The sequence below is a fragment of the Curtobacterium citreum genome, assembly GCF_006715175.1.
Classification (GTDB): Bacteria; Actinomycetota; Actinomycetes; order Actinomycetales; family Microbacteriaceae; genus Curtobacterium; species Curtobacterium citreum.
This window is the reverse complement of record NZ_VFMQ01000001.1, coordinates 1,767,038-1,882,380: the sequence shown is the minus strand read 5'-3', so window position 1 is coordinate 1,882,380 and position 115,343 is coordinate 1,767,038. Positions and strand designations below refer to the sequence as shown.

Below are 115,343 nucleotides of genomic sequence, written 5' to 3'. Positions count from 1 at the left end.
CGTCGGCGCCGGCGGGGGCGACCTCGCGGACGAGGGCGGCGAGCCGGGCGGCGGTGCCGACGGGCACGGTCGACTTGCCGACGACGAGTGCCCGGCGGGTGATGTGGCTCGCGAGCTCGCGGAACGCGCCGTCGACGTAGGTCAGGTCCGCGGCGTTCGAGCCGCGCTGCTGCGGGGTGCCGACGCAGACGAAGTGCACGTCGCCGAACTCGGCGGCCTCCTGCATCGAGGAGGAGAACCGGAGCCGCCCGGACGCGAGCGCCTCGGCGAGCTTCTCGGGCAGACCCGGCTCGTGGAACGGGACCCGGCCGGCGACGAGTGCGTCGACCTTCGCCGGGTCGACGTCGACGCCGAGCACCTCGTAGCCGAGGACGGCCATCGAGACGGCGTGGGTGGCGCCGAGGTAGCCGGTGCCGATGACGGTGAGGCGCGGCTGCTGGGCGACGGGCGGGAGGTCCCGCGTCGGGAACGGGGTCACGGGGACGGACATGGTGGACTCGCTTTCGGGGGCGGGAGCGGGGACGGTTCGGTGGGGCGGACGGCCGCTGGGGACCGCCCGGAGGCGCGACGGAGGGCGCGACGGGGCACGGTGCGTGCCGGGGCGCAGGGCGCTGGGTGGGCGGGTCAGCCCGTGCAGCGCGTGGTGCTCAGCTCGTTCGACCCCACGACGGTGTTGTCGCAGGAGACGGTGTTGCCCTCGACGGGCCGGAAGGCGAACGCCACCCCGGAGCTGTTGCCGAGGTCGACGGTGTTGTCGGTGAAGGTGTTGTCGGTCCCCCAGCCGGCCAGCAGCTCGTGCGTCTGGAACCCGTCGAGGGGCGAGTCGACGCCACGGTTGCCCGTCACCGTCCAACCGTTGCCCTTGACGTCGACCCACGAGTCGGCGTGGTTCTCGCCCTGCATGCCGACGCCGTCGAAGGAGTTGTCCGACAGCGTCCCGCCGGTGGTGCCCTCCTTGATGTCGACGTTCTCGGCGGCGGTGTCGGAGATCGTGTTCCCGGTGACGACGTTGCGGTCGCTCCGGTCCTCCTGGCAGTCCGAGACCTTGCACCAGTTGCTCTTCGAGGACCCGACGTAGATGCCCTCGCCGAACTGCGGCTTCCGGAGTCCGGTCTTCGTGACCGAGCTGCCGCTCACCGTGTTGTCACTGCTGCCGGCGCGCAGGTGGATGCCCTCGTCGCCGATGTCGGTCACGGTGATCCCGTCGACGGTGGTGTGCTGGACGTCGTCGAACATGACGCCCTTCTGCCCGTTCTGCACCGTGAAGCCGGCGAGCCGCCAGTACGACGCCCCGTCGAGGTGCAGGACGTAGCCCTTGTCGGTGCTGCCACCGTCGAGCACGGCGTCGGTCGGGCCGCACAGGGTGATCGGCTGCGCGGCGGTCCCCGCGGCGCTGCCGGTGAAGTTGCCGGTGTACGTGCCCGGTGCCATCGCGATGACCTGGCCGGCGGTCGCCTTCGACAGCGCCGCCTCGAGCGCCTTCGTGGTCGAGACCGTCGTCGTCGCGTCGGCCGAGCAGGACAGGTCCGCCCGCTCGGCGTCCGGCGCCGTGGTCGGGGCAGTCGACGGTGCCGACCGGGAGGGTGCCGGCGTCGGAGCGGTGCTCCGCTCCGACGGGCGGGTCGTGGTGGCGGCACGCGGCGCGTCGGGCGTGCTCGCCGCGACCCAGACCCCGCCGACCACGACCGCGCCGACGACCAGACCGACGGCACCCACGACCAGGTGGGACCGGAACCTCCGCAGGGGTGTCGTCATCGGTCAGCTCGCCGTCTGCGGCGCCGCGCCGCCCGGGTCGGCGGCGTGCGAGCCCCGGGCCGTCGGCGCCGGGGGCAGACCGAGCGAGACCGGGTCGACCGCGCCGCGGGTGAAGCTCGACAACGGCGCGAGCTTGGCGTACGGGTGCTCGCGGCGACCGGCCCGGCGGCGGCGACGGATCCCGCCGATCGCCGCGATGAGCACGACGAGCAGGAGCACCGTCCAGAGCACGGTGAGCGGCTGGAAGATCGCGCGCAGGGTCACCAGGAAGGGCTTGGTCGAGTGCCACTCCACCGTCGTGTTGCCCTGCTGGGCGGCACCGTCGGAGCGGGCCAGGTCGATGGCGCTCGGCCCGGATCCGCGGACGGTGTTGTTCTCGATCTGCGTGCCGTCGGCGGCGCCGACCGTCGTGACGCCGTGCATCCGCGCGTCGGTGACGGTGTTGTTCGTCACGGACGACGTGGTGGCACCGCGCAGGTACACCCCGATGTCGGCGCCGCTGATCGAGTTCTCGGAGACCTCGGTCGCGCTCGGACCGTCGACCACGGCGATGCCGTTCTGCGCCGAGTCCTTCACCACGTTGTTCCGGATGACCACGTCGTCGGCGTCGTGCCGGACGACGATGCCCATCTGGTTGCCGGTGGCGGTCGATCCGCTGATCCGGACGTTCTTGCCGCCGATCACCTCGACGCCGTAGCGGCCGTTGTCGGCGCTCGTGCTGTCCGTGAGGGCGTTGTTGCCGTACGTGGTGGTCGGCATGCCGGCCGAGTTCGGGCCGTCGGCGAGACCGCTGCCGTTCAGGGTGATGCCGTTCCGCCCGTTGTCCGTGGCCTTGACCTGGCTGAACACGATGCCCGTGGACGCGCGGGTCATCTTCACGCCGTCCATGGCGTTGTCGGTGGACTGCACCGACGTGAAGGTCGAGTTCGTCACGTACCGGTGCAGCACCAGGCCGTCGATCAGGGAGTGCTCGACGGTGGCGTTCGACATCGTGACGCCGTCCGCGCTCGTCAGGAACAGCCCGTAGGCGTTGCCGTCGAACGTGACGTGCTGCACGAGCGCCGAGACGTAGCTGTAGGCGCCGGCACTGGCCGAGCTCCCGCCGGTGCTCGGCAGCGCCCCGGTCGGCAGGATCGCGTTCCCGAAGACGTCCTGCGTCGTCCGCTTCGTCTTGCCCTGCTGGTCGCCGGACGCCTGGTCGAGCGTGGTGAGGTCGGTGCCGGTCAGCGAGACGCCGCCGGTGGTGCCGCTCCAGAACCCGAGGTGCGAGAACGACGCGTACTTCAGCGTCGCGGTGCCGCCCTGGACCCGGACGTACGCCCGTCCGTCGGACGTCTGCGTGTCGACGGCACCGGCCTGCGGGTCCCACGCGTCGATCGCGACGGGGGACTTCGCCGACCCGACGACCTGCAGGCCACCGGCCTGCGTCACGATCGAGACGAAGCCGTCGTGGTTGCTCTTCATGTGGATGCGGAGGCCGTCCGGGCTCGCGAGCCGGAGGGTCGCGCCGTTCTCGACGACGATGTTCTCGCTGAGGAGCCACGAGCCGTCCGGCTGCTTCACGAAGGTGGACGGCGCGAGCTGCGTGAGGTCGTCGATCGTGTACGGGGCGCCACGCGCCACGAGCACGAGCGTGTACGACGACCCGGTCGCGAGCCGGTACGGCTGCGAGACCGCGAGCCCGCTCCAGCGGGCCGCCGATGCAAGTGCCCGCACGTTGTAGATCCGGTCGTCCTCGGCGGAGACGAGCCGCGCCTCCTTGTCCGGGTCGCCCTTGTACGGACGCCCGACCGCCGCGGACCCGGCGGCCGTGGCCGCCGAGCCGGACCCGCCGGTCGCCGAGCCGGACCCGCCGGTCGCCGCCGTGGCGGCGGGCGCGGCGGCCACGCCGGCCAGGACGAGTCCCGCGCCGATCGCCAGCGCGGTCGTGCCGCGCAGGATGGTGGAGCGCACCCCGCTCATGCTGCCACCGCCTGGTCGTCGGAGGAAGCGGAGGCCGCGACCGCACCGGGCTGGACGACGACACCGGGCGTCGGCCGCCGGGTCTCGGCGACGGGCTCCGGCTGGAGCGTGCGGGCCTGCTGCCCGTCGCCGCCGATCTGGTCGGCGTGGCGGGTGAGCCAGCCCTGCTTGTTCATCGTCACGAACGCGTACACCTTGATGGGGAGGGCCACCGCGATCACCACGAGGGCGAGCAACGGGAGCACGAGGAGGTCGAGGGGGTGCCGCTTGAGGTTCGAGGCCCCGCGGACGGCACGGCCGAAGAGCAGCCAGCCGAGGGTGAAGAGGACACCCACCGCGCTCAGCTCGAGGCGGCTGAAGAGCAGGTACCACATCGTGATGCCCATGGTGACGGGAGTCAGGATGATCTGCAGCACGGTGATCTTCGTGACGAAGGGCACCCGCCAGACCCAGCCCTTCGCGATGGCGGTGAGGTAGGTGCGGTAGGAGTTGCGGCTCCAGCGGATGCGCTGCTTGAAGAACGCCTTGCCGCTCGCCGGGAACATGGACAGCGCCTTGGCCGACGACTGGTGCACGGTCTTGAAGCCGGACGCGATGACCAGCCAGGTCAGCCGTCCGTCGTCGCCCGCGATGCAGCGGCGGCCGAGGAAGAACTCGTTCTCGAGGTTGTCGAGCACCGGCATCACGGCAGACCGGCGGTACGCCGCGGTCCGGCCGGACAGGATCGGGACGGCTCCAGCGGCACCCATCGCCGGGACGTAGTTGAAGTAGCGCAGGTTGACGAGCCAGTCGGCGATGATCCGCCAGATGCTCGAGTTGCGCTGGTAGACGTTCTGCTGCGTCCCGACCCCGCCGACCCGCTCGTCGACGAACGGCATCTGCACGGACTCGAGCAGCCCCGGCTCCCACGAGGTGTCGGAGTCGACGAGCACGAGCACGTCGTACCTCGCCCGCCGGATCCCCTCACCGAGCGCGCTGCGCTTGCCGACGTGGTGGAACAGGACGGGCTTCACGGTCGGGTCACCGATCGCGACGATCCGCCGGTAGGCGTCGGTGTCCGCGACGTCGAGCACGATGATGATCTCGTCCGGGTGCTGCTCCCGCCAGCTCTCCAGGCACCGCAGCAGGATGTCGGGGTCCTCGTGGAAGGACGGCACGACGACCGAGGTGGACGTGCGGAACCCGTTCTCGACCGGCTTCGCGCGGGCGGAGAGCACCACGCGGTACAGCCAGAGCGACCAGACGATGATGCCGGCGATGCCGATCGGGAAGTACTTCAGGGCTTCGTGCCCGAAGGCTGCGAGGTTGTCGAGCACGACCTGGGTCGATGTCTGCGACGCGAGGAGGACGAGCGGTTGCATGAGGTTCGGGTCCTTCGTGCGGGTGTTCGGGTCGGGTACGGGTCGGCCGCTGGGTGGGCAGCACGGCGCAGCGCCGCGTGCGGGCAGCACGGGACGCACGGCGATCGGGAGGACGCAGAGCTCGACGAGGCTGGGTCGGCAGCGGTCGTGACCGAGGGAACAGGTGACGACGACCGACCAGGAGGGAACGGGTGACCACTCGCCCCTGAGTGATCTCGTCACGCTGAACGTACTCTCGGGTCCGCGTACCCCACAAGCGCGGGGAATCCGCATTGCGGGATCGCGCAACCCCGTCAGGACGCGGATCGGTGCCGACCGGTCACGTCCGGTGGACACCCAGCTCACACCGGACGGGAGGATCGTGGCGCGTCCGCCTCGTCCCTGCTGAGCCGAGCGCTCGGCTCAGACCGGTCGGTCGTGCCGCGCGTCCGACAGGTCCGCGTCCCCCGCCGCTGCGCGCACCGTCGCCGGAGCGGGGTCGACGGGGCTAGCGTCGGACCGGTGACCGACGACAGACGCCGCGAGGTCGGCAGCAGCGACGCCCCGGTGGAGGACGAGATCCACGAGTCCTTCGACGCGATCGTCGAGGAGGGCGCCGAACGCCTGCAGCGCACGACCCGGGTCGTGCTGACGACCGGCTTCGCGGGCGGACTGGAGATCGGCCTCGGGGTGATGGGGTACCTCGCCGTCCTGCACGAGACCGACAGCCACCTCCTCGCGGGCCTGGCGTTCAGCATCGGGCTCATCGCGCTCTACCTGGCGCACAGCGAGCTCTTCACCGAGAACTTCCTCGTTCCCATCACGGCCCTCATCGCCCGGGAGGGCACGGTCGGTCAGCTGCTCCGGCTGTGGGTCGGCACCCTGCTCGCCAACCTCGCCGGCGGGTGGGTCGTGATGTGGCTCGTCGTGCAGGCGTTCCCGCAGTGGCACGGCGAGCTCGTCGAGGCCGGTCGGCACTACGTCGAGGCGCCCTTCGGCCTGCAGACCGCCGTCCTCGCCGTGCTCGGCGGCAGCACGATCACGCTCGTCACGAGGATGCAGCAGGGCACCGACTCGGACCCGGCGAAGATCGTCGCCGCCGTCGTCGGTGGCTTCCTGCTGTCCGGCCTGCAGCTCTTCCACTCGATCCTCGACTCGCTCCTGGTGTTCGGGGCGATCCAGGCGGGAGCGGAGCTGTCCTACGGGCAGTGGGCCGCGTGGTCCGGCTGGACGCTGCTGTTCAACGTCCTCGGCGGCCTCGTCCTCGTCACGGCGCTGCGGCTCGTGCGGTCCGCCGACCTCCTCCGTTCGCGGCGTCGGGACGCCCCGTCCGACCCGGCGCGGTCCGCGCGCGAGCGCGACGACGGCTGACGTCGGGCGCGACCCGGAACCGGACGGGAGGATCGTGGCGGTTCCGCCACGATCCTCCCGTCCGGTGTGGCGCCGGCCACGCGACCGGCGCAACGGATGTCGGTGCGGCTACGCCACGACGACCTTCGCCGCGACGAGCACGTCGTGCAGGTCGGGGCGGAGCGCCTCCTGCGAGGTGGTGCGCACCCGGACGACGAGCACGATGCCCGGCTTCGCGAACGCCCGCGCCACCGTCGCCGACCACGACCCGTCGGAGTCCTGCGACGCGACGGACAGGAACTGCGCCGTGCCGCCGGTCGCGGTGGGCAGGAGCTGCTCCTCGAGCCGCTCGACCGGCGCACCCGACGCCGTGAACATCCGCTCCGTGGCGGCGCGGTCCCCCGCCGTGGGGTCGAGGTCGGTGACCCGCTGCTGGGTGATGTTCGCGACCGAGCCGGCCGCGTTCGTGTACTCGCGGGACCCGGCGCTCGGGTCCTCGCCGGTCTGCGTCCAGCCGTCGAGCGCGGAGACCTCGAGCGCGAACGCGGGCAGCGCGCTCGCGGACAGCGCGTCGCCGTCCTCGAACCGGAGGTCGCGCGACGCGACGGCGGTCGGCGTGCTCGGGCTCGGCGCCGTGGTGGGCGTCGCGCTGGCGGTCGGCCGGACGGCCGCAGAGCGCTGCCCCGCGGGTGCCGGACCGGCGCACCCGGTGAGTGCGACGGCGACGACGAGCGCGGCGGCCGTCCGGGTGAGTGTGGTCGTGACGGACATGTGGATCCCCCTTGCCGCTGCCGAGCGCCCCGTGCACCGGCAGGTCCGTCCACCACGGTACCGACGGGCGACCGGGTGCGGTCCCGGCCAGGAACGGCCCGGGCGGTCAGGTGGTCAGTGCCCGGCCGCGCAGGCGGTCACTTGATCGCGCCCTTCGCGATGTCGCCGATGAACTGCCGCGCACCGATCAGGAACACCACGAGCAGGGGCAGCACGGAGAGCAGTGCGCCGGCCATCACCATGCTGTAGTTGTTCGCGAACGTCGTGTTCAGCTGTGCCATGGCGACCTGGAGGGTCAGGTGGTTCGGGTCGTTCAGCACGATGAGCGGCCAGAGGTAGTCGTTCCACGAGCCGATGAACGTGAAGATCCCGAGGAAGCCCAGACCCGGCCGGATGAGCGGGATGCAGACGGTCCACCACTGCCGGAAGAACCCGGCGCCGTCGATGACCGCGGCGTCGAGGAGCTCGTCGGGGATGCTCGACAGGATGTACTGCCGGAGCCAGAAGATGCCGAAGGCGTTCGCCGCGGCCGGGACGATGAGCGCCTGCAGGTGCCCCACCCAGCCGAGGTTCGTCATGGTGATGAACTGCGGGATGATCGACAGCTGCATCGGCAGCATGAACGTCACCAGGACGATCGTGAACAGGGTCTTCCGGAACGGGAAGTCGAACTTCGCGAAGGTGAACGCGGCGAGCGAGTCGAAGAACAGCACGAGCACCGTGACGCTGACCGAGACGATCACCGTGTTGAGGAGCGCCCCACCGAAGTCGATCTTCTGGAACACCTCGCCGATGTTCTGGAACAGCCAGGGTCCGGGGACGAACACGGGCGGCGACTTGTAGATGTCGCTCGTGGTGTTGCTCGCCATCACGAACAGCCAGTACAGCGGGAAGACCGAGACCACGGCGCCGATGGTGAGCAGCGTGTAGAGCACGACGCGGGACGCTCCCGGGCCGCGACGGCGGCGGCGGGTGACGGTGGTCCGGGTCGCCGGGGCGGCGGTGTCCGGGCGGGTCAGGACGGTCACGAGCGCGCCTCTTCCTTGCGGCCGGCGGTGAAGCGCCAGCTGATGATCGTGAACACGACGACGATGAGGAACACGCCCCACGCGATGGCGGCGCCGTAGCCGAAGCGGTTGAAGCCGAAGGCCTGCTGGTAGAAGTACAGGACCATCGTCAGGCCGCCCTGCCCCGCACCACCGCTGTTCGTCGAGCCGGCCGTCGTGGTGAGGACCTGCGCCTCGGTGAAGCTCTGCAGGCCCGTGATGGTGCTCACGACGAGCACGAAGATGACGGTCGGGCGCAGGAGCGGCAGCGTGATCGAGAAGAAGCTCCGGAAGGCACCGGCACCGTCGATCTTCGCGGCCTCGTAGACCTCGGCGCCGATCGACTGCATGCCCGCGAGGAAGATGATCGCGTTGTACCCGGTCCACTGGTACGTGATGAGCAGCGACACCGTGACCTGGATCCCGAGCGGGGTCGACAGCCACGGCACGGCGGGCAGCCCGATCCCCTGCAGCAGCGTGTTCGCGAGCCCGAAGTTCTGGCCGAAGATCGACCCGAACAGCACCGCCATCGCGACGACCGAGGTGATGTTCGGCACGAAGTAGGCGATCCGGAACGCCGTGCTGAAGCGGACGGCGTTGTTGAGCATGGCGGCGACGGCGATCGCGATGACGAGCATCGGGAAGGTCGACAGGGCGAAGATGACGAAGGTGTTCCGGATCGACAGGTAGAAGGTCGGGTCGGCGAACAGCTTCTGGAAGTTCTCGAGCCCGACCCACGTCGGGTCCCCCAGCCCGTTCCAGTCCTGGAACGACAGCACGAGCGAGTAGAGCGTCGGGTACAGGCCGAACGCGATGAACAGGACGAAGAACGGCGCGACCGCCAGGTACATCGGCCAGGTGCGGCGGAGGCCCCGCCGGCGGGGCCGGGTCTGCTGGCCCGGCCCCGCGAGCGACGGCGCGACGGTCGTCGTCACTTCGCTGACTCCAGCGCGGCCTTCGCGGCCTTGACGGCGTCGTTCCACGCCTGGTCGGGGTCCTTGCCGCCCTGGACGTTCGTCAGCTCGGTCAGGTACGGCGCGCCGACCTGCGCGTCGTACGGGCTGGTGTACTTCGTCGGCATCGACGCGATCGACTCCCGGAACACCGAGACCGTGTCCTGCCCGCCGAAGAACGTGTCCCCGCTCGTGAGGGCCGACTCGGTGAGCGCCTTCGACGAGGACGGGAAGTTGCCGACCTGGCTGTAGGTCGTCGCCTGGGCGGACGGGGCGACCATGGCCTCGATGACCTTGAGCGCGGTCTTCTTGTCGGCGGTCGACGCCGGGATGGTGAGGAACGAGCCGCCGGCGTTGCCCGGGCCGCCGGGGGTGGCCGTGACCCGCCACTTGCCCGAGGTGTCCGGTGCGGCACTCTTGATGTCACCGGCGTGCCAGGCGGCCCCGATCACGGTCGGGAGCTTGCCCTGGTTCACCGCCGACGCCCAGTCCGGGCTGCCGTCCTCGATGCCCGCGACGACACCGTCCTGCTTCGCGGTGACCGCACGGTCCCACGCTTCCTTCACGGTCGCGTCGTCGCCGGTGAACTTCCCCGACCCGCTCACGAAGCCGCTGTCGGCCTGCGCCATCGACCACGAGAACACGTCGCCCATGGACACCTCGAGCGAGGCGCCCGTCTTGGCCTTGAGCTCCTTGCCGAAGGCGAAGTACTTGTCCCAGGTGCTCGTCGCGTCGGCGACGGCGGCCGGGTCGCTCGGGAGTCCGGCCTTCGCCAGCACGTCCTCGCGGTAGAACAGCGCGGACGGGCCGATGTCGGTCGGGATGCCGATGAGCTTGCCGTCGGCGGTCGTGGCCTCGGCCAGCTTCCACTTCGGGAACTGCGCCAGGTACGACGCGGGGACGAGGTCCTTCAGGTCGGTGAACAGGCTCGACTGCTGCAGGAAGTAGGGCATGTCCTCGCCCTTGACGCCGGTGACCGACGGGATGTTCGTCTTGCCGGTGAAGGTCGTGACGAGCTTCTGCTTGAAGTCGCCGCCGATCACGTTGACCTGGAGCTTGTCGGACGCGAACTCCTTCTTGGCGTTCGACACGACCGAGTCGCCGACGGCGCCGGGCCAGAGCCAGGCGGTGAGCTTGCCGGTCGAGGCCGATGATCCGGCCGTGCAGCCGGTGAGGACGAGGGCGGCCGCGACCGCGGTGGCGAGGACCGCGGCGGTGCGGCGACGCTTCGTGGTGGTGCGCATGGGGTCTCCTGGGGTCGGGGGAAGGGAGCGGGTGCGGTGGTGCGGGTGGGTCAGGGGGTCCGGATCGCCGGTCCGGCGAGGACCGACGGGAGGCTCGTGGTGACGAAGCCGTACCGGTCCGGGTCCGCGGCGGCCGGGTTGGCGGCCAGCCACGGGGCGAGTTCGGCGCGTCGGGGCGCGCCTGCGGCGCCGCCCGGTCGCGAGACGGTGATCGCCGCGACGAGCGCGGCGAGGTCGATGCGCTCGCGGAGCGGCAGCTCGGCGAGCGTCCCGACGGCGAGGGCCGCGCAGAACACGTCACCGGCGCCGGTGCTGTCCACGGCGCGGACCCGGACCGGCGGCACGACGACCTGCTCCCCGGTGGACGAGTCGACCGCGACCACGCCGTCGGCGCCGAGCGTCACGACGGCGAGGGGCACCCGCTCGGCGAGCAGGCGCGCGGCACGGACCGGGTCGTCGGTGCGCGTGTAGGCGAGGGCCTCGTGCGCGTTCGGGGTGAAGGCGTACGCACCGTCGATCGCGTCGAGGAGCGCGGGGTCCCAGGCGCCGGTCGGGTCCCATCCGACGTCCGCGAAGACCCGCAGGCCGCGGTCGGCACTCCCGCGGACCCACTCGGCGGTGGACGCGTCGACGTGCAGGGCCGCGACGCGACCGCCCGTCGGCGGGAGCAGGTCGGGCAGCGCGAGCGGTGTGGGGGTCCCGCCGGTGACGATCGCGCGGTCGCCGTCGTGGTCGATGCACGCGCTGACCGGGAGCGCCCACCCGGCGACCTCCCGGAGGAGCGCCGTGCCGATCCCCTCGCGGACGAGGGCCGCGCGGCAGAGCCCCGACAGGTCGTCGTCGCCGACCGCGGCGCAGACGTCCGTGGACGCGCCGAGCCGGGCTGCGGCGATCGCGAAGTTGGCGATGCCGCCGGGGGTCCAGCCGAAGTGCGGTGTCCAGACCTCCTGCCCGGGCACGGGGGCCTGGGGCAGGTCGGCGAAGACGGCGTCGAAGAACAGCTGGCCCGCGACGAGCACGCCGGCGTCGGTGCTGCGGTGCGTTCGATCGTCCATCGGATCTCCGTCGGCTCTGGTGGTGTTGTGGAAGCTACAACACCGATCGATCAAGAGCAAGCAACTTTTTGTTCGTTCATGCTTGCGTTCTGAGCGAAGTTGATCGGTATGCTGCTCGGCATGAAGGACATCCGGGACATCGCGATCCTCGACCACCTGCGGGCGGCACGGGCGGCGTCGGTGACCGACCTCGCCGAGGCGACGGGGTCGAGCATCGCCACGATCCGCCGCGACCTGCAGCGGCTCGACGAGGCCGGACTGCTCCGTCGGACCCGGGGCGGCGCCGTCCTGGCGGACCCGCACGAGGGCGACGCCCCCTTCCCGGAGGTCGAGACCGTGAACCGTGACGCGAAGGCCAGGATCGCCCGGGCCGCGGCCGAGCTGGTCGAGGACGGGCACACCGTCGTGCTCGACATCGGCACGACCGTGCTCCAGCTCGCGCTCCTGCTGCGCGGGCGGCCGATCACCGTCATCACCGCGAACATGGCGGTGTTCGAGGCCCTCAAGGACGCCCCCGCGACGCACCTCGTGCTCCTGCCGGGCGACTACGACCCCGTGTACCACTGCGTCTCGGGGCACCTGACCACCGACTCGCTCCGCCTGATCCGCGCCGACCACGCCTTCCTCGGCGTCAGCGGGATCTCGGCGAGCGGCGACCTGCGCGACACCACGATCGCGCAGGTCCCCGTCAAGCAGGCGATCGCCGACGCGTGCGACGAGGTCACCGTCCTCGCCGACAGCAGCAAGTTCCCCGGCACCGGGGCGGCACGCATCGACCTGCCCAGCTCGATCGTGCGGGTCGTCACCGACGACGAACCGCCGGTCCCGGTCGCCGCCGCGTTCGCCGCGCACGGCGTGGAGGTCATCGTCACGTGAAGCTCGTCATGATCGGCGGTGGCGGGTTCCGCACACCGCTCGTGTACTCCGCCCTGCTCCGCGACCGCGCCCCCGGGCGGGTCACCGAGGTCGCCCTCGTCGACGTCGACGCGGCCCGCCTCACCACGATGGCCCGGATCCTCGCCGACCAGGCCGACGGCGTCGCGGACGCGCCGACCGTCTCCGTGCACACCGACGTCGAGGAAGCGCTGCCCGGCGCCGACTTCGTCTTCTCGGCGATCCGCGTCGCCGGCATGGAGGGCCGTGCGGCGGACGAGCGCATCGGGCAGTCGCACGGCGTGATCGGCCAGGAGACGGTGGGCTTCGGGGGCATCTCGTACGCCCTCCGCACGCTCCCCACGGTGATGGCGCTCGCCCGGACCATCCAGCGCCTGGCGCCTGATGCCTGGGTGATCAACTTCACGAACCCCGCCGGCGTCGTCACCGAGGCGATGTCCACGGTCCTCGGGCACCGGGTGATCGGCATCTGCGACTCCCCCATCGGGCTCGCCCGTCGAGCACTCGGCACGATCGGCGTGCAGCACGGGCCCGACGTCGAACTCGAGTACGCGGGCCTGAACCACCTCGGCTGGCTCACCGCGATCCGCGTCGACGGCGTCGACCGGCTGCCCGAGGTCCTCGCCGACGCCGGGCGGATCGAGTCCTTCGAGGAGGGCAAGCTCTTCGGTGCCGAGTGGATCCAGGCCCTCGGCGCGCTGCCGAACGAGTACCTGCACTACTACGCCTACCGCCGCGACGTCCTGCAGGCCGACCAGTACGCCCCGCACACCCGGGCGCGGTACCTCGTCGAGCAGCAGGACCGGTTCTGGGCCGCCGCGGCGTCGTGCGACCACCCGTTCCACGCCTGGCAGGACAGCCGGAACGAGCGCGAGGCCACCTACATGGCGACGAACCGCGACTCCGCCGGGATGGGCGACCGCGACCTCGAGGACATGACCTCGGGCGGCTACGAGGACGTCGCACTCGCGCTCATGCGCGGCATCGCGTACGACCAGCGCGCCCGGCTCATCCTGAACGTCCGGAACGGCGGCGCCCTCGCCGGACTCGACGACGACGCCGTCGTCGAGGTCCCCTGCACGGTCGACGCGACCGGTGCCCACCCGGTCCCCGGCGCCCGCGTGCCCGACTTCGGGCTCGGCACCGTGACCGCCGTGAAGTACGTCGAACGGCAGACCATCGAGGCGGCACTGCACGGCTCCCGCGCCGCCGCCCTCCGCGCCCTCGCGCACCACCCGCTCGTCGACTCGGTGCGCGTCGCCCGCGCCCTGCTCGAGGACGCGCGGTCCACGTTCCCGCACCTGTCCTACCTGACCTGACCCGCTCCTCCCGGCCGTCCCCAGCCCACCGCCCGGTCCGCCCCTCCCAGGAAGCCCGCCATGCACCAGAACCAGCAGCTCGTCGAGGCGCGCATCGAGCGCGTCCTGAACGAGCGGATCGTCCCCGCCGTCCACCAGGCCCGCACGCCCGTGACCCTCGCCGCATGGCAGGTGCCGGACGAACCCGTCCCGGCGGCCGAGGCGCTCGCCGCCGAGTACCGACCGTTCGCGGTCGGCGAGTCCTGGGGGCGGGCGTGGTCGACGTGGTGGTTCGAGGTGACCGGGGCCGTCCCGGCGGAGTGGGCCGGACGGACCGTAGAGCTGCTCGTCGACCCGGGCTTCCAGGGCGACTGGCCCGGCAACCAGGCCGAGGGGCTCCTGCACACGCCGGACGGCACCCCGGTGAAGGGCATCCACCCGCGGAACCACCACCTGCGCATCACGGACCGGGCCGTCGGCGGCGAGCAGGTGCACCTGTACCTGGAGATGGCGGCGAACCCGGACATCCTGGTGAACGAGTTCGTCCCGACGACGTTCGGCTCGAAGCGGACCGCGCCCGAGACCCCGATCTACACCTTCCGCACCGCCGAGCTCGCCGTGTTCGAGCCCGAGGTCTGGGCGCTGCGCTTCGACGTCGAGGTGCTGTTCCAGATGGTGAAGGAGCTCCCGGAGGCCGACCCGCGCCGCCACGAGGTGCTGCGCGACCTGGAGCGCGCGATGGACGTCCTGGCGCTCGACGACGTCGTCGGCACCGCGGCGGCCGCCCGGGCCGAGCTCGCCGGGGCCCTCGCCAGCCCCGCGAACCCGTCCGCGCACCGCCTGAGCGGCATCGGCCACGCGCACATCGACACGGCCTGGCTCTGGCCGATCCGCGAGACCAAGCGGAAGACCGGCCGGACGTTCTCCAACGTGCTCGCGCTGGCCGAGCAGTACCCGGACTTCAAGTTCGCGGCCTCGAGTGCCCAGCAGTACGCCTGGGTCAAGGAGCGCTACCCCACGGTGTTCGCGGGCATCAAGGCGGCGATCGCCCGCGGCCAGTGGATCGTCGTCGGCTCGCAGTGGATCGAGCCGGACGGCAACCTGCCCGGCGGCGAGGCCATGGTGCGCCAGGTCACGCAGGGGCTGCGCTTCTTCGCCGACGAGCTCGACGTCGAGACGCACGGCATCTGGCTGCCCGACTCGTTCGGCTACACGGCGGCCTTCCCGCAGATCGCGAAGCTCGCCGGGCTGGAGTGGTTCCTCACACAGAAGCTGTCCTGGAACCAGACGAACACGTTCCCGCACCACACGTTCTGGTGGGAGGGCATCGACGGCTCCCGGATCTTCACGCACTTCCCGCCGATCGACACCTACAACGCGACGCTCGAGGGCGAGGAACTCCACCACGCGGTCCGGCAGTTCCGCGAGAAGGGCGCCGCGACGACGTCCCTCGTGCCGTTCGGCTACGGCGACGGCGGCGGCGGCCCGATCCGCGAGATGATGGAGCGCCAGCGCCGCGTCGAGTCGCTCGAGGGATCGCCCCGGGTGGAGGTCGAGCACCCGGACGACTTCTTCGCCCGGGCCCGCGAGGAGTACCCGGACGCCCCCGTCTGGGTCGGCGAGCTCTACCTCGAGCTGCACCGCGGCACGTTCACCTCGCACGCCCGCGAGAAGCGCGGCAACCGCCGGGCCGAGCACCTGCTGCGCGAAGCCGAGCTCTGGTCGACCGCCGCCGCACTGCAGGGGGCGCCGTACCCGTACGAGTGCCTGGACGAGCTCTGGCAGGCCACGCTCCTGCAGCAGTTCCACGACATCCTGCCCGGCTCGTCGATCCGCTGGGTGCACGAGGAGAACGAGGAGAGCTACCGGCGCAACCACGCCGAGATCGAGCAGCTCACCGCGCGGGCCCTCGCCCACCTCGGCGCCGCCGGGGTCGTCGCGAACGCCGCGGACCACGACCGCCGCGAGCTCGTCCTCGACGCGGCCGGCACCCCCGTCGGCGTGGTCGAGGCCCGTGCGCACGCGCTCTCCCCGCTGACCGTCGTCACACCGGAGCACCCGGTCACGGCGACGCAGGGCGCGGACGGCACCGTCCTCGACAACGGCCTGGTCCGCGTGCACGTCGACGGCGACGGGCTCGTCCACTCGATCGTCGACCTCGCCCACGACCGGGAGCTCGTGCCCGCTGACCGCTCGGCGAACCTGCTGCACCTGCACGAGGACCTGCCGAACGCGTGGGACGCGTGGGACGTCGACGCGCACTACCGGCGCTCCGTCGTGGAACTCCGCGCCGCCGAGTCCGTCGAGCTCACCACCGACGGCGACCTGCGCGCCGTCGTCCGGGTCCGCCGGGTGTTCGGGTCCTCCGAGCTCGTGCAGACGATCGCCGTACACGCCGACGACGTCCGCGTCCACCTCGGGGTCGACCTGGAGTGGCGGGAGCGCGAGAAGCTCCTCAAGGCGTCGCTGCCCTTCGTCGTGCACGCGCAGCACCACAGCGCCGAGATCCAGTTCGGGCACCTGCGCCGACCGACCCACACCAACACCTCGTGGGACGACGCCCGCTTCGAGGTGATGGCGCACCGCTGGGTGCACGTCGAGGAACCCGGCTACGGCGTCGGCGTGACGAACGCCGGCACGTACGGCCACGACGTCACCCGGCGCGTCGGCGTACACGGCGAGGTCGAGACCGAGGTCCGTCTCAGCCTGGTGCGCGGGGCGCAGTCCCCCGACCCCGAGCAGGACCTCGGGCACCACACCTTCGCCTACTCCGTGCACCCGGGCGCGGACGTCGCGGCGGTCGTCGCGAGCGGGTACGACGAGAACCTGCCGCTGCGGGTGGTCCCCGTGGCGGGCGACACCGCTGCCGACGGCACGGGCGCGTCCGTGGCGGCACCGGTCGTGTCGTCGTCGCCCGGGGTCCGCGTCGAGTCGGTGAAGCTCGCCGACGACCGATCCGGCGACGTCGTGGTCCGGCTGTACGAGGCGCTCGGCGCCCGCTCCGACACGGAGCTCGACCTGCGGATCGACGCGGTGGCCGTCGAGCAGGTGGACCTGCGCGAGCGTCCCCTCGCGGACCCCGCGCTCACGGCGCGGCGCTTCGCGTGGTCGGGTGGGACGGTCGCGCTCGGGCTGCGGCCGTTCCAGGTGATGACCCTGCGCATCCGACCGCGCGGCGCCTGAGGCTGTAGGAGCCGCGGCGGCGGGAGCCGCGGCGGGGCCGCGTCGACGGACTGGAGGCACGGTGCGGTTGAGCCGATCGGCTCACCGGCACCATGCCTCCGATCGCGTGCCGTGCCACCATCGGAGCATGCCTGACCACGGACGACCCCTGGCACGACTCGGCTTCCTGACCATCGGGTCCTTCGACCCCGCGGCACCGGGAGCGGGACACGAGGACACCCTCCGCACGATCGAACGCGCCGAGGCGCTCGGCTTCGACAGCGCCTGGCTCCGCCACCGACACCTGCAGCACGGCATCTCGTCCCCCGTCGCGGTCATGGCAGCTGCGTCACAGCGGACCTCCCGCATCGCGCTCGGCACCGCCGTCACACCGATCGGTGCGGAGAACCCGTTCCGCCTGGCCGAGGACCTGGCCACGGTCGACGTGCTGCTCGGCGGGCGGCTGCAACCGGGCTTCTCGTCCGGGACGCCGATGCACTACGACCTGTACCGCGAAGCGATCCACCCCGACACCGCCGAGCACGAGGACCTCGGCGAAGGACGGCTGCTGCGCTTCCGCGACCTCGTCCGGGGCGACCCGGTCACCGGGCCCGTCGGACGCCGGGGCATCGAGGAGTTCGCCTCCACGGTCCAACCGCACAGCCCGGGCCTGGTCGACCGGCTCTGGTACGGCACCGGGAGCACGCGCTCGGCGGTCTGGGCCGCGCGGAACGGGTTCCACCTGCTCACGTCGAGCGTCACCCGGAGCGAGGTCGGCACGGACTTCGCCGCGAACCAGCGCGCCCAGGTCGAGGCCTACCTCGACGCACATCCCACGCCGGAGCACGCGCGGGTCTCGCAGGGACTCGTCGTCGTGCCGACGGACACCGCGACGCCCGAACAGGTAGCGCGGTACCGGGCCTACGCCGCGTCCCGCGCGGACCGGGTCGGCGTCCCGCAGGGGCCGGCGGGCATGCTGTTCGCCGCCGACCTGGTCGGGACGTCCACCGAGATCGCGGACCGTCTGCGCGCGGACGCCGGGTACCAGGTCGCGACGGAGGTCGCCTTCGCCCTGCCGTTCTCGTTCGCACCGAACGACTACACGCAGATCGTGACGGACATCGCGGAGCGCCTGGGCCCCGAGCTCGGCTGGTCCCCCACGCCCCGCGTCTGACACCCCGAGGTCCGGCCTGCCCGCGCCGACCGGTGGGTCACCGTCGGCGTTCGACGGTCACCGGACCGCGCCCGCACCCGCGGCCAGGGCCGCGGCGATCCTCGACCGCGCTACCGACGCGGGTGTGTCACGGCACCGGGTTCCCACGCGACCCCGGCGGTCGGCGCAACGGCCCACAGAGCGGGCCGATCTCGACCACGTCGGTACCGGAGGCGCGGTGGTCACCCGCACCGCGCCTCCCGTCCTCTGCCGGACGCGGCAGCGCAACCCGACCAACGGAGGAATCCGACTCCGTCTCACGCGGGTCCGCCGTCGACGGGTGGAGCCGCCGCACCTCGGCGTGCATCCGCTCCCACGTGGTCTCACCGGCAGCCCACCGGTCCTGCAGCTCGTGCACCGCATCGGACGCACGACCTCCTTCGAGAGCGGTGGACACCCGTGCTTCATCGACGATCTGTCGCCGCCGGTCGTGCTCATCGGGGCTCAGCCGCGTAGACCGTCGCGGTCGGAGCACGGGGAAGCCGTACTTCGCTTCGAGCTGCGCCGCCGCTTCTTCGTACGTCAGCGAGCCGTCGAGGATGCCGCGCGCCCGCCCCAGCGCCTCGGCGTCGGGGAAGTGCCCGGCGAGCTGCTGACCCTTCTCGATCATCGCCATGGCCTGCTCGAGTGCGTCACGGCTCAGCGGCCGTCGATCGTCGTTCATCGCACCCCTCCAGAAGATGCAGCGAGCGTCGCTCGTGCGGCCGCCGCCGAGCGCCGACGGTGCGGCACCGCGACCGTCGTCACTGGTTGTTTCCAGTTCGTCGTGGTGCGGTGAGCGGGTGATGTTCTTCGCCGACGAACCGGACCCGCTCGATGCTGCACCCATGGACGAGCCTCCTCGGGATCCACGGCACGGGCCATCGGAGGATGAGCTGCCGGGTGTGCTCGGGTACGGGCTGCGGTGGGGATCGAGTGCGAACGCGATGGTCGTCGTCGAAGCGGCTCGTGTCTTCTCCGACGGGGTCATGTTCCAGGTCGGTCGGCAACTCCGCCGCGGTGATCTGAGCGTGCGAGCGTTCCAGCAGCTGGTTCACGAGGACCACTTCTACGCCTCGGACGAGGACCGCCGAGCGCGACTCCGGTACGGAGCGGTCCTTGCTGACGGGCAGCACGTCACCGACGGCTACCCGTTCGGCCGCGACAGTGAAGGCACCGGAGCCGTGTTGATGCGGCACGGTGGCGGGGGCGGTGGGGGCGCGTCGTCGTACCGGTACACCGACGAACTCTGGCTGCACCCCCTTCCACCGACAGGACCGCTCGAGCTCGTCGTGCAGTGGCCATCGCTCGGCCTCCCCGAACAGCGCGTCGCCCTCCCCGCGGCAGACATGCTCCAAGCGGCTGAACAGGTCACCGCGCTCTGGCCAGATTGAGGTCATCACTCGCGACTGGACCCTGCACATCTCGGTAGCCGATCGATGACCGAGACGTCAGCGACGGCTTCGGTGGGTCCCGTTCAACTCGTTGCGGACGGAGTGGAGGGTGACGTAGGCCGTGTCCAGGCGCGGTCCGGCACTCAGGAAGAGCAGCAGCACGTAGCTGGCGAAGGCGACGGCCATCGCGGCGAAGAATCCGTGAACGGCGCCGGTCTGCGGATCGGACATGAAGTTCATCCCGAGGAACAGCGTGAGCGCAGCCGCAGCAGAGAACAGCGACGCCACGAGCAAGTGGGCTGCTGACTCGTCCAAGGCGTCTCGATCGAACCGCTCAGTGTCACGGGACTGCCCATGGCGTCTCAGTAGCCGATGACGATCGCTGTGGGCCGCATCATCGGTGCCGACCATCTACCGGTACCGACCACGAAGCCCCCGACTGCTCACTCCGGCCGGGGGCTTCGTCCTGCTGGATGCGGTTGCTGCGGATCGCGGACGCTTTGCTCAGTGGACTGTGATCGGGGCCGCGAGCAATGCGTCGATCTGGGTGCTGGTCGGTGCTGTTGCTGGTCCGTGTTGTGTCACTGCGAGGGCGGCGGCGGCGTTGGCGCGTCGAACCGCAGCAGTCAATGGATCCCCGCGAGTCAGGGCTGCGATGAGCACGCCGCCGTGAGCGTCACCTGCACCGTTCGAGTCCACCGCATCGACGGTGAAGCCTGGAACCAGGATTGGGCTGTGTCCGGGCTCGGCGACCCAGCAACCTGCTGCACCGTCACGGGCCAGCGCGACGCCGCGTGCACGCCCGGCGATCGCGGCGACTGCCCCGGATAGCTCGGCCTTGGTCGGCGCCATCAGCCGTGCCTCGCGCGCGTTGGCGCTGACAACGTCGGCCCTCGTCATCACGGGGTCCAGCACCGTGTGCGACAGCGTGTCGACCAGCGGGGAGGGATCAAGAACGACGCGCACGTCGTCGGGGACGGTGCTCAGCCAGTCGGCGATGGCTGGACCGTTGGTGGTGTGAGCGAGCCCGTAGCCGGATACGAACACCGTGTCTTCAGAGCGGAGCTCGACCCGGTCGAGGTCCGCTCGGGTGAGGCGACCCTCTGCTCCGACGCTCGTGACGAACGTGCGCTCGGTCGATGCGTCCACCAGTGCGACGCAGTAGCCGCTGTCGACGTCCTCGAGCCCGGGCTGGACGACGTCGACGCCGGACTCCTCGAGAGCTGCGCGGACGACGTCGCCGAACGGTCCCGTGCCGTACTGGCCCGCGAAGACCACCGACAGACCGTCGCGGGCAGCGGCGACCATGGTGTTGAGGCCACCGCCGGCGGTGATCGACGACGCCGAGGCGATGACGTCCCCTCCCGGTTCCGGGACGGCGTCGACGCGCAGGACGATGTCGACTATGACGTTGCCGACGGAGACGAGCCGCCCCATCAGGACCGGGCCTCCGTCGGAGCGACGACCTGACCGCGTGCTCCGCCGGTGAGCAGGTACGCTGCCGCCGCGACGACGAAGGTGACGACCCAGCCGAGGCCGTTCGCGCCGATCCAGCTGTCTGACAGCGCACCGACGTAGATCGGGTGCGCGCTGCCGACCTGGATCGAGGTGAAGAGGAAGCCGACGACGATCGCGACGACCCAGGCGCCGAGGGCTCCCCACGCGACGCCGCCGCGGTACCAGTAGCGGCCGCCGGGGCGCAGGTCGAGGAGTGCCGTCGGGTCGTACCAGCGGCGGCGGAGCATGTCGGCGGTGAACACGCCGAGCCAGGCGGTGATCGGTACGGCGAGCACGGAGATGAACGTGATGAACGGCGCGTAGAAGCCGTCCGCGACGAGCATGAAGTACATCGCTCCGAGCGTTGTGACGACCACGTCGACTCCGACCGCCCAGACCCGGGGCACCTTGACGCCGAGTGTGAGCGTCGTGAGGCTCGCCGAGTAGACGGAGAGGTGGTTCGACAGCAGCAGCCCGCCGAACGCAGCGATGAGGTACGGAATCGCCATCCAGCTCGGCAGCAGATCACGGATTGCTGCAACCGGGTCACCGGCCTGCGCTAGGGTCGGATCGCCTGCGGAGACGAGGGCGCCGAGGCCGACCAGAACGACCAGTGGAATCCCGGCTCCGGCCGCGCTCGCGCTGATGAGTGCGCCGGCCTTCACCGACGTGCGGGTGTAGCGGGCGATGTCCGCGCCCGCGGTTGCCCATCCGATGCCGGTGCCCGCGGCGATGGTGCCGACACCGATCACCAGCGCGGCGACGGGGCCCGCGGGCTGGGAGCCGACGACGTCCCAGTTGACGCGGACGATCAGGAAGACAGCGACGAAGACGTTGAGGGCGCCGAACACCCAGGTCGCCCACTTCTGCACGGCGACGATGAACGCGTGCCCGAGGCCGGAGACGAGCACGGTCGCGGCGACGAACACGAGGATTGCGACGATGGTCAGCACCGGGTTCGCTTTGGCGTCTCCGTTGGTACCGAACAGGATCGTGAAGAGCGACAGGAGCACGAAGGCCGCTGTGGTGGTGTTCACGGTCTCCCACCCGAGGCGGGACAGCAGCGACACGGCGGTCGGTCCGATGTTGCCGCGGACACCGAACACCGCCCTGCTCAGGGTCAGCCCGGGCGCGCCACCTCGGCGGCCGGCGATCGAGATGACGCCAACGACCGCGAAGGAGCCGGCGGCGCCGATCACCGCGACGAGCAGCGCCTGCCAGATGTTGAGGCGCTGGAACGCTACGAGGGTCGCGCCGAGGGGTAGGCCGAGGATCGAGATGTTCGCCGCGAACCAAACCCAGAAGAGGGCGCCTGGTGCGCCGTTGCGTTCATCGTGGGGGACGGGTTCGATGCCGCGTTGCTCGATCGTGGTCAGGGTGCCACTGGAGAGCGTGGTGGTGTCTTGGGCCATGGGGTCCTCTTACATCATTGGAAGGGTGCTGCACGAAAGGGATGATCGGACGGCGGCGGCCACGGAGAACCGCCACCCTCCGGTCAGGTCAGGCCGATTGACGGAGCGCGAGAAGCCCGTCGACCAGCGGATCGAGTCTCAGGTGATTGACGGTGGTGACGGCGTCCACCGCATCGGAAGGCCAGGCGTCAGGTCCGTGTACCGCTCCGAGGACGGCACCCGCCATCGCAGCGATCGTGTCGGTGTCGCCGCCGATCGATGCCGCCGTGCACAGCGTCTCCCAGGGGTCTTCGTCGAGCGATACGAGGGCGAGCGCTGCGACGACGGATTCCTGGCTGGCGACACTCGTGCCGATGAGTTGTGAGACGGCGTCGATGCGATCGGCCGGCGGCACGGTCGGTAGATACTCGATTGCCCACGTCGTCCGGGCCGCGATGTCGGCACCAGCGATCCAGTGGCCGCGATGGGTGCCGATCGTTGCGGCAGCGATCGCGGCGTCGAGCGCTTCGGCTCGGGTGGCGCCGTCGATTCCGGCGCTCACACCGGCGGCGATCGCGCTTGCGCCCGCTATACCGAGCCCAGTGTCGTGGGTCACACGTGAGGCGTTCTGCACGGCGTCGACCAAGCGGACGAGGTCGACTGACGGAACGGCGATCCCGACCGGGGTGATGCGCATCGCGGCGCCGTTGGTGGTGCCGGTCGATCCGGCTTCGGACGCCGGGACACCGTCGAGGATCCTCTGCACGGCAGTTTTGGTACTCGGCCCCAGTAGATCGAGCGAGCCTTTTGCCTCCATCGCACGTTCCCACGTGATGAGTGCTTCGGCGAAGCGGGTCGGGTGGAGTCGCCCTCTGCCTTCGAGGAGCAACTCGGCGACGAGCACAGCCTGTTCGGTGTCGTCGGTGATCGTGCCCGCGGGCATGCCGGCAGCGATTCGCTGGTGCGGTCCGGCGTCGACGAAGCCGGTGATCCTCCCGTGGTCAGCGCGGATCTGCGCGAGTGACATGGATTGGGTCGGCATGCCGAGGGCGTCGCCGATCGCGAGGCCGGTCATCGCGGCAAGAGCAGCGGTCTGGTGAGTCACGGAGTCCTGTCGGGTCGAGAGTGTGGTCACGGCGCTGTTCCGAAACGCATGTGCAGTCGGAAGCGATCTGGGTCGAGCAGACTGTCGACGCGCTCGACGAACACGCCTTCGGCGGTCCGCGAGACGCGGCGGCTTCGAAGAAAGGGTGTGCCGTCGGCGCGCTCGAGCAGGCGGGCATCGTTCGTGTCGAGCGGCACGACGTCGATCCACTGCTCGGCGCTGGAAGGGATGAGGCCGGCTTCGGCGATGGTGGCGGTGAGCGAGTCGTCGACGAGGCCTTCGATGATCGCGGACGCAAGACGTCCCACGTGCGGCAGGATGCTCCGCTCGAGCGATACGGGCCGCTCGCCGGTGACGGCACGGATGCGGTCCACCGCGACGAACACGGGAGTGGCCGCGTCGAGCTCAGCTTGCAGGTCCGGACTGTCCAGGCGCTCGATCCGCAGGATACGAGTCGTTACCTCGGTGCCCGAGGCAGCGATCGAGCGGGCCCATCCGCCGCGTGGATCGAGCGTCGCCCCGTCGAATGTCACGACCGACCCGACACCCCCGTGAGTCGAGATGTACTCATCGTCAGCCAGGTCTGCGAGAGCGGCGCGAACGGTGCCGCGGCTCACTTCATAGCGAGCAGCGAGGTCGTGCTCACCCGGCAGACGTTCACCGGCTCGGTACCGTCCCGTGGCGATCGCGTCACGGAGGGCGTCAGCGACCAAGCGTCGCTTCGATGAGACAGGCATGGCCGAAAGAGTACATGTACAAGACCTGTTCAACAACCACTACGAGTTGATGCTCGCGGACGATGGCGGTCGCAACTCGTCAACGCACCACCCGCCAGGTGTTGCGGACGATCGGAGAGGCGGCGCGTGAGGTCGGCGATGGCCGTCGCGCGGGAGTTTGGTAGCCCTCGCGTCGTGCTCGTCGGTTGCGAGACAGGGCCGAAGCGGCTCCGAGTGCGAAGTGGGTAGCGTCGGCGGCGGCTACAGGAGCGCCGGTACGGGTGTCCGACAGCCGGTCATTCAGCGGGCACCGCCTGCCCGCCTCTTCTCGCCACGACGGCTCCTGTCTCAGATGGCTGGTCCGGTGATGGTCTCACCGAGGGCTCGGTATGTGGACGTCGGAGCCGCTTCCTCCTGGCGCGGTCATGGGTCGTCGTCGTTCGATCGGTTCGCTCGAGGAGGACGGGCGCGGCACGGCGGTGTGTGCGCCGCCGGAGCTGTCGCCGGTGCTTGCGTACTTCCAGTCACCCGATCGTCTGGTCCGACGAGGTGTCGCTCGGGCGCCACGCCTGGCCGTTGACGCAGTTCCGGTGGAAGCAGGTCACCGCGAGACCGAGCTGGTCACGAGCGCCACGTCGAGTCCCGCCGCGGAGAGCCGGCTGACGGAGCCCCGGCTTCCCACTCAGGCGCGACCTCTCCGCAACCAGTCCGCGAACGTCACGACACCCACCACCATCACCACGACGCAGACGACGAGGGACGCACCAGCGAAGCCGCCGCCGACGCCGAGCACCAGGCACGCGTCGCCGAGGACGCACGCCGTGATCGACCGGATCAGGAGTACGGGGCTCTCCACGCGGAAGCCTGCTCTCGCTCGTCGAACCTCTGGACGGCGTCCGTTGCACAGCCGTTGTCCGGCCGCGATGACTCGAAGCCGTTCTACCGGGGCAGCGCGTGCCACCAGCGGATCAGCAACGCATCCTGGTGGGCCGGGACGGTCAGCCCGGTGCCGAGGGAATCGGTCGCGGTGACGTCGAGCGGCATCGGCACGGAGCCCCGCCGGTGCTCGTGCACCACGGACTCGTCCTCCTCCCCTCCCCCGGCGGGTGACAGAACGTGGTCTGCAGCTGCGTCACCGGGTCGGTGAGCGTGTCCGTACCGGCGTACTGATCCGCAGTCGCCGCACGACGACCGGCCGTGATCGCACGGCCGGTACGGAATCGCGGAGCGCCTGGGCCCGATCCCGGATGATCCCCCGCGCCCCGCACCTGACGGCGCCCGGCGGCCGCCGGACCGCCCGCCGCCCGCCGACCGCCGCCGCCGCCGCCCCTACCGCTTCAGGTTCGTCAGCTCCTGCAGCACCTCGTCGCTCGTCGTGATGATGCGCGCGTTCGCCTGGAACCCGCGCTGCGCGACGATCAGGTTCGTGAACTCCTGCGACAGGTCGACGTTCGACATCTCGAGCGTGCCCGACGCCAGCTGCCCGACCCCGGGGTCGCCCGGCGCACCGACGGTCGCCTGCCCCGAGTTCGCGGTGGCGCGGTAGCCCGACGCCCCGGTCTTCTCGAGGCCGGCCGGGTTCGCGAAGGTCGCGAGCGCGATGCGGCCGATCGCCAGCGATGCGCCGTTCGAGAAGGTGCCGACGACGGTGCCGTCCTTCGCGATCGAGTAGCCCTGCAGGGTGCCGGCGGCCTTGCCGTTCTGCGACGCGATCGAGGACGTGTCGAGCGTCGCGAAGCCGCTGAGCTGCGTCATGTCCACGGCGATCCCGCCGACGGTCAGCGAGCCACCGGCGGTGAGCTTGCCGTCCGCACCGAAGGTCAGCGTGCCGGTCCCGGTGCCGCCCTGGCCGTCGGTGCCGGCGACGGACCACCCGGTGGCGGTCCGCGTGTACGTCAGGGTGAGGGTCTGCTTGGTGCCGGACGCGTCGAACACCGTCGACTCGCGTACGCGCGTCCCGCCCACGGCGGTCTCCGACGGCAGGTTGCCGGTGACGGAAGCGGTCGTGGTGCGCGTGGCCGGTGCGGCGGCGTCGAGCGGCAGGACGATGTCCCCGAGCTGTCCGCCCTGGTTCACGACGCCGTTCGTCGCGGGGTAGCCCTGCACGATCTTGCCGTCGGCGGACACCAGGCGACCGTCGGCGTCGAAGTCGAACGCGCCGGCGCGGGAGTACACGGTGTCGTTGCCGAGGCGCGTGACGAAGAAGCCGTCGCCGGAGATCATCAGGTCTGTGGCCTTGCCGGTGGCCTGCGCGGAGCCCTGTGCGAAGTTCGTCGAGACCCCGGCGACCTGGACGCCGAGACCGATCTGCGCGGGGTTCGTCCCGCCGATGCCGGTCTGCGGTCCCCCGGCGCCCTGGGTCATCTGCGACAGGGTGTCCTGGAAGACGGTGGACGACGACTTGAAGCCGACGGTGTTGACGTTCGCGATGTTGTTGCCCGTGACGTCGAGCATCTCCTGGTGGGAGCGGAGGCCGGAGATCCCGGAGTAGAGCGAGCGGAGCATGAGGTGTCCCTTTCAGAACGAAGAGCGAAGAGCGAAGAACGAAGGAGAAGAGAGGGACCGCGTCAGGCGGTCGTGATACCGGAGATCACGTCGAGGTCGACCTCCTTCCCGTTCACGGTCACGGTCGGCACGCTCGAGGCGTACGACACGGCGGTGGCGGTCCCCGTGACGGCGGATCCGGAGGCGGCGTCGGTGTAGCTGACCTGCTTCCCGACGAGGTTCGCGGCGGCGATGCGCATCTGCAGCGAGAAGTTCTCGTTCGCCGTCGTGGTCTGGTTGGTGACCTGCTCCATCATCGCGAGCTGCGTCTGCTGGCTGATCATCTGGTTCGTGTCCATCGGCGACGACGGGTCCTGGTTCCGCAGCTGTGTCACGAGGAGCTGCATGAACACCTCGGAGTCCATGGTCTGCGACTTCTTCGTGGTGCTGTTCGCCGCGAGGGCCGCGGCCTGCGCCGCGGTGTCGACGGAACCGGTGATGCCGGAGAGGGGCATGGTCGTGGCCTTTCAGGCGAGGACGTCGAGCCCGACGGCGCGGACGGTGGACGGACGAGGGGTGGGCTGCGGGGCGGAGGTGGGGCGTGCCTCCAGGCCGGGGTCGGACCGCAGCGGCGACGGGGCCGGGCGGTCGTCGCGACCGGGCTGCGCGCCGGGGTGGTTCTGCGACGACAGGTCGAGCGTCGTCGCGACGCCGGCGCCCGCGGCGTCGCGGCGCAGGTCCGGCAGGACCTGGCGGACCGCGTCGCGGCCCGCCTCGGACGCCGCGAACAGCTCGACGTGCATGCCGTGCGCCGTGACGTGGGCGCGGACCGTGACCGGTCCGAGCGTGTCGGGCACGACCTGGACGGTGACGACGTGCTCGCCGGTGCCGGCGTGCGCGAGCGCGAACACCGGGCGGGCGAGCTGCTGGGCGAGCGGGGCGCTCGGGGCCGGGGCGCCCGTGGTCGCCGCGGGTCCGGCGGTCGGGGCCGCCGGCGGGGTCGGGACGGTGACGGCCGGCTCACCACCGCGGGGTGCGGAGACGGCCTGGAGGATCGGATCACCCTGCTCGGTCCGCGTCGCCTCCGGTGCGTGGCCGGTCCCGCGAGACGGCTGCGCCGGGGTGGTCACGGGTACGGCCGGTGCGGTCGCGAGCGCAGACGCGGTGACCGCGGTCGCCGGCGCCGGCGCGGACGCCGTCGCCGTCGCCGTCACGGGGGCCACCGGCACTGCGGGCGCGGCGGGCGCCACAGCCGTGGTGGACGGGGTTGACGGGGTGCCCGTGGTGGCCGGGCTGCTCGTCGCCGCCGGCTCCCCGTGCGCGAGCGGCGCCCGGGCTGCTACCGGTGCCGCTGCCGTCGCAGGCGTGGGCGTGGGCGTGGTGCCCGGGTCGATCGACACCGCCGGGTTGTCGCGGACCGGGGCATGCGCCGGTGTACCGCTGGTCGGGGCCGTGGTGAGCGGAGCCGCGGTGGGCACGATCGTCGACGCCGCGACGACGGGCGTCGCGGTCACGGCCACGGGCCCCGCCGCCGTCTCGTTCGCCGACGTGGTCGAGGCCGGCGTCCCCGGCGCCGTGGCAGTGGTAGTGGCGGGTCCCGCGGGCGCGATCGACGGCACGGGCACCGGGAGCGCGGCCACGAGTGCGACCGGGAGCGCCGCGGCGGCGTCGCTCGCAGCGACCAGCTCGCCGGTCGTCGTGGTACCGGCGCCGTCGTGGTCGGTTCCGGCGTGCTCGGTCGCGGTGTGCTCGGGCTCACGACCGTCCCGGGGCGCGGCCTGGTGCGCCGAGCCCGCGACCGCGGCCATCGCGGCGCCGAAGGGCTCGGCCGAACCCGACGCCTGGCCCGGACCCGGCGCGGACGCGGGTGGCGTCGGCGCCGACCGGACGGCCGGCGTGGGGACGGTGGACACCGGGCTCATGCGGCACTCCCGCGCATCATCGACAGGAGCGCCGCGGTCTGCAGGTCCGTCGCGCTCGACGCCGCAGCGCCCGCGGACACGGCCGGGGTCGCGGGCGTCTCGGACGGGACGATCCGGCGGATGGTGGCGATGTCGGAGTCCTTGTACCAGTTGTCGACGATGCGGACGTCCTTGCCCGGGCGCGGAGCGTGCAGGACCTTGCCGTCGCCGAGGTAGATGACGATGTGCTGCTCGCCCTTCGGCACGATGAGGTCCCCGGGCTTCGCGTCGGCCAGGGACGCGACCGGCACACCCATGTCCGCCTGGTCCGGCACGACGCGGGGCATCGTGACGCCGAGGTCCTTGAACACCGTCTGCACGAGACCGGAGCAGTCCATCCCGGAGCGGGTGGTGCCGCCGAACACGTACGGCACACCGAGGTACTTCTTCGCGTCCGCGACGACGTCCGCCCCGGTCGCGCCGCTGCCGGTGGCGAGCGTGCCCTTGCCGGCGTCGACGGAGGTCGCGGGCGCTGCGGTGGCGGCGCTCGTCGCGGAGGTCGACGCGGACAGCGGGTCGTCGGCCGCCGAGGAGAGCGCGTCCGCGAACGTCGTCGAGGACGCGGCGCCGGAGGACCCGGTCGTGGTCGTCGTCGTCCCGCCGGTCACCCCGCTGCGCAGGGCGTCGATGCGGGTGCGGATCTCGTCGATGCGGGAGAGCACGGCGTCCACGCTCATCGGGCACCACCTTCCGTGCGGCGTCGAGCCGCGATCTCGTCGAGGGCGTGCTGTTCCGCCCGGAGTTCCTCGGCCGCCTGCTGGCGCGCGTGCTGCGCCTCGAGCTTCTCGAGCCCGAGCGCGGCCCGGCGTGCAGCGGTGTGCTCGGCCTGCGCGGCGTCGGCGTCCTCGCGGCGGGACCGTGCGACGGCCTCGAGCTCCTCGAGCATCCCGCGCGTCGACGCCCGGGCGGCGGCGACCGCGCTGAGGGTCGCCGCGTCCGTGATCGGCTGGGACGCCTCGCTGTCGGCCAGGTTCCGCCGGGCGGCGATACGGGCGTCCGCGGCGTCGCGCACCCGGTCGTTCGCGGCGGCGAGCACGGCGGCGGCGCGGTCCTGCTGCGCGTGCCGGAGCCGGAGCAGCCCGGCGAGGGGGAAGCGCTTCGCCATCAGCCGGTCACCCCCAGCCGCGCGACGAGCGTCTCGAGCGCGTGCCACGAGGACGCGGCGTCGGCGCGCTCGTCCATGCCCTGCTGCAGGAACGCCTCGATCGCGCCGCGGTGGTCGACCGCGGCGTCGACGAGCGGGTTCGTCCCGCGCTGGTACGCCCCGACGTCGAGCAGGTCCTGCGCCCCCTGCCGGGCGGCCATCACCTTCCGGAGGACGGTCGCCGCGGCACGCTGCTCGGGCGTCGTGACCTTCGAGGCCACGCGCGACACCGAGCCGAGCGCGTCGACGGACGGGAAGTGCCCGGTCACGGCGAGCTTCCGGTCGAGCACGACGTGCCCGTCGAGGATGCTGCGCGCGCTGTCCGCGATCGGCTCGTTGTGGTCGTCGCCGTCGACCAGGACCGTGTAGAGCCCGGTGATGCTGCCGACGCGGTCCGTCCCGGCGCGTTCGAGCAGTCCGGCGAGCACCGAGAACGTCGACGGCGGGTAGCCCCGGGTGGCCGGGGGTTCGCCGACCGACAGGCCGATCTCGCGCTGCGCCATCGCGACGCGGGTGAGCGAGTCCATCATGAGCACGACGTCGGCCCCGGCGTCCCGGAACGACTCCGCGATCCGGGTGGCGACGAAGGCCGCACGGAGTCGCATGAGCGCCGGCTCGTCCGAGGTCGACACGACGACCACCGAGCGCGCCAGGCCCTCCGGACCGAGGTCGTCCTCGAGGAACTCCCGCACCTCGCGGCCGCGCTCCCCCACGAGCGCGATGACGTTGACGGCCGCGTCGCTCCCGCGCGCGATCATCGACAGCAGCGACGACTTGCCGACACCGGACCCGGCGAACAGGCCCATGCGCTGCCCGCGCCCGACGGTCGTCAGGGTGTCCAGGACGCGGACGCCGAGCTGCATCGGCGCGTGGATGCGCGTGCGGGCCATGGCGTCCGGCGTCGGGTGGTCGATCGGGACGGCGCCGTCCGAGTCCAGGCGTCCGCGGCCGTCGATCGGACGGCCGAGCCCGTCGAGCACGCGGCCGAACAGCCCGACGCCGGTCGGCACGAGCACCGGACGCCCGGTCGGCCGTGCGGGGGTGCCGGCCGTGATGCCGGTGAGCCGGCCGAGCGGCATGCAGCGCACGCCGGTGCTGTCGGTCGCGACGACTTCGACCGCGGTCTGCGGTCCGCCGTCCGCGCCGACGGTCACGACGTCGCCGATGCGCGCGTCGAGTCCCGCGACGGTCAGGCCGAGTCCGACGGCGCTCGTCACGACGCCGACGCGCTGCGGCCCCGCGGCCGCACGGGCATCGTCGAGGCCACGGGGGCGGAGCAGCGTCGCGGTCACCGTGCCGCCTCCAGGGCCTCGCGGGCACGACCGAGCGCGGCGTCCAGGCGGGCGTCGAGCAGGCCGTCCGGCAGGTCGACGACCGCGTCCCCGTCGCGGAGCGACAGGTCGGCGACGACCGGGACCGGCAGGTCGAGTCCGGCGACGCGCGTCGCGTCCGCGGGGCTGGTCCGGACCGCCAGGGCGACCGTGCGGTCGACCAGCGCGAGCGCCCGCCGGACCGTCGCCTCCGCACCGTCCGCGCCACGGTCCTCCAGGCCGGCTCCCGCCCCGTCGGCGTCCGCCGCCGTGTGGTCACCGACCGTCTGCCGGGAGGCGCGCACCGCGTACCCGACGACGGCCTCCGCCAGGTCCAGGGCCGCGTCGACGAGCGAGTCCTCCGCGTCCGCCAGGACGGGCGCCACCTGTGCCAGGAGCGCGTTCGTGGCGGCGTCGAGGACCTGCACCCGGCGGGCGGTCTCCGCCTGCAGGGCCGCGACGCGCGCGGCGTGCTCGGTCTCGAGGCGCGCGTGCAGCGCCGCGGTCTCCGCCTGGGCGGCGCGCAGCCCGGCCGCGTAGCCGGCGGCGTGCCCACGGACGTCGGCGGCCGCGGCGCGGTCCCGCGCGACGGTGCCGTCGAGCACCGGGTACGCGACGCGCTGCAGGACGGGGTCAGTCAACGAGCTCGTCCTCCTCGGTGCGGTGCACGGTGATGACGCCCTGCGCCTCGAGCTCGCGCACGGAGCGGACGACCTCGGCGCGCGCCTCCTCGACCTGGGACACGCGGACCGGCCCCATCGACTGCAGTTCGTCGTCGAGGAGCTGGCGGTTGCGCTCGGAGACGTTCGCACGGATGGTCTCGACGACCGGGCCCGGAGCGCCCTTCATGGCGGTCGCAAGGAGCTTCGAGTCGATGCCGCGGAGCACCTGCTGGATGTCCCGGGACTCGAGCTTCACGATGTCGGTGAAGGTCAGCATGCGGGAGCGGATGTCCTCGGCGAGCTCCGGGTCACGCGCCTCGAGCCCCTCGAGCACGGCCTTCTCGGTGGCGACGTCCGAGCGGTTGATGATGTCGACGAGCGGGGCGATGCCGCCGACGACCTCGACGCTCTCGCGCGGGGAGACGACGGCACCGGCGCGCTGCCGGAGCACCCCGGCGACGATGCCGACCGCCTCGGGCGTGGCGCTGCCCATCGTGGCGAAGGCCTGGGCGACGTCGGTCCGCACGCGCTCGTCGACCCCGGCCAGGACGGCACTCGCCTGCGCGGGCTTGAGGTGCGCGAGCACGAGGGCGATCGTCTGCGGGAGCTCGCCCTCGAGCAGGCTGACGACCTGCCCGGGCTCGGCGTCGTCGAGGAACTCGAACGACTGCCCGGCCAGGTTCGACGCCAGGCGGTCCATCACGCCGGCGGCGCGCTCGGAGCCGAAGGACGCCTCGAGCAGCCCGAGCGCCGCGTCCTTGCCGCCGCGCTTCTGCACGTGGCCGCGCTGGGTCATCCGGTGGAACTCGCTCATCGTCCGGTCGACCACGGTGTCGTCGACGCGGCGCATCCGGACGATCTCGGCCGAGATCTCCTCGGCCTCGAGCTCGGTGAACTGCTTCATCACCTCGGCGGCGCGCTCGGTCTCCATCTGCATGAGGATGAGGGCGACCTTCTGCGCGCCGGTGAGGGGACGCTCGGCGGCGGTCCCGCCGCCCGCCGGGGTGTTCCCGGCGGCGGCACTCCCAGCGGCGACCGGCACGACGCCGCTCACACCGGGGACCGGTCGTCCAGGAGCCCGCGGAGGAGCTCGGCGGTGCGCTTCGGATCGCGCTCGGCCAGGGCGGAGATGTCCTGGCGGCGGCGCTCAGCGCTGATCTCGTCGGTCGTGAGGACCTCGGTCGGGGCGTCGTCGTGCGGCAGGGTCGGGAGCGCGACCGTCGGGGCGTCCCCGGCGGACAGGCCGGTCCGCTCGGCGTCGTCGAGCGCGAGCGGCAGCTCGAACGTCTCGCCGGCGAAGGCGTCGAGCTCGCCGACGTCGACCGCCTCGCGCTCCTGGCGACGGCCGCGGCGGGCGAGCACGATCGCCAGGACGATCGCGGCGGCGAGCACGGCGACGACGATGCCGGCGGTGCGGATCGCGGACCACATCGACGCCTGCTGGTCGGCCTGCTGCTGCGCCTCGAGCGCCTTCTGCGCGTCCTGGGCGGCGGAGCGGTCGAAGTCCATCACCGCGACGCGGACCTGGTCGCCGCGGACGTTGTCCACCCCGGCCGCCGCGGCGACGAGGTCGTTGACGCTCTGCAGGTTCGCGTTCTTCACGGCGTCCGCGCGGGAGTTCAGCGCGACGGAGATGGTCTGCCGCTGCACGCCCCCTGCCGGGATCTGGGTCGTCTCGGTGGTGTGGTCGACGGCGTTGTTCTTCGTCGCGGACTCGTTCGTGTACCCGCCGGTGCCGTTCGCCGCCGTGCCGTTCGGGACGGCGACGTTGTCCGGGCCGAGGACGCCGGTCGCCCCCGCCGCCCCGGCGGCGCCCGCGCCGTACTGCTCCTTGGTGCTCGACTCGTTGAGCGCGACCGGCCCCGATGTCGGGGTGGCGAAGCTCTCGGACGTGCGGGTGCCGGACTGCTCGTTCATCGTCGCGGAGACGACGACGCTCGCGTTCCCGGCGCCGAGGGTCGTGTCGAGCAGGTCCTGTATCTTCTTGCTCGTGGTGGCGTCGTAGTCCGCCGCCTGGTCCTGCCCGCTGCCGGTCGCGCCGGTGCCGACGGCCGACAGGGTCTGGCCCTTCGAGTCGACGACGGAGACGTCGGTCGGCTGCATGCCCTCGACGGCGGCGCTCGTCAGGTGCACGATCGACTGGACCTGCTCGGTGGTGAGCTGCTTGCCGTTCTCGGTCGCGACGAAGACGGACGCGGTGGGGTCCTTCTCCTCGGACGTGAACACGGTCTTCTCCGGGATGGCGAGCTGCACGGTCGCGGTCTGCACGCCGTCCATCGACGAGATCGTCTTCGCGAGCTCGCCCTCGATGGCGCGCTTGTAGGTGACGTCCTGCTGGAACTCGGAGCTCGTCACGCCCATCTTGTCGAGCAGCGAGTAGCCGCCCTCGTTCGACGACGGCAGCCCGTTCGACGCGGCCTTGAGCCGCTCCGAGTACACCTGCGCCTGCGGCACGAGGATCGTCGCCCCGCCGTCGCTGAGCTGGAACGGCACCCCGTCGGTGGTCAGCTGGTCGGTGATCGAGCTCGCGTCCTTCGCGGCGAGGCCGGTGAACAGCGGCGCGTAGGTCGCCTTCCCGAGCCAGCTCGCGAGCGCGATGCCACCGAGCACGACCGCCGCGATGCCGATGATCGCGATGGTCCGCTGCGCGGCGGAGAACCCCTTGACGTAGGCGACGAGCCGGGCCCACGTGTCCTGGACGGCGGCGGGCATCAGGCCTGCATCCGCATGATCTCGTTGAACGCGTCGACGCCCTTGTTCCGCACGGCGGCGACGAGCTCGAGCGTCACCTGCGCACGCGTGGCGGCGATGGTCGCGTCGTGGATGTCGTCGAGGTTGCCCGTGACGGCCTTGAGCGCGAGCGTCTTCGAGGTGCTCTGCAGCTGCTGCAGGCCGTCGACGGCGTTCGTCAGGCTGCCGGCGAAGCCGTCGCCGGCGCCGGTCGCCCCGGTCGTGGCGTCGGCGCCGCCGAGGCCGCCGGTCCCGGTCACGTCGGACGTGCTCGGGAACGCGCGGGTCATCGCGTTCGTGGTAACACCGTTCACGGCGTCGATGGGCATCAGTTCTTCCCGATCTGCAGTGCCGCCTCGTAGGCGGTCTTCGCCCGGTCGACCACCGCGGCGTTCGCCTGGTAGCCACGCTGGGCCATGATGAGGTCCGCCATCTGCGTCCCGAGGTCGATGTCCGGCATCCGGACGTAGCCCTGCGCGTTCGCGAGAGGGTTCTCCGGGTCGTAGGTGACCCGGCCGGCGGCGCTGCCGAACGCGGCGCCCTCGACGTAGGCGCCGGAGGTCCCCGCACCCTCCTGCACCTCGACGTACCGGGCCTGGAAGGCGGAGTCGTCCATCGAGCGGACGGTGTTGACGTTGGCGATGTTGTCCGAGATCGCGTCGAGCCACTTCCGGTGCACGGTGAGGCCGGTGCTCGCGATGCCGATCGCGTCGAAGGTCGTCACGAGCTCGTCCGCATCGCCGCGCGCACGCTCGTCAGTTCGCTGTTCATCGCCTGCGTGGCGAACTGGTACCGCAGCACGGTGTCGACGTTGGAGAGCGTCTCCTGGTCGAGGTTGACGTTGTTGCCGTTGGTGTTCGTCGGCTCGAGGCTCCGCGCCGTCGTCGCCGCGGTGTGACCGTCGCCGTGCACGATCGACTGCGCGAGCGCGTCCTCGAACTGCACCTTCTCGGCGTGGTAGTTCGGCGTGTTGATGTTCGCGATGTTGTTCGCGATGGTGCGCTGTCGGAGCGACAGGCCGTCGAGCGCGCTCTGCAGCGCGGCGCTCGTCACGGAATCGAACACTGGTCGACCGTCCCCTTCGGCAGCGGCGTCCCGAGGGACGTCGCCGGTTGGCGGGTGGCCGATCCGTGGCCGAACTGGTGAGCGATCCGTGCTCGACGACCGCTGTCGGCGTGCCGCCCCGGCTCGTTAGTCGTCGCCCCGAACGGGGGTGGCGGGCGTGGGTGGGTGGCGGCCCGACCCGCGTCAGGCGGACGCGTCGAGGTACACCGACCCGCGCGGCTCCCGCGTCGCCGAGACCGCGCGGAGCGCTCCGAGGTGCTCCAGCACCTGTCGCCGCTCCGCTTCGAGCGTCGCCGTCCGGTCGCGCTGCGCCGCCAACAGCCGGGAGGCACGCCCCACCAGCTCCCGCGGCACCGGTCCCAGCCCGGTCGGCTCCGACCACGCGGGGCCGCCCGCCACGGTCAGGTCGCGTTCGAGCGCGTCGAGCACCGCACCCCACGCCGCGAGGTCGGCGCCGGGCCCGAGGTCGGGGTCACCCTCGCCGCTCGGCTCAGGCGACACCGAGCGCTCCCCCGGTCGCACCCGGCAGCGGACGGGTCGCGGGCAGGGCGGCGGCGGCCTCGTGCCACGACTGCCGGAGCGGCTCGAGGATCCGGATGCAGTCGCGGGTGGCCTGCACGTCGCGGTGCACGTTCGCGGTGATGAGCGAGGTCGACGCGTAGTTGTAGATCGCGAGCAGGCCCTCGCCGCCGTCCCACACGTCGATGCGCAGCGTCGACGACAGCTCGCCGACGATCGCCTGCGCGTGCAGGAGCTGCTCGCGGGCGGCGTCCCAGTCGGCACCGGTCTGCGCGGCCTCGGCGCGGTGCAGGTCGAGCATCAGCCGGTCGTACAGCATCGTGACGAGCTGCGCCGGCGTCGCGGAGAGGACGGCCTCGTTCGTGTACTGGGCCCGGCGCTGGTCGGTGACCGTCCGCGGCTGGGCGGCCTGGCGGAAGGCGGCGGACTGCAGGTCGAAGGCGTTCATGGTGGCTCCCGTCAGCTCGACGACGACAGGGTCGCGAGGTGGCTGGCGATGAAGGAGGACTGGGACTGCAGGTTGCTCAGGCTCGTCTCGAGCGCCGCGTACTGCGCCTGCAGGGTGGCCCGACGCTGCGTCAGGCGGTCGGTCCAGCTGTCGATCTGGGCGCTGAGGTCCGTGGCGACGGACTGCTGCCCGGTGATCGACGTCGTGATCGACCCGGTGTACTTGTCGGACGCGGCCGTCGCGGCAGCACCGACGTTCGTGGCGACGCCGGACAGCACGGCCTGCGTGCCATCCGGGTCGTCGGCGAGGGCCTTCTGGAACGCCGCGGCGTCGAAGGTGAAGTCGCCGTCCTTCGTGATGACGATGCCGATCGACGAGGGCGACTTCCCGTTCACGGGGGTCGACATCGTCGAGGTCAGCCGCTGCACGACGTCGCGGGTGGTGGCGTCGCCGGTGAGCACGCCGGCGGTGGTCGACGTGGTGCCGGTGGTCGGGCTCGTGGTGCTCGTGACGGCGGTGTTCGTGCCGTAGTACGCGGTGATCGCGTTGAGCGCGTCGACCAGTCCGGACGCGACGCCCTGGGCCTTCGAGGTGTCCTGGCCGATCGTGACGGTGACCGGGTCGCTCGAGGGCGCCGACACCGTGGCGTCGACGCCGGGGAGCAGGTCGGTGAAGGTGTTCGTGGCGCTCGTGACGGTCTGCGCGGCGTCGGTCCCGGCCCACAGCGTGACGCTCGCGTCCTTCGCGGCGGTGACCACCGCGGCGCCGGTCTGCGTCAGGACGTTCGTCGCGGTCCCCGCGGTCACCTGGTCACCCGTGCCGCGGTACACCTGGAACGCCGAGGCGGCGCCGGTCTTCGTCGCGGTGAGCTGCAGTCGGAAGAGCTGCGTGCCGTCGGTCGCGGTCCCGGCGGCGACCTTCGTCGCGGTGACCCCGGCGGCGGCACCGTTGATCGCGCTGACGGCGTCGTCGAGCGAGCCGGACGCCGGGGTGACGCTGGTCTGCTTGCCGCCCGCCCCGACGATCGTGATCGGCTCGGCGTCGGACGCCCACGTGGACATCGCCGCGGTCACGCCGACCTGTGCGGTCGCCGTCGCACCGATGGTGAACGACAGCGATCCAGCGGCGGCGGAGTCTCGCGTCGAGACCGTGGCCGCGGTCGAGGAGCTCTTCGCGGTGAAGACGTCGAGGGAGGTGAGCTTCGCCGCGTCCGTCGCCTTCGACGCCAGGGTCTGCACGAGCCCGTTGATCGTCTGCAGCGACGAGATGAACGAGTTCGTGTCGGTGAGCTTGTTCTTGAGCAGGGTCTGCGGGACCTGCTCGATGGTCATCAGCGAGTTGATGAGGTCCGTCGTCTTGAGACCGCTGACGAGACCGTCGATCGCGAGGCTGCTCGCGGAGGACACGGAGGACATCGAGGGCTCCCTGCCGTCGGGACGTCGTGGAGGGTGGTGACGCCATCACCCGAGGGCCTGGACTCCCCCGGATGACGGCGTCGAGTGCTGCTAGCGCAGGAGCGAGAGCACGCCCTGCGTGCTCTGGTTCGCCTGCGCGAGCATCGAGGTGCCGGCCTGGCTGAGGATGTTGTCGCGCGTGTACTTGACCATCTCCTCGGCCATGTCGACGTCCGTGATGCGGGACTGCGCAGCGGTCAGGTTCTCCTTGGCCACGTTCGTCACGTTGATGGCGTGGTCGAAGCGGTTCTGGATCGCACCGAGGTTCGAGCGAGCCGACGAGACCTTGGCGATCTGCTGGTCGATCAGGGTGATCGAGGCCTGCGCCTTGTCCGCCGTGTCGAACGCGAGGCCACCGGTGACGGGGGCGCCCGCGGTGCCCGCCGCGACGCCGGTGCCCGGCGCGGTGACGTCGACGGTGCCGCCGTTGTTGGCGGTGACCGTGATGCCGGTGCCGGCGCCGTTCGCGTCCTTGTCCACCGTGACGGTGAAGTTGGCCGAGAAGTTCGCGTCCGCCTTCAGCGCGTCCGCGTAGCCCTGCACCGAGGTGAAGGTGCCCGCTGCGCCGAGGTTCGCGGTCGTGACGGTGGTCTCCTCGCCGCCGTTGGTGACCTTGAACGACGCCGCACCCGCGAGGGCGGAGACGTCGGCGATGGCGAACTTCGTGCCGGTGCCGGTGCTGCCACCGGCCAGGTTGTCGACGATGTTCTGCACGTTCGCACCCGACAGGTCGACCGCGATCTGGCTGTCGGCGCCCGCGTTCGCCCCGACCTGGAACTTCAGGGTCGAGTTGTTGTTGAGCAGCGACGTGCCGTTGAAGTTCGTCGACGACGCGATGCGCCCGAGTTCCTTCTGCAGCTGGCCGACCTCGGTCTTGATCGCGTCACGCGACGTGGCGTTGTTCGAGTCGTTGCCGGCCTGGACGGCCAGGTCGCGCATGCGCTGGAGGATCGAGTGGGTCTCGGTGAGGCCACCTTCAGCGGTCTGCACGACGGAGATGCCGTCCTGCGCGTTGCGGGCGGCGACCGTGAGGCCACCGACCTGCGACTTGAGTCCCTCGGAGATCGTCAGACCGGAGGCGTCGTCCGCAGCACGGTTGATGCGGAGACCCGTCGAGAGCTTCTCGAGGGACTTCGACAGGTCGTTCTGCGTCGAGTTCAGGTTCCGGTACGTGTTGAGTGCCGAGAGGTTGGTGTTGATGGACATACCCATGGTGGTTTCCTCCGTGAATCCTTGGGTGGTGGTGTCTGCCCGTCCGTGGGCTGACACTCGTGACTCTCGACCGACCGACCGGGGTCGTTAGGTGCGAGACGGAAAAGTTCTAGCCGGCCGCGACCGCGCTCGGGGTCGACGCGTCGTGCACGGCCCGCGCGACCCCGGCGGCGGCGTTCGCTGCGACCCGGGCGAGGTAGGCGCTACGGCGGGCGGCGGTGGTCCGGGAGACCGGTTCGACGGCCGTCCCGTCGCCGTAGTGCTCGGCCATGCCGTCGTGCAGCAGGCGCATCGCCTCGGAGCGCTGCTGCGACACCGCGGAGTGGGTGATCCCGAGCTCGGCGGCGACCTCGGTCACCGAACGGTCGCCGAAGTACACGTTCTCGACGACGAAGCGCATCCGGTCCGGCAGCGCGGCGACCGCGGCGCGCAGGTAGCGGCGCTTCTCCGCGGCTAGCAGGTCCTCGCCCGGCAGCGGCTGGTCGGCGGCCAGGGTGTCGTGCACGGTCTCGTCGATGGGCCCCACGGAGCGGCCGGCGTCGGACATCGCGTCGGCGGCCGTCTGCCGGTCCACACCCATCGCGTCCGCGATCTCCTGCACGCCCACGGAGCGACCGAGCCGGGCGGACAGGGCCTCCTGCGTGGCGAGGGTCTCGCGGATGCGCTTCCGGGTGCCGCGGGACGCCCAGTCGGCGCTCCGCATGTCGTCGGCGATCGCACCGGCGATCCGGGTCCGGGCGTAGGCACCGAACGGGACGCCGAGCGTGGGGTCGAAGGCCTCGGCTGCGGCGACGAGCGCGAGGGAGCCGACGGCGGCCAGGTCGTCACGGTCCAGGTGGGTGGCTCGGGAACGGACGTCGGCGACGATGTAGCCGACGAGCGGCAGGTGCTCCACGATCATCGCGTTGCGTGCGTTCCGGTCCATGCTGTTCCCCTGGTCGACCTGCGTGAGTACCGACCCGTCCGTGGGCCGCTCCCGTCCGTGGGCACGACGAGCACCGGCCTGCTGGTGGCCGGTGTGTACGCCGAGGACCGCGCGGCTCCCTCCGCGCGGCGCCCGCATCCCTGCGATGCGGTGCGCGGGGATGTCCCCCGCGCTGCGGTTCGAATGTATCGGCTGGCAATCGCCTGAGGGGGGCTTCAACCGACCCCAGTGCGGGGGTGCATCAGGCGTTCCCGCGTCGGCATTTGGGGGGACCTCCGGCAGGGAACGGGCGTTCTTGTCCCCCGTCCCGGGTGACACGACCACCGGCCTGGAGGCACGGGTCGGCTCCGCCCCGCCGGCTGCGGTCCGGCGTCGGCTTACGGCGGCGTCGGGCGCGTCGATAGGCACCCCTGTCCACCGGAAGGCGGACCGGACGACCCACACCGAACCCGATCGACCCGACCCCCGGGAGGAGCTGATGAGCGTGAACGACCTGTCCGCCGTCCTCTGGCGCGAGCGTGAACTGCTCGAACTGCTCACGTTCAAGCTCGAGGAGGAGCAGCTCCTGCTCGCCGCCGGGCGCTCCCGCTGGGTCTCCCACGCCAGCCGCGAGGTCGAGCAGGTCCTCGAACGCCTCCGCAGCGCCGGACTCGAACGCGCCGCCTCGAGCGCCGTCGTCGCCGAGGAGTGGGGTGTCTCCTCCGACGCTCCCCTGCGCGACGTCGTCGCCGCGGCGCCGGACGGCCCCTGGGGCGAGATCCTCGCCGCACACCTCGGCGCCATGGTCGAGCTGACCACCCAGATCGGCTCCCTCCGCGACGAGAACGACCGCTTCCTGCGCGCTGCCGCCCAGGCCACCGAGGAGACCCTCGCGGGGTCGGTCACCGGCGCCGCGACGTACGACGCGTCCGGTGTCCCCGCTGCCGGGTCCGAGCGCGCCCGCCTGTTCGAGGGGACCCTGTAGCACCGTGGTGAGCACCTTCGGATCCCTCGCGACCGCGTACTCCGGCCTGTCCGCCGCCCGCGCGGGCATCGACGTCACCGGGCAGAACATCGCGAACGCCGGCACCACCGGGTACACCCGGCAGCGCGTCACGCAGTCGTCCGTCCCCGTCGTCCAGACCGGCTTCGTGCACGGCACCGCGGCCCTCGCCGGCCAGGGCGTCTCCGTCGACGGCATCGCCCGGCTCGGCTCCCTGACGCTCGACGCCGGCATGCGCGTCGCGACCGGGTCCTCGGCGTGGGCGCAGACCCGCGCGACGGGCCTGTCCGCGATCGAGGACGGCACGAACGAGCCCGGCAAGGACGGTCTCTCCGCGAAGCTCGACGCGTTCTGGTCGTCGTGGGGCGACCTCGCGGCGCACCCGGACGACGCCGGCGCGGCCTCGACCGTGATCTCGAGCGCGACCGCGGTGGCCTCCGCCCTGGCGGCCGGGTCGAAGGCGGTCGACGCGCAGTGGACCACGACCCGGGCGACCGCGGCCACCCAGGTCGGGCAGCTCAACGACGCTGCGGCGCAGGTCGCCGACCTGAACGGCCGGATCCGCGGGACCCTGGCGTCCGGTGGCAGCGCGAACGAGCTGATCGACCAGCGCGACCAGCTGACCCAGCAGATCGCCGGGCTCGCGGGTGGCACGGTCCGGGCGAACAGCGACGGCACGGTCGACGTGCTCCTCGACGGGAACGCGCTCGTGCAGGGCAGCGACGCCCGTACGGTGCAGCTCGCCGGCGACACCCGGCTCGGCGGCTCGCAGGGCGTCCGGCTCGAGTGGGCGACCGGCAACGCCGGGACCGTCGCGCTCGGCGGCGGCTCGATCGGCGGCGCGCTCTCGCTCCTCGCCCCCGCATCCGGCGGCACCGGCGGCGCCCTGGCCGAGGCCGCCGCGTCCTACGACGACGTGGCCACGCGCCTCGCGACGACCGTCAACGCGGCGCACGCGCAGGGCACCACCCCGGCGGGGACCACCGGCGCACCGTTCTTCGCCATCGCGGCCGGGACCGGCGCGGCCCAGGGCCTGTCGGTCGTCCCGACAGACGGTTCCGGCCTCGCGACGCGGAACGCGGCGGGACAGCTCGACGACTCGTTCGCCGACACGCTCTCGCGACTCGGCACGGCCGCCGGGGGGCCCGACACGGCCTGGGCGACCTTCGTGGCGGGGGTGGGCAGCGCCTCCAGGACGGCCACGTCGGAGGCGACGCTCACCGGACTCGCCCTGACCAGCGCGCGCACGCAGCAGCAGTCGGGCGCGGGTGTCGACCTCGACGAGGAGAACGTGAACCTGCTGAGCTACCAGCACGCGTACCAGGGCGCGGCGCGCGTCCTGACCGCGGTCGACGAGATGCTCGACACCCTCATCAACCGCGTCGGACTCGTCGGGAGGGGCTGACCGTGATCACCCGTGTGACCACCCAGATGACCATGGCGGCCGCCGGCGAGCGGCTGCAGGCGAACGCGGCACGCGTCGCCGAGGCGACGCAGCGCGCGACGACGCTGCAGGCGATCGCGAAGCCGTCCGACGACCCGGTCGGCACCGGCTCGTCGATGCAGGTGCGGAAGGAGCAGGCCGCCGCCGCGCAGTACACGCGCAACGCGAACGACGCCGTGGGCTGGCTCGCGACCACGGACAGCACGCTGTCGAGCGCCTACTCGGTGCTCGGCAAGGTCCGCGACCTCACCGTGCAGGCGGCGAACTCCGGCACGATGGGCGACACCGACCGCGACGCGTTCATCACGCAGTTCCGCGCGCTGAAGGCCGACCTCGAGGCGACCGCGAACGCGACGTACGGATCCCGGTCGGTGTTCGCGGGCTCGTCCACCGACGCAGCCGCGTACACGCCGGGGACCGGGTTCGCGACCGCGACCACGCCCGTGCAGCGCCGGGTCGGGGACGCCACGACGATCCGCGTGGACACCTCCGGCGCCGCGGTCTTCGGGACGGGGTCGACCTCGGCCTTCGCCGCGATCGACGGCATCGTCGCCGACCTGCAGAACGGCGTCAACGTGAACGCGAAGCTCGACGACGTCGACACCGCGATCAACAGCGTGCGCTCGGCACAGGCGGACGTCGGGGTCCGGCACGCCGCGGCCCTGTCGGCGCAGGACGCGCTGAAGAGCACCTCGGTCACCCTCGAGAACCGGCGCTCGGGCATCGAGGACCTCGACCTCGCCGGCGCCGTGCTCGACCTGCAGGTGCAGCAGACCTCCTACCAGGCAGCCCTCGCCGTCACCGCGAAGGTCCTGCAGCCGACCCTGATGGACTACCTCCGATGAGCATCGACCTGACCTTCCCCGTCCCGCCGTTCGGCCTCGCCCCGTCGCCGGTCTTCTCGCTCGTGCCCGTCGAGGGCGTCGAGGGCCTGTTCGGCCTCGTCGGCGAGGACGCCCGGCTGTTCCTGCTCGACGCCGCGGTGCACCTGCCCGACTACGCCCCGGAGCTGACCGACGAGCAGGCCGCGACGATCGGCCTGACCGACCCCGCCGAGGCGATGCTCCTCGTCGTCGCGAACCCCGGCGAGGGCGGCACGACCGTGAACCTGCTCGCCCCGGTCGTCGTGAACGCCCGCACCGCCGTCGGCGCGCAGTTCATCCTCGAGGACCAGGACCTGCCGCTGCGCGCCGAGCTCGCCGCGCGGTAGGCGCACCGGGGGGACAGCACCCGCCGGTGCTCCCACTCGGGCCGGGTACCGTCTGCCGCATGGCTCGACAGCAGAAGAACGAGGCGCTCGTGCCCATGCCGCCGGCCCCGATCCGGCCCGACGACCGCGACGACCAGGACGGCCGCGTGGCTCCGGAGCGCCAGTCCGGGTGGGTGAAGATGCTCGACCGGGTGATCGCCGTGCAGCGACCCGTCGTGGTCGCGCACGTCAACGCCCTGCGCCGCCGGCACCCGCAGGCGAGCCCGGCGGAGATCATCCAGATCCTGGAGCGGCAGTACCTCACGGCCGTGACCACCGGCGGTGCCGCCGTCGGCGCGAGTGCGGTCATCCCGGGCGTCGGCATGGCCGCGGCCCTCGGGCTGAGCGGCGCGGAGACGGTCGGGTTCCTCGAGACGACGGCGCTCTTCGCCCAGTCCGTGACCGAGGTGCACGGCATCGCCCTCGACGACCCCGAGCGATCGCGCACCCTGGTGATGGCGCTCATCCTCGGCGCACCCGGCACGCAGCTCATCGAGCAGCTCGCGGGACAGGCCGCCGGCGGTCAGGTCCGCACGGCGTTCTGGGGCGAGATGGTCACGTCCACGCTGCCGAAGCAGGTCGTGAGCGGCATCGGCGGCAAGGTCCGCGACCAGTTCGTCAAGCGCTTCGCCGCCCGGCAGGGCACGTCGATCCTCGGCCGAGCGCTGCCGTTCGGGATCGGTGCCGCGGTCGGTGGCCTCGGGAACCACGCGCTCGGGCGGAAGGTCGTCCAGGCGGCACGCGAGGGCTTCGGCATGCCCCCGCGCCACTTCACCCTGGTGCTCGAGGCGAAGCCCACCAAGGAGTCCAAGGCGGCGCAGAAGGAACTCGCCCCGAAGGGGCGGTCCCGCCGCCGCGCGCGTCGGGACGAGGACCTCTGGTCCGACACGCCGTCGCGCGACGCCCTGGACTGACGCCCGGACGGACGGGAGGCACGTGGCTACCCCGCCCCGCGCCTCCCGTCCGACCGCTGGTCGCGACCGCGTCAGCTGCGCCGCACCGGCGTCCGGACCACCTGACCGGCGTGCGCGAACCCGCCGCCGAACCCGAACAGGAGCGTCGCCGCGCCCTCCGGCAGCTCGCCGCGCGACCAGGCCTTCGACAGTCCGAGCGGCACGCTCGCAGCCGAGGTGTTGCCGGACTCGACGACGTCCCGGACCACGAACTTGTCCTGCCCGCCCAGGGCCTCGACCAGCGGCTCGATGATCCGCAGGTTCGCCTGGTGGAACGCGAACACCTCGATGTCGTCGAGCGTCATGCCCGCGGCCTCGACGACGGCGCGGGCGTGGCCGGCGGCCTCGGTGATCGCCCAGCGGTAGATCGAGCGGCCCTGCTGCGTGAAGTACTCCGGGTCCTTCGTGACGAGCACCGCCTCGTTCAGGTGCGGCACGCTCCCCCACGACACCGGCCCGATCTCGGCGGTGTCCGAGGCGCCGAGCACCGCGGCACCCGCACCGTCGCCGACGAGCACGCACGTCGACCGGTCGGTCCAGTCGGCGATGCTCGACAGCGTCTCGGACCCGATGACGAGCGCGGTGTCCGACGCCCCGACGCGGATCGACTGGTCGGCGAGGGCCATCGCGTACTCGAAGCCGCTGCAGGCCGTGTTGATGTCGATCGGCGCCGGCCCGTTCGCCATGCCGAGCGCCGCGGCGACCCGGCCGGCGGTGTAGGGCGCACGGTCACGGTGCGTGGTCGACGCGACGATGACGAGCCCGATGTCCGACGGTTCGAGTCCGGCGTCCGCGATCGCGTTGCGGCCGGCCTCGATCGCCATCGACGTGACGGAGTCGTCGGGGCCAGCGATCCGACGGGTCTTGATGCCGGTGCGCGTGGTGATCCACTCGTCGTTCGTGTCGACCATGGTCGAGAGCTCGTCGTTGGTCAGGATGCGCGCGGGCTGGTGGTGTCCGAACCCGAGGATCCGGCTGCCACGGAGTGCTGGGGTGTCCATCCGCGGCACGCTACTCCCCTCGGTGCGCTCCACATGCCCGAGCAGGAATGCGCCTCAGTCCTCCCGGGCGGCTGCGGTGGCGCGGTCGTTCGCCTTCTTGATCGCCTCGACCAGCTCACCCTTGTCCATCGTCGAGCGGCCGTGCACGTCCAGGCGGCGCGCGACCTCGAGCAGGTGCGCCTTCGTGGCGTTCGCGTCGACGCCGCCCTGGGTCTCACCGGAGCCGCGGGTGCCGGCGGCACCCTCGTCGGACGGGCCGGCGGACCCCTTCGCCTCCCAGTGGTCGCCGACCTTCTCGTACTCGTGCTTGACCGCGGCGAAGGCGGTGCGGTGCGCACGCTCCCCCGGTCCGTAGGTCTCGTTCGCGGAGTCGAGCGCGGCGGCGTACACGTCCTGCGCGTGCTGCGGCGACCGGCGGAGTGTGCTGGGGATCTCGTCCTTCGCGGGCATCGGGGTTCCTCTCGTGGTTCGGGCCGTCGTCCTGACCTTCCGTTGTACCCCGCACCGAGACCGGTACCCTCAGGGCCTGGCGCGCCCAGCGCCCCGGGCGTAGACCGGGGCCATGGACTACACACACCTCGGACGGACAGGGCTGTCGGTGTCGCGGGCGGTGCTCGGCACCATGAACTTCGGACCGGAGACCAGCGAGGACGACTCCCACGCGATCATGGACCGGGCGCACGAGCTCGGCGTGAACTTCTTCGACACGGCCAACGGCTACGGCGGCTCGGTGGGCAAGGGCGCCACCGAGGAGATCATCGGCCGCTGGTTCGCGAAGGGCGGTGGCCGCCGCGAGAAGACGGTCCTCGCCACGAAGGTCTACGGCGAGATGATCGACTGGCCGAACGGCGGCAAGCTGTCGGCGCTCAACATCCGGCAGTCGCTCGACGCGTCGCTGCGCCGGCTGCAGACCGACCACGTCGACCTGTTCCAGATGCACCACGTCGACCGGGACACCCCGTGGGACGAGATCTGGCAGGCGATGGAGCTCGCCGTCGCGCAGGGCAAGGTGCTCTACGTCGGTTCCTCGAACTTCGCGGGGTGGCACATCGCCCAGGCCCAGGAAGCCGCGCGGCACCGCAACTTCCTCGGGCTCGTCAGTGAGCAGTCGATCTACAACCTCGTCGTCCGCGACGTCGAGCGCGAGGTCCTCCCGGCCGCCCGGCACTACGGCCTCGGGCTCATCCCGTGGTCCCCGCTGCAGGGCGGGCTGCTCGGCGGCATCATCGAGAAGACCGAGCAGGGTTCCCGTCGGCTGAGCGGCCGCAGCGCCGAGTACGTCGAGGGCCACCGCGACCAGCTGTCTGCCTACGAGTCGTTCGCGAAGGAGCTCGGGCACACCCCGGGTGAGCTCGCCCTCGCGTGGCTGCTGCACCAGCCGGGCGTCACCGCCCCGATCACCGGCCCGCGCACGATGGAGCAGTGGGAGTCCGCCGTCCGCGCGACCGACATCCGCCTCGACGACGCGGCGCTGGCGCGGCTCGACGAGCTGTTCCCGGGGCACGAGACCTCACCGGAGGACTTCGCCTGGTGACCTAACCGCGGCGTCCTCGCTCGCGCCGTCCACGCCGACGAACCACGGATGCGACATCGAACCAGGCCGCAGGGCCGGTTCGATGTCGCATCCGTGGTTCCACTCGGCACGAGAGCGGCACGAGACCGGCGCGACGCGGTCACACGCCCCGCATACGACGACGGGCCCCACGCCTGCTGTGTGCGCGGGGCCCGTCGTGCGGGAGGTGCGGTGTCTAGCGGACCGACACCGGGGTCTTGTCCGACTCCTCGTAGAGGACGTAGCCCTCTTCACCGTGGACGGCGGTGTCGATGCCGGCGACCTCGTCCTCGGTCTTGACGCGGAAGCCGATGGTCTTCTCGATGGCGAAGCCGATCACGAGCGCGAGGACGAACGAGTACGCACCGACCGCACCGGCGGCGGCGGCCTGCTTGCCGAGCTGGACCAGGGAGCCCGAGTAGATCAGACCGGTCGTGTTGGCGAAGATGCCCAGGTAGAGCGTGCCGAAGATGCCGCCGACCAGGTGGACGCCCACGACGTCGAGCGAGTCGTCGAAGCCGAGCTTGTACTTGAGGTCGATCGCGAAGCAGCAGATCACACCGGCGAGGAAGCCGAGCAGGATGCCCCAACCGGGGGTGAGGTTGGCACAGGCCGGCGTGATCGCGACGAGGCCGGCGACGGCACCCGAGGCGGCACCGACGGAGGTGGCCTTGCCGTCCTTGAGCTTCTCGATGAGCAGCCAGCCGAGCACCGCGGCAGCCGGAGCGGCGAGGGTGTTCACCCAGGCGAGCGCGGCAGTGCTGTTCGCAGCGCCGGCCGAACCGGCGTTGAAGCCGAACCAGCCGAACCACAGGATGGCGGCACCGAGGAGGACGAAGGGCGGGTTGTGCGGCTTGTGCGCGCCCTTGGCGAAGCCGACGCGCTTGCCGAGGACGAGCGCCAGGGCGAGTCCGGCGGCACCGGCGTTGATGTGGACCGCGGTCCCACCGGCGAAGTCGATGACACCCCAGGTCGCTGCCCAGCCCGAGGTCAGGTTGAAGACCCAGGAGGCGACCGGGAAGTAGACGACCGTCACCCAGACACCGGCGAAGATCATCCAGGCGCCGAACTTGGCGCGGTCGGCGATGGCACCGGAGATCAGGGCGACGGTGATGATCGCGAACGTGGCCTGGAACCCGACGAACGCCAGGTCCGGGTAGGGGGCGGCGAGCTTCGTCGCCTGCGACTGCTCGAACGCCTGGCCGAGGCCGATCTGGTTCCAGTCGATGCTGAAGAAGCCGACGATGCCGGTCACGGCGGTGTGGTCGCCGGTGTTCGCGAAGGCGATCGCGTAGCCGTAGAGCACCCAGAGGACGCCGACGAGCGCGATCGCCCCGAACGACATCATCATCATGCTGATGACGGACTTGGCCTTCACGAGGCCGCCGTAGAAGAAGGCGAGGCCGGGTGTCATGAACAACACCAGCGCCGCCATGATCATGATGAAGCCGGTTTGGCCCTGATCAAGCATCTGTTCACCTCTCGCGAATGCAGGCGGCTCTCGGTTCCGCCTCGGGTGCTGATGAGTCTGGCGAGGCGAGGTTTCACGAGGGAGCACGAACTGTTTCGTGGGTGTAACGCGGTGGGCCGTTCTGTAAACGTCGTGTTTCGGGGAGCAGGACACCCCCCGGACGGGAGGCGCGTGGCGGCCCCGCCACGTGCCTCCCGTCCGGTGGGTCGCCGCCCCGCCAGCCGCCCCCGTCAGACGGCCGCGGTGGTGGTGGCCGTGGCGTCCGTCAGTCCGCGGCGCGCGACAGCGCGACCACGCGCGACGCGGCGCGCAGGTACTTCTTCCGGTACCCGCCTTCGAGCATCGCCTGCGGGTACACCTGGTCGAGCGGCGTGCCGGACGCGACGATCCGGACCTGCGCGTCGTACAGCCGGTCGACGAGCGCGACCCACCGCAGCGCGTCGGTCTGGTCGGTGAACGCCGCGACGTCGGTCAGGCCGACGGCGTCGAGTCCGTCGACCAGCGCGACGTACTTCGAGGGGTGCACCGACGCCAGGTGCGCGACGACGGACCGGAAGTCGTCGAGCGTGGTCGCCCCGGTCGGCAGCGCCGCGGGGACGTCGTCGACCGTCCGGGCGTGCTCGTCGACCGCGCGGCGTCGGTAGTCGAGCCCGTCGATCCGCATGGTCTCGAAGCGATCGGACATCGCCTGGATCTCGCGCAGGAAGTCCTGCGCCGCGAACCGGCCCTCGCCGAGCGCGCCCGGCGGGGTGTTCGACGTCGCCGCGAAGCGGGTGCCGGTGTCCGCCAGCTCCTTGATGAGCCGGGTCATCACCATCGTGTCGCCGGGGTCGTCCAGCTCGAACTCGTCGATGCAGACGAGCGCGGTCCCGCGGAGCAGGTCGACCGTGCCCTGGAACCCGAGCGCACCGACGAGCGCCGTGTACTCGATGAAGGTGCCGAAGGTCTTGCGGGACGGCTCCGCGTGGTACGCCGCGGCGAGCAGGTGGGTCTTGCCGACGCCGAACCCGCCGTCCAGGTACACACCCGAGCGCGCCGGCGCCTCGGCGGGCTTGCGGCGACCGAACAGGCCGCGCTTCGCCGGCTCCGGCCGGGTCGCGACGAAGGCCTCGACCGCGTCGCGGACCGCCGCCTGCGAGGGGTACTCCGGGTCCGGTCGGTAGCTCGCGAACGAGGCGTCCGCGAACTGCGGCGGCGGCACGAGCGCAGCGGCCATCTGCTGCGGCGTCACCTGCGGGTCACGGTCGACGAGGTGTGCAGGCAAGTGGGCCCCTCCGGGAAGCATGTCGTGCGGTGTCACGTTGCAGGTGGCGGACGGCACGTTGCGCGTACCGTTGCCCGCGGGCACCGAGGACCGATCCTAGCCTCGGCCGCCCCGTTCGTCCCGCACCCTGGAGGTACCCCCGATGACCGCACCGGTCGACCCGTCCGAGAAGTTCGCCGCCTACGCCCACCCGGAGCGCCTGGTGTCGACCGAGTGGCTCCAGGAGCAGCTCGACGCCGGGACCCCCGACCTCGTCGTCGTGGAGTCCGACGAGGACGTCCTGCTCTACGAGACGGGCCACGTCCCCGGAGCGGTGAAGATCGACTGGCACACCGACCTCAACGACCCGGTGCAGCGCGACTACGTCGACGGCGAGGCGTTCGCGCGACTCGTCGGCGGCAAGGGCATCGGCCGCGACACCACCGTCGTGATCTACGGCGACAAGAACAACTGGTGGGCCGCCTACGCCCTCTGGGTCTTCACGCTCTTCGGGCACGAGGACGTCCGCCTGCTCGACGGCGGCCGGGCGAAGTGGATCGCCGAGGACCGTGCCCTGACGACCGACCGCCCCGAGGTGACGCCCGTCGACTACCCGGTGGTCGAGCGCCACGACGAGCCGGTCCGGGCCTTCAAGGACGACGTGCTCGCGCACCTCGGCAAGCCCCTGATCGACGTGCGGAGCCCCGCCGAGTACGACGGCTCGCGCACCACCGCACCGGAATACCCGGAAGAGGGCGCCCTGCGCGCCGGCCACGTGCCGACCGCCGTTAACATCCCCTGGGCCACCGCGGCCGCACCGGACGGCACCTTCAAGTCGCGCGAGGAGCTCGACGCGGTGTACCGCGACGGTGCCGGGATCGGCGACGCGGACGAGGTCATCGCGTACTGCCGCATCGGCGAGCGGTCGAGCCACACCTGGTTCGTGCTGCAGCACCTGCTCGGCTACGAGAACGTGCGGAACTACGACGGGTCGTGGACCGAGTGGGGCAGCGCCGTCCGCGTCCCGATCGCCGTCGGCACCGAACCGGGTACCGTTCCCTCTCGATGAGCACCGAACTCCCCCGTTCCCTCGCCGAGATCCGCGACGACTTCCTCGAGCTCTCGCAGCAGGACCGCCTCCAGCTGCTCCTCGAGTTCTCCGACGAGCTCCCCGCGCTGCCCGAGCGACTGCAGGGGCACGAGGACGAGCTCGAGCGCGTCGAGGAGTGCCAGTCCCCCGTGTTCATCACCGTCACGGTCGGGGCCGACGGCGATGCCCCGGACGTCGTCCGCATGCACGCGACCGCCCCGCGCGAGGCGCCGACCACCCGCGGGTTCGCGTCGATCCTCGCGCAGGGGCTGTCCGGCCTCACCGCGTCCGAGGTCCTGGCGGTCCCGTCGGACTACCCGCTGACGATCGGGCTCAGCGAGGCGGTCAGCCCGCTGCGCATCCGCGGCATGGTGGGGATGCTCGGTCGGGTGCAGCGGCAGGTGCGGGCGGCGGTCGCCGCCGCCTGATCCGCACCCCCTGACGGACGGGAGGCACGGTGCCAGCTGGCCCCGTGCCTCCCGTCCGTCGTCTCGTCGCATACGACATTCCGCATGCTGGACGCTGCGATGGGGCCTGTGCCAGGATCGAGGGGTCATCGGGGGGAGACGACATGGCGAAGATCCACGGCAACGATCCGACGGGGTACTCGTACGGCGACGCTGACACGCTGAAGACTGCGGCGCGCAGGCTCGCGACGTCGATCGACGGCCAGACCGGCGCACGGTCCACGGCGGTGACGAACGCGGAGCGGGAGTTCCGGGGGTACTTCTCCGAGGTCTTCGCCGACAACGCCGGCATCGCCTCGCACAGCGCCGGCAAGCTCTCCGAGGCGCTCTCCTCACTCGTCGGGTTCGTCGACGAACTCCGTCAGGCGGCGGAGCAAGAGGACCGACGCCGTGCCGACGCGAAGGCGTGGGAGGCGCGGAAGCGGGAGCGTGAGGAGAACTTCTTCGTCGGTGCGGCGCACGAGGTGTCGACGTGGTTCGGCGCCGAGGACGACCCGAAGCCCCCGGAACCGCAGCCTGAGCCCCAGCTCCAGGCCGATGCCGTCTCGGTGCGCGGTCGTACGATCCCGACGGCCGGAGGCGGCAGCGGAGGCACGTCGTCAGCGGTGCCGGCCGATCTCCGCTCCTTCGCGTCGAGCAGCAGGGGGGCCGACGACTCCCTCGCCGGCGCGGTGTCGTCGTTCCGGAACGCCCTCAGCGACTACGAGTCCGGGTGCAACACCCGATGGGGCACGCTGCACGCGCAGTCACTCGTGACCGCGGTACAGGACTGGCTTACGGACAACGGGCACGACGCGGCTTGGGCGGACACGGTCGCCGCGCAGTTCGAGGCCGCGGGCGGCGGGAACGGACCCGCCACGCTCTCGGACGCCTCGATCGCCGCGGCGCTGGCCGCGGCAGGCGTGGCGGTCGGACGCGACGACTTCACCATCGGCCCGTTCTCCGCGATGGGTACACCGCCCACGAACGGGTTCGCCGACGACCCGGTGAACACCGCGACGGGGAACTTCCTCGAGCCAGAGGACGACCTGACGTTCGGCGGTGCTGCGGCGTCCCTCCGGTTCTCGCGGACGTACAACTCGCTCGACGACCGGGTGGGGTCCTTCGGTCTCGGTTGGTCGTCGGTGCTCGACATCCGGCTGGAGCTCAGCGACGAGCTGGCCTCGATCGTGCTCGAGGACGGGCGCCAGGTCGACTTCCCCCGCGAGGGCGACGGTTGGGGTCGCGGCGTGGGGCAGGACCTCTGGCTCCGTCGCGATGGGACCACCCTCGTCGTCTCGGACAACACGGGGGGTCGATGGACCTTCTCCGCCGCCGGTGTCTGGCTCTCTGCCGGACGTGGCTCGGGCACGGGCGTGTCCGCTCTCCGCGACGCCGACGACCGGATCACTCGACTCGAGCACGAACTCGGTCGTGCGCTCGACGTGGAGTACGAAGGCGACCGCGTCGTGTCAGTTTCAGCGTCCGATGGCCGGCGTGTGCAGTACCGGTACGACGATGCGCGCCGCCTCGTCGCCGCGCAGGACACCGTCGGCGCGCGACGCTACCGGTGGAACGACGCCGGCTTGATCGACCAGGTGACCGCCGCGACGGGCGTCGTCGAGTGCACCAATGCGTACGACGGCCGGGGGCGTGTCGTCGAACAGCGCACTCCGTTCGGACGCACCGTCCGGTTCTCGTACCTCCAGGGCAGGGTGACGTCGGTCTCGGACGCTGACGGCAGCAACGCGAACACGTGGATCGCCGACCGGAAGGGCCGGGTCGTCGGGATCATCGACGCCGACGGTGCGCGTCAGTCGATGTCCTACGACCGCCACGGCCACCTGGTGTCCGTCACCGAACGCGACGGGTCGGTGACGGTGCACGGGTACGACGACCGCGGACGCCGCACGCGCACCGTGACCCCGGACGGCGCCGACGTGACGTGCGGGTACGACGACCAGGACCGGCCCACCACCGTGGTCACCGCAGACGGCGCGATCGTCGAGTACGAGTACCGGGGCGACGACCGGAACCCTTCCGTCGTCACCGATCCCGTCGGCGGACGGACGCTCCTCGAGTGGCGCGCCGGGCAGTTGGCTCGCTGCACGGACCCGACCGGTGTGGTCGTCACGTTCCACCACGACGACCACGGCGACCTCGTCGCGATCGAGGATGCCGACGGGGGGACGGCGTCCTTCACCCGGGACGCAGCTGGGCGTGTCGTCGAAGCGGTCACCCCCCTCGGCGCCCGGACGACGTACCGATACGACGCGGCAGGCCTGCTGACCGCTCGCGAAGCTCCGGACGGCGGCGTGTGGCGGTTCGAACACGACGATGCCGGGCGCGTGATCGCCACCACGGATCCGACGGGCTCCCGGACGGCCGTGGAGTACGGCACGCACGGCGAGGTCACCGCGACCATCGACCCGCTCGGCCGCCGCATCACGACCCTGTTCGACGACCTCGGCAACGTCTCGGCCGTCACCCTGCCCGACGGGGCGGAGTGGCGGTTCGTGCACGACGCGCTCTCGCGGTTGCGCACCGTCATCGACCCCGCAGGCGGTTCGTGGAACCGTGAGTACGACGCCATCGGCGCCGTCCTGGCAACCGTGGACCCGACCGGTGTCCGCACCGCTGCCGAGCGGAAGCGTGCCGACGGCACGACGATCGTCAGTTCCGCGTTCGAGGACGTCAGTGTCCGCACCGATGCGCTCGGACGACCGATCGGCCTCCGGCAGGGAGACGGCTCAACCACCGTGACCGTGCGTGATGCGGCTGGAAGGATCGTTGAATCGCTGGACGGTGAGGGTGGTCTGACCCGCATCGAGCGCGACCTCGCGGGCCGGATCGTCGCCGTCACGACGCCTGCCGGTCGGACGACGACGTACACGTACGACCGGTGCGGGCGTCCGGAGACGGCCACGGACCCGCTCGGCGGCCGGACGTCGCTGCGGTACGACGCCGACGGACGGGTCGTCGAGCGGGTCGATGCGAACGACGACGTCGAGCGCACCGAGTACGACGCGGTCGGTCGGGTCACCTCCGTCGACGTCCCTGGCTTCGGGATCATCCGGTACCGCTACGACCGGGCGGGACGTGTCGTCGAGGCACGGGACCCGCGATTCGGTCGCCGCTCGTTCCGGTACGACGCGGCGGGGCAGCTGGTCGCGGCGACCAACGGCCTCGGCGGGGTGACGCGCTACGAGTACGACGCCCGCGGGCGGCTCGTCCGCACCACCGATCCGCGCGGAGCAGTCACGACGCGGACCTACACCGAGCTCGACAAGGTCGCCAGCTCGACGGACCCCCTCGGCCGCACGACGAGCGCGACGTACGACGCTGCCGGTCGCCAGATCTCCCAGACGGAGCCCGACGGCACCGTGCTTCGGTGGGAGTACGACGCAGCCGGTCGAGAGACGGCCCAGTACGTGGACGACGCACTGGTCGCTCGCATCGAGCGCGACCCGCGCTCGCGGACCGTGACCATCTCCGACCACACCCGACCGGACGTTGCCAGTGCCCACCTGCTGGAGTACGACCGGCGGGGTCTCCTCGTCCGCCGAGTGACGGACGGTCGAGAGACGCGATGGACGTACGACGCGGACGGCCTGCGTACCTCGGTGCACGCGCCGGACGGCTCCGTGACGCGCATCGAGCGTGATCCCGCGGGTCGGCCGGGCACCGTCGAGCACACCGCGTTCGGCGCCGTCCATCACGAGTACGACGGCGCCGGACGACTCACGGCGGTGCGCACGGCAGGGACGAGCGACTCCTGGTCGCACGACCGCGGTTTCGTCGTCGGACACACCAGCTCCGACGGGGACTCGACGGCGACGACACGACTGACCCGCGATCGAGACGGTCGGCTCGTCGGGATCGAGCGACCGGGCACGACGACGGTCTACGAGCATGACGCAGCGATGCAACTCGTCCGTGCCGGCACCGACGGAGTGGAGACAACGTGGTCCTACGACGCCGCCGGCCGACTCGTCGTCGAACACACCAAGGACAGCACTCGCACGTTCGAGTACGACGATGCGGGCCAGCTCGTCGCGGTGACCGGGCCGGAGGGGAGGACCTCGCACGAGTACGACGCTCGCGGGCAGCGCGTCCGGAGCACCGCCCCGGACGGCACGGCGACCCGCTACTCGTGGGACGGGCGGGGGTGGCTTCGACTGATCGCCCCGGGCTCGTCGAGCACAGCGATCCACGTGGACGCGCTCGGCGACCTCGCCGATGTCGACGGCGTCCGACTCGACTGGGACGCCGCTGCCGCTGTTCCCACCCTGCTGGCCGTCGACGACTCCCCCGTGCTCCGCACGTCGGTCGGACTGCTCGGCGGCTCGGAGAGCCCTGGCGCGACGGGCTGGCGGACGGCCCGCAGCACGCCGGAGACCGATCCGTGGCAGCTCCTCGCCTCGGTCGGCGGCGGGACCGAGGGGGCGCTCTCGTTCGGCGCGGACGGAACGCCCGTTGTGGCCGGACTCGAGTGGATGGGGGCGCGCGCCTACGACCCTGCAACCCGCGGTTTCCTCTCGACCGACCCGGTCACCGCACCAGCGGGGGCAGCCTGGGGCGCGAACCCGTACTCGTTCGCGGGCAACGACCCGCTGCACGCGGTCGACCCACTCGGCCTCGCGCCGATCACCGACGCCGAGCTCGAGGCGTACGCCGCCGCCGAGCAAGGGCCGCTCGCGCGGGCGGCAGCGGCGACCGGTGACTGGTTCAAGGACAACTGGGAGTACGTCGCCGGCGGGGCGATGGTCGTCGCGGGTGGTGCGCTCATGCTCACCGGCGTCGGCGGCCCACTCGGCGGGATGCTGATCGGTGCCGGCGCGGACACGATCATTCAGAAGGCGACGACCGGCGAGGTGAACTGGGGGCAGGTCGCCGTCAGCGGAGCGTTCGGAGCGGTCGGCGGCGGCCTGGGCGCAGCGATCGGCAAGCACTTCGTCGGGAACGCCGTCGAGGGCGCCGTCGAGAACGTCGCGAACACCGTCGTCAGCGGTCAACCACTCACGCCCACAGACCTCCTCGGTTCCGCCGCTGGAGGTGCTGCGGCGTCGGCCGCTACCGGTGGCATGATGTCGAAGGTGCACCTGCCGTCGGCGGTGAACAAGCTCGGCGACGAAACGCCGCAGGTCAAATCAGTCCCCGACGGCCAGTGGTTCCCACGGAGACCCCTCCCTCGAGACGAGACAACAGGTGCCGACCTGCCAGAGTCAGACTTCGCCCACACCCAGCTGGGGTGGCGCAAGGGCAGTAAAGGACCCTACCCACAAGCGCGCGAATTCTCTGATGATGGTCAAGTCGTGCGAACCATCGACTTCACTGACCATGGTCGCCCCAAACTTCACACCAACCCCCATCAGCATCGGGCAGTGCCGAATCCAACGGGCGGAACTGCGCAGCGGGGCGACCCTGAGCCACTACCGGAGCTCCAATGATCTCGTACGAACGTCCGATATATTCTGCACCCGTGGGCCAGATCACTTTCCGGAACGTGTTCAGGGCCCTCAGTCCAGAACCCATGCACTGGCTGATAACCGAGCTCTGGATGACTGCGATACCGGGATCAAGTGTTGATGTCTTGGACTTGGAACGCAAAGTCTCCAAAGCTGATGGGCAAGGAGCATGGTTCTCGCATCTGGAGATGGTGCGGATCGCTGAAAACTGCGACCAAATGATCGATGGTGAGTTCCTGGGCTATCTGACCGCCAGCGGATCAGAATCTCCCGTGCCGGTTGTCCGCATTGATTTCTTCGACAGCGCAACGGCGACTGTGATAATCGACGACACGGCATTGTCAGTATCCAGCGAGCTTGAGGAGCTCCTCGGAGTCGGAGTTCCACAGAGCGTGATGGAGACTCGTGCCTCAGAGATTTGATCGAGCAAGCTCCGCTGGTCAGATCGGAAATCGGCTGGACAAAGGCGACCCTGACCAGTTACCCATCGCTCAACGCGAGATCCACAAGACCGAGGCGGACGCGCACGCGCACGAGATGAGCGCTCGTCCGTCCACGGAAGCACGGCCAGACGATGGATCGCCGCAAGGAGCGCGCACGATGAACGAACTGGTCGTCGAGGACGTCCCGTTGCTCCTCGTCGGAGAGACGGTCGACACCATCTGGGTCGATCACGCGCTCCGACTCCTGCTCTCGAACGGCGCCACCGTCATCCTCGAGTGCCCGTTCTCCCTCGGTCGGTCCCCCGACGCCGCAACGATGATCGACCCGGAGGGCGACAAGTCGGGGCTGGTGCCGGCTCTCCGCCTGCACACGCTCGAGGTCACCGCGGCGCGCGCCACGGGATCGACGCTGACGATGACGTTCTCGGACGGCTCCCGACTGACCGCCGGACCGCACCCGGAGTTCGAGTCATGGCACTACGTCGGACCGGAGACCCCTCCGACGATGATCGTCATGATGCCGGGCGGGGGCCCCGCTATCTGGCTCCACCACGAGCAGACGGAGCAGGAACCGGCGGAACGGGTCCGGTCGCTCCTGCTCGCGTACCTCGACACGCTCCCCGCGCGGCGAACGGCGGAGCTCCGCCAGCAGGCCGAGGCGGTGCGGGCCGTCCGCGAGACAGCTCCGCGGATCTGGGACGTCGTGCTCGCGGAGACACCCCGAGCCGACTTCCCCGACGGTCCCCTTCCGGGATCGCTGGCCTACCGCACCGACCAGGCACCGCTCGCGGGTGAGGTCCTCGTGTGGATGCTCGACGGCCGGATCGATTCCGTCGAACTACCGTGGTTCACCACGGAGATGCCGGCCGGACTCCCACGACCGGAGCAACTCATCCGCACCGCGATCGAAGGTGACGGAGGCCACGGTGTTCGGTAGACGGAAGAACGCCGAGCGGTCGGCGCAGCAGTTCCATCAGGCCGACAGCCGCGAGCAGCTGTTCGCGGAGCTCTCCGCCGAGACCCGCGCCGACCCCGAGGCGTTGTTCACGATCGAGGTCGTCGACCACGCGCAGCCAGGGCCGGCCCTCGACGAGCGCGCACAGCGACTGTCCCGGACCGGGGTAACGCGGACACCGCTGGCGGCCCCGGATCCGGCCGTGCTCCCTGCGTCCGCCGCGACCGCCGACGCCTTCCACCCGCTGAGCCGGCCGCCGTTCTCGGCGGCAGCCGGTGACGTCTTCGTGATTCCGGACGGAACCGGCGGTGCCGTGCTCGGGCACGTGATCGCCGAGGTGTTCGACGCCGTCTACGTCGCCGCCTTCCGGCGCCCGGAGGACGTTCCGCCGCCGGCGGACCCGCTCGTGGTGCTCGCCACACAGCCCGTCGTCGCCGGGCTCACCCTGCCGGCGAGGTTCCAGCCGGGCATGTGGGAGGTCGTGGGCACGGCCACACCCGACCCGCGCCGACTGCTCCCCGCGTACTCGTGGGGCACCGCCGCGGACGGTGTGCAGGTCACGGACTTCTCCGGCAGCAGGTCGCGGCCAGCGAGTGGGGTCGATGCCGAGACCGTTCCGCGACAGGCGGTCGTGTCCCGTTCTTCGTCGACATCGCCGTCCGGGCGGTGGTCGGCGTGATCGACTGGCACCGGGACTTCGAGCACCTCCGCTACCGGGCGACACCGCGATCCGTCGATGTCTTCCCCGAGGTTTGACGTGACGACCTCCGGCACGAGCGTCCCGGTCCTCCGCGCGACCCTTCCCAGGCGCTCCGATGTCCCTCCCCGTGCCCACGAGATCCTGGCCGCTCTGCCGGACGACACCGAGGTGGTCGCCTACGACGCCCCCGCCGCTGTGCTCGCCCGCGCACTCCGCCGGAGCAGACGAGCGGGCGAGCCCGGCAACGATGCCCTCGCGGCGCCCCTCGATGCGCTCGGGGACGACCCGGTCCTGGTCCGCCAGGTCGACCTCGGCAACGAGCTCCTCACGGTCCTGCACCGGTCGTCGGACGGAGCGTTCCTGTCCGCCGCGGTCACCGACCGTGACGCCGCGGTCGAGACCATCAGCGCCGCTGAGCTCGCGACGCTGCTCGCTGCGACCGCGGCACCCGGCGCGGACCGTGCCCTCGAACTCGTCCGACTCCTTGCGCCCGACGACCCCGTCAGACGCTTCGAGCAGGGCGCTCGATCGACCGCGCAGACGTTCGCGACCAAGTACGGTCTGGCCGCCGAGCGGGGCTCCACGGTCCTCGACCTCGACTCCTTCGTCGCCGCGGTGTCCCGCTTCGGCGCTGACGACCTCCCCTTCTGTGCGCTCGACGTTCCCGGGGCGGCGGTGACCGTCGCGTTCACGCCGGACCGCACGGCGGTCCTCGCGACGACGATCGCGCGACGACCAGCGGACGACCAGGGCGAAGACAGGAGCAGACCCGGGACGGACGGGAGGCACGGTGCCGGCTGGCACCGTGCCTCCCGTCCGTCACCCGGTCGCGTCTACCGGGCGCTGGTCGCGTCCGTCGGCTGCACCACCTCGGTCAGCCACGCGAGGATGCGCGCGTCGAACCAGTCCGCGTCGTGGTTCCAGAGCTTGGTGTGCCGCGCTGTGGTCTGCACCTCGAGCCGCACGATGTCGGGACGCGCGCGTGCCAGGTCGTGCGACGCCGAGGACGGCACGAACCCGTCGTCGTCGCTGTGCAGGATGAGGATCGGCACCGTGAGTTCGTCGGCCCGCGCGACCATGTCGAGCTCCCGCAGGTCGACCGGGTGGTCGAGCCCGGCGACGTGGTGCAGGACGGGGGTGCGGAGGAGCCGCTGCGCGACCTTCCGGACCGGCCGCGGCAGCTTCAGGACCCGGCTCTGCGACTTGAGCACCGCGTGCCAGTCCACGACGGGCGACTCGAGCACGATGCCGTCGACGAGTCCGGCGAACCGGGACCGGACGAGGGTCTGCAGGACGACCGCCCCGCCCATCGACCATCCCATGAGCACGACGCTCCTGGCCCGCTGCGCGGTGAGCCAGCGGAGCACGGCGTCGACGTCCTCCCACTCGGTGCTGCCGAGACCGTAGCGGCCGTCGGTGCTCCGCGGCGCGACGCCGTCGTTCCGCCACGAGGCGAGGACCACCGAGTACCCGGCGGCGCGGAAGACCGGGACGGCGCGGATGGTCTCGGCGCGGGTCACGCCCCGGCCGTGCACGAGGACCGCCCACGGTGCGTCGGGGTCGTCGGCGCGGACCACCCACGCGGGCGCCGGGCCGTTCGGCGTGGGGATGTCCACGTCCTCGACCGGGACGTCGAGCTCCCCGGGCGTCAGGTAGAACCAGCCGCCCCACCGGCCGCGGCGGGCGGAGCGGGGGTCGCCGGCGTCGATCGCGATGATGCGCCGGGTGACGGTGGTTTCGGTGGTGCCGAGGACCTCGCCGACGCGCATGTGCCCGGTGCCGCCGCCGAACCACAGGCTGTACCGCCCCTGCAGCTCGGTGTCCGCGGAGCGTTCGAGCGTGACGGTCATCGCACCGGTGTCGACGGCGTGGATCGGGACGCGTTCGGTGCGCTTGCGGTCAGGCGTGACGACGGCGCGGGCCACGGCGGCGACGAAGCCGCCGACCACCGCGGTGGCCACGGCAGCCGCGGTGATGCCCACCCCCAGGGCGACGGACCCGGCCGATCGTGCGGTCTCCTGGACGACGTCCTCGGCGGGTCGCGCGGATCGGGACATGGCCGGGAGCCTAGTCTGCATGCGTGTCCGAATCCCGTGAGCCCGAGGCCTTCGAGCGACTCCGCGCGTTCGTGGCGTCGGGCCGGACCCGCACCGAGACCACGGTCACCGAGATCCCCTCGCCCTCGCGGATCGCACCGCACTCGATCGCCCTCGCGGCGGACGTCTCGGGTGCCGTGCACGGCATCGACTCGGACCTCGGCACGGGGCGGTTCATCGCCCTCCACGACCCCGACGAGCCGGAGGGCTGGGGCGGTGCGTTCCGCATCGTGACGTTCGCCCAGGCGCCGCTCGAACCGGAGATCGGCGTCGACGAGTTCGTGGCCGACGTGACGTGGAGCTGGCTCGTCGACGCGCTCGCGGCCCACGGCGCGACCTACGACCGGGCCTCCGGGACGGCCACCAAGATCATCTCGCGCGGGTACGGCGACCTCGCGGCGCAGGGCGACGGCGCACAGCTCGAGCTCCGTGCCTCGTGGACGCCCCGTGACGAGGACCTGACCGCGCACGTCGAGGCGTGGGAGGAGATCGTCGCGATGCTCGCGGGACTCCCCCCGGCATCGGACGGCGTGACCCTGCTGGCTCCGAGGAGGACCACGAAGTGACCGACCCCGCCAGCGAAGCCGACCACACCGCACCCGGCGGCTCGGCCGCTCCGGCAGCACCGGGCGGCCCGGCCGCCCCGGCAGCATCGGCCGCCCCAGCCGACCACGCGTTCGAGGACTCGCACGCCGCCGTGCGCGTGATCGAGGACCGCGACGAGTACCTGCGCGCGGTCGCCGCCATCGCCGCCGGCCACGGCCCCGTCGCCGTCGACGCCGAGCGTGCGAGCGGCTACCGGTACTCCCAGCGGGCGTACCTCATCCAGGTCTTCCGCCGCGGCGCCGGCGCGTTCCTGTTCGACCCCATCGCGATCGGCGACTTCACCGAGCTGCAGGACGCCATCGTCGACGAGGAGTGGCTCTTCCACGCGGCGTCGCAGGACCTGCCGTGCCTGCAGGAGGTCGGCCTCGTCCCGACCCGCATCTTCGACACCGAGCTCGGGGCCCGCATCGCCGGCTTCCCGCGCGTCGGCCTCGGCGCGGTGGTCGAGCAGCTGCTCGGCATCACGCTCGCCAAGGCGCACTCGGCGGCGGACTGGTCGACCCGCCCGCTGCCGCAGTCCTGGCTCGTGTACGCGGCGCTCGACGTCGAGCTGCTGCCCGACCTCCGTGACGCCCTGGCCGCGGCGCTCGACGAGGCCGGCAAGTCCCGCATCGCGGAGGAGGAGTTCGCCGCCGTCCTGACCCGCGCGCCGAAGCCGCCCCGAGCCGAGCCGTGGCGCCGGCTGTCCGGCATGCACGCGCTGCGGGGTGCCCGGGCCCTGGCCATCGCCCGCGCCCTGTGGACCGCCCGCGACGAGTACGCCCGCGCCACCGACGTCGCCCCCGGTCGCACCATCCCGGACGCCGCGATCGTCGCCGCAGCGGCCGCCGCACCGGCCTCGAAGGCCGAACTCGGTGCGCTCAAGGCCTTCACGGGTCGGGCCAGCCGGTCGGAGCTCGACCGCTGGTGGGCCGCCGTCGACGAGGGCCGCACGACCGAGGACCTGCCGAAGCTCCGCGGCTCGGGCGAAGCCACGCTGCCCCCGCCCCGGGCGTGGGCCGACCGCAACCCCGAGGCCGACCGCCGTTACAAGGCCGCGCGGGCCGCGGTCGTCGCGCGCGCCGAGGAGCTCGACCTGCCCGTCGAGAACCTCCTCACGCCGGAGACGCTCCGCCTGGTGTCGTGGGAGCCGCCGACGCCGATCGCGACCGAGACCGTCGGTGCCGTGCTCGCCTCCCACGACGCCCGCCCGTGGCAGGTCGAGGAGACCGCGTCGCGCATCGCGCACGCCTTTGTCGCTGCTGGACAGGCCCCTGCTGCCGAGAGCAACACCGGCTCGTAGGAACACCCCAACGGGCATGCGCCCGTCCAGGCTCCGGGCATAGCGTCGGAGCAGTCGCCGGGCACAGCCCGGCCGGTCGGGGCGGAACGTGCCCCGACTCGATCGAAGAGGATCTGGAGGCCCGAGTGCCCAAGGCATCAGACGTCGTGTTCGTGGACGGAGTCCGCACCCCGTTCGGACGAGCCGGTGAGAAGGGGGTGTTCTGGAAGACCCGCGCGGACGACCTCGCGGTCCACGCGATGCGCGGGCTGCTCGACCGGAACAGCCAGCTCGACGGTGCGGCGGTCGACGACGTCGCCGTCGCGGCCACCACCCAGCAGGGCGACCAGGGCCTGACGCTCGGCCGCACCGTCGGCATGCTCGCGGGTCTGCCGAAGTCGGTCCCCGGCTACGCGATCGACCGCATGTGCGCCGGTGCCATGACGAGCGTCACGACGCTCGCCGGCGCGATCGCCTTCGGCGCCGCCGACGTCGCGATCGCCGGCGGGGTCGAGCACATGGGCCGCCACCCGATGGGCTTCGGAGCCGACGTGAACCCCCGGTTCGTCGCCGAGCGCATGGTCGCGAGCGACGCGCTCGTCATGGGCAGCACCGCGGAGCGCCTGCACGACCGGTTCCCCGCCATCACGAAGGACCGCACGGACGCCTTCGCCGTCCAGTCGCAGCAGCGCTACGCCGCCGCCTGGGGCGCCGGCAAGCTCCAGCCCGACGTCGTCCCGGTCGAGGTCAACACCGGCGAGGGCTGGGACGTCGTCACGGCGGACGAGCCGCCCCGACCGGGCACCACCCTGGAGGCACTGGCTGCGTTGCGCACGCCGTTCCGGCCCCACGGACGGGTCACCGCCGGCAACGCGGCGGGCCTGAACGACGGGGCGACGATGAGCCTGCTCGCGTCGGAGGACGGTGCGAAGCAGCACGGCCTGCCGACGAAGATGCGCATGGTCTCGTTCGCGTTCGCCGGTGTCGACCCGGAGGTCATGGGCATCGGCCCGGTCCCCGCGACCGACAAGGCCCTCCGCAAGGCGGGGCTCACCATCGACGACATCGGCCTGTTCGAGATCAACGAGGCGTTCGCGGTCCAGGTGCTCGCGTTCCTGGACAACTACGGCATCGCGCAGGACTCCCCGAACGTCAACGCCTGGGGTGGCGCGATCGCCGTCGGCCACCCGCTGGCGTCGAGCGGTGTGCGCCTGATGAACCAGCTCGCGGCACAGTTCGCCGAGCGCCCGGACGTCCGGTACGGCATCACCACGATGTGCATCGGGCTCGGCCAGGGCGGCACCGTCATCTGGGAGAACCCGAACTTCAGCAAGAGCGCGGCACGGAAGGCGGCCTGAGCATGACCACCACCCCGATCGACCAGCTGACCGAGCTCAGCGCGGACGAGGTCGTCACCCACTCGTACGTCAAGCACGTGGCGCTGCCCTCCGGCGGCACGCTCGCGCTCATCACGCTGGACAACGGCAAGGACCACAAGCGCCCCTCGACCCTCGGGCCGCGGACCATGCGCGAGCTGTCCGACGTGCTCGACACCCTGCGTGACGCCGCCGGGAAGGGCGAGGTCCAGGCCGTCGCGATCACCGGCAAGGAGTACTGCTTCGCCGCGGGCGCCGACCTGTCGCAGGCCGCGGCGCTGCCCTCCCGCGAGGTCGCGCACGAGCTCGGCGTGCTCGGGCACGCCACGCTCCGCAAGTTCAGCGAGCTGGGTGTCCCGTCGTTCGCATTCGTGAACGGCATCGCCCTCGGCGGCGGCCTCGAGGTCGCCCTGCACTGCACGTACCGGGTGTTCTCGTCGGCGGCGCAGGGCATCGGCCTGCCCGAGGTGTTCCTCGGGATCATCCCCGGCTGGGGCGGCGCGACGCTGCTCCCCCGCCTGATCGGGCCCGAGAAGGCGCTCCGCGTCATCGTCGAGAACCCGCTCAAGAACAACCGCCTGATGGACGGCCCAGCCGCGGTCGAGATCGGCATCGGCGACGCGCTCATCCCGTCGGTCACCTTCCTGCCGTCCGCGGTCGCGTGGGCCGACGGCGTCGTGTCCGGCCGCACCAAGGTCGTCCGGAAGAACGAGCCCGGCATGCTCGAGAAGGCTGCGTGGGGCACCGTCGTCAAGGTCGCCCGGAGCCAGGTCGCGTCGAAGATCGGCACGGTGCCGAAGTCGCCGTTCCGCGCGCTCGACCTCGTGGCGGCAGCGAAGAGCGGAAGCCTGGACGAGCGCTTCGCAGGCGAGGACGACGCCCTCGCCGACCTGCTCGCGGGCGACCAGTTCGCCGCGTCGATGTACGCGTTCGACCTCGTCCAGAAGCGCGCGAAGCGTCCCGTCGGAGCCCCGACGGACGTCGAGGCGAAGAAGATCACGAAGGTCGGCGTCCTCGGCGCCGGACTCATGGCGTCGCAGTTCGCGCTCCTGTTCGCGCGGCGCCTCGGCGTCCCCGTGGTGATCACGGACGTCGACCAGGCGCGTGTGGACGCCGGCGTCGAGCGCATCCGGTCCTCGGTCGACGAGCTCCTCGCCAAGAAGCGGGTCTCCCCCGACGATGCGAACCGCATCAAGGCGCTCGTCTCGGGCTCGGTGTCCTACGACGCGTTCGCGGACGCCGACTGGGTGATCGAGGCCGTCTTCGAGGAGATGTCGGTCAAGCAGGACGTGTTCCGGAAGATCGAGCAGGTCATCGCACCCGACGCGATCCTCGCCACGAACACGTCGTCGCTGTCGGTGTCCGAGATGGGCTCGGTGCTGTCCGACCCGTCGCGGCTCGTCGGCTTCCACTTCTTCAACCCCGTCGCCGTGATGCCGCTCCTCGAGGTCGTCCGCACCGAGCAGACCTCGGACGAGACGCTCGCCACGGCCCTGGCGGTCGCGAAGACCCTCAAGAAGACCGCGATCATCACCGCCGACCAGCCCGGCTTCGTCGTGAACCGGGTGCTCGCCCGCGTCCTCGGCGAGGCGATGCGCGGCGTCGAGGAGGGCACGCCCTTCGCGACCGTCGCCGAGGGTGCGGCACCGCTCGGTCTGCCGATGTCGCCGTTCGAGCTGCTCGAGCTCGTCGGGCTGCCGGTCGGCGCGCACGTGCTCGACTCGCACCACGCCGAGTGGCCGGAGCGGTTCTACCCAGGCGACGGGCTGAAGCGCATCGCGGAGCACGGCGCGATCCTGACCCGCGACAAGAAGGGCGCCGTCACCGGGTACGACCCCGCTGCCGTGAAGCTCGTCGCGCCCGCGAAGAAGGACGCCCAGCCGGTCGACGCCGCGACCATGCAGCAGCGGTTCGAGGACGCCCTGGCCGACGAGGTGCACCGCATGCTGCAGGACGGGGTCGTCCAGCACGTCGAGGAGATCGACCTCGGCCTGATCCTCGGTGCCGGTTACCCGTTCCAGGCCGGCGGCATCAGCCCGTACCTCGACCGCTCCGGAGCGTCCGAGCGCGTCTTCGGCGGCACGTTCCACGACCCGGCGATCGTCGGTCCCGCCTCGCGCTAGCCGGACCCACCGGTCGATCGAACCACGGAACCGACATCGGACCAGGCACTCGTCCTGGTTCGATGTCGGTTCCGTGGTTCAACGCCGCGGCGAACGAGCGCGGGCCCGCCACCGCACCGCGCGAACCACGCGCTCAGCGCTCCGCGGACTCCCGCGTGCGCGCCGGCTTCGCCTGGGGCAGCTTCGTACCGACGACCTGGTCGATGACGTCCCGCGCGATCGCCTGCGCGGTCAGCCCGACGTCGGCCAGGATCTGCGACCGCGACGCGTGGTCGATGAACGCGTCCGGCAGCCCGAGCTCGTTCACGCCGGTGTCGACCCCGGCCGCCCGCAGGTCCTGTCGCAGCCGTGTCCCGACGCCCCCGACCCGGACGCCGTCCTCGATTGTGATGACCAGCCGGTGCTCGCGGGACAGGTCGACCAGCGATGCGGGGATCGGCACGACCCACCGCGGGTCGACGACCGTCGCGCCGATGCCCTGCGCCTCGAGCAGGGCCGCGGCGTCGAGCGCCACCGGCACCATCGAGCCGACCGCCACGAACAGGACGTCCGGCTCCTGCCCGTCGGCCGGGTCCCGGAGGACGTCGACCCCGTCCGACAGCCGACGGAGCGCCGGCAGGTCCGGACCGACGGAGCCCTTCGACCAGCGCAGCACGGTCGGGGCGTCGTCCACGGCGACGGCCTCGCGGAACTCCTCGCGCAGCGTCGCAGCGTCGCGCGGGGCGGCGATCCGGATGCCCGGCACGACCTGCAGGAGCGCGAGGTCCCACATGCCGTGGTGCGACGGACCATCAGGTCCGGTGATGCCCGCACGATCGAGGACGAACGTCACCCCGGCGCGGTGCAGCGCCACGTCCATGAGCACCTGGTCGAACGCCCGGTTCAGGAACGTCGCGTAGAGCGCCACCACGGGGTGGAGCCCGCCGAACGCGAGCCCGGCGGCGGTGGTCACGGCGTGCTGCTCCGCGATGCCGACGTCGATCACCCGGTCCGGGTGCTGCTCCTGGAACAGGTGGAGCCCGGTGGGGCGCAGCATGGCGGCGGTGATCGCGACGATCCGCTCGTCCGCGGCGCCGACCGACGCCAGCTCGGACGCGAAGACCGAGGTCCAGGAGGGCCCCGACGACACGTCGAGCGACTCCCCCGTCTCCGGGTCGATGTGCCCGACCGCGTGGAACTGGTCCGCCTGGTCGCGGAGCGCCGGCTCGAAGCCGTACCCCTTCTCGGTGATGGCGTGCACGATCGTGGGAGCGCCGTAGGCCTTGGCCTGCCGGAGCGCTGCCTCCATCGCGCGCTGGTCGTGCCCGTTCACCGGACCGATGTACTTGATGTCGAGGTTCGAGTAGAGCGCCTCGTTGTTCGTGAAGCGCGACAGGAACCCGTGCAGGCCGCCGCGCACCCCGCGGTAGAACGCGCGCCCGGGTGCACCGAAGCGTGACGCGACCGCCTGCGACTTCTCGAACAGCGCACGGTACTCACGGCGCGTGCGTACCGAGCTGAGGAACCGCGCCATCCCGCCGATCGTCGGCGCGTAGGACCGGCCGTTGTCGTTCACGACGATCACCATGCGGCGGTCGTTCGCGTCCGAGATGTTGTTGAGCGCCTCCCACGTCATGCCGCCCGTGAGCGCGCCGTCCCCGACGACGGCGACCACCGTGCGGTCGTCCTGGCCGGTCTGCCGGAAGGCCCGCGAGATGCCGTCCGCCCACGACAGGGACGACGACGCGTGCGACGACTCGACGATGTCGTGCTCCGACTCGCTGCGCTGCGGGTACCCGGCGAGGCCGCCGCGCTCCCGGAGGCGCGAGAAGTCCTGTCGACCCGTGACGAGCTTGTGCACGTACGACTGGTGCCCGGTGTCGAACACGAACGGGTCGTGCGGCGAGTCGAACACGCGGTGCATCGCCAGCGTGAGCTCCACCACACCGAGGTTCGGCCCCAGGTGCCCGCCGGTCTTCGCGACCTCGGCGACGAGGAAGCGACGGATCTCGGCGGCGAGCTCCGTCATCTGCGCGTCGGACAGACGCTTGAGGTCGCGCGGCGACGAGATGCTGCTGAGCAGGCTCACGAGCGCTCCTTTCGTGGGGCAGGTCACCACACTATCCGCGGGACCAGACGACGGACTGGAGGCCCGTGGCGGTGTCGCCACGGGCCTCCAGTCCGACAGGTGGTCGCGTCAGCGACCGGTGCGCGCGTCGCGCGCCGTGCTCACACGAGCGAGCGGAGCACGTACTGCAGGATGCCGCCGTTGCGGTAGTAGTCGGCCTCACCCGGGGTGTCGATGCGGACGACCGCGTCGAACTCCACGGGCTCCTTGCCGGCGGGCGAGTGCTCGCTCGGCGTCGCGGTGACGTGCACCGTCTTGGGCGTCCGACCCTCGTTGAGCTCGGTCAGCCCGGAGATCGAGACGACCTCGGTGCCGTCGAGGCCCAGGGACTCCGCGGACTCGCCGGCCGGGAACTGCAGCGGGACGACGCCCATGCCGATCAGGTTCGAGCGGTGGATGCGCTCGAAGCTCTCGGTGATGACCGCCTTGACGCCGAGCAGGTTCGTGCCCTTGGCCGCCCAGTCGCGCGACGAGCCGGAACCGTACTCCTTGCCGCCGAAGATGACGAGCGGGATGCCCTGCTCCTGGTAGTGCTGCGAGGCGTCGTAGATGAACGACTGCTCGCCGTCGGCCGTCGTGAAGTCACGGGTGTACCCGCCCTCGACGCCCGCGCCGTCGTTCGCGTCCGCCAGCAGCTGGTTGCGCAGTCGGATGTTCGCGAACGTGCCGCGGATCATCACCTCGTGGTTGCCGCGACGCGAGCCGTAGGAGTTGAAGTCCTTGCGGTCGACACCGTGCTCGGCGAGGTACTTGCCCGCCGGGCTGTCCGCCTTGATCGACCCCGCCGGCGAGATGTGGTCCGTCGTGACCGAGTCGCCGAGCTTCGCGAGCACGCGGGCGCCCGAGATGTCCGAGACCGCGTCGGGCTGCATCGTCATGCCCTCGAAGTACGGGGGCTTCCGGACGTAGGTGGACTCGGTGTCCCACTCGAAGGTGTCGCCCGTGGGGGTCGGCAGGTTCTTCCAGCGGTCGTCGCCCTCGAACACGGAGCCGTACTCGTGGGTGAACATCTCCGTGTCGATCGACGTGTCGATGACCTGCTGGACCTCGCCCGCGTCGGGCCAGATGTCCTTGAGGAACACGTCGTTGCCGTCCTGGTCCTGGCCCAGGGCGTCGGTGTCGAAGTCGAAGTGCATCGAGCCGGCCAGCGCGTAGGCGATGACGAGCGGCGGCGACGCGAGGTAGTTCATCTTCACGTCGGGGTTGATGCGGCCCTCGAAGTTGCGGTTGCCCGAGAGCACCGCGGTGACGGCGAGGTCGTTGTCCTGCACGGCCTGCGAGATCTCCTCGGGCAGCGGGCCCGAGTTGCCGATGCAGGTGGTGCAGCCGTAGCCGACCGTGTAGAAGCCGAGGTCCTCGAGGTAGCTGGTCAGCCCGGCCTTCTCGTAGTAGTCGGTGACGACCTTCGAGCCCGGCGCGAGGGTGGTCTTCACCCACGGCTTGGCCTTGAGGCCCTTCTTCGCGGCGTTCCGCGCGAGGATGCCGGCGGCCATCATGACCGACGGGTTCGACGTGTTCGTGCAGGACGTGATCGCGGCGATCGCGACGGCGCCGTGGTCGATCGTGAACGCGTCGCCGTCGCCCACGGTGACCGAGGTCGGCTTCGAGACCGTGCCCGGGGCGCTCGAGGCGTGCACCGGGACCTCGGACGGCTGCGCGTCCTGCAGGTCGTCGACGGCGTGCTCGTCACCGGGGGCCGCGGCGACCGGGTCGGACGCCGGGAAGGTGTCGGCGACGGCCTTGTCCGCCTCGGAGTGGTCGATGCTCGCGTAGTTCGCGAGGTCGACCTCGAACTGGTCCTTGGCCTTCGAGAGCTCGATGCGGTCCTGCGGGCGCTTCGGGCCGGAGATCGACGGGACGACCGTCGACAGGTCGAGCTCCATGTACTCGGAGTACGCGGGCTCCACCGACGGGTCGTGCCACAGGCCCTGGGCCTTGGCGTACGCCTCGACGAGGGCGATCTGGTCCTCCGACCGGCCCGTCAGGCGCAGGTAGTCGAGCGTGACGGCATCGACCGGGAAGATCGCGGCGGTCGAGCCGAACTCGGGGCTCATGTTGCCGATGGTGGCGCGGTTCGCGAGCGGGACCTCGGAGACGCCCTCGCCGTAGAACTCGACGAACTTGCCGACCACGCCGTGCTTGCGGAGCTCCTGGGTGATGGTGAGCACCACGTCGGTCGCGGTGACGCCGGCCGGGATCGAGCCGGACAGCTTGAAGCCGACGACCTTGGGGATGAGCATCGAGACGGGCTGGCCGAGCATCGCCGCCTCGGCCTCGATGCCACCGACGCCCCAGCCGAGCACGCCGAGGCCGTTCACCATCGTGGTGTGCGAGTCGGTGCCGACGAGCGTGTCCGGGTACGCGTAGAGCTCGCCGTCGAACTCGCGCGTGTACGTGACCTTCGCCAGGTACTCGATGTTGACCTGGTGGACGATGCCGGTCCCCGGCGGGACGACCTTGAAGTCCTCGAACGCGGTCTGGCCCCAGCGGAGGAACTGGTAGCGCTCCCCGTTCCGCTCGTACTCCAGGTCGGTGTTGCGCTGCAGCGCGTCCTCGCGGCCGAACAGGTCGGCCACGACGGAGTGGTCGATGACCATCTCGGCCGGCGACAGCGGGTTGATCTTGTTCGGGTCGCCGCCGATCTGCGCCATCGCCTCGCGCATGGTGGCGAGGTCGACGATGCACGGCACGCCCGTGAAGTCCTGCATGACCACGCGGGCCGGCGAGAACTGGATCTCGGTGTCCGGCTCGGCGTCCGGCCGCCACGAACCGAGGGCGCGGATCTGCTCCTCGGTCACGTTCGCACCGTCCTCGGTGCGGAGCAGGTTCTCGAGCAGCACCTTCAGGCTGTACGGGAGCTTCTCGTGCCCCGGCACCGTGTCGATCCGGTGGATCGCGTAGTCGACACCCCCAACCGACAGTGTGTCCTTCGAGCCGAAGCTGTTGACTGCAGCCACTGTGCCGCCTCCCTACTGATCGGTGTGCCCCCATCTTCGCGGGCCGCGGAACGTCCCACCAGCAAGGCAAACCTAAACCCGGCGGCGCTGCTGCGCCCCCGGCAAACTGTCTCGATGTCGAGACAACTCTACACCGCGGCGGCGTCGTCCCGTCGCGTGAACACCGTCCGGACGAGCAGCCACGTGACCCAGAGCACGGCGGCGTAGAGCGGCACGCCGAGGATCAGCTTGAGGCCCGCGAGCAGTTCGACCTGCGCCGTCAGGTACAGCGGCACCTCGACCGCCAGACGGACCGCGAACAGCCCGACCCAGATCCAGGTGGCGACGGTGAGCACCCGGCGCTTCGCGGGGTCGGCGCGCCAGTCGACGTGCGAGCCGTCCTCGTTCGCGGGGAGCAGGAAGCCGACGACGACGCCGATGAGCGGCCAGCGCACGGCCAGCGTGACGAGGAGTCCGACCAGCCAGACGGCGTTGATGACGATGCCGGGGATGAAGTTCGTCTCGGCGCGACCGGTCAGCAGTGCCAACCCGGCCGACACCGCCACGCCGAGGATGCCCGCGAAGGACATCGTCACCGACTGCCGCTGCACCAGACGGAGCACGACGAACACCAGGCCGACGACCACCGGGATCACGACGCTCGGGACGAGCTCCTTCGTGATCGTGTAGACGACCAGGAACGCGAGCCCGGGCAGGATCGACTCGGCGAGGCCGCGGACGCCGCCGACGGCACTCAGCAGGTCGCGGCCGGACGGTGTCTCGCCCGGGGCGACCCGGGCGATCCCGGCGTTCTGCACCGCCGCGCGGAACTGCTCGGAGAAGCTCGGCTGCTCCGGAGCGACCCCCGACCCCTCTCCGGACGACGCCGTGCCGGACGTCGATGCGTCGGTCGACCCGGTTCCGGGCGTCCCCGTCTGCGGTCGGGTGGTCTCGTCGCGGTCCGGCACCGTGCCTCCTGGCCGTGTCTCGAGTCTGGGCGTGCCGGTCAGACGGCCGACTGCGTCGACTTCGGCATGTGCAGCGGGATGAGGTCGCGCGGCGGCATCGGCGTGGTGCCGCGCACCACGACGACACTGCGGAACAGCTCCTCGATCTCGGCGGCGTCCTCCGGACGCTCGGCGGCCTTGCCGGCGATCACGCCGCGCAGGAACCACCGCGGACCGTCGACGCCGACGAAGCGGGCCGGGCGCGCGCCGTCGGTGCCGCCCGAGCCGTCCGTGACCACCGGCACGAGGGCGCGGAGCTCGGGGCCGAACGGACCGTCCACTTCCTGCACGGTGCCGCCCTGACGCTCGATCTGCTCGGCGATCTGCGCGCGGATCTCGTGCCAGAGCCCGGTGGACCGCGGCGCGGCGAACGGCTGGACCTGCAGCGTCGACTCGTCGTAGTCGAGCCCGACGGCGACGACGCGCTGCGAGCCCTCCTCGACCTCGAGCCGCAGGTGCAGCCCCTCGCGCGGCAGGACCTTCACGCCACCGAGGTCGACGTACGGACGCACCAGGTTCGCCTCGGTCTCGTCGTGCGGCCCGTTGGCGGCACGGTCGTCCGGGGCGGACTTGTCCGTGGGCGCGACCGCGTCCACCTCGTCGAGGTCCGCGTCGGCGTCGGCTGCGAGCTCGACCTCCGGCGTCGTCCCCGCGACCTCTGCGTCCTCGGCGACGGCCTCCGCCACCTCGACCTCGTCACGCTTGCGTCGGCCGAACTTCATAGGCCCGTCCCTTCCTGGATGTCGACGGCGGCGTCGCGCGCGACACCGCTCCGGTCACCGTAGCCCGAGGAGCCGAACCCGCCCTCACCGCGGCGGCTCTCGGGGAGCTCGTCCACCTGTGTGAAGACCACCCGGGGCACCGGCATGACGATCAGCTGGGCGATGCGGTCGCCCGCGTGCACCTCGTAGGGCTCGGCCTGGTCGGTGTTGAGGAGTGCGACCTTGATCTCCCCGCGGTAGCCCGCGTCGACGGTGCCCGGCGCGTTCACGATCGTGATGCCGTGCTTCGCCGCGAGCCCACTCCGGGGCACCACGAACGCCGCGTACCCCTCGGGCAGTGCGATCCGCAGCCCGGTGCCCACGAGGCGTCGCTCGCCGGGACGGAGCACGAACGCCTCGGTCGAGACGAGGTCGGCACCGGCGTCGCCGGGGTGGGCGTACCCGGGAGCGTGCTCCCCGGTCCAGAGGACGTCGACTGGTTCGGTCACGTGACGAGGGTAGTGCAGACCGTGACCGTTCCGTGACCTGCCCCGGTTCGTGGTCGAATGGTCCCGTGACCCTGTACCGCGAACGTCTCTGGGCGCCGCCCGCCCTCTACCTGGCGACGGCGCTCGTCATCCCCGCGAGCCTCCTCGTCTTCCTGCCGATCAGCGTCCTCGCCGGTGTGCTGGTCGCGATCGGCATGTACCTCGGGATCGTCGTGCTGCTCTGGGCGCTCGCCCCGACCGTCGAGGTCACCGAGACCGAGTTCCGCGCGGGCAAGGCGCACCTGCCGCGGACCCTCGTCGGCGAGGTCGCCGGCTTCGAGGGCGCCGAGGCCACCACCCAGCGCGGGCCGAAGCTCGACGCCCGTGCGTGGACGCTCTTCCGCGGGTACGTGCGCGGGGTCGTGCGCGTCGAGGTCGCGGACCCGGCGGACCCCACCCCGTACTGGCTGGTCAGCGTGCGGAACCCGTCGGCGGTCGTCGCGGCGCTCCGTTCGTAGGCGGTCACCGCCGACCCGGCCTGGAGGCACGGAGCGCGCCCGCCCCGCCGGTCACGTCCGCCTGCGCTCGCGTGGTCGACCACGCGGACTGCCCGGACGTGCGGAACGGCCCGCCTCCCCGAGGGGAGGCGGGCCGTTCCGCGTAGCTCGACGCGGTGTGCTGCTCAGAGCGCGGCGCACTCCGCGCAGACCGGGCCGAGCTTCGACTCGTGGTCGAGCTGCGAGCGGTGCTTCACGAGGAAGCACTCGACGCAGGTGAACTCGTCGACCTGCGGCGGCAGCACGACGACGTCGAGGTCGACGTCGCTGAGGTCCTGTCCGGCGAGCTCGAAGCTGCCGGGGTTGTCCGAATCATCGTCGACGACCCCCGACATCTTGTCGGGAACGCGCTCCTTCAGGGCTTCGATCGACTCCGAGTCGGAGGAGTCGTCGGTCTTCCTGGGGGCGTCGTAATCGGTGGCCATGCCCATCCATTTCTCGTATCGAGAGGTCGTCGCCGGTGATCGGCGGCGACAGTTTGCACCACGACCCGGCAGAGCGCAAACCGAACGCGGTGCGGGATCGTCAGGCCGTGCAACCCGGCGCCGGACCCGGACATTCCCGCGTGCCACGGACGGACCCGCCACCCGTCCCGGGCATCCCGCGGCGCGCCCGTGCGCCTCCCCGCGATCGACCCCGGCCGGCTGCATACTCCTCGGGTACGCGCACGACCGTACGAACGCTCGGGAGGCGGAACATGCAAGACGTGAGAGTCATCGGAGTCGAGTCCGGGGCACTCCTGCTCGCGACCGACGGCGGCACCGAGTTCCGGTTGCCGGTCACCTCGTCGCTGCCGGGGCAGGTCCGTCAGGCGAACCCCGAGGCCGGTCCGCAGAAGCGCGTGTCCCCGAAGGACGTGCAGGCCCGGATCCGCGGCGGCGCCGATGCGGCCGACGTCGCGTCGGCGCTCGACGTCGACGTCGAGTACGTCCGCCGCTTCGAGGGTCCCGTGCTCGCCGAGCGCGCCTTCGTCCTCGACGCCGCCCGCCGCGTCCCGGTCACCCCCGTCGACACCGACGCGCCGGACACCTTCGGCGAGGCGATCACCGCCAAGCTCGAGTCCGGCGACGCGACCGCGGTCCACTGGGCGTCGTGGAAGCACGTCGAGCAGGGCTGGGTCGTCCGCGTCCGCTACACCGCCGCCGAGGTCGAGCACGACGCGCAGTGGCTCTTCGACCCGAAGACCTCGACGCTCACGCCGGACAACGGCGACGCGCACCGACTGTCGCACACCGAGGACGAGGGCATCGCGCCGCGCCTCCGTGCCGTCGAGAACGACCACCAGGACACCGACGGCACCCGCTTCGACTCCGGCGCGTTCCGCGTCGAGCAGCCCGACGAGGACCTCACGAACCCCGAGGTCCAGGAGCGTCCGCTGCGGGCGCCGCTCCCCCGCATCGGTGTCGCGGTGGCCGAGGAGCGCTCCCCCGGGAACGAGACCGCCGACCTGCTCGAGGCCCTGCGGCGCCGCCGGGGCGAGCGCGAGGCCGCGACGTTCGGGGAACAGCGCGACGAGCCGCGCGGCACCTCGATCAGCGTCGTCGACATCCCGCTCGCCGGCTTCGACGCGACGCCCGCATCCGCACCGGAGCGCGAGGACGCCCGTCCCGCGTCGGCCCCCGAGGCCGAGAGCCGTCCCGAGCGCAAGAAGCGCAGCCGCCGCTCGATGCCGAGCTGGGACGAGATCGTCTTCGGCACCCGCCCGGAGGACCCGGCCTGATCGGACCGTCCTGCGCCGTCAGGCGCGGAACGCACCGCCGAGCCGGAGCGGGACGAAGGTCTCCTCGTCCGTCATCGCGCCGTGCTGCCCGATCATGCGCTTCGGCGTCTCCCGCGGGCCGACCTCGCGGTCGTCGTTGAACGCCCACGACCCGCGCGCGACGACGACCACGTCCCCGATGCGCGGGAGCACCCGTTCGTCGGTCGTCCCGAACCACCCGGCCGCGACGGCCTCGGTCCGGCTCGCGACGTACGCCTTCTTGCCGTAGCGGGAGCGCCAGGCCTCGACGAGCGCGGGCACGTCGGTCCCCGGTGCGACGGTCAGCTGGCGGCAGCGCGGGTCCCCGGCCACGCCCACGACGTCGCGCAGGAGCTCCGGGTCCATCGGGATGTTCGCCTCCGGTGGCACGTCGAGCACCCCGTGGTCGGCGGTCACGAGCAGCCCGACGTCCGGCGCACCGCGGGACTCGAGCCGTGCGAGCTCCCCGTCGAGCAGCTCGAGCGCCGCCGTCCAGCGGTCGGACTCCCACCCGTGCTTGTGGCCGATCGAGTCGAGCTCGGGGACGTAGAGGTAGACGAGTGACCGCCCGGTCGCGGTCTCGGCCAGGACCGCGTCGACGCGCTGCGGGATGGTGTCGGCGGCGACGTACCGGGCGCCACCGAGGACGTTCGCGGTCATCCCCGAGGTCCGGTACCGCGTCGGACCGACGACCACCGGGTCGACGCCGAGCGCCGGGGCCTCGCTGAACACCGTGCTCGCGAGGAACCAGTCCGCGGGGACGACGTCGTCCCACCCGCTCAGCAGGTTCATCACCTGCCCGGTGTCCGGGTTCCACCCGCTGTAGCCGACGACCCCGTGCACGCCGGGCGGCCGACCGGTCGTCAGGGTGCTCAGCGCCGCGGCCGTCGTCGTCGGGAACCCGCTCCGCAACCGCTTCTTCGTCCCGGCGAGCCAGCGGGCGTGCCCGGCGCGCGCGGCCAGCGCGCCCGCGCCCAGTCCGTCGACCAGCACCACGACCGCGGAACGGGCGGGACGGAGGGCGATCCGTGCCTCCCGTCCGGTGGTGCGCAACCACGTGTCGTCCGCAGCGCCGAGCGCGACGAGGCAACTCGGCAGCACGTCGGCGAGGTTCGCGGTGGCGTCGGGGGCGCTCGGTACGCTGGGGGGGCACCCCACGATCCTCCCAGAAAGGTCCCATGGCACGCACGGAAGCAGTCGGCCTGCCCGACGGTGAGCGCATCGAGGACGTCGACGTCTCCGAGGAGATGCAGGGTTCGTTCCTCGAGTACGCGTACTCCGTCATCTACTCGCGGGCCCTGCCGGACGCGCGCGACGGACTGAAGCCGGTCCAGCGCCGCATCCTGTACCAGATGGCCGAGATGGGCCTGCGTCCGGACCGCGGCCACGTCAAGAGCGCCCGTGTGACGGGCGAGGTCATGGGGAAGCTCCACCCGCACGGCGACGGCGCGATCTACGACGCGCTCGTCCGTCTGGCGCAGCCGTTCACGATGCGCGTGCCGCTCGTCGACGGCCACGGCAACTTCGGCTCGCTCGACGACGGCCCGGCCGCGGCGCGGTACACCGAGGCTCGGCTCGCCGAGCCCTCGATGGCGATGACCGAGGGCCTGAACGAGGACGTCGTCGACTTCGTCCCGAACTACGACAACCAGATCATGCAGCCGGCCGTGCTCCCCGCGGCCTTCCCGAACCTGCTCGTCAACGGTGCCGCGGGCATCGCGGTCGGCATGGCGACGAACATGGCGCCGCACAACCTCGGCGAGGTCGTCGAGGCGGCCAAGCACCTGCTGCTCCACCCGGACGCGACGCTCGACGAGCTGATGGAGTTCGTGCCCGGTCCGGACCTGCCCTCCGGCGGCACGATCGTCGGGCTCTCCGGCGTGCGGGACGCATACGCGACCGGCCGCGGGTCGTTCCGCACCCGGGCGAAGGTCAGCGTCGAGAACCTCACGCCGCGGAAGGCCGGGCTCGTCGTCACGGAGCTGCCGTACCTGGTCGGCCCCGAGCGCGTGATCGAGAAGATCAAGGACGGCGTCCAGGCGAAGAAGCTCGTCGGCATCTCCGACGTCAACGACCTGACCGACCGGAACCACGGGCTGCGGCTCGTCATCGGCATCAAGTCCGGCTTCAACCCGACGGCCGTGCTCGAGCAGCTCTACAAGCACACCCCGCTCGAGGACGGCTTCGGCATCAACAACGTCGCGCTCGTCGACGGGTCGCCGCGCACCCTGGGCCTCCGCGAGCTGCTCGACGTCTACGTGCGGCACCGCATCGCCGTGGTCACGCGGCGCTCGGAGTACCGACTGGCCCGCCGGCGCGAGCGACTGCACCTCGTCGAGGGCCTGCTCATCGCGATCCTCGACATCGACGAGGTCATCGAGGTCATCCGCTCCTCCGACGACTCCGAGGCCGCACGGACCCGGCTGCAGGACGTCTTCGACCTGTCCGAGGTGCAGGCCGAGTACATCCTCGAGCTCCGGCTCCGTCGTCTGACCAAGTTCTCGCGCCTCGAGCTCGAGGGCGAGCGCGACCAGCTGCTCGCCGACATCGCCGCGCTCGAGGAACTCCTCGCGTCCGACGACCGGCTCCGCGCCCAGGTCGCACTCGAGCTCACCGAGGTGTCCGACCGGTTCGCCACCCCCCGCCGAACGCTCCTCACCGAGGCCGACGCTCCCGTCCGCGGCGGACGCAAGGCCGCGGTGGACCCGGAGTCGCTGCAGATCGCGGACGCGCCGTGCCGGGTGCTGCTCTCGACGACCGGTCGACTCGTCCGGGTGGACATCCCGGAGACCGACCTCGGGATCGTGCGGGTGCCGAAGCGCTCGAAGCACGACGCCGTCCGCTCCACCGTGGTGTCGACGGTCCGCGGCCAGGTCGGGGCGCTCACCTCGACCGGCCGCGTGCTGCGGTTCTCGCCCGTCGACGTGCCCGCCGTGCCGCCCGCCTCGGTGCGGCTCGACGCCGGGGTCCGCGTCGCCGAGTACCTCGGCATCGCCCGCACCGAGACCGTCGTCGCACTCGTCGACCTGTCCCCGGGTGCGTCCGACTCGCTCGCGATCGGCACCGCGCAGGGCATCGTCAAGCGCGTCGCCACCGGAGCGTGGCCGGACAAGGACGAGTTCGTCGCGATCGGGCTCAAGCCGAAGGACGCCGTGGTCGGTGCCGCGCAGGCGCCCGAGTCGGACGACCTCGTGTTCATCACGTCGAACGCGCAGCTGCTGCGCTTCCCGGCCGCCGGGGTCCGCCCCCAGGGACTGCCGGCCGGTGGTGTCGCCGGGGTGTCCCTCGCCGACGGTGCGACGGTGATCTGGTTCGGCTCCGTCCCTCGCTCCGACGACGCCGTGGTCGCGACCGTGTCCACCGCGTCGGGCGCGCTGCCCGGCACCGACGCCGGTCGCGCGAAGGTGTCCGCGTTCTCGGAGTTCCCGGCGAAGGGCCGCGCCACCCAGGGTGTCCGCGCGCACGCGTTCCTGAAGGGCGAGGACGGACTGACCGTGGCGTGGGCGGGCATCGCGCCGCCGCACGCCGTGGGGTCGGACGGCGCCGCGCGGACACTGCCGGACTGGCTGTCGAAGCGGGACGGGTCGGGCGCGCCGCTCGAGGCCGTCATCGCGACGATCGGCGGGAGCGCCGCGGCGCTCGACGGGACCGCGGGCGAGGCGTAGGCGGGCGCGGCGCGCGCTGCGCCGCCGGGCTGCGCCGCGCTGCCGCGCTGCCGCGCCGCCGCGCTGCCGCGCTGAGTTCACGCGCTGAGCGACACCTCACGGCCTTCGCGCCGCGTGAGATGTCGCTCAGCGCGTGAAGTCGCAGAGGCGCGCCAGCGCCCCCGCGCGCGCTCCGCGCGCTCCGCGCCGGCGCGCGCTACGCGTCGATACGGTCGCGGTCCAGGCCCTCGCCCGCGAGGATGAACTCCTTGCGCGGGGCCACGTCGTTGCCCATCAGCAGCTCGAAGACCTTCGCGGCGCCCTCGGCATCGGTGACGTTCACGCGCCGGAGCGTCCGGTGCGTGCGGTCCATCGTCGTCTCGGCGAGCTGGTCCGCGTCCATCTCCCCCAGGCCCTTGTACCGCTGGATCGGCTCCTGGTACTTCTTGCCCTGCTTCGCGAGCTTCTTCAGCACGGCCTGCAGCTCGGCCTCGGAGTACGTGTAGAGCGTGTCGTTCGGCTTGCCGCGGTTCACCACGACGACCCGGTGCAGCGGCGGCACGGCGGCGAACACCCGGCCCTGCTCGATCATCGGCCGCATGTAGCGGAAGAACAGCGTCAGCAGCAGCGTGCGGATGTGCGCGCCGTCGACGTCGGCGTCCGACATGATGATGACCTTGCCGTAGCGGGCCTGGTCGATCTCGAACGAGCGGCCGGACCCGGCGCCGATGACCTGGATGATCGAGGCGCACTCGGCGTTCGACAGCATGTCCGACACGGACGCCTTCTGCACGTTGAGGATCTTGCCCCGGATCGGCAAGAGCGCCTGGTACTCGCTGTTCCGGGCGAGCTTGGCGGTGCCGAGCGCGGAGTCGCCCTCCACGATGAACAGCTCGGTGCCCTCAGCGTCCTGCTTGCGGCAGTCGGCGAGCTTCGTCGGCAACGAGGAGTTCTCGAGCGCGTTCTTCCGGCGCTGGGTCTCCTTGTGCGCGCGGGCGGAGATGCGGGTCTTCATCTCGGCGACGACCTTCTCGAGCAGGGTCGCCGCCTGCGCCTTCTCGGTCCGCTGCGTCGAGGTGAGGATCTCGGTCAGGCGCTTCGCGACGACCTGGTCGACGATCTTCCGCACCGCCGGGGTGCCGAGGACCTCCTTCGTCTGGCCCTCGAACTGCGGCTCCGGCAGGCGGACGGTCAGCACGGCCGTCAGGCCCGCCAGCACGTCGTCCTTCTCGAGCTTGTCCTGACCGACCTTGAGCTTGCGCGCATTGGCCTCGACCTGGGTGCGCACGGCCTTCACGAGCCCGGACTCGAAGCCGGTCAGGTGCGTCCCGCCCTTCGGCGTCGCGATGATGTTCACGAAGCTGCGCTCGACCGTCTCGTAACCGCTGCCCCACCGGAGCGCGATGTCGACCTCGCACGCGCGCTCGACCGAGGTGGACACCATGTGCCCCTTGTCGTCGAGCATCGGGACGGTCTCGGTGAAGGTCCCGGTGCCCTGGATCCGCCAGACGTCCGTCACGGCCGTGTCGACCGCGAGGTGTTCGACGAACTCGCTGATGCCGCCCTCGTACCGGAAGCGCTCGACCACCGGACCGGCGGCGACGGTCGTGCCCGTCGCCTCGGCCCGCGCGGCAGCGGCCTCGATCGACGCGGCGCGCTCGTCGGTGATGGTGATGCCGAGCCCGGGGACGAGGAACGCGGTCTGGCGCGCCCGACTCACCAGGTCGGACGTGCTGAACTTCGCGTCGGGCGTGAAGATCTGCCGATCCGCCCAGTACCGGATGCGCGAGCCGGTGACCCCACGCTTGACCTTGCCGACCACGCGGAGCTCGCTGCCCGAGGTGAACGGTGCGAACGGCGCGTCCGGGCCGTCGCCCGCGAAGGTGCCCGGCTCGCCACGGTGGAAGGACATGGCGTACGTCTTGCCACCGCGGTCGACCTCGACGTCGAGTCGCTCGGACAGGGCGTTGACGACCGAGGCACCGACACCGTGCAGACCACCGGAAGCCGCGTACGACCCCGATCCGAACTTGCCGCCGGCGTGCAGCTTCGTGAACACGACCTCGACCCCGGTCAGACCGGTCTTCGGTTCGACGTCCACGGGGATGCCGCGCGCGGTGTCCCGGACCTCGACCGATCCGTCGGCGTGCAGCACGACGCCGATCTCGTCGCCGTGCCCGGCGAGGGCTTCGTCGACCGAGTTGTCGATGATCTCCCACAGGCAGTGCATGAGGCCGCGGGAGTCCGTCGAGCCGATGTACATGCCCGGTCGCTTCCGGACCGCCTCGAGCCCCTCGAGGACGGAGAGATGGCGCGCGGAGTAGTCGGAGCTCACCTCCCGATCGTACCGACGGGCGCCGACACCCTCGGCTCGGGCGGGCGGCGCGCCTCGGACTGGGGACATCCGGTCCGCGGTGAGCGAAACCGCGTGCGCGTGGTGCACGACTCCCAGCCACCGCGTGTTCAAATAGGTGGACCAACCGGCACCACCTGCGATCCGTGAGGAGCACAGCAATGACCCAGACCGTGCACGACCTCTCCATCGACGAGACCACCAGCCACCAGCTCACCGCGGTGGACCGTTGCGACAGCTGCGGAGCGCAGGCCTACATCCGCGCCACCATGGCGAGCGGCGAGCTGTACTTCTGCGCGCACCACGGCGCGGAGTTCAAGGACAAGCTCGCGGCCACCGCGATCGAGTGGCACGACGAGAGCAGCCGACTCTACGAATCGAAGTAGCAGCCGACCACACAGCAGACGGGAGGCGCGGTGCCAGCTGGCACCGCGCCTCCCGTCCGTCGTCTGGTCGCCGATCAGGCGATGCGCTTGAACGCCTTGTCGACGTACCGGTCGATGGTCGCGCGCGCTTCGCGCGCGTACCGGTCGACCGTCTCGGTCTGCGCCGCGTCCGGCGTGTACTCCCGTCCGACACGGGCAGTCGCGGCAGCGAGCACGGCGTCGGTCAGCTGCGGGTTGAGGGGCAGGATCGGCCCCTGGGTGTGCGTGCCGAACGACGTCCCGACGATCGCGCCCTCGACCGGCGATCCGGCCTGGTTGCCGCCGCCCGAGACGACGTCCGCGAAGGGCGTCACCGCCGCGGCGAGCTCGATGCGGGTCGCGTGGTCCTCGAACCCCGCGACGCGGGTCGCGGCCCCGTCGAGCAGCGGGTAGCGCGTCTCGAGCACGAAGTAGTTGACGCGCCGCTCCGCGCCGCGGACCGCGCGGGCGTCGAAGACGCCGAAGCCGGCCACCGGAGCGCCCTCGGTCGGGACCACCTCGTTCGTCGCGAGGTCGAAGCCACCGCCGACGGCGACGACCGGGACGCCGGACCCGGCGAGGTCACGGAGCGGGGCGCCGATGCGTGCGACGTCCGCGCCGAGCGACCGCATGGCGCTCAGCGGGCCGTTGCCGACCACGACGACGTCCGCCGCCGTGGGCAGGGCACCGCCCGGGGCGTACTCGACGACCTCGGTGTCCAGGCCGGCGGCCGCGGCTCGACGCACGAGCGCCGCGACGTTGCCGCGGTCACCCGAGACGCCCATCTGGCGCGGGTACACGTGCAGGATGGTCAACCGGTCGGCGGTCATGCCGTCTTCTCCATGTCGCCGTGGCCCAGGGCCTTGCGGGCGACCATCATGATCTCGTAGTTGACGATGAAGTTCTTCGTGCCACTCGTCGTCGCACCGAGGCTCTGCATGAGCTTGATCGCGGCCTCGACGTCGGGCTCGACCCGGCCGATGCGGACTCCGGCGTGCTCGAGCGCGATCGCGATCTGCCACGCCTTGTCGCCGGACACGACGTCGACGTGGTCGAGGTTCGAGAAGTCGATGTCGTAGATCCAGGAGATGTCCGGCGTGCCCTCGTCGATCGCCATGAGCACCTGTTCCGGGTGCGCGGGCAGGGCGTCGAGGTTGAGCTGCAGGCTCGCGGCGTTCTTGAACATCGTGAACTCGGCGGACTCCCCGGCGATCGGCAGGCGTTCGCCACGGCCGTACGCGGGCTTCATCGTGCCGAAGGCCTTCGTCACGGCGTCCGGACGGAACTGCGCTCCGAGCGCAGCACTCGCCGTCGCGGTCGCTGCGGCCGCGTCGACCGCGTAGTGCAGGCCACGCGCGGGCAGCCGCACCGGGATGTCGGTGCCCTCGAAGCGGATCGTCGCACCGTCGCCGGTGTTCGCGACGACCTCGGACTCCGCCGGGTTCGGCTCGCCGTCGGTCCGGTCGAAGTCGTCGGCGTTCTGCAGGCCGTTCGGCGCGGCGGCGACCACCTCGGTGCTCGCACCGAAGCGCAGCACCCGCTGCCCGGTCCGCGCCGCGTAGGCGTCGAGGAACTGGTCGTCACGGTTGGTGATGACGTTCGCGGAGGACAGCGCCGCCGTGTCGAGCATCATCGTCGCGACGCGCTCGGTCTCGAAGAACCGGTAGAGCTGGTCGACCTGGACGTTGAGCATCGTCACCGTGGACGGCGACAGGATGCCGGCGAGCTCGACCGCGAACGCCTCGTCGACCTCGAGGATGCCGATGTCGGCCTTCAGCCGGCCGGTCAGCGACACCTCGGACAGGAGCGCGGAGGCGATGCCCTGCGGCAGGTTCGCGCCGGAGGGGTTCGTGAACACGCGGAGCCCGTGCGCCCGGACGATGTCCGAGATCATGTGCGTCGTCGTGGACTTGCCGTTCGAGCCGAGCACGAAGACGACGCCGTTCGGGAACTGCTTCGTGACGTGCTGCAGGAAGTCCGGCACGAGCTTCAGGACGATGTAGCCCGGGTAGGCGGACCCGCCGCCCCGCGCACGGGCGAGGGCGCGGAGGATCCGCCCGACCAGGATCGGGATGAGGAAGCGCATCGGCCTACTCGAGGTAGTCGCGGAGCGACTGCGACCGGGACGGGTGACGGAGCTTCGCCATCGTCTTCGACTCGATCTGACGGATGCGCTCACGCGTCACGCCGAACGTGTCACCGATCTGGTCGAGGGTCTTCGGCTGACCATCACCCAGGCCGAAGCGCATGCGGATGACGCCCGCCTCGCGCTCGGAGAGGGAGTCGAGCAGGCTCTCGAGCTGCTTCTGCAGCATCGTGAACCCGACTGCGTCCGCCGGGACGACCGCCTCGGTGTCCTCGATGAGGTCACCAAACTCAGAGTCGCCGTCCTCACCCAGGGGCGTGTGCAGCGAGATCGGCTCGCGGCCGTACTTCTGGACCTCGACGACCTTCTCCGGGGTCATGTCGAGCTCGCGGGCGAGCTCTTCCGGGGTGGGCTCGCGCCCGAGGTCCTGCAGCATCTGGCGCTGCACACGGGCCAGCTTGTTGATGACCTCGACCATGTGCACCGGGATACGGATGGTGCGGGCCTGGTCGGCCATCGCGCGGGTGATCGCCTGACGGATCCACCAGGTGGCGTACGTCGAGAACTTGAAGCCCTTGGTGTAGTCGAACTTCTCGACCGCACGGATCAGGCCCAGGTTGCCCTCCTGGATGAGGTCCAGGAACTGCATGCCGCGGCCGGTGTAACGCTTCGCGAGCGAGACGACCAGGCGGAGGTTCGCGCCGAGCAGGTGGCTCTTCGCGCGCTGGCCGTCTCGGGCCACCCAGCGGAGCTCGCGCTCCTCTGGCTTGGACAGACCGGTGGTGTGCTGCAGCTTGTCCTCGGCGAACAAGCCGGCCTCGATGCGCATCGCGAGCTCGACCTCCTGCTCGGCGTTGAGCAGGGCGACCTTGCCGATCTGCTTGAGGTAGTCCTTCACCGGGTCGGCGGTGGCACCCGTGATGGTGGTCGAGTAGACCGGGGCCTCGTCGTCGTCGGACTGCGAGATGACGAGCGCACCGGCGGCCACGGCAGCGGCGGCGTCCGGCTTCGCGGTCTTGTCCTCCGCGTCGCCCTCCGGCTCGTCCGTCTCGGTGTCGTCGGCGACCTCGTCCGTCGGCTCGACGCCCTCGTCCTCGACGTCCTCGTCGTCGTCGGCCTTCTTCTTCGCGCGGCCGGCGGTCTTCTTCGGTGCGGCCTTCTTCGCGGGGGCCTTCTTCGCCGTGGTGGCGCGCTTCTTCGGCGCGGCCGTCCCCTCGGCCTCGGCGCCCGCGGCGTCGTCCGCCGTGACGCCCTCGGGCTCGGTGTCCTTCGTGGGATCGATCGTCGTGCTCCGGGCAGCCATGCGATCACCTCTCTCGTCGTGCCACGTTCGTGGGGTCGTGGCCTCCCTCGCCGCCCAGGGCCTGCGCCGCGGTCGTGCGCGTCGTCAGGTCCTACCGTTCCGGGCAGCACGAGGACCCATGTCAAGTCCCCCGACTTCTGCGCAGCGCGGGAGCTGCGCGGAGGCGAGGGGACCTGATGGGTCCGACCTTCATTATTGCACGGCCTTCTTCCGCAGGCGTGCAACCAGTGCAACCCAGAGGGGCCCGACCCGTATTCCGTCCTGAGCGTGCATCTCCCGGCGGGTGCGGCGACGGGCGTGCAGGAGCATGCCGACGCCGATCCCCACCACGACGTACTGCACGGTGAGCGCGATCCGGAAGTTCTCCCACGCGAACACCGTCCGCCCGGTCGCACCCGACACGACGTCGAGGAGCGTGCCGATGAGGAACATCATCACGAAGGCCGCGAGGAAGCCGCCGACGTTGACGACCCCGTTCGCGGAGCCGAGGGAGCCGACGGGGTTGAAGCTGCGCGCGAAGTCGAAGCCGATGAGCGAGCCGGGACCGCCGACCCCCATCGCGACGACGAGCAGGACGAGCAGCCAGGTCGGCGGGTGCCCGGGCCACAGGAGCACGGCCGTCCAGACCAGGGCGAGCGCGGCGACGATGCCGAGCACGAGGTTCGACCGGCGGAGCGGGAACCGGGCGCACAGCACCCCGAGGACCGGTCCGGCGACGAAGCCCACGACGACGATCACCGTCAGGAACGTCGCGGCCTCGGACGGGGTGTAGCCGAGCCCGCGGAGCATCGGGACGCCCCAGAGCAGCGAGAACACCGTGCCGGACGACTGCGTCACGTAGTGCGACCAGAAGCCGAGCTGGGTGCCCGGGCGACGGAGGGCGTGGCCGAAGGTGTGGAACGCGCCGCGCCACGAGTGCGGGAGCGGCAACGGGATGGTGTCGGTGCGCACCGGGACCGGGCCGTTCCGGACGAAGACCACCGCCAGGAGCAGTCCGACCAGGCTCGCCGCTGCGGCCACGCCGAACGCCGGGGTCCAGCCGGCGGTGTGGAGGAGGACGGCGAACGGGAACGCGGACAGGATCTGGCCGACCTGCCCGAGGTTGCCGGTCCACTGCGAGATCTGCGGCAGGATCCGCCCGCTGAACCACATCGGCACGAGGCGGATCACGGAGATGAAGGTCATGGCGTCCCCCGCCCCGACGAGCACCCGGCCCGCGATCGCCGGACCGATCGTCGGCGAGAACGCGACGACGGCCTGCCCCACGACGAGGAGCGCGGCGCCGAGCAGCACGAGCTTGCGGGGGCCGACGCGGTCCAGCGCGATGCCCACCGGGATCTGCAGGCCGGCGTAGACCGCGATCTGCACGACCGCGAGCGTCGACAGGACCGCGGCGGAGACGGCGAAGCGGTCCTGCGCGTCGACGCCCGACACGCCGAGCGACGAGCGCTGCACGACGGCGAGGACGTAGGCGAGCACCGCGACGCCCCACACGAGGAAGGCACGACGGGAGTTCACCGCTCCAGGCTAGCGACGGCGCGGGACTGCCCGACACGCGTCGTGGAGGACGGGAGGCGCGGGGCGGGCTGTGGAGGAGCCTCCTGTCCGTCCCGTCACGACCTGGTCGCGCGCCGCCGCGCCGGCGGTGCGTGCGGCGGAGCGTCGCGGTGTGGCGCGGACGCTACGTCGGTCGATGGTGTCAGTCAGATGCGGCGTCGCCCTCGGAGCGGCGGTCCGCCAGGAAGCGCTCGAGCTCGGCCGCGATCGCGTCCGCGGTCGGGACCTCGCCGTCGACGTTCGTCAGCGGCGACGCGACGGGGTTGCCCTCCATGTAGGTGTCGTGCCGCTCCTCGAGCACGGCGACGAGCCGCTGCAGCTCGGCGTTGCCCGCGACCTGCTCGTCGACGCGGGCGAGGAACTCGCGCCCGGACTCGCGGAGCGCGTCGGTGGCGAAGATGAGCCCGGTCGCGGCCGAGACGGCCGACAGGCCGGCGACCGCGGCGTCCGGGAACTCGGTGTCGCCCAGGTAGTGCGGCACGAGCAGGACGAGTCCGGTGACCTGCGCGCCGGACTCGGCGAGGCGGTGCTCGACCAGGTGCAGCACGTTCGCCGGCGCCTGGGTCTCGGGCTTCCAGACGCTCATCTGCTCGACGAGGTCCTTGCGGGTGCCCGACACCGTGAGGCTGATCGGGCGCGTGTGCGGGACGGGCATCGGGATGGACTGCAGCCACGTGGTGTCGGCGACCTGCAGGCGGTCGGCCAGTTCGGTCACCGCTCGGACGAAGCGGTTCCACTGAAAGTCGGGCTCGTAGCCCGTGAGGAAGAGGAACGGCTGCCCGAGCTCGTCGCGGACCAGGTGCAGCACGAGCCGCGGCGGGTCGATCGCCGTGATGTGGTCCTGCTCGAAGGTGATCACCGGTCGTCGGGCGCGCCAGTCGAGGAGCGCGTCCGGGTCGAACTCCGCGACGAGCTCGTGCTCGAGACCGTCGAGGATCGAGGACGCGACCTGCGCGACGGCGCCGCCGGCGTCGACGAACCCGGTCAGTCCGGCGACGAGGTGCAGTCCCGCCGGGACGGTCGGAGCGGCCGCGGCGACGGTGTACAGGTCCTCGGGGTGGTTCACCGTCCCCATGCTAGGCGGGACCCCCGACGGCCCCGTCGTCCACGGCCACGCTGTCGGCGAACAGGCGCTGGATAGGCTGGCGTCATGGTCCGACCGACGCTCTCCACCACCTCCACCGCCCCGTCCGACGTCTCCGCCGACGTCCTCGTCCTCGGGGTCCTGCCCGGCAAGGACGGCGGCTCCCCCACCCTCGCGCCGAGCGCTGCGGGGACGGTCGACGCCCTCGCCGACCTCGACCTGACCACCGTCGGCGCGACCGGCGCCAAGGACCAGCTCGTCCGTCTGCCCGGCACCGGCGTCGCGGCCGCCGGCGTCGCCCTCGTCGGCCTCGGCTCGACCGTCGACGCCGCCGCGGTCCGCACCGCCGCCGGCAGCGCCGTCCGACAGCTCCCGAACGTCGACGCGATCGCCCTCGCGCTGCCGACCGACTCCCCAGAGCTCGTCGCCGCGGCGCTCGAGGGTGCGGCGCTCGGCGCCTACGCGTTCACCCGGCACAAGGGCGCCGGCACGACCAGCCCGACCCGCGGCGACCAGCGCATCGAGGTCGTCTCCCCCGCCGAGCTGCCCGCCGACGCCACCGTCCGCCCCGCGATCGTCGCCGACGCCGCCGCGCTCGTGCGCGACCTCGTGAACACCGCCGCGGGCGACCTCGGTCCGGCCGACCTGGCCGACGTCGCCGTCGCCCAGGCCGAGGGGCTCCCGCTGACCGTCGAGGTCCTCGACGAGCACGCGCTCGAGGAGCAGGGCTTCGGCGGCATCCTGGGCGTCGGCCGCGGCTCGGAGCGTCCGCCGCGGCTCGTCGTCGTGCGCTACGAGCCCGCCGCTGCGACGAAGCACCTCGCGCTCGTCGGCAAGGGCATCACGTTCGACACGGGCGGCCTGTCGCTCAAGCCCGCCGCGTCGATGCTCGGCATGAAGACCGACATGGCCGGCGCCGCGACCGTCCTCGCCGCGACCGTCGCCGCCGCGCGACTCGGACTCGACACGCGGGTCACGGCCTGGCTGTGCCTCGCCGAGAACATGCCGTCGGGCTCGGCGACCCGCCCCGGCGACGTGCTCACGCTGAAGAACGGCAAGACGGTCGAGGTGACGAACACCGATGCCGAGGGCCGGCTCGTCCTCGGCGACGGCATGGCCGCGGCGTCGCTCGAGCAGCCCGACGCGATGGTCGACGTCGCGACCCTGACCGGCGCGCAGGTCGTCGCGCTCGGCGACCGGACCACCGGTCTGATGGGCAGCGACGACCTGGTCGCACGGGTCCGCGCGGTCGCGGACGCCGTCGCCGAGCCGATCTGGCCGATGCCCCTTCCCGAGGAGCTCGACGCCCGGCTCGCGAGCGACGTGGCCGACATGGTCAACGCCACGGTGGGCAACCCGTCGGGCGGCATGCTCCTGGCGGGCAAGTTCCTCGAGCGCTTCGTGGGCGAGGGCGTGCCGTGGGCGCACCTCGACATCGCGGGGCCGTCCGAGCACAAGGGCGGCGGCTACGGCTGGCTCGGCAAGGGCGCGACCGGTGTCATGGTCCGCACGCTCATCGGGCTCGCAGAAGAGCTGCAGTCCAAGTAGTAGGTTGGTCCCGGCGGGGCAGCGCACCGACGCGCCCCCGCCGGAACCAGCGGGACGGGACCGGAACCATGCGGTCCGACCGTCGGACGCCGCCGCCGCGGTGTCCAGTGGGGTCCGACCAGGACCTCGACACGCACGAGGGAGTTGCACCAGGTGACGGAACAGACTTACGACGTCGTGGTCCTCGGTGGCGGCAGTGGTGGGTACGCCGCTGCGCTCCGGGCCGCTGAGCTCGGCATGAGCGTCGCGCTCATCGAGGGAGACAAGCTCGGGGGCACCTGCCTGCACCGCGGCTGCATCCCCACCAAGGCGCTGCTGCACGCCGCCGAGGTCGCGGACGCCACGCGCGAAGCGGACAAGTACGGCGTCGTCGCCGAGTTCGCCGGCGTCGAGGTGCCCAAGGTCATCGAGTACCAGCAGGGCGTCATCAGCTCCAAGTACAAGGGCCTGCAGGGGCTCGTCAAGGCCCGCGGCATCACGGTCGTCGAGGGCTGGGGCCGCCTGACCTCGCAGAACACCGTGCAGGTCGGCGACCAGACCGTCACCGGCAAGAACGTCGTGCTCGCCACGGGTTCGTACTCGAAGTCCCTGCCCGGGCTCGAGATCGGCGGCCGCGTCATCACGTCCGAGACCGCGCTCAAGATGGACTACGTCCCGAACAAGGTCGTCATCCTCGGCGGCGGCGTCATCGGCGTCGAGTTCGCCAGCGTGTGGAAGTCCTTCGGTGCCGAGGTCACGATCGTCGAGGGCCTGCCCCACCTGATCCCGGCCGAGGACGAATCGATGTCGAAGCAGCTCGAGCGCGCGTTCCGCAAGCGCGGCATCGAGTTCTCGCTCGGGATCCGCTTCCAGGGCGTCGAGCAGCACGAGAACGGCGTCGTCGTGACGCTCGAGGACGGCAAGACCTTCGAGGGCGACGTCCTGCTCGTCGCCGTCGGCCGTGGCCCGCTCACCCAGAACATGGGCTTTGACGAGGTCGAAGTCGCGATGGACCGCGGGTTCGTCACCACGAACGAGCGCCTCGCGACCAACCTGCCGAACGTCTACGCCGTCGGCGACATCGTCCCCGGCCTGCAGCTCGCGCACCGCGGCTTCCAGCAGGGCATCTTCGTCGCCGAGGAGATCGCGGGCCTGAACCCGGTCGTCATCTCGGACACGAACATCCCGAAGGTCACCTACTCCGACCCCGAGGTCGCGTCGGTCGGGCTCTCCCAGTCCAAGGCCGAGGAACAGTACGGCGCCGACAAGGTCGACACGTACGAGTACAACCTCGCCGGCAACGGCCGCAGCCACATCATCGGGACGTCCGGCGCCGTCAAGGTCGTCCGGGTCGTCGACGGGCCGGTCGTCGGCGTCAGCATGATCGGCGCCCGCGTCGGCGAGCTCATCGGCGAAGCGCAGCTCGCGGTGAACTGGGAGGCCTACCCGGAGGACATCGCTCCCCTGGTGCACGCCCACCCGACGCAGAACGAGGCGCTCGGCGAGGCGTTCCTCCACCTCGCGGGCAAGCCGCTGCACGCGCTCTGACGGACACGTCGACGTGCGCACCGAGACAATGACAACCACCACCACAGCAATCCGCGAACAGGAGCCCACCCGATGAGCGAATCCGTCAACCTCCCGGCGCTCGGCGAGAGCGTCACCGAGGGCACGGTCACCCGATGGCTGAAGAACGTCGGTGACCGGGTCGAGGTCGACGAGCCGCTGCTCGAGGTCTCGACCGACAAGGTCGACACCGAGATCCCGTCGCCCGTCGCCGGCGTCGTGGAGGAGATCCTGGTCCAGGAGGACGAGACCGTCGAGGTCGGCACCGCCCTGGTGAAGATCGGCGACGGCTCGGGCTCCGGTGACGCCGGTTCCGGCGACGCCGAGGGCTCGCAGGGTTCCGACGAGGCCGCCGCCGAGGCGACCGAGCCGGAGACCGCGCCGAGCACCGAGCAGCCGGAAGAGGCCAAGGCCCCCGAGCCCCAGCGTCCGGACCCGACCGAGAACGGTCAGACCCAGCCAGCTGCTCCGCAGGCGCCGTCCGCTCCCCCGGCCGCCGCGCCGGTGCCGCAGGCCGCCCCGGTCCCGCCGCCCGCCGCCGTCCCGGCAGCGGTGCCCGCTCCGGCAGCCGCGCCCGCTCCGGCAGCCGCGCCCGCTCCCGCCGCCGCCCCGACCGGTGCTGCTGCGTCCGCATCGGTGCCGCAGCCCACGCAGGACGGCGCGGCCTCGGGCTACGTCACCCCGCTGGTCCGCAAGCTCGCCAACGAGCAGGGCGTCGACCTGTCGACGATCTCCGGCTCCGGGGTCGGCGGACGCATCCGCAAGGAGGACGTCCTCGCCGCCGCCGAGCAGGCGAAGTCGTCGACCGCGCCGGCCGGTGGCGCCGCTGCTGCCCCGAGCGGTCCGTTCGTCGCGGAGACCTCGCCGCTGCGCGGGACCCGCGAGAAGATGACGCGCCTGCGCAAGGTCGTCGCCGAGCGTGCCGTGCAGTCGATGACCTCGACCGCGCAGCTCACGAGCGTCGTCGAGGTCGACGTGACGAAGGTCGCGCAGTTCCGCGACGCGCACAAGGCCGAGTTCCTCGAGAAGACCGGCTCGAAGCTCAGCTTCATGCCGTTCTTCGCCCTCGCGGCGTCCGAGGCGCTCAAGGCCCACCCGAAGATCAACTCGACAGTGGACGGCGACGAGATCGTCTACCCGGACACCGAGAACGTCTCGATCGCGGTGGACACCGAGCGTGGCCTGCTGACCCCGGTCATCAAGGACGCCGCGTCGCTGAACCTGGCGCAGTTCTCGCAGTCGATCGCGGACCTGGCCGAGCGCACCCGCAACAACCAGCTCAAGCCCGACGAGCTGGCCGGCGGGACGTTCACGCTGACCAACACCGGTTCGCGCGGCGCCCTGTTCGACACCCCGGTCGTGTTCCTGCCGCAGTCGGCGATCCTCGGCACGGGCATCGTGACGAAGCGTCCGGCGGTCGTGAAGGTCGACGGCCAGGAGGCCATCGCCATCCGCTCGTTCGTCTACCTGGCGCTGTCGTACGACCACCGCATCATCGACGGTGCGGACGCCTCGCGGTACCTCGTCGCGGTGAAGAACCGTCTCGAGGAGGGCAACTTCGCCCCGAACCTCGGCTACTGACGCCGCCTGGTCGGGAGCGCCCGATCAGCGGTCCCGACCACCAGGCCCGACGGCCCCGGTCCCCTCGTGGGACCGGGGCCGTTCCGGTTCGACCGAGCCCCCACCGACGCGCTGGCCGTCGCCGAGGAAACGGTGCGGTCAGCCGAGCGTGACCGCGACGGCGCCGAGTCCGCTCGCGACGGCGACCCCGACGAGCACGCGGCGCAGTCCGATCCGCCGGCCTCGGCCGACCGGGACGCCCTGTTCGAGCACCGTGCGCACCACCCGGAGGACGCGGTCGAGCAGTTCGTCGGCCGGTACCGGCGGCGGGGCGGCGAACTCGAGGTCGGCCACGGCCGGGGTCCCACGCGCCCAGCGCACCGGGCGGGGTGCCGCTGCACCGAGGACCTGCTCGACGACGGACCGGATCGTTGGACCGTCGGCGTCGACGACCCCGTCCAGCAGGGGGTCGACGACGCCACGAGCCGGGTCCTGCGCGTCGACACGGTCCCAGACCGTCCGGGCGGCGAGCACGAGCTGCCGTGCCCCGTCCGGATCCGACCGGCGCCCGTGCAACGGCTCCGTGTCGGACTCGTCCCCGCAGCACCGGGCCGCCCCCGGCGGGCGGTCGACCACGAGCACGGCGCCGGCGTCGTCCAGCCCGACGTCGTCCGGACCCAACGCCCCGAGCTCGAGGGCGCCGGCACGGGTGGTCGCGGCGAGCTCGAGCAACGGCACCGAGACGGTCACCGCGACGCCGCTCGTCGGGACGCCGAGCTCCTCGAACGCCCGGTCCAGCGGGAGTGCCGCCGGGCGCAGGACCCGGGCCGCGAGGTGTCCGGCGGGACAGCGTCCGACCGCGACGACGGGCGCGAGGTGCGGTCCGGCGCCGACGGCGCGGTCCGCGAGCCAGCGGGCGAAGGCGGGCGGGTCCACGGAACCGCACCAGCGGTCGGTCTCCGCCGTGGTCACCGGACCCGCAGCGGGCGTCGAGGGCTTCGTCATGGTGACGAGCGTGGCGGAGACGGGGCGTGCCTCCAGGCCGATGCTGCCCACCTGTGGACGGAACCGTTCGCCCACAGCCTGACCGTCCGCGGTCTGCGGGTGGTGACGCAGGCCGTATCCTGGTCGCATGGCACGCAGCAGTTCTCAAGGTACGACGGCGAAGGAGCCGGGTCGTCTCAAGCAGATGTACCAGGTCTTCACCATGACCCGCCGGGCAGACCCGAAGTCGGTGTGGTGGTTCCTCCTCGCCTTCGTCGGCCCCGTCGTCCTGGGCGTCCTGCTCGCCCTCCTGCTCCCCGGCCAGAACTGGCTCGCGGTGACGCTGTGGATCGTCGCGGGCATCCTGCTGGGTGTGCTGCTCTTCCTGATCGTCCTCGGCCGTCTGGCCGAGCGCGCCGCGTACTCGCAGATCGCCGGGCAGCCCGGCGCGGTCGGCGCGGTGCTCTCGAACTCGCTCCGTCGGCAGTGGCGTTCGAGCGAGATGCCCGTCGCGGTGCACGGCCGGTCGCAGGCCGCGGTCTACCGTGCCGTCGGCACCCCCGGCGTCGTCCTGATCACCGAGGGGCAGCGGGGCAACCTCAAGCGCCAGGTCGACGAGGAGCGCCGGAAGGTCCAGCGCATCGTCCCGAACGTCCCCGTGCACGTGGTCCACGTCGACGACGACGCGGACGGTGTGACACTGCACAAGCTGCCGCGTGCGATGAACAAGTACAAGAAGGCGCTCAACCGCAACGAGGTCCTCGCGGTCGCGAACCGTCTCGACTCCCTGACGCACAGCCCGGCGTCGGCGATCCCCAAGGGCATGGACCCGATGAAGGCCCGCGCGGGTCGTCCGCGCTGATCGACCCACGCTCCCCCGGTCCTCCGGAGGTGCGAAGGCCCCCGACCGTGCCAGGTCGGGGGCCTTCGTCGTGCCGAGCGTCGGGTCGGACGGGCGGCGCGGGCCCGGCCGGCTCCGTCATGTGCACCGGCCCAGGCCTCGGGTGCGCCGTCGATGGAGCAGCAACCGTCGGGTCGGGCCGGGGAATGCGACGTCTTCTGCTCCATCGTCGCTTCGGAACCGTGCCCGTCCCGGAGCCGCGCCCGTGCCGGAACCGCGCCTGCCGCGTGTCAGCGCCGGACGAGCACCGTCCCCGCGATGCGGTCGTGCGCACCCCGGCTGTCCCGGTCGATGATGAGCGCCGGCACCACGATGCACAGCAGCAGCGTCCGGACCACCGGGCGCCACACACCCACGTACCCGCCGCGGATCGGCACGACCCGCAGCCCGACGCACAGGTGCCCGAACGACCCCGAGAACGTGCAGATGAACAGCACCTGCAGGACCGCGAAGATGGCGAGCTGGATCCAGGTGTGCGTGATGTCCCCGGACCCTGCGACCGGCGACCAGACACCGGTCACGAACGCCACGAGGTCCGCGAGCACACCGTCGATGAGCAGCGCGACGATGCGTCGGCCGATGCGACCGACGCTCCGCGGCCCCTCCTCCGGCAGACCGAGGTCCTTCCCGGGCCACCCGTCCGGGTGCGCGCCACCGGCGTTCGGGGCGGCGGCGGAGGGCGGAGTGGTGCTGGGAGCCATGCCTCCAGCGTAGGCGACCCCCGGGACGTAACACGCGCGAAACAATGCAGTCATGTCCGGGAAACTCGGTGTCAATAGCCTCGTCGGAGGGTGCACCCGGTGGCACTCGAAGACATCCCCCATACCCCCAGGAGATCGACACACATGTTCAGCGATTCCTCCGAGGTGCTCGCCTTCATCAAGGACACGGACGTCAAGTTCCTCGACATCCGGTTCACGGACCTGCCCGGTGTCCAGCAGCACTTCAACATCCCGGCGTCGACGGTCGACGAGGACTTCTTCTCCGTCGGCCAGCTCTTCGATGGTTCGTCGATCCGCGGCTTCGCATCGATCCACGAGTCGGACATGCAGCTCATCCCGGACGTGACGACGGCGTACATCGACCAGTTCCGCGCCGAGCGCACGCTGATCATGATCTTCGACATCTACAACCCGCGGAACGGCGAGATCTACGGCCGTGACCCGCGCCAGGTCGCCAAGAAGGCCGAGAAGTACCTCGCCTCGACCGGCATCGCGGACACCGCGTTCTTCGCCCCCGAGGCCGAGTTCTACATCTTCGACGACGTCCGCTACTCGGTCACCCAGAACAAGTCGTTCTACTCGGTCGACTCCGAGGAGGGCGCCTGGAACACCGGCCGCGAGGAAGAGGGCGGCAACCTCGCCAACAAGACCCCGTACAAGGGCGGCTACTTCCCGGTCTCCCCGGTCGACAAGACCGCTGACCTGCGCGACGACATCACGCTCAAGCTGATCGAGGCGGGCTTCGAGCTCGAGCGCTCGCACCACGAGGTGGGCACCGGCGGCCAGCAGGAGATCAACTACAAGTTCGACACGATGGTCCACGCCGCGGACGACATCCTGAAGTTCAAGTACATCGTCAAGAACACGGCCGACCAGTGGGGCAAGGTCGCCACGTTCATGCCGAAGCCGCTCTTCGGCGACAACGGTTCGGGCATGCACACCCACCAGTCGCTCTGGAACGACGGCAAGCCGCTGTTCTACGACGAGAACGGCTACGGCGGCCTCTCCGACCTCGCACGCTGGTACATCGGTGGCATCCTCAAGCACGCCCCGGCGCTGCTCGCGTTCACCAACCCCTCGATCAACTCGTACCACCGCCTGGTGAAGGGCTTCGAGGCCCCGGTCAACCTGGTCTACTCGGCCGGCAACCGCTCCGCCGCGATCCGCATCCCGATCACGGGCACGAACCCGAAGGCCAAGCGCATCGAGTTCCGCGCGCCGGACGCCTCGGGCAACCCGTACCTCGCCTTCGCCGCGCAGCTGATGGCGGGCCTCGACGGCATCCAGAACCGCATCGAGCCGCACGAGCCGGTCGACAAGGACCTCTACGAGCTCCCCCCGGAGGAGGCCAAGGGCATCCCGCAGGTGCCGGGCTCCCTCGACGAGGCGCTCGAGGCGCTCGAGGCGGACCACGAGTTCCTCACGAAGGGCAACGTCTTCACCGAGGACCTCATCCAGACGTGGATCGACTACAAGCGCGAGAACGAGATCCTCCCGCTCGCGCAGCGTCCGCACCCGTTCGAGTACGAGCTGTACTTCGGCGTCTGATCCGCAGGTCCAAGGGCCCCGCACCGAGACTCGGTGCGGGGCCCTTCTGTGTGCCGGCGCTTACCGTCCGGCAGGTGGTACACGGAGGCGACCCAGCCTGGAGGCGCGGGGCGGCCTGGCGGACGCACGCCGCGCCTCCAGGCCGGTCGCCATGTGCGTTCCTGCCCACAGCACCCGTTATGGGATGCCGAATCGCGCATTGCAGGCCGGGAGGAACGACCCACCTTGCGCGGATCGGCCTCCCACGCGCGGAACGGCACCCGACGCGCGGGACGGCACCGCGCGCACCCCGCGCGCCGCGCGCGCCGCGCGCACGCCAGCGCGCACGAAGACGGGGCCCGCGCCGGCCCGGCACGGGCCCCGTCTCGGGGCGGTGGACGCCTAGCGCGCCGTCGCCAGCACGTCGGCGGCACCCGCCGCGGGGCTCACGGGTGCACCCGTGACCGGCGTGGGACGTCCCAGGGAACGGACGGACCACCCCGCCTGGACCCAGTCGGCGACCGGGAGGCAGTTGCGGGCGTCGATGACCGCGCGACGGCCGACGAGCGCGCCGAGGGCGACCGGGTCGGCGCCGGTGATGTCGTCCCACTCCGTCAGGACGAGGACGACGTCGGCACCCTCGACCGCGGCCTCCTTCGACCCGGCGTACGTCAGGGTCGGGAAGGAGCGGCGGGCGGTCTCGTTCGCCTCCGGGTCCCAGAGCGTGACCTGGGCGCCCCGCAGGTGCAGGGCGGCCGCCACGTTGAGTGCCGGCGAGTCGCGGACGTCGTCGGTGAGGGGCTTGAACGCCGCGCCGATGACCGCCACGCGACGGTTGAGGACGGACCCGCCGAGGGAGTCGATCGTCATGTCGATGACCCGCTCGCGCTGGCCCATGTTGATCTCGTCGACCTGCTGCATGAGGCCGACGACCCGGCCGGCACCGAGCTCGTTCGCGCGGTGCATGAGCGCGCGGATGTCCTTCGGCAGGCAGCCGCCACCGAAGCCGAGCCCGGCGTTCAGGAACTTCCGGCCGATGCGGGCGTCGTGGCCGAGGGCGTCCGCGAGCGTCGTCACGTCGGCGCCGGTGATGGCGCACATCTCGGAGATCGCGTTGATGAACGAGATCTTCGTCGCGAGGAACGCGTTGGCGCTGACCTTCACGAGCTCGGCGGTCGCGAGGTCGGTCGTGATGACCGGGGTACCCTCGGCGATCGGTGCGGCGTACACCTCGCGGATCACGGCGTCGGCCGCGGCGGAGGCACCACCCCAGACCAGGCGGTCCGGGTGCAGGGTGTCGTCGACGGCCTTGCCCTCGCGGAGGAACTCGGGGTTCCAGATGAGCTCGGCGTCGATCCCGCTGGGTGTGAACTCGCGGACGATGCCGCGCAGACGCTCGGCGGTGCCGACCGGGACGGTCGACTTGCCGACGATGAGCCCCGGGTGGGTGAGGTGCTCGGCGACGCCGCGGGTGGCGCTCTCGACGTAGGACAGGTTGGCGGCGTGCGAACCGGCCTTCTGCGGGGTGCCGACGCAGACGAAGTGGACGTCGGCGGCAGCGACGGCCTCGGCGATCGAGGCGGTGAAGCGGAGCTTGCCGGTGGCGACGTGCTTCGTGATGAGCTCGGGCAGGCCGGGCTCGTAGAACGGGACCTCGCCGGCGGACAGTGCCGCGAGCTTCGCGGGGTCGACGTCCACGCCGATGGTCTCGAAGCCCATCTCGGCCATGGCCGCCGCGTGGGTGGCGCCGAGGTACCCGGTGCCGATGACGCTGATCACCGGTGCGGGACGGGTGTCGGCGGACGGGGTGCTTGCCTTCTTCGGAGCGGTCACTTCGAGACCTCCTGCAGGTCGTAGTCGATGTCGTTGCGTGCGATGCCCTTGACGAACGTCGCGAGGCTGTCGGCGCGGGAGTCGAGGCGCCAGTCGTTGGTGGTCCTGGTGCCGTCGACGATGGTCGTGGCGACCTGGCTGAAGTACGCGAAGCCGATGATGTCCCGGTTCGCGGGGTCCGCCAGCGCGTCGAACAGCGAGGTGATCCACTGGGACTTCTGACTGTCGGTCACGGTGCCGCCGGTCTCGGTCGCGCCGATCTCGTTGAGGACGATGCCCTTGCCCGGGGCGATCTTCCGGATCTGCGCGAGCGTGGCACCGAAGGTCGTCTGGAACGTCGGCTGTTCGGTGGCGGTGCGGTAGTAGCCGGACATCCCGACCCAGTCGACGTACTGCGCGCCCGGGTAGTACTGCCGCATGTAGTCGAGCGTCTGGTACTTCGGGTTGCCGAGCTTGTCGATGCGCGAGGGCGACCAGTTCCAGATGACGTAGTCGTTCGCCCCGTTCGCCTGGAAGACGTTCCAGACGTGCTGCCACATCGCGACGTAGGAGCCGGCGGCGTTCTGTTGCTTCGTCCCCTCGGACCAGTTGTACCAGGAGCCGTTCATCTCGTGGTCGAGCCGGATGACGAGCGGCATCCCGTTCGCCTTGAGGTCCTGGGCGTACTTCGTCAGGTAGGCGTCGAACTTGCCGGAGACGACGTCCTGGTTCGTGTAGCCCGGCACGAAGGCCTGGTCGTTGCCGGTCTTCGCGGGGACGGTCTCCCACGTCATCATCGGCAGGCGGCCGTTCGCCCACGAGCGCTGGACCGCGGTCTGGTTGAAGTCCTGGTCGAAGCCCTGGAAGAACCCGACCATGTTCGTGGCCTTGCCGACCTCCTGCGAGACGCGGTCGTACTCGGACCAGTTGAACGGCGCCTGCGTCGTGTACAGCCCGTACCACCGGGACTGCTGCGCGAGGACCTGCGCCTTGGACGGGGTGCTGATCGGCTCGGTCGTCACCGGGTCCTTCGAGGGACCGGTGTTCGGCGCGGCGGCGTTCCCACCGTGCGCGCCGTCAGAACCGGAGCCGGAGCCGCCGGTCCCGGAGCCGGAGCCGGAGCCGCCCTTCTTCCCCGCAGCCGCAGCCTGAGCCGCTGCCGCGGCGGACCCGGCAGCGGCGCTCTTCGCAGCACCGAGGTCGGACTGCAGCGAGGCGATCTGCTGCTTGAGCTTCGCGATCTCCTCGGCGCGGGAGCCGGCCTGGGCGCTGGACGAGTCGAGCTTGCCCTGGAGCGCCCACACCTGCTTCTGGGCTGCCGTGAGCTTCGTCTGCAGCTCGGTCGCGGAGACCTTCTTCGCGGCGGGCGGCGTGACACCGAGCGCCTCGCTGACGGCGGTGGAGACCGGGCCGGAGGGCGACACCCACACGGTCCAGGTGATGAGACCGAGGACGAGGACGATCGCGGTCGTCCCGATCGCGGTGCGGCGGGCGTGCTTGCTGGACTGGGCCCACCACGTGCTGGTGGATCGGATGAGGTCAGACAATGAGGAACGCCTCCAGGGCGAAGATCGCGAACCCGATGCAGTACGGGATCGCCGCGTAGGGGTTGTAGCGACGGGTCTTCGTCGGGGTGGGTCGGGCGGCGGACGACGCGGCACCGGCCGGAGCGGCGGCGGCCGCGCGCCTGGTGGTCAGGACGGTCGCGGTCGACCCGGTGGCGGTGCCCGGGAGTGTCCCGGATGCCGTGGCACCTGATGCCGTCTCCGTGCCGAAGATCTCGTCGAAGGCCCGGTCGGCCGCGGCCTGGTCGGGGTCGACGGCCGCCGGCAGGGCTGCGTCCACGGGGCTCACCGGGGCGGAACCGAGTGCGCCCTGGGGCTGCGCCGGGTCCTCCTCCATCGGCCCGCCGGCGTAGGCACCGGCCCGGGTCCCCCAGCCGGACGCGTGCGCCAGGCGGAAGAAGCCGATGAGCCGGATCGGCATGAGGAAGAACGTCGACACGATGATGAACATCGGCAGGCGGAAGAAGTCGCTCGGCTTCTCGGCGAGGTGGCGCATCTGCCGGATCGCCATGCTCAGCACGCTCGACACGACCATCAGGCCGGCGACGTAGAGGAAGCCCGTCGAGAAGCCGTACTGCTGCAGGATGCCCTGGTACAGGTTCTCGCCCTGCCCGGTCAGCCCGCGGTAGATCCAGCCGGCGATGACGCCGAACAGCATGAACGGCAGGATGATGTCGGTCAGGAAGAAGACCGCCAGGATCGGCGCGTGCCCGAGCATCCACGGCAGCATCCGCAGCGTGTTGTACTGCGAGCCGCGGGCCCAGCGGAGCTGCTGCTTGAAGAGCTTCTTCACCTGCAGTGGGGCGTCCGTGTACACGAGCGACGTGTACTGGTAGACGGTCCGGAAGCCCTCCTTGAGCGTCAGGTTCGTCAGCGTCCGGTCGTCGGACACCTCGAGGAACACCCCCATGAACTTCTCGTGCATGAACCGGTCCATGACCCGGACGAGGATGCTCCGGCGGAACGCGATCGTCCGTCCGGGCAGGCAGCCGATCTGACCGAGGACGCTCTGCGCGGGCATCGAGTACAGCGCGCGGGAGTTCTCGAGCCAGTCCGCCCAGCGGGTGATCCACGAGCGCGTCGGTTCGAGGATGCGCTGGCGGGTGGTCACGCCACCGACCGAGTCGTCGGCGAAGGGCTTGAGGAGCTCCTCGAGCGTGCCGTCGGTCCAGACGGTGTCGGAGTCGACGAGCACGGTGATGTCGCCGGTGGACATCTCGGTGCCGACCTTGACCGCGTTGCGCTTGCCCGGGATGGGCGTGTGGGTCCAGCGGACGAGTGGGGCGAACTCGTCGCAGACCGCCTCGAGCGCGGCGTTCCGGGCGCCGTTGATCACGACGATGATCTCGCCGGGGCGCTGCTCGACCATGCGGCCGATCACGTCACGGAACAGGTCGATCGGCTCGTCCACCACGGGGACGACCACGCTGGTCGTGCCGGTGAAGGTGCCGGTGTAGGGGCGGTAGCGGGCGGACAGGACGACCTTGAGCAACCAGAGCAACCAGATCACCGCGGAGTACACGGCGAACAGGTAGAACTCGGGATGCCCTTCGACCATCTGCCGGATCTGCAGAATGAAGGTGAACATCGATCCCTGCTTCAACGTTCGAGGTGGGGATTCCGCTCCATCGAGGAACCTTGGGCCGGTTCGGGTGACCTCATTGAGACAGAACCTGGACGTCCTCGCAACGCGTCCCCCGTCCGGGGGCATTTCCGGCAGGTTACGGGGTACATGAATGTCCTCCTCTTGAGGTCGCACCCGTGTCCGCACTGCTGCTGACAGCGACAGGGTGGACCGGTCCACGCGGGCGGCACGTCACGACGTGGTCGCCAGACGACCGGGAGGCACGGTGCACCTCGACGAAGAACCCCCGGTCAGCAGGCGGTCACCCCTGTTCGGGGGTATCCGCGGGAACGTTCCCCGACACGGTCCGGACGACCCTGGTCACGGTGCGGTCACGATCCCCCCTGCGGGAGCTGACGGGGTACACCGCGGGCACCGACGGGGGACGTCGCGCGACATCGCGAATTCACTTTCGACGACACGTCACCTTGCGCCGAAACGTGTCGTCCCGGGCGTGTCGCGGTCCGTGCGACGCCGTGTCAGGCGCCGTAGAACTCGCGCTCGAAGACCTGGCGGGCCCGCCGGGTGACCCCGAGGTAGTCGTCCTCGAGCTGCGACGCCGAACCCGGCGGGTACTCCATGAGCCGCGCGACTCCCTCGAGCTGCACCCGGTCGACGGGCAGCACGTCGGTCGTCTTCCCCGACCAGAGCACCAGCGCGCTGCGGGTCCGCGACGCGAAGCGCCAGGCGGCCCCGAGGCGCTCGGCGTCCTCCGGCCCGATGAACCCGGCGTCCGTCGCGGCGGCCAGGGCCTCGAGCGTCGAGGTCGTCCGGAGCCCCGGGACGTCGGTCGCGTGCTGCAGCTGGAGGAGCTGCACGAACCACTCGACGTCACTGAGCGACCCGCGTCCGAGCTTGAGGTGGCGGGCCGGGTCCGCGCCCCGGGGCAGCCGCTCCGACTCCACGCGGGCCTTGATGCGGCGGACCTCGCGGACCTCGCGCTCGTCGATGTGCTGCGGGTAGCGGGTGCGGTCCGCGAGGTGCTCGAAGTCGCGGAGGAGCGCCGTGTCCCCCACGGATCCCCGGGCGCGGAGGAGCGCCTGGGCCTCCCACGTGAGCGACCAGCGGGCGTAGTACGCGCCGTACGAGTCGAGCGTCCGGACGACCGGCCCGTTCTTGCCCTCCGGGCGCAGGTCGATGTCCAGGTCGAACGGGTGGATCGCGTCGTCGGTGAGTCGTGCGACCTCGCGCACGATCGCCTGCGCCGCGCGTGATGCCTGCTCGCTCGGCAGCGACTCGGGTGCCCGGTGGACGTAGAGCACGTCGGCGTCCGAGCCGAAGCCGAGCTCCCGGCCGCCGAAGCGACCCATCGCGATGATCCCGAACTCGAGCCCGTCGGGGGCGTCCCGGCGCGCCAGGGTCAGGGCGCCGGCGAGCGTGGCCTCGGTGACGTCGGTCAGCGCGGGTCCGAGGGCGTCGACGTCGAGGTGCCCGAGCACGGCGGCCATGCCGAGGCGCAGGGTCTCACGGCGGCGGGCCGAGCGGACGAGCGCCGCGGCACCGTCCACGTCGTCCCCGTGCCGGGCGGTCGTCGCGGTGACCTCGGCGAGCAGCGACTCGAGCGGCCGCGGGCGCAGGAGCGCCTCGGGTTCGTCGAGCCAGGCCACGGCCTCCGGGAAGCGTTCGAGCAGCCCGGCGAGGAACGCCGACTCGGACAGCACGGTCGTCAGGGAGTGTGCGGCGCCGGACGAGTCCCGGAGCATCCGGAGGAACCAGCTCGACTCCCCCAGGGTGTCGCTGAGCCGGCGGAAGGCCAGCAGCGCCCGGTCCGGTGCCGGACCCTCGGCCATCCAACGGAGGAGCACCGGGAGCAGGTTGCGCTGGATCGTGGCGCGCCGGCTCGTGCCCTGGGTGAGCGCGCGGATGTGCCCGAGCGCGCCGGCGGGGTCCGCGAACCCGATCGCCCCGAGCCGGTCGGCCGCCTGGTCGCTCGTCAGCACGATCTCGCCGTCGGTCGCGGCCACGGCGGACAGCAGCGGTCGGTAGAACAACCGCTCGTGCAGCCCGCGCACCTCGAGCTTGACGCCGCGCCAGCGCTGCTCGAGCGCGGCGGCCGAGGTCGCGAGGCCCGTCGACCGGGCGAGGACACGCAACTCCTCCTCGTCGCTCGGCATGAGGTGCGTGCGCTGGAGCCGCCGGAGCTGGATGCGGTGCTCGAGGAGCCGCAGCAGGGCGTAGTCGGGACCGAAGCGCGCGGCCTCGGGACGACCGACGTACCCGGAGGCCGTCAGGGCGTCCATCGCCTCGAGCGTCGAGCGCACCCGCACGCTCTCGTCGTCCCGCCCGTGCACGAGCTGCAGCAGCTGCACGGTGAACTCGACGTCGCGCAGGCCGCCGGGCCCGAGCTTCAGCTGCCGGTCGACCTCGGCGTCCGGGATGTGCTCGGTGACCCGCTCACGCATCCGCTGCACGGACTCGACGAACCCCGGTCGGCCGGCCGAGCTCCAGACGAACGGGGCGACGGCGGCGGCGTACCGCGCACCGAGGTCCCGGCTGCCCGCGATCGGCCGGGCCTTGAGGAGCGCCTGGAACTCCCACCCCTTCGCCCAGCGCTCGTAGTACGCCACGTGCGAGTCGAGCGTCCGGACGAGCGCGCCGTCCTTGCCCTCCGGGCGCAGGTTGGCGTCGACCTCCCACAGGGCCGGCTCGGCCGCGAGGTCGGTGATCGCGTGCGTCGCCGCGATCGCCAGCCGAGTCGCGATGAGCACAGCGCGGTCTGTCCCGACGCCGGTGTCCGCGTCGTCGTCGCGCGTGGGTTCGGTGACGAAGATGACGTCGACGTCGCTGACGTAGTTGAGCTCGCGCGCACCGGCCTTGCCCATCGCGATGACGGCGAGCGGGGTCGCGGCGACGTCGGCCGCGGGGAACGGGACCTCGCGCCGGGCGACGTCGACCGCCGTATGCAGTGCGGCACCGGCCAGGTCCGCGAGTCCCGCCGCGACCGCCGGGAACGCCTCGGTCGGTGCAGGGTGCAGCACGTCGAAGAGCGCGATCTGGGCCAGGTGTCGGCGGTACCGGACGCGCAGCCGGAGTCGGGCGTCCTCCCCGATCGTGCCGTCGACGGCCTCGGCGAGGGACGCCTCGTACGCCTCCTGCGTCCACGGCGCCGTCACCGGGTCGAGCAGCAGCGCGGTCTCGGCCGGACGACGGAGCAGGAACTCCCCCAGGCCGACCGAGGCACCGAGGAGCCGGACCAGGCGCTCGGTCGCGGCCTCGTCGGCCAGGACCGGCCGGACCTGGTCCGGGGCACGCTCGAGCAGCCGCTCGAGCGCGCGCAGCGCGCCGTCCGGGTCGGCCGTCGACTCCCACAGGGCCGGGGCGTCGCTGACCGGCACCCGCACGTCGGGGCCGAACCGTGCCTCCAGGCCGGCGATCCGTTCCAGGCTCTCCGACAGCTCCGCGAAGCCCAACCGGGCCATCTCGGAACGGGACGTCCTCGTCCGACCGGTCATGTGGTGCTCCGGATCGGGCTGCTAGAGCGCGCCGAGGTTGGTGTCGAGCTCGAAGGGCGTGACCTGGTCGCGGTACGCCTTCCACTCCTGGCGCTTGTTGAGCAGGACGTAGTTGAAGACCTGCTCGCCGAGCGTCTCCGCCACGAGCTCGGAGTCCTCCATGAGGCCGAGGGCGTGGTCGAGGCTCGCCGGGAGCTGCTTGTAGCCCAGGGCGCGGCGCTCGGCGTCGGACAGGCTCCAGACGTTGTCCTCGGCCTCCGGCGGGAGTTCGTAGCCCTCGTCGATGCCCTTGAGCCCGGCCGCGAGGAGCAGCGAGTACGCCAGGTACGGGTTCGCGGCGGAGTCGATGCCGCGGTACTCGACCCGGGCGGACTGGCCCTTGTTCGGCTTGTAGAGCGGCACGCGGAGCAGCGCCGACCGGTTGTTGTGGCCCCAGGTGACGAACGAGGGGGCCTCGTCGCCGCCCCAGAGGCGCTTGTACGAGTTCACGAACTGGTTCGTGACCGCGGTGATCTCCGGCGCGTGGCGGAGGACGCCCGCGATGAAGTGCTTCGCGGTCTGCGAGAGCTGGTACTCGCCGCCCGCTTCGTAGAACGCGTTCTGGTCGCCCTCGAACAGCGACACGTGCGTGTGCATGCCGGAGCCGGGCTGCCCGGAGATCGGCTTCGGCATGAACGTCGCGTAGACGCCCTGCTCGATCGCCACCTCCTTCACGACGGTGCGGAACGTCATGATGTTGTCCGCCATCGTCAGGGCGTCGGCGTACCGGAGGTCGATCTCGTTCTGTCCGGGGCCGGCCTCGTGGTGGCTGAACTCGACCGAGATGCCGAGGTCCTCGAGCATCCGGACGGACCGGCGACGGAAGTCGTGCGCGCTGCCGCCGGGGACGTTGTCGAAGTAGCCGGCGCGGTCGACGGGCTGCGGGCCGCCGTCCTTCCAGTCGCGGCTCTTGAGCAGGTAGAACTCGATCTCGGGGTGCGTGTAGAACGTGAAGCCGCGGTCGCTCGCCTTCGCCAGCGTGCGCTTGAGCACGTTGCGGGGGTCGGCGACGGCGGGCTGCCCGTCGGGCGTCGTGATGTCGCAGAACATCCGCGCGGTCGGGTCGATCTCCCCGCGCCACGGCAGGATCTGGAACGTCGAGGGGTCCGGGTGCGCGAGCACGTCGGCCTCGTACGAGCGGGTCAGGCCCTCGATCGCGGAGCCGTCGAACCCGATGCCCTCGGCGAAGGCGCCCTCGACCTCGGCCGGGGCGATCGCCACCGACTTCAGCGTCCCGATGACGTCCGTGAACCAGAGTCGGATGAACTTGATGCCGCGCTCCTCGATGGTGCGGAGCACGAAGTCCGTCTGCTTGTCCATTGACGCCCTTTCCGTGGAGCAGTTGGGATGCTCAGCCTATTGGTCTTCGTCGTCCCAACGCTCGTTGTTCGCCTTGATGCGGTCGAGGGCGTGTTGCGCCTCCTCGCGCGTCTCGAACGGGCCGATGCGGTCGCGCTGCGGGGACTGCGGGCCCTGCTCGACGGCGTGCGTCTTCTCGTTGAACCACCACTGGGACTCGATGCGTTCGTCGCTCATGGCGCCACCGTACCCACGCGCGGCCCGGGTGGGCCGGGCGCGGCGGCGCGCGGCTGCGCGGCCGCGCGGCGCGGCTGCGCACGGCCTGGGAGGTTTCGGGCTGAGCGACACCTCACGCCGTCTGCGCGACGTGAGGTGTCGCTGCGCCCGTGAGGTCGGTGCCGCTCCGGCAGATCGGAGCGGCACCGCCGCGCCCCGCACCCACGGCGACCGCCTGGAGGCCCGGTGCCGGTCCGGCGGGCCGGCACCGAGCCTCCAGGCGGTCGCTTCCCGACCACGCCGGTCGGGTGGGCCCGCGCGCTCGGGTGCGCGCCCCGAGACGCGCGCTGGCGGACGGGACTCGCCTCCTGGAGCGCGAGTCCCGTCCCCCAGCGCGAGTCTCACCCGGTCGCGCGGCAGGCGCGACGGGCGCGACGGGGGCGACGGGGGCGCGCCACGCGCGGATAGAGTGGTCGGCATGCCCCGGGACGCACACGGACACCTGACCCCCGGCCGGATCTCCCCGCAGCGGGCGGTGCCCCGGGAGATCGAGCGCCCCGAGTACGTCGGAAGGGCCGAGCCGCACGAGCACGGCCTCGGCGACACGTACACCCCGGACGAGGTCGAGCGCATCCGGGTCGCCGGGCGGATCGCCTCGCAGGCGATCGACGCCGTCGGTGCAGCGATCCGCCCCGGCATCACCACCGACGAACTCGACCGGATCGGCCACGAGTACGTCGTCTCGCACGGTGCGTACCCGTCGACGCTCGGGTACCGCGGGTACCCGAAGTCGCTCTGCTCGAGCCTCAACGAGGTCATCTGCCACGGCATCCCGGACGACACCGTGCTGCAGGAGGGCGACCTCGTCAACATCGACGTCACCGCCTACAAGGACGGCATGCACGGCGACACGAACCGCACGTTCATCGTCGGCGAGGGGTCGCAGGAGGTCCGCGACCTCGTCGACCGCACGCGGACCGCGCTCGAACGCGGCATCAAGGCCGTCGCCCCCGGGCGCCGGGTGAACGTGATCGGGCGGGCCATCGAGGCCTACGCGAAGCGCTTCGGCTACGGGGTCGTCCGCGACTACACGGGCCACGGGGTCGGACGCGCGTTCCACTCCGGCCTGATCATCCCGCACTACGACGCGCCCCACTACGACACGGTCATCGAGCCGGGCATGGTCTTCACGATCGAACCGATGCTCACGCTCGGCGGGATCGACGCGGACATCTGGTCGGACGACTGGACCGTGTCGACGCGCGACAAGTCCTGGACCGCCCAGTTCGAACACACCCTCGTCGTCACCGAGCGCGGCGCGGAACTCCTCACCGTCTCCTGAAAGGCACCATCCCCATGACCTCTCTCGCAGTCGGCGTCGACATCGGCGGTACGGGCATCAAGGGCGCGATCGTCGACGTGACGACCGGTGAACTCCAGACCGACCGGATCAAGAAGGCGACTCCCGAGGGCGGCAAGCCCCACGACATCGTCGCCGTGGCCAAGTCGATCCTCGACGAGCTCGCCCCGGGTGCGGACGTGCCCGTGGGGGTCTGCTTCCCGGCGATCGTCCGCGACGGCAAGACCATGTCGGCCGCGAACGTGTCGAAGAAGTGGATCGGGTTCGAGGCCGAGGCCCTCTTCGAGAAGGAGCTCGGCCGCTCCATCCACTTCGTCAACGACGCCGACGCCGCCGGGTTCGCCGAGCAGCAGTTCGGTGCCGCGAAGGGCAAGGAGGGCCTGGTGGTCGTCACGACCCTCGGCACCGGGATCGGCACGGCACTCATCAACGACGGCGTGCTCATCGTCAACTCCGAGCTCGGGCACCTGGAGATCGACGGGCACGACGCCGAGTCGCGGGCCTCGTTCGCGGCGAAGGAGCGGGACGAGCTGAGCTGGAAGCACTGGGCGAAGCGGCTGCAGAAGTACTACTCGACGCTCGAGGCGCTGCTCTCCCCCGAGCTCTTCGTCGTCGGCGGCGGGGTGTCGAAGCACCACGAGGAGTTCCTGCCCCTGCTCGACCTGCAGGCCGGGATCATCCCCGCGACCCTGCGCAACAACGCGGGCATCATCGGCGCTGCGACCCTGGCCGCGCGGTCGCAGCAGCGCTGAGCGCGGACGCGGGTCGCGCGCCGAACGCGCAGGACACGCCGCGCGCGGTGCGCCGAACGGGCGGTACCGGTCGGGGACGGGCGTCGAGCGCGACAGAAGTGGCACGCTCGGCGGCCCGGCGCAGGGACCGGCGCGCACGGCCGGTAGACTCGGAGGGCGAACGGGTCGGTGAGACGGTCGCGTCACTCCCCCGGGAGTGCCGAGGAACGTCCGGGCTCCACAGAGCAGGGCGGTGGGTAACACCCACCCGGAGCAATCCGCGAGACAGTGCCACAGAAAGCAGACCGCCGGCGGCGACGTCGGTAAGGGTGAAACGGTGGTGTAAGAGACCACCAGGGGTCCGGGTGACCGGATCCGCTCGGTAAACCTCGCCCGGAGCAAGGTCAGACAGAGGACGACGAGGCTGCTCGCTGAGTCCTCGGGTGGACCGCTGGAGGCCGACGGCAACGTCGGTCCGAGAGAGATGGCCGTCACCTCCGCGAGGAGGGACAGAACCCGGCGTACGGCCGGCCCGTTCGCACACAGACCACCGTTCGCACACAGACCACACAGGACGTGCGCATGCGCGCACATGACGGACGGGAGGCACGGTGCCCGCTGGCACCGTGCCTCCCGTCCGTCGCGTGGTCGCGCTGGCTACAGTCCCGACTCGGCGGTCCGCACCAGGATCGCGTCGCTGTCCGGGCAGAGCACGACGTCGTCGGGCGCGGCCTGACGGATGGTCTGCAGGTCCGAGTTGGTGAGCGTCACGCCGGACGCCGTGGACACGCCGCCCTGGAGCAGGGAGGCGCCGAAGCCGTAGCGTGCCCGCTGCCGGTCGTACAGGGCGAGCAGGTCGGCGGGGACCTTCGCAGCGACCGCGGCACGGCTCTGCACCGCGGCGTCGCGGTCGGCCTCGACGCGGGCGATCTCGGTGTCGCGCTCAGCGACCAGGGTGGAGCGCGAGGCCTCGACGTCGGCGAGCTGTGCCTCGATGTCGCCGACCCGGGCGCGGTGCACGTCGAGCTGCTCCATCACCTCGAGCTCGGCCGTCTCGAGGTCGCCGATGCGGCGCTGCAGCGACTCCAACTCGCTCTGCAGGCCGGCGGCGTCCTTCGCGTTCGAGACGTTCTGCAGCATGGTGGTGTCGCGCGTGATGCGGGCCTGCGCGGTCGCGGTGTCCGACTCGAGCCGGGCGAGGTCGCGCTCGGCGTCCTCGACCCGGCCGGTCGCGGCGGCGAGCTCGGCGCGGAGTCCGGCGGCGGTGGTGCCGAGCTCGGTCAGCCGGTCACCCTTCTGCAGGGCGGTGATGCGGTGCGTCAGGCGCGTGACGTCGTTGTCCAGGCGCTGGAGGTCGAGGAGGACGACCTGGTCCTCGGGTGCTGCCTTCACGGTCGGTCTCCTTCGGGGGCGGGGGTGGTGGGCGCGACCGGCTCGGCCGCGGGCAGGACGGCGAAGTCCCACGGGTCGGTGCGGAGCTCGCTGACGGTGACGCGGACCCCGGCGGCGCGCCGGAGCTGTTCGGCGGCGACGTCGAGCCAGAGCCACTCGGTGGCCCAGTGCGAGGTGTCGACCAGGGCCGGACCGTCGCCGAGCAGTGCCTGCTCGCGGAACTCGGACGCGGGGTGGTGCCGGAGGTCGCTCGTGACGTAGACGTCGGCGGCCCGGACGGCGGGGTTGCCGAGCAGCGAGTCCCCCGCGCCGGCGCAGAGCGCGACGGTGCGCACCGGCCGGTCGAAGTCACCGGAGACCCGGACGCCGGTGGCGGTCGGCGGGAGCAGGTCGACGAGGGCGCGCGCGAGCGCACCGAGGGTCGTCGGCGCGGGCAGGGTCCCGACGCGGCCGAGGCCCGTCGCGGGGTCGGCACCGGGTTCGAGCGGACGCTGGTCGACCAGTCCGAGTCGGTCGGCGAGCACCGCCGAGGTGCCGGTCGTCACGACGTCGGCGTTGGTGTGTGCCGCGAGCAGGGCCGTGCCGCCGCGGACGAGGGTCGCGAGGACGTTCCCCTTGACGGTCGACTCGTCGATGGTCGTCACGCCGCGCAGGAGCAGGGGGTGGTGGGTGAGGAGCAGGTCGGCGCCGGCCTCGACCGCCTCGTGCGCGGTCGCGGGGACGGCGTCGACGGCGAGGTGCACGTGCTCGATCGGCTGGTCGGCGCGGCCGGAGACGAGTCCGACGCTGTCCCAGGACTCCGCCCCCGCGGCGGGCCACAGGTCCTCGATCGCGGCCTGGAGTTCGCGGAGCGTCGGCATCCCGACAGTCTACCGAGCGCGCTGGCGGCCGAACGCCGGGACCCGGGCCGGGACCGGCACCTGGGTCATCGGCGGCCGAACAGCCCGAGGAGCCGAGCGACGAACCGCGACCACCAGCCGGGGCGGGCGTCGGACGCCGGCTCCTCGTCCGTGGCGTCGGACGATTCCGGTGCGGCCGGCAGCATGACCGCCTCGGGCAGGACGACGGGTGTGCTCGCCGTCACGCCGGCGTGCGCCGAGAGGGCGGCGGCGAAGGCGGCGCGGTCGATCACGGTCGGACCGGTAGCGGGCTGGACGAGCGGGGTCGGGCGGGTGTTCGCGGACACCGGGCTGACCACGGGCAGGGACAGCACCGGGCGCACCGGCTCGGCTGCCGCTGCGACCGACTGCGTCACTCCGGGGACCGCCGGCACCGTGCGTGCGGGTGCCGGGCGGACGGGGGTCGGCAGGGAGCCGGTCGCGGCGCGACGGGCGGCGGCGCGGTCACGGCGGTCTGCCTCGGCAGCGGCGTCGGCGAGCAGGTCGGCGAAGACGGTGTGCGCGAAGGCACGGGCGGCCTCGACCTCGGCGTCGTCCAGGTGGGCGACGGTGGCCTCCCACGCGGCGAGGCGGGCGAGGTCCTCGTCACGGCGGCGGATCTCGTCCTCGAGCAGCACGATGCGCTCGAGCGTGGTGCGTCCGGTGGCTGCGGAGAGCTCGACGGCCAGGTCCTCGATGCGCAGGGCGAGACGCTCCGGCGGCTCGGGGAACGACGGCGCGCAGGCGGCGACGTGGCGGGCACGGTCGCGGCGGCGGAAGGAGGTGGCCTCGGGTGCGACGGCAGCCTCGGCGGCGACGGTGGCCGGCGCCTCGTCGACCGGCTCCTCGTCGATCGGGTCGGGCTGGGTCGCCTCCGCGTCCGCCGGAGCCGTGTCGACCTCGATGTCCGGACGCTGCACGGGCCCGGTGACCGGCGGCACCACGAGGTCCGCGAGGTAGGGCGTGCGCGTCGCCGGCGCGTCCCGGAGCCACTCCTCGACCTCGCGACCGAAGGGGTCCACGAGGGGGGTGCGTGCGCCGGGCTGCGTCTCCATGTGACGAAGGATAGATATCACGCGGCCGTGAACGGCGGACATCCGCGGTGTGTCGCGGTTCACGGGCCTGCGGACGTGGTGTGCCAGCCCGGACGTGAGCGGCGTGTCGGAGCGCTCAGCAGCGCTCCTCGAACGCTGCCAGCAGCCGCCGGCCCTCGTCCCACCGACCGACGCCGCTCACGACGTTCACGTGCTGCCGGGCGCCCACCCGCAGCACCTCGGCACCGATGGCCGCCCCGAAGCCCGTCGCACGGTGCAGCGAGCAGTACGGGTCGTCGTCGCTCACGACGAGCGCGGTCGGCGTCGACACCCGGGCGGTCGGCGCACGGAAGCCCGCGGCTGCAGCAGGGAAGGACGGTGCGTCGGGGTCCGGCGGCGCCACGAGGAAGGCCCCGGCCACGCGGTCGCCGTGCGTCACGAGCCAGTCGGCGACCGCGAGCACGCCGAGGCTGTGGGCGACGAGGACCGGCGGCCGACTCGTGGACGCCACGGCGCGCGACAGTGCCTGCGACCAGTCGGCCGGGTCCGGGTCCGACCACGACGTCGGCGCCGTGCGGACCGCCTCGACCCCGGGCTCGGCCTGCCATCGCGACTGCCAGTGTTCGGGGCCCGAGTCCCAGATGCCCGGGACGATCACCCACGGGTGCCGCTGCGGGCTGCCCTCGCTCCGGGCCGACGGCCGTGGTGCTGCGTTCACCCGGGCAGCGTAGCGAGACCCTGGGTCTCAGCGCTGGAGTGTGTCGCGCGGGTACTCACCGAAGCGCTGGTGGTACGCGGCGGAGAACCGACCGAGGTGCGCGAAGCCCCAGCGCACGGCGACCTCGGCGACCGTCAGCTGCCCCGGGGCCCCGCGCAGCAGTTCCTCGCGGACGCGGTCCATCCGGACGCCGCGGAGCATCGCGTTCGGCGCCGTGCCGACCTGCCGCTGGAAGGCCTGCTGCAGGCCGCGGACGCTCAGCCCGACGTGCTCGGCGACGTCCGTGGTCGAGATCGGGGTGTGGGCGAACGCGTGCATGTACTCGATCGCCGTCCGGACACGGCTCGTCGCCCCCTGCGGCACGGGGACCTGCGGGGCCAGCTGCCGGTGCGGGAACGTGTGCAGCATGGCGAGTGCGGTCGCGCGGGCGGTCTCGGCCATCGCGATCGGCGACACCGGGCCGCTGCCGAGGATCGTCGATGCGGCGCGCTGCACCTGCGCGTTCCAGGTCTGCAGGTCCTCCCGCCGCGGACGCGCTGCCTGGTCGAAGACGAGCGGTCCGGCAGAACCGCCGTGGACCTCGGAGGCGACGCCCTCGAGGAACCGCTTGTCGAAGTGCACCAGGCTCTGCCGGACGTCCTGCAGGTCGAAGGCGAAGGGGCCGTCCGTCGGGAACACCACGGGCGTCCCGGGGCCGTAGCGGACCTCGTCCTGGCCGGAGCCGATGACGCCCCCACCCTCCGACGTCCAGACGACCACGTACTCGTCCCCGGACGATGCCTGCCCCGCCGCACGGGCGTCGAACACCGTCGAGCGGAAGGACATGACGTCGTCGCCCACGACCCGGAAGCGGTACGAGAACGGCCGGTCGGTGTGCCCGCCGACGAAACCGGCCCCCTCGTACGCCTGCCCGAACATGTCGAGTGCGGCACCGAGATCGGTGCCGGCGGTCTCGAACCGGGTGCGCGGGTCGATCGGGGTGTCGATGCTCATCGCATCCACCGTCCCACCGGCACCGTCCGACGGCCCGCGTGGCGGCGACGGGTGCGCATGGCGGCTCCGCCGGTGCGCAAACCGGATGACCGGGTGCCGTCCGGACAGTCGGTCGAGGGTCGGGGCCGTCCGGGATCCGACAGTCAGGACCCCGTCGTCAGTGCCGGTCGCGCCGCGCGGTCCACCGGTTCTCGTCGCCGACCCGCTCGTAGCGCAGGTCCTCGACGACCATCTGGACGAGCGCGAGCCCGCGGCCGCTCTCGGCGAGCCCCTCGGGCAGGTGCGCCTTCGCCGGGTCGACCGGCACGGGGACCCCGTCGTCGGTCAGGTGGACACGGACCTCGGAGGGTTCCACGTCGAGCCGCAGGGAGCAGGTCACGGAGCGGCCCGCGGCACCGTGCTCGACGACGTTCGAGGCGAGCTCCACGAGCGCGAGCTCGAGCGCCATGCGGTCCTCCGCCGACACGTCGGGTTCGCTCGCCCAGACGTCGGCGAGGAAGGTGTGCACCGCCGTGACGTCGTCCGGCGGACATGCGAGGTCGAGGACGTGCCCGCGCATGGCCAGGGTCATGCCCAGTTCGTCACCGCGGCGTCCCCGTCCGGGTACGTCCGCAGGATCTTGTCGATGTTCGAGAGCTTCAGCACCATCTGGACCTGTTCCGACGGAGCCGCCAGCCGCAGGTCACCCCCGGCCTGCCGCGCGGTCTTCAGGCAGCCGACCAGGGCGCCGAGGCCGGACGAGTCCATGAACTCGACGCCGGACAGCTCGACGACCAGACGCGAACGCCCGCCCTCGACCACCTTGGCCACCGTCTCACGGAACGCACCGGCGCTCACCATGTTGAGCCGGCCGCTGCATTCGAGCACGGCGGTGTCCGCCGTTGCCTCGTGTACGACGATGTCCATGCAGGTGTCCCTCCTGATCACTGCGGGTGCAGCTTGCAACCTACCGGGTACCGTCCGTCAGGTGTTCCGGCCTC

Annotated in this window: 101 protein-coding genes and 1 other RNA gene (2 of these 102 running past the window's edge); 34 read left to right on the top strand and 68 right to left on the bottom strand. The window is 71.7% G+C overall.

All coding sequences use genetic code 11. The annotated features are described in order from the left end of the window. The 4 genes from FB462_RS08865 to FB462_RS08850 all read right to left on the bottom strand — a co-directional run. On the bottom strand, positions 1 to 490 hold the beginning of the coding sequence (locus FB462_RS08865; RefSeq protein ID WP_141861430.1) for a UDP-glucose dehydrogenase family protein. Its footprint begins 941 nt before the window's first position; 490 of the gene's 1,431 nt are visible here — the first part of the coding sequence; the start codon lies at positions 488 to 490; the stop codon falls past the left edge of the window. A gap of 134 nt (positions 491 to 624) precedes the next feature. After that, positions 625 to 1,755: a right-handed parallel beta-helix repeat-containing protein gene (locus FB462_RS08860; protein WP_141861428.1), complete on the bottom strand. Its 1,131-nt coding sequence runs from the start codon at positions 1,753 to 1,755 to the stop codon at positions 625 to 627. A gap of 3 nt (positions 1,756 to 1,758) precedes the next feature. Further along, positions 1,759 to 3,717, bottom strand: a complete 1,959-nt coding sequence (locus tag FB462_RS08855) for a right-handed parallel beta-helix repeat-containing protein (protein ID WP_141861426.1) — start codon at positions 3,715 to 3,717, stop codon at positions 1,759 to 1,761. Further along, positions 3,714 to 5,078, bottom strand: coding sequence for a glycosyltransferase (locus FB462_RS08850; RefSeq protein ID WP_083519927.1), 1,365 nt, complete (start codon positions 5,076 to 5,078; stop codon positions 3,714 to 3,716). The genes FB462_RS08855 and FB462_RS08850 overlap by 4 nt, the downstream gene beginning before the upstream one ends. 501 nt (positions 5,079 to 5,579) lie before the next feature. Between FB462_RS08850 and FB462_RS08845 the strand changes: the two genes are divergently transcribed. Next, positions 5,580 to 6,428 (top strand): formate/nitrite transporter family protein, encoded by an 849-nt coding sequence (locus FB462_RS08845; protein WP_141861424.1) that lies wholly within the window; start codon positions 5,580 to 5,582, stop codon positions 6,426 to 6,428. 108 nt (positions 6,429 to 6,536) lie between these two features. Here the strand turns inward: FB462_RS08845 and FB462_RS08840 are convergent, their stop codons facing one another. From FB462_RS08840 to FB462_RS08820, 5 genes are all read right to left on the bottom strand, one after another. Continuing rightward, on the bottom strand, positions 6,537 to 7,178 hold the full coding sequence (locus FB462_RS08840; protein WP_141861421.1) for a hypothetical protein: 642 nt from the start codon (positions 7,176 to 7,178) through the stop codon (positions 6,537 to 6,539). 137 nt (positions 7,179 to 7,315) lie between these two features. After that, positions 7,316 to 8,206, bottom strand: coding sequence for a carbohydrate ABC transporter permease (locus tag FB462_RS08835; protein ID WP_229666707.1), 891 nt, complete (start codon positions 8,204 to 8,206; stop codon positions 7,316 to 7,318). Next, the gene (locus tag FB462_RS08830) at positions 8,203 to 9,159 is read right to left on the bottom strand and encodes a carbohydrate ABC transporter permease (protein ID WP_229666709.1); all 957 of its coding nucleotides are present in this window, start codon (positions 9,157 to 9,159) and stop codon (positions 8,203 to 8,205) included. The genes FB462_RS08835 and FB462_RS08830 overlap by 4 nt, the downstream gene beginning before the upstream one ends. Further along, the gene (locus FB462_RS08825) at positions 9,156 to 10,421 is read right to left on the bottom strand and encodes an ABC transporter substrate-binding protein (protein WP_141861419.1); all 1,266 of its coding nucleotides are present in this window, start codon (positions 10,419 to 10,421) and stop codon (positions 9,156 to 9,158) included. The genes FB462_RS08830 and FB462_RS08825 overlap by 4 nt, the downstream gene beginning before the upstream one ends. A gap of 50 nt (positions 10,422 to 10,471) precedes the next feature. Further along, on the bottom strand, positions 10,472 to 11,476 hold the full coding sequence (locus FB462_RS08820; RefSeq protein ID WP_141861417.1) for a carbohydrate kinase family protein: 1,005 nt from the start codon (positions 11,474 to 11,476) through the stop codon (positions 10,472 to 10,474). A gap of 120 nt (positions 11,477 to 11,596) precedes the next feature. Here FB462_RS08820 and FB462_RS08815 point away from each other — a divergent pair, with 120 nt between their 5' ends. The 4 genes from FB462_RS08815 to FB462_RS08800 all read left to right on the top strand — a co-directional run bounded on the left by FB462_RS08815 (position 11,597) and on the right by FB462_RS08800 (position 18,004). After that, positions 11,597 to 12,352 (top strand): DeoR/GlpR family DNA-binding transcription regulator, encoded by a 756-nt coding sequence (locus FB462_RS08815; RefSeq protein WP_058741775.1) that lies wholly within the window; start codon positions 11,597 to 11,599, stop codon positions 12,350 to 12,352. Then, entirely contained in the window at positions 12,349 to 13,689 is a 1,341-nt protein-coding gene (locus FB462_RS08810; RefSeq protein WP_114851068.1) for a 6-phospho-beta-glucosidase, read from the top strand. The genes FB462_RS08815 and FB462_RS08810 overlap by 4 nt, the downstream gene beginning before the upstream one ends. Positions 13,690 to 13,749: 60 nt before the next feature. Then, on the top strand, positions 13,750 to 16,851 hold the full coding sequence (locus tag FB462_RS08805) for an alpha-mannosidase (RefSeq protein ID WP_141861415.1): 3,102 nt from the start codon (positions 13,750 to 13,752) through the stop codon (positions 16,849 to 16,851). A gap of 127 nt (positions 16,852 to 16,978) precedes the next feature. Beyond that, a complete protein-coding gene (locus FB462_RS08800) occupies positions 16,979 to 18,004 on the top strand; it encodes an LLM class flavin-dependent oxidoreductase (protein ID WP_141861413.1) in 1,026 nt (341 codons plus the stop codon). Between the two features lie 127 nt (positions 18,005 to 18,131). On the opposite strand, the gene FB462_RS17510 is transcribed toward FB462_RS08800, so the two are convergent. After that, complete coding sequence (locus tag FB462_RS17510; RefSeq protein ID WP_188868836.1) at positions 18,132 to 18,872, bottom strand: antitoxin VbhA family protein; 741 nt, start codon at positions 18,870 to 18,872, stop codon at positions 18,132 to 18,134. 97 nt (positions 18,873 to 18,969) lie between these two features. On the opposite strand from FB462_RS17510, the gene FB462_RS08790 reads away from it, so the two are divergent. Beyond that, a complete protein-coding gene (locus FB462_RS08790) occupies positions 18,970 to 19,416 on the top strand; it encodes a hypothetical protein (protein WP_167510060.1) in 447 nt (148 codons plus the stop codon). A gap of 57 nt (positions 19,417 to 19,473) precedes the next feature. On the opposite strand, the gene FB462_RS08785 is transcribed toward FB462_RS08790, so the two are convergent. The 24 genes from FB462_RS08785 to FB462_RS08675 all read right to left on the bottom strand — a co-directional run bounded on the left by FB462_RS08785 (position 19,474) and on the right by FB462_RS08675 (position 40,039). Then, a complete protein-coding gene (locus tag FB462_RS08785) occupies positions 19,474 to 19,731 on the bottom strand; it encodes a hypothetical protein (protein WP_167510059.1) in 258 nt (85 codons plus the stop codon). A gap of 189 nt (positions 19,732 to 19,920) precedes the next feature. Then, positions 19,921 to 20,853, bottom strand: a complete 933-nt coding sequence (locus tag FB462_RS08780; RefSeq protein WP_141861411.1) for a PfkB family carbohydrate kinase — start codon at positions 20,851 to 20,853, stop codon at positions 19,921 to 19,923. Continuing rightward, complete coding sequence (locus tag FB462_RS08775; RefSeq protein ID WP_114851062.1) at positions 20,853 to 22,325, bottom strand: purine-cytosine permease family protein; 1,473 nt, start codon at positions 22,323 to 22,325, stop codon at positions 20,853 to 20,855. Before FB462_RS08775 ends, FB462_RS08780 begins: the two co-directional genes overlap by 1 nt. A gap of 88 nt (positions 22,326 to 22,413) precedes the next feature. Next, entirely contained in the window at positions 22,414 to 23,439 is a 1,026-nt protein-coding gene (locus tag FB462_RS08770) for an ADP-ribosylglycohydrolase family protein (protein ID WP_229666711.1), read from the bottom strand. After that, positions 23,436 to 24,122, bottom strand: coding sequence for a GntR family transcriptional regulator (locus tag FB462_RS08765; RefSeq protein WP_244289133.1), 687 nt, complete (start codon positions 24,120 to 24,122; stop codon positions 23,436 to 23,438). Before FB462_RS08765 ends, FB462_RS08770 begins: the two co-directional genes overlap by 4 nt. A 685-nt stretch (positions 24,123 to 24,807) precedes the next feature. After that, the gene (locus FB462_RS17340) at positions 24,808 to 24,981 is read right to left on the bottom strand and encodes a hypothetical protein (protein ID WP_167510058.1); all 174 of its coding nucleotides are present in this window, start codon (positions 24,979 to 24,981) and stop codon (positions 24,808 to 24,810) included. Positions 24,982 to 25,064: 83 nt separating this feature from the next. Next, positions 25,065 to 25,202 carry a hypothetical protein gene (locus FB462_RS17335; protein WP_167510057.1) on the bottom strand — a complete coding sequence of 46 codons (138 nt, stop codon included), beginning with the start codon at positions 25,200 to 25,202 and terminating at the stop codon, positions 25,065 to 25,067. Positions 25,203 to 25,454: 252 nt separating this feature from the next. Then, entirely contained in the window at positions 25,455 to 26,630 is a 1,176-nt protein-coding gene (locus tag FB462_RS08760; protein WP_114851060.1) for a flagellar hook protein FlgE, read from the bottom strand. A gap of 62 nt (positions 26,631 to 26,692) precedes the next feature. After that, positions 26,693 to 27,124, bottom strand: a complete 432-nt coding sequence (locus FB462_RS08755; RefSeq protein WP_141861407.1) for a flagellar hook assembly protein FlgD — start codon at positions 27,122 to 27,124, stop codon at positions 26,693 to 26,695. 12 nt (positions 27,125 to 27,136) lie between these two features. After that, complete coding sequence (locus FB462_RS17330) at positions 27,137 to 28,531, bottom strand: flagellar hook-length control protein FliK (protein WP_167510056.1); 1,395 nt, start codon at positions 28,529 to 28,531, stop codon at positions 27,137 to 27,139. Then, the gene (locus FB462_RS08740; protein ID WP_141861405.1) at positions 28,528 to 29,247 is read right to left on the bottom strand and encodes a C40 family peptidase; all 720 of its coding nucleotides are present in this window, start codon (positions 29,245 to 29,247) and stop codon (positions 28,528 to 28,530) included. The genes FB462_RS17330 and FB462_RS08740 overlap by 4 nt, the downstream gene beginning before the upstream one ends. After that, positions 29,244 to 29,675, bottom strand: a complete 432-nt coding sequence (locus tag FB462_RS08735; protein ID WP_114851056.1) for a flagellar export protein FliJ — start codon at positions 29,673 to 29,675, stop codon at positions 29,244 to 29,246. The genes FB462_RS08740 and FB462_RS08735 overlap by 4 nt, the downstream gene beginning before the upstream one ends. Beyond that, a complete protein-coding gene (locus FB462_RS08730; RefSeq protein ID WP_141861394.1) occupies positions 29,675 to 31,006 on the bottom strand; it encodes a FliI/YscN family ATPase in 1,332 nt (443 codons plus the stop codon). Before FB462_RS08730 ends, FB462_RS08735 begins: the two co-directional genes overlap by 1 nt. Then, a complete protein-coding gene (locus FB462_RS08725) occupies positions 31,003 to 31,665 on the bottom strand; it encodes a FliH/SctL family protein (protein WP_141861392.1) in 663 nt (220 codons plus the stop codon). The genes FB462_RS08730 and FB462_RS08725 overlap by 4 nt, the downstream gene beginning before the upstream one ends. Then, positions 31,658 to 32,740: a flagellar motor switch protein FliG gene (fliG, locus tag FB462_RS08720; protein ID WP_257222115.1), complete on the bottom strand. Its 1,083-nt coding sequence runs from the start codon at positions 32,738 to 32,740 to the stop codon at positions 31,658 to 31,660. The genes FB462_RS08725 and fliG overlap by 8 nt, the downstream gene beginning before the upstream one ends. Continuing rightward, positions 32,737 to 34,398, bottom strand: coding sequence for a flagellar basal-body MS-ring/collar protein FliF (fliF, locus tag FB462_RS08715; protein WP_141861390.1), 1,662 nt, complete (start codon positions 34,396 to 34,398; stop codon positions 32,737 to 32,739). Before fliF ends, fliG begins: the two co-directional genes overlap by 4 nt. After that, positions 34,398 to 34,745 (bottom strand): flagellar hook-basal body complex protein FliE, encoded by a 348-nt coding sequence (gene fliE, locus FB462_RS08710; RefSeq protein ID WP_175326171.1) that lies wholly within the window; start codon positions 34,743 to 34,745, stop codon positions 34,398 to 34,400. The genes fliF and fliE overlap by 1 nt, the downstream gene beginning before the upstream one ends. Continuing rightward, positions 34,745 to 35,140, bottom strand: a complete 396-nt coding sequence (locus tag FB462_RS08705) for a flagellar basal body rod protein FlgC (protein ID WP_141861388.1) — start codon at positions 35,138 to 35,140, stop codon at positions 34,745 to 34,747. The genes fliE and FB462_RS08705 overlap by 1 nt, the downstream gene beginning before the upstream one ends. Beyond that, positions 35,137 to 35,481, bottom strand: a complete 345-nt coding sequence (locus FB462_RS08700; protein ID WP_058741146.1) for a flagellar basal body rod protein FlgB — start codon at positions 35,479 to 35,481, stop codon at positions 35,137 to 35,139. Before FB462_RS08700 ends, FB462_RS08705 begins: the two co-directional genes overlap by 4 nt. A gap of 183 nt (positions 35,482 to 35,664) precedes the next feature. Beyond that, on the bottom strand, positions 35,665 to 35,982 hold the full coding sequence (locus FB462_RS08695; protein WP_058741147.1) for a hypothetical protein: 318 nt from the start codon (positions 35,980 to 35,982) through the stop codon (positions 35,665 to 35,667). After that, a complete protein-coding gene (locus FB462_RS08690; protein WP_141861387.1) occupies positions 35,972 to 36,448 on the bottom strand; it encodes a flagellar export chaperone FliS in 477 nt (158 codons plus the stop codon). The genes FB462_RS08695 and FB462_RS08690 overlap by 11 nt, the downstream gene beginning before the upstream one ends. A gap of 11 nt (positions 36,449 to 36,459) precedes the next feature. Next, positions 36,460 to 37,863, bottom strand: coding sequence for a flagellar filament capping protein FliD (gene fliD, locus FB462_RS08685; protein WP_141861386.1), 1,404 nt, complete (start codon positions 37,861 to 37,863; stop codon positions 36,460 to 36,462). Positions 37,864 to 37,953: 90 nt separating this feature from the next. Next, positions 37,954 to 39,114, bottom strand: a complete 1,161-nt coding sequence (locus FB462_RS08680) for a flagellin N-terminal helical domain-containing protein (protein WP_058741149.1) — start codon at positions 39,112 to 39,114, stop codon at positions 37,954 to 37,956. Positions 39,115 to 39,223: 109 nt separating this feature from the next. Next, positions 39,224 to 40,039, bottom strand: a complete 816-nt coding sequence (locus FB462_RS08675; protein WP_141861385.1) for a sigma-70 family RNA polymerase sigma factor — start codon at positions 40,037 to 40,039, stop codon at positions 39,224 to 39,226. Between the two features lie 478 nt (positions 40,040 to 40,517). Between FB462_RS08675 and FB462_RS08670 the strand changes: the two genes are divergently transcribed. Genes FB462_RS08670 through FB462_RS08650 form a run of 5 tightly spaced genes read left to right on the top strand, consistent with a single transcriptional unit; the run spans position 40,518 to position 44,628 of the window. Further along, entirely contained in the window at positions 40,518 to 41,003 is a 486-nt protein-coding gene (locus FB462_RS08670) for a flagellar protein FlgN (protein WP_141861384.1), read from the top strand. A 7-nt stretch (positions 41,004 to 41,010) separates the two neighbouring features. Then, on the top strand, positions 41,011 to 42,426 hold the full coding sequence (gene flgK, locus FB462_RS08665; protein WP_141861383.1) for a flagellar hook-associated protein FlgK: 1,416 nt from the start codon (positions 41,011 to 41,013) through the stop codon (positions 42,424 to 42,426). A gap of 2 nt (positions 42,427 to 42,428) precedes the next feature. Next, entirely contained in the window at positions 42,429 to 43,310 is an 882-nt protein-coding gene (locus tag FB462_RS08660; protein WP_141861382.1) for a flagellin N-terminal helical domain-containing protein, read from the top strand. Further along, positions 43,307 to 43,675, top strand: a complete 369-nt coding sequence (gene fliW, locus FB462_RS08655; protein ID WP_114851048.1) for a flagellar assembly protein FliW — start codon at positions 43,307 to 43,309, stop codon at positions 43,673 to 43,675. The genes FB462_RS08660 and fliW overlap by 4 nt, the downstream gene beginning before the upstream one ends. 59 nt (positions 43,676 to 43,734) lie before the next feature. Then, positions 43,735 to 44,628 (top strand): hypothetical protein, encoded by an 894-nt coding sequence (locus FB462_RS08650; protein WP_188868837.1) that lies wholly within the window; start codon positions 43,735 to 43,737, stop codon positions 44,626 to 44,628. Between the two features lie 71 nt (positions 44,629 to 44,699). Here FB462_RS08650 and FB462_RS08645 read toward each other — a convergent pair whose 3' ends face one another. Both FB462_RS08645 and FB462_RS08640 read right to left on the bottom strand, forming a co-directional pair. Further along, positions 44,700 to 45,668: a beta-ketoacyl-ACP synthase III gene (locus tag FB462_RS08645; RefSeq protein ID WP_141861381.1), complete on the bottom strand. Its 969-nt coding sequence runs from the start codon at positions 45,666 to 45,668 to the stop codon at positions 44,700 to 44,702. Between the two features lie 54 nt (positions 45,669 to 45,722). Further along, positions 45,723 to 46,118 (bottom strand): ChaB family protein, encoded by a 396-nt coding sequence (locus FB462_RS08640; RefSeq protein WP_141861380.1) that lies wholly within the window; start codon positions 46,116 to 46,118, stop codon positions 45,723 to 45,725. Positions 46,119 to 46,230: 112 nt separating this feature from the next. Between FB462_RS08640 and FB462_RS08635 the strand changes: the two genes are divergently transcribed. After that, entirely contained in the window at positions 46,231 to 47,202 is a 972-nt protein-coding gene (locus tag FB462_RS08635) for an aldo/keto reductase (protein WP_141861379.1), read from the top strand. Between the two features lie 214 nt (positions 47,203 to 47,416). On the opposite strand, the gene FB462_RS08630 is transcribed toward FB462_RS08635, so the two are convergent. Together FB462_RS08630 and zapE are read right to left on the bottom strand one after the other, a co-directional pair. Further along, on the bottom strand, positions 47,417 to 48,691 hold the full coding sequence (locus FB462_RS08630; RefSeq protein ID WP_114851045.1) for an ammonium transporter: 1,275 nt from the start codon (positions 48,689 to 48,691) through the stop codon (positions 47,417 to 47,419). 265 nt (positions 48,692 to 48,956) lie between these two features. Beyond that, complete coding sequence (zapE, locus tag FB462_RS08625; RefSeq protein WP_141861377.1) at positions 48,957 to 49,976, bottom strand: cell division protein ZapE; 1,020 nt, start codon at positions 49,974 to 49,976, stop codon at positions 48,957 to 48,959. Between the two features lie 121 nt (positions 49,977 to 50,097). Here zapE and FB462_RS08620 point away from each other — a divergent pair, with 121 nt between their 5' ends. From FB462_RS08620 to FB462_RS08595, 6 genes are all read left to right on the top strand, one after another. Then, entirely contained in the window at positions 50,098 to 51,003 is a 906-nt protein-coding gene (locus FB462_RS08620) for a sulfurtransferase (RefSeq protein ID WP_141861376.1), read from the top strand. Beyond that, positions 51,000 to 51,452, top strand: a complete 453-nt coding sequence (locus FB462_RS08615) for a SufE family protein (RefSeq protein ID WP_141861374.1) — start codon at positions 51,000 to 51,002, stop codon at positions 51,450 to 51,452. Before FB462_RS08620 ends, FB462_RS08615 begins: the two co-directional genes overlap by 4 nt. 143 nt (positions 51,453 to 51,595) lie before the next feature. Beyond that, a complete protein-coding gene (locus FB462_RS08610; RefSeq protein ID WP_141861373.1) occupies positions 51,596 to 56,920 on the top strand; it encodes a DUF6531 domain-containing protein in 5,325 nt (1,774 codons plus the stop codon). 32 nt (positions 56,921 to 56,952) lie between these two features. Then, positions 56,953 to 57,360 carry a hypothetical protein gene (locus tag FB462_RS08605; RefSeq protein WP_141861371.1) on the top strand — a complete coding sequence of 136 codons (408 nt, stop codon included), beginning with the start codon at positions 56,953 to 56,955 and terminating at the stop codon, positions 57,358 to 57,360. A gap of 178 nt (positions 57,361 to 57,538) precedes the next feature. After that, entirely contained in the window at positions 57,539 to 58,318 is a 780-nt protein-coding gene (locus tag FB462_RS08600) for a DUF6188 family protein (RefSeq protein WP_114851040.1), read from the top strand. Next, the gene (locus FB462_RS08595) at positions 58,308 to 59,015 is read left to right on the top strand and encodes a hypothetical protein (RefSeq protein ID WP_141861370.1); all 708 of its coding nucleotides are present in this window, start codon (positions 58,308 to 58,310) and stop codon (positions 59,013 to 59,015) included. The genes FB462_RS08600 and FB462_RS08595 overlap by 11 nt, the downstream gene beginning before the upstream one ends. Before the next feature lie 854 nt (positions 59,016 to 59,869). Here the strand turns inward: FB462_RS08595 and FB462_RS08590 are convergent. Continuing rightward, on the bottom strand, positions 59,870 to 61,093 hold the full coding sequence (locus tag FB462_RS08590) for an alpha/beta hydrolase family protein (RefSeq protein ID WP_167510055.1): 1,224 nt from the start codon (positions 61,091 to 61,093) through the stop codon (positions 59,870 to 59,872). Positions 61,094 to 61,116: 23 nt separating this feature from the next. Here FB462_RS08590 and FB462_RS08585 point away from each other — a divergent pair, with 23 nt between their 5' ends. From FB462_RS08585 to FB462_RS08570, 4 genes are all read left to right on the top strand, one after another. After that, entirely contained in the window at positions 61,117 to 61,698 is a 582-nt protein-coding gene (locus FB462_RS08585; RefSeq protein WP_058742496.1) for a DUF3000 domain-containing protein, read from the top strand. Positions 61,699 to 61,829: 131 nt separating this feature from the next. Continuing rightward, positions 61,830 to 63,020, top strand: coding sequence for an HRDC domain-containing protein (locus tag FB462_RS08580; protein ID WP_141863307.1), 1,191 nt, complete (start codon positions 61,830 to 61,832; stop codon positions 63,018 to 63,020). Between the two features lie 125 nt (positions 63,021 to 63,145). After that, entirely contained in the window at positions 63,146 to 64,357 is a 1,212-nt protein-coding gene (locus FB462_RS08575) for a thiolase family protein (RefSeq protein WP_083520039.1), read from the top strand. A gap of 2 nt (positions 64,358 to 64,359) precedes the next feature. Continuing rightward, entirely contained in the window at positions 64,360 to 66,498 is a 2,139-nt protein-coding gene (locus FB462_RS08570) for a 3-hydroxyacyl-CoA dehydrogenase NAD-binding domain-containing protein (RefSeq protein WP_141861366.1), read from the top strand. A 133-nt stretch (positions 66,499 to 66,631) separates the two neighbouring features. Here FB462_RS08570 and dxs read toward each other — a convergent pair whose 3' ends face one another. The 5 genes from dxs to dut form a co-directional block, all read right to left on the bottom strand. Then, positions 66,632 to 68,566, bottom strand: a complete 1,935-nt coding sequence (gene dxs, locus FB462_RS08565; RefSeq protein WP_141861364.1) for a 1-deoxy-D-xylulose-5-phosphate synthase — start codon at positions 68,564 to 68,566, stop codon at positions 66,632 to 66,634. 140 nt (positions 68,567 to 68,706) lie between these two features. Next, on the bottom strand, positions 68,707 to 71,562 hold the full coding sequence (locus FB462_RS08560) for an aconitate hydratase (protein ID WP_141861362.1): 2,856 nt from the start codon (positions 71,560 to 71,562) through the stop codon (positions 68,707 to 68,709). A gap of 128 nt (positions 71,563 to 71,690) precedes the next feature. Further along, a complete protein-coding gene (locus FB462_RS08555; RefSeq protein ID WP_229666712.1) occupies positions 71,691 to 72,509 on the bottom strand; it encodes a DUF3159 domain-containing protein in 819 nt (272 codons plus the stop codon). 38 nt (positions 72,510 to 72,547) lie between these two features. Next, positions 72,548 to 73,270: a DUF3710 domain-containing protein gene (locus FB462_RS08550; protein WP_083520041.1), complete on the bottom strand. Its 723-nt coding sequence runs from the start codon at positions 73,268 to 73,270 to the stop codon at positions 72,548 to 72,550. Beyond that, the gene (gene dut / locus FB462_RS08545) at positions 73,267 to 73,758 is read right to left on the bottom strand and encodes a dUTP diphosphatase (RefSeq protein WP_141861360.1); all 492 of its coding nucleotides are present in this window, start codon (positions 73,756 to 73,758) and stop codon (positions 73,267 to 73,269) included. The genes FB462_RS08550 and dut overlap by 4 nt, the downstream gene beginning before the upstream one ends. A 65-nt stretch (positions 73,759 to 73,823) precedes the next feature. On the opposite strand from dut, the gene FB462_RS08540 reads away from it, so the two are divergent. Continuing rightward, positions 73,824 to 74,255 carry a DUF3093 domain-containing protein gene (locus FB462_RS08540; RefSeq protein WP_114851031.1) on the top strand — a complete coding sequence of 144 codons (432 nt, stop codon included), beginning with the start codon at positions 73,824 to 73,826 and terminating at the stop codon, positions 74,253 to 74,255. A 164-nt stretch (positions 74,256 to 74,419) separates the two neighbouring features. Here FB462_RS08540 and FB462_RS08535 read toward each other — a convergent pair whose 3' ends face one another. Next, positions 74,420 to 74,719, bottom strand: a complete 300-nt coding sequence (locus tag FB462_RS08535) for a DUF4193 domain-containing protein (protein ID WP_031272446.1) — start codon at positions 74,717 to 74,719, stop codon at positions 74,420 to 74,422. A gap of 281 nt (positions 74,720 to 75,000) precedes the next feature. On the opposite strand from FB462_RS08535, the gene sepH reads away from it, so the two are divergent. After that, the gene (gene sepH, locus FB462_RS08530) at positions 75,001 to 76,014 is read left to right on the top strand and encodes a septation protein SepH (RefSeq protein WP_167510054.1); all 1,014 of its coding nucleotides are present in this window, start codon (positions 75,001 to 75,003) and stop codon (positions 76,012 to 76,014) included. Positions 76,015 to 76,032: 18 nt separating this feature from the next. Here the strand turns inward: sepH and FB462_RS08525 are convergent, their stop codons facing one another. Next, positions 76,033 to 77,190 (bottom strand): alkaline phosphatase family protein, encoded by a 1,158-nt coding sequence (locus FB462_RS08525; RefSeq protein WP_141861358.1) that lies wholly within the window; start codon positions 77,188 to 77,190, stop codon positions 76,033 to 76,035. A 20-nt stretch (positions 77,191 to 77,210) separates the two neighbouring features. Between FB462_RS08525 and FB462_RS08520 the strand changes: the two genes are divergently transcribed. Beyond that, complete coding sequence (locus FB462_RS08520) at positions 77,211 to 79,697, top strand: DNA gyrase/topoisomerase IV subunit A (RefSeq protein WP_141861356.1); 2,487 nt, start codon at positions 77,211 to 77,213, stop codon at positions 79,695 to 79,697. A 196-nt stretch (positions 79,698 to 79,893) separates the two neighbouring features. Here FB462_RS08520 and FB462_RS08515 read toward each other — a convergent pair whose 3' ends face one another. Continuing rightward, positions 79,894 to 82,011 (bottom strand): DNA gyrase/topoisomerase IV subunit B, encoded by a 2,118-nt coding sequence (locus tag FB462_RS08515; RefSeq protein ID WP_141861354.1) that lies wholly within the window; start codon positions 82,009 to 82,011, stop codon positions 79,894 to 79,896. A 179-nt stretch (positions 82,012 to 82,190) separates the two neighbouring features. Here FB462_RS08515 and FB462_RS08510 point away from each other — a divergent pair, with 179 nt between their 5' ends. After that, positions 82,191 to 82,415: a DUF7455 domain-containing protein gene (locus FB462_RS08510; RefSeq protein ID WP_058742508.1), complete on the top strand. Its 225-nt coding sequence runs from the start codon at positions 82,191 to 82,193 to the stop codon at positions 82,413 to 82,415. A 74-nt stretch (positions 82,416 to 82,489) separates the two neighbouring features. On the opposite strand, the gene FB462_RS08505 is transcribed toward FB462_RS08510, so the two are convergent. From FB462_RS08505 to FB462_RS08485, 5 genes are all read right to left on the bottom strand, one after another. After that, positions 82,490 to 83,263 (bottom strand): hypothetical protein, encoded by a 774-nt coding sequence (locus tag FB462_RS08505; protein ID WP_141861352.1) that lies wholly within the window; start codon positions 83,261 to 83,263, stop codon positions 82,490 to 82,492. After that, positions 83,260 to 84,519 (bottom strand): MurT ligase domain-containing protein, encoded by a 1,260-nt coding sequence (locus FB462_RS08500; RefSeq protein ID WP_141861350.1) that lies wholly within the window; start codon positions 84,517 to 84,519, stop codon positions 83,260 to 83,262. Before FB462_RS08500 ends, FB462_RS08505 begins: the two co-directional genes overlap by 4 nt. Before the next feature lie 4 nt (positions 84,520 to 84,523). Next, complete coding sequence (locus tag FB462_RS08495) at positions 84,524 to 85,822, bottom strand: RNA polymerase sigma factor (RefSeq protein ID WP_141861348.1); 1,299 nt, start codon at positions 85,820 to 85,822, stop codon at positions 84,524 to 84,526. Positions 85,823 to 86,014: 192 nt separating this feature from the next. After that, positions 86,015 to 87,340 carry an MFS transporter gene (locus FB462_RS08490; protein WP_141861346.1) on the bottom strand — a complete coding sequence of 442 codons (1,326 nt, stop codon included), beginning with the start codon at positions 87,338 to 87,340 and terminating at the stop codon, positions 86,015 to 86,017. A gap of 181 nt (positions 87,341 to 87,521) precedes the next feature. Further along, positions 87,522 to 88,454: a proteasome assembly chaperone family protein gene (locus FB462_RS08485; RefSeq protein WP_058742513.1), complete on the bottom strand. Its 933-nt coding sequence runs from the start codon at positions 88,452 to 88,454 to the stop codon at positions 87,522 to 87,524. Between the two features lie 75 nt (positions 88,455 to 88,529). Here FB462_RS08485 and FB462_RS08480 point away from each other — a divergent pair, with 75 nt between their 5' ends. The 3 genes from FB462_RS08480 (at position 88,530) to sucB (ending at position 93,137) form a co-directional block, all read left to right on the top strand. Next, positions 88,530 to 90,011, top strand: coding sequence for a leucyl aminopeptidase (locus tag FB462_RS08480; protein ID WP_141861344.1), 1,482 nt, complete (start codon positions 88,530 to 88,532; stop codon positions 90,009 to 90,011). 153 nt (positions 90,012 to 90,164) lie between these two features. Continuing rightward, positions 90,165 to 91,538, top strand: a complete 1,374-nt coding sequence (lpdA, locus tag FB462_RS08475; protein ID WP_141861342.1) for a dihydrolipoyl dehydrogenase — start codon at positions 90,165 to 90,167, stop codon at positions 91,536 to 91,538. Between the two features lie 72 nt (positions 91,539 to 91,610). Next, on the top strand, positions 91,611 to 93,137 hold the full coding sequence (gene sucB / locus FB462_RS08470; protein ID WP_141861340.1) for a 2-oxoglutarate dehydrogenase, E2 component, dihydrolipoamide succinyltransferase: 1,527 nt from the start codon (positions 91,611 to 91,613) through the stop codon (positions 93,135 to 93,137). 138 nt (positions 93,138 to 93,275) lie between these two features. Here the strand turns inward: sucB and FB462_RS08465 are convergent, their stop codons facing one another. Further along, complete coding sequence (locus FB462_RS08465; protein WP_141861338.1) at positions 93,276 to 94,196, bottom strand: hypothetical protein; 921 nt, start codon at positions 94,194 to 94,196, stop codon at positions 93,276 to 93,278. A gap of 52 nt (positions 94,197 to 94,248) precedes the next feature. On the opposite strand from FB462_RS08465, the gene FB462_RS08460 reads away from it, so the two are divergent. Then, a complete protein-coding gene (locus tag FB462_RS08460; protein ID WP_141861336.1) occupies positions 94,249 to 94,962 on the top strand; it encodes a DUF4191 family protein in 714 nt (237 codons plus the stop codon). Positions 94,963 to 95,231: 269 nt separating this feature from the next. On the opposite strand, the gene FB462_RS08455 is transcribed toward FB462_RS08460, so the two are convergent. Beyond that, positions 95,232 to 95,702 (bottom strand): RDD family protein, encoded by a 471-nt coding sequence (locus tag FB462_RS08455; RefSeq protein ID WP_114850892.1) that lies wholly within the window; start codon positions 95,700 to 95,702, stop codon positions 95,232 to 95,234. A gap of 144 nt (positions 95,703 to 95,846) precedes the next feature. Between FB462_RS08455 and glnA the strand changes: the two genes are divergently transcribed. Beyond that, complete coding sequence (gene glnA / locus FB462_RS08450; RefSeq protein ID WP_058741323.1) at positions 95,847 to 97,271, top strand: type I glutamate--ammonia ligase; 1,425 nt, start codon at positions 95,847 to 95,849, stop codon at positions 97,269 to 97,271. 381 nt (positions 97,272 to 97,652) lie between these two features. Here glnA and FB462_RS08445 read toward each other — a convergent pair whose 3' ends face one another. The 6 genes from FB462_RS08445 to FB462_RS08420 form a co-directional block, all read right to left on the bottom strand. Then, positions 97,653 to 99,083 carry a UDP-glucose dehydrogenase family protein gene (locus FB462_RS08445; RefSeq protein ID WP_058741324.1) on the bottom strand — a complete coding sequence of 477 codons (1,431 nt, stop codon included), beginning with the start codon at positions 99,081 to 99,083 and terminating at the stop codon, positions 97,653 to 97,655. Beyond that, positions 99,080 to 100,609, bottom strand: coding sequence for a glycoside hydrolase family 26 protein (locus FB462_RS08440; protein WP_167510053.1), 1,530 nt, complete (start codon positions 100,607 to 100,609; stop codon positions 99,080 to 99,082). The genes FB462_RS08445 and FB462_RS08440 overlap by 4 nt, the downstream gene beginning before the upstream one ends. After that, positions 100,602 to 102,215: a glycosyltransferase family 2 protein gene (locus FB462_RS08435; protein ID WP_141861332.1), complete on the bottom strand. Its 1,614-nt coding sequence runs from the start codon at positions 102,213 to 102,215 to the stop codon at positions 100,602 to 100,604. The genes FB462_RS08440 and FB462_RS08435 overlap by 8 nt, the downstream gene beginning before the upstream one ends. Positions 102,216 to 102,730: 515 nt before the next feature. Then, positions 102,731 to 105,703 (bottom strand): bifunctional [glutamine synthetase] adenylyltransferase/[glutamine synthetase]-adenylyl-L-tyrosine phosphorylase, encoded by a 2,973-nt coding sequence (locus FB462_RS08430; protein WP_141861330.1) that lies wholly within the window; start codon positions 105,701 to 105,703, stop codon positions 102,731 to 102,733. A gap of 21 nt (positions 105,704 to 105,724) precedes the next feature. Continuing rightward, on the bottom strand, positions 105,725 to 107,062 hold the full coding sequence (locus FB462_RS08425) for a glutamine synthetase family protein (RefSeq protein WP_058741328.1): 1,338 nt from the start codon (positions 107,060 to 107,062) through the stop codon (positions 105,725 to 105,727). Between the two features lie 36 nt (positions 107,063 to 107,098). Next, positions 107,099 to 107,278 (bottom strand): SPOR domain-containing protein, encoded by a 180-nt coding sequence (locus FB462_RS08420; protein ID WP_058741329.1) that lies wholly within the window; start codon positions 107,276 to 107,278, stop codon positions 107,099 to 107,101. 457 nt (positions 107,279 to 107,735) lie between these two features. Between FB462_RS08420 and map the strand changes: the two genes are divergently transcribed. The 3 genes from map to rnpB all read left to right on the top strand — a co-directional run bounded on the left by map (position 107,736) and on the right by rnpB (position 109,887). Continuing rightward, positions 107,736 to 108,599 (top strand): type I methionyl aminopeptidase, encoded by an 864-nt coding sequence (gene map / locus FB462_RS08415; RefSeq protein ID WP_114850996.1) that lies wholly within the window; start codon positions 107,736 to 107,738, stop codon positions 108,597 to 108,599. 14 nt (positions 108,600 to 108,613) lie between these two features. Continuing rightward, on the top strand, positions 108,614 to 109,369 hold the full coding sequence (gene ppgK / locus FB462_RS08410) for a polyphosphate--glucose phosphotransferase (RefSeq protein WP_058741330.1): 756 nt from the start codon (positions 108,614 to 108,616) through the stop codon (positions 109,367 to 109,369). A gap of 161 nt (positions 109,370 to 109,530) precedes the next feature. Beyond that, positions 109,531 to 109,887, top strand: an RNA gene (gene rnpB, locus FB462_RS08405) — RNase P RNA component class A. Between the two features lie 118 nt (positions 109,888 to 110,005). Here the strand turns inward: rnpB and FB462_RS08400 are convergent. The 8 genes from FB462_RS08400 to FB462_RS08365 form a co-directional block, all read right to left on the bottom strand. After that, a complete protein-coding gene (locus FB462_RS08400; RefSeq protein ID WP_058741331.1) occupies positions 110,006 to 110,740 on the bottom strand; it encodes a zinc ribbon domain-containing protein in 735 nt (244 codons plus the stop codon). Further along, entirely contained in the window at positions 110,737 to 111,600 is an 864-nt protein-coding gene (locus FB462_RS08395) for a Nif3-like dinuclear metal center hexameric protein (protein WP_058741332.1), read from the bottom strand. Before FB462_RS08395 ends, FB462_RS08400 begins: the two co-directional genes overlap by 4 nt. 65 nt (positions 111,601 to 111,665) lie before the next feature. Then, positions 111,666 to 112,673, bottom strand: coding sequence for a hypothetical protein (locus FB462_RS08390; RefSeq protein WP_141861328.1), 1,008 nt, complete (start codon positions 112,671 to 112,673; stop codon positions 111,666 to 111,668). Between the two features lie 115 nt (positions 112,674 to 112,788). Further along, positions 112,789 to 113,370: an RBBP9/YdeN family alpha/beta hydrolase gene (locus tag FB462_RS08385; protein WP_208738904.1), complete on the bottom strand. Its 582-nt coding sequence runs from the start codon at positions 113,368 to 113,370 to the stop codon at positions 112,789 to 112,791. A 27-nt stretch (positions 113,371 to 113,397) separates the two neighbouring features. Then, positions 113,398 to 114,363 carry a helix-turn-helix transcriptional regulator gene (locus tag FB462_RS08380; protein ID WP_141861326.1) on the bottom strand — a complete coding sequence of 322 codons (966 nt, stop codon included), beginning with the start codon at positions 114,361 to 114,363 and terminating at the stop codon, positions 113,398 to 113,400. A 157-nt stretch (positions 114,364 to 114,520) separates the two neighbouring features. Next, a complete protein-coding gene (locus FB462_RS08375) occupies positions 114,521 to 114,934 on the bottom strand; it encodes an ATP-binding protein (RefSeq protein ID WP_229666715.1) in 414 nt (137 codons plus the stop codon). After that, on the bottom strand, positions 114,931 to 115,269 hold the full coding sequence (locus tag FB462_RS08370; RefSeq protein ID WP_114850903.1) for an STAS domain-containing protein: 339 nt from the start codon (positions 115,267 to 115,269) through the stop codon (positions 114,931 to 114,933). The genes FB462_RS08375 and FB462_RS08370 overlap by 4 nt, the downstream gene beginning before the upstream one ends. Before the next feature lie 57 nt (positions 115,270 to 115,326). Next, positions 115,327 to 115,343: the final stretch of a multidrug effflux MFS transporter gene (locus FB462_RS08365; protein ID WP_229666717.1), read on the bottom strand. The gene runs 1,195 nt beyond the window's last position; only the last 17 of its 1,212 coding nucleotides appear in the window; its start codon lies beyond the right edge, outside the window; the stop codon is at positions 115,327 to 115,329.

Excerpts from the sequence above, each read along its gene's own strand:
- FB462_RS08860 (WP_141861428.1), bottom strand. The coding sequence starts at position 1,755 with ATGACGACACCCCTGCGGAGGTTCCGGTCCCACCTGGTCGTGGGTGCC.
- FB462_RS08855 (WP_141861426.1), bottom strand. The coding sequence starts at position 3,717 with ATGAGCGGGGTGCGCTCCACCATCCTGCGCGGCACGACCGCGCTGGCG.
- FB462_RS08850 (WP_083519927.1), bottom strand. The coding sequence starts at position 5,078 with ATGCAACCGCTCGTCCTCCTCGCGTCGCAGACATCGACCCAGGTCGTG.
- FB462_RS08840 (WP_141861421.1), bottom strand. The coding sequence starts at position 7,178 with ATGTCCGTCACGACCACACTCACCCGGACGGCCGCCGCGCTCGTCGTC.
- FB462_RS08825 (WP_141861419.1), bottom strand. The coding sequence starts at position 10,421 with ATGCGCACCACCACGAAGCGTCGCCGCACCGCCGCGGTCCTCGCCACC.
- FB462_RS08820 (WP_141861417.1), bottom strand. The coding sequence starts at position 11,476 with ATGGACGATCGAACGCACCGCAGCACCGACGCCGGCGTGCTCGTCGCG.
- FB462_RS08815 (WP_058741775.1), top strand. The coding sequence starts at position 11,597 with ATGAAGGACATCCGGGACATCGCGATCCTCGACCACCTGCGGGCGGCA.
- FB462_RS08805 (WP_141861415.1), top strand. The coding sequence starts at position 13,750 with ATGCACCAGAACCAGCAGCTCGTCGAGGCGCGCATCGAGCGCGTCCTG.
- FB462_RS08800 (WP_141861413.1), top strand. The coding sequence starts at position 16,979 with ATGCCTGACCACGGACGACCCCTGGCACGACTCGGCTTCCTGACCATC.
- FB462_RS17510 (WP_188868836.1), bottom strand. The coding sequence starts at position 18,872 with ATGGGTGCAGCATCGAGCGGGTCCGGTTCGTCGGCGAAGAACATCACC.
- FB462_RS08790 (WP_167510060.1), top strand. The coding sequence starts at position 18,970 with ATGGTCGTCGTCGAAGCGGCTCGTGTCTTCTCCGACGGGGTCATGTTC.
- FB462_RS08780 (WP_141861411.1), bottom strand. The coding sequence starts at position 20,853 with ATGGGGCGGCTCGTCTCCGTCGGCAACGTCATAGTCGACATCGTCCTG.
- FB462_RS08775 (WP_114851062.1), bottom strand. The coding sequence starts at position 22,325 with ATGGCCCAAGACACCACCACGCTCTCCAGTGGCACCCTGACCACGATC.
- FB462_RS08760 (WP_114851060.1), bottom strand. The coding sequence starts at position 26,630 with ATGCTCCGCTCGCTCTACTCCGGGATCTCCGGCCTCCGCTCCCACCAG.
- FB462_RS08755 (WP_141861407.1), bottom strand. The coding sequence starts at position 27,124 with ATGCCCCTCTCCGGCATCACCGGTTCCGTCGACACCGCGGCGCAGGCC.
- FB462_RS17330 (WP_167510056.1), bottom strand. The coding sequence starts at position 28,531 with ATGAGCCCGGTGTCCACCGTCCCCACGCCGGCCGTCCGGTCGGCGCCG.
- FB462_RS08740 (WP_141861405.1), bottom strand. The coding sequence starts at position 29,247 with ATGAGCGTGGACGCCGTGCTCTCCCGCATCGACGAGATCCGCACCCGC.
- FB462_RS08735 (WP_114851056.1), bottom strand. The coding sequence starts at position 29,675 with ATGGCGAAGCGCTTCCCCCTCGCCGGGCTGCTCCGGCTCCGGCACGCG.
- fliF (WP_141861390.1), bottom strand. The coding sequence starts at position 34,398 with ATGCCCGCCGCCGTCCAGGACACGTGGGCCCGGCTCGTCGCCTACGTC.
- fliE (WP_175326171.1), bottom strand. The coding sequence starts at position 34,745 with ATGCCCATCGACGCCGTGAACGGTGTTACCACGAACGCGATGACCCGC.
- FB462_RS08690 (WP_141861387.1), bottom strand. The coding sequence starts at position 36,448 with ATGAACGCCTTCGACCTGCAGTCCGCCGCCTTCCGCCAGGCCGCCCAG.
- fliD (WP_141861386.1), bottom strand. The coding sequence starts at position 37,863 with ATGTCCTCCGTGTCCTCCGCGAGCAGCCTCGCGATCGACGGTCTCGTC.
- FB462_RS08680 (WP_058741149.1), bottom strand. The coding sequence starts at position 39,114 with ATGGGTATGTCCATCAACACCAACCTCTCGGCACTCAACACGTACCGG.
- FB462_RS08675 (WP_141861385.1), bottom strand. The coding sequence starts at position 40,039 with ATGGACCGGAACGCACGCAACGCGATGATCGTGGAGCACCTGCCGCTC.
- FB462_RS08670 (WP_141861384.1), top strand. The coding sequence starts at position 40,518 with ATGAGCGTGAACGACCTGTCCGCCGTCCTCTGGCGCGAGCGTGAACTG.
- fliW (WP_114851048.1), top strand. The coding sequence starts at position 43,307 with ATGAGCATCGACCTGACCTTCCCCGTCCCGCCGTTCGGCCTCGCCCCG.
- FB462_RS08650 (WP_188868837.1), top strand. The coding sequence starts at position 43,735 with ATGGCTCGACAGCAGAAGAACGAGGCGCTCGTGCCCATGCCGCCGGCC.
- FB462_RS08645 (WP_141861381.1), bottom strand. The coding sequence starts at position 45,668 with ATGGACACCCCAGCACTCCGTGGCAGCCGGATCCTCGGGTTCGGACAC.
- FB462_RS08640 (WP_141861380.1), bottom strand. The coding sequence starts at position 46,118 with ATGCCCGCGAAGGACGAGATCCCCAGCACACTCCGCCGGTCGCCGCAG.
- FB462_RS08635 (WP_141861379.1), top strand. The coding sequence starts at position 46,231 with ATGGACTACACACACCTCGGACGGACAGGGCTGTCGGTGTCGCGGGCG.
- FB462_RS08630 (WP_114851045.1), bottom strand. The coding sequence starts at position 48,691 with ATGCTTGATCAGGGCCAAACCGGCTTCATCATGATCATGGCGGCGCTG.
- zapE (WP_141861377.1), bottom strand. The coding sequence starts at position 49,976 with ATGCTTCCCGGAGGGGCCCACTTGCCTGCACACCTCGTCGACCGTGAC.
- FB462_RS08620 (WP_141861376.1), top strand. The coding sequence starts at position 50,098 with ATGACCGCACCGGTCGACCCGTCCGAGAAGTTCGCCGCCTACGCCCAC.
- FB462_RS08615 (WP_141861374.1), top strand. The coding sequence starts at position 51,000 with ATGAGCACCGAACTCCCCCGTTCCCTCGCCGAGATCCGCGACGACTTC.
- FB462_RS08610 (WP_141861373.1), top strand. The coding sequence starts at position 51,596 with ATGGCGAAGATCCACGGCAACGATCCGACGGGGTACTCGTACGGCGAC.
- FB462_RS08600 (WP_114851040.1), top strand. The coding sequence starts at position 57,539 with ATGAACGAACTGGTCGTCGAGGACGTCCCGTTGCTCCTCGTCGGAGAG.
- FB462_RS08590 (WP_167510055.1), bottom strand. The coding sequence starts at position 61,093 with ATGTCCCGATCCGCGCGACCCGCCGAGGACGTCGTCCAGGAGACCGCA.
- FB462_RS08570 (WP_141861366.1), top strand. The coding sequence starts at position 64,360 with ATGACCACCACCCCGATCGACCAGCTGACCGAGCTCAGCGCGGACGAG.
- FB462_RS08550 (WP_083520041.1), bottom strand. The coding sequence starts at position 73,270 with ATGAAGTTCGGCCGACGCAAGCGTGACGAGGTCGAGGTGGCGGAGGCC.
- FB462_RS08535 (WP_031272446.1), bottom strand. The coding sequence starts at position 74,719 with ATGGCCACCGATTACGACGCCCCCAGGAAGACCGACGACTCCTCCGAC.
- FB462_RS08520 (WP_141861356.1), top strand. The coding sequence starts at position 77,211 with ATGGCACGCACGGAAGCAGTCGGCCTGCCCGACGGTGAGCGCATCGAG.
- FB462_RS08510 (WP_058742508.1), top strand. The coding sequence starts at position 82,191 with ATGACCCAGACCGTGCACGACCTCTCCATCGACGAGACCACCAGCCAC.
- FB462_RS08505 (WP_141861352.1), bottom strand. The coding sequence starts at position 83,263 with ATGACCGCCGACCGGTTGACCATCCTGCACGTGTACCCGCGCCAGATG.
- FB462_RS08500 (WP_141861350.1), bottom strand. The coding sequence starts at position 84,519 with ATGCGCTTCCTCATCCCGATCCTGGTCGGGCGGATCCTCCGCGCCCTC.
- FB462_RS08495 (WP_141861348.1), bottom strand. The coding sequence starts at position 85,822 with ATGGCTGCCCGGAGCACGACGATCGATCCCACGAAGGACACCGAGCCC.
- FB462_RS08485 (WP_058742513.1), bottom strand. The coding sequence starts at position 88,454 with ATGGGGACGGTGAACCACCCCGAGGACCTGTACACCGTCGCCGCGGCC.
- FB462_RS08480 (WP_141861344.1), top strand. The coding sequence starts at position 88,530 with ATGGTCCGACCGACGCTCTCCACCACCTCCACCGCCCCGTCCGACGTC.
- sucB (WP_141861340.1), top strand. The coding sequence starts at position 91,611 with ATGAGCGAATCCGTCAACCTCCCGGCGCTCGGCGAGAGCGTCACCGAG.
- FB462_RS08460 (WP_141861336.1), top strand. The coding sequence starts at position 94,249 with ATGGCACGCAGCAGTTCTCAAGGTACGACGGCGAAGGAGCCGGGTCGT.
- FB462_RS08455 (WP_114850892.1), bottom strand. The coding sequence starts at position 95,702 with ATGGCTCCCAGCACCACTCCGCCCTCCGCCGCCGCCCCGAACGCCGGT.
- glnA (WP_058741323.1), top strand. The coding sequence starts at position 95,847 with ATGTTCAGCGATTCCTCCGAGGTGCTCGCCTTCATCAAGGACACGGAC.
- FB462_RS08435 (WP_141861332.1), bottom strand. The coding sequence starts at position 102,215 with ATGTTCACCTTCATTCTGCAGATCCGGCAGATGGTCGAAGGGCATCCC.
- FB462_RS08430 (WP_141861330.1), bottom strand. The coding sequence starts at position 105,703 with ATGACCGGTCGGACGAGGACGTCCCGTTCCGAGATGGCCCGGTTGGGC.
- FB462_RS08425 (WP_058741328.1), bottom strand. The coding sequence starts at position 107,062 with ATGGACAAGCAGACGGACTTCGTGCTCCGCACCATCGAGGAGCGCGGC.
- FB462_RS08420 (WP_058741329.1), bottom strand. The coding sequence starts at position 107,278 with ATGAGCGACGAACGCATCGAGTCCCAGTGGTGGTTCAACGAGAAGACG.
- map (WP_114850996.1), top strand. The coding sequence starts at position 107,736 with ATGCCCCGGGACGCACACGGACACCTGACCCCCGGCCGGATCTCCCCG.
- ppgK (WP_058741330.1), top strand. The coding sequence starts at position 108,614 with ATGACCTCTCTCGCAGTCGGCGTCGACATCGGCGGTACGGGCATCAAG.
- FB462_RS08395 (WP_058741332.1), bottom strand. The coding sequence starts at position 111,600 with ATGCCGACGCTCCGCGAACTCCAGGCCGCGATCGAGGACCTGTGGCCC.
- FB462_RS08390 (WP_141861328.1), bottom strand. The coding sequence starts at position 112,673 with ATGGAGACGCAGCCCGGCGCACGCACCCCCCTCGTGGACCCCTTCGGT.
- FB462_RS08380 (WP_141861326.1), bottom strand. The coding sequence starts at position 114,363 with ATGAGCATCGACACCCCGATCGACCCGCGCACCCGGTTCGAGACCGCC.
- FB462_RS08375 (WP_229666715.1), bottom strand. The coding sequence starts at position 114,934 with ATGACCCTGGCCATGCGCGGGCACGTCCTCGACCTCGCATGTCCGCCG.
- FB462_RS08370 (WP_114850903.1), bottom strand. The coding sequence starts at position 115,269 with ATGGACATCGTCGTACACGAGGCAACGGCGGACACCGCCGTGCTCGAA.